Origin of the sequence: Fulvivirga marina, assembly GCF_016775155.1 — a bacterium.
GTDB lineage: Bacteria > Bacteroidota > Bacteroidia > Cytophagales > Cyclobacteriaceae > Fulvivirga > Fulvivirga marina.
In genome coordinates this window covers 173015-288357 of record NZ_JAEUGD010000067.1, presented here as the reverse complement: position 1 = coordinate 288357, position 115343 = coordinate 173015, and the positions used below count along the sequence as shown (strand labels likewise).

Sequence of the window (115343 nt, the reverse complement as noted above, 5' to 3'; positions counted from 1 at the left end):
AGAAGAAATTAAGAAGCTTCCTGCAAATAGAATAAGGATTAAATTTGCCTTGAATTTCATGCTTTTTTTATTTAAAATTTCTGCAAAATTACCCTTAAGCCCATTGCGTCAAGGATATTTGATGTTAAGTTAATGTTAAGTTTATGTTAACTAAAAGAAACGTAAAGCTTCTATTCTCTGAATAATTTCTATTACTTTGCCCCTTTCAAAATTTATAACATTTGATCTGAGGTTTAGTTTTAAATCGCTCAGGTTTTGACCTTTACCAATTAGCGCTATGAAATTTGATTTCTTTGATGTCCTCACCCTGGTAGGTTCCCTTGGTTTTTTTATCTATGGGATGAAAGTTATGAGTGAGGGCATACAGAAAGTAGCTGGTGGCAGAATGCGACAGATACTTCGGGCAATGACCTCAAACCGGTTTATGGGGGTAATAACCGGGTTTTTACTTACCTCACTTGTTCAGTCCTCTTCAGCCACAACGGTTATGGTAGTGAGCTTTGTTAATGCTGGCTTACTTTCTCTGGTGGAGTCTATAGGCGTCATAATGGGAGCTAATATAGGAACTACAATAACAGCCTGGATCATATCGATAGTAGGGTTCAAGGTGAAGATCGCTGCCGTAGCTCTCCCTATTATCGCTTTTGGATTTCCTCTATTATTCTCTTCTAAGAACCGCTGGAAGTCATGGGGCGAGGTTATTATCGGTTTTGCTTTATTATTTATGGGATTAGAGGCATTGAAAAGTGCGGTACCTGATTTAAAGTCAAACCCACAGGTACTGGAGTTTTTAAGTAGCTACACCGACGCGGGTATTTTTTCTACTCTATTGTTTATTGCTATTGGTACCATATTAACTGTTGTAGTACAATCGTCAAGTGCCAGTATGGCACTTACCCTAGTTATGGCTAACCAAGGGTGGATATCTTTTGATCTTGCAGCAGCCATGGTACTGGGAGAAAATATAGGAACTACTATAACAGCCAATATAGCTGCATTGGTGGGTAATATTCATGCTAAAAGAGCAGCACGAGCACATTTTATATTTAACATATTTGGTGTATTGTGGATGTTGCTGGCATTTCCGTTATTCCTTAATGGCATAGATGCTTATATGGTAAAGTATCATAATGTTTCTCCATTTGATACTCCGGAAGCGGTGCCAGTTGCTTTGTCGATATTCCATTCAGTATTTAATATTATTAATGTGTTGCTTTTGGTAGGCTTTGTTAAACAGATTTCGGAAGTGGTGATCAAGTATGTGAGTTCTAAAGGTGAAGATGAAGAGTTTCGACTGGAGTACATTAGTACACCAATTATGGCTACCCCTGAAATATCCCTGGAGGAGGCTGGAAAGGAAATTGCAAAATTTGCCGAGCTTACTTCAAGGATGTCTGGTTTTGTACAGACTCTGATTGAAAAGAGGAAAATGAAGGCGAGGACTAAGCTGATGAAGCGCATCAAGAAGTATGAAGAAATTACGGATAGAGTAGAACTGGAGATAGCTGACTACTTGTCTAAGGTTTCGACCTCCAACTTAAGTAGCGAGTCTTCTCTGAGACTTCGAGGAATGTTGTCAATTATCAATGACTTGGAAAGGATAGGTGATCTATTCTTCCAAATGTCGCTGGCTGTTGAAAGAAAAAATGAAAGCGATGCATGGTTCTCTGAGCGTCAGATCAAGAATTTGCAGGAGATGCTAGAGCTTATCGATGATGCGTTTAAGGTAATGATCACTAATCTCAGTATGGAATATGATCAGGTAAACCTTAACGTTGCTATTGAACATGAGGCTGCTATTAATAAAAAGCGCGACAGACTTAGAAAGAAACATCTCAAAAATATTGAAAAAGGTGATTATGATATCATGAGTGGTATTGTCTACTCTGATCTATATAACCTGATTGAGCGTGTAGGGGATCATATAATCAATGTGTCGGAGGCCATTACAGGTGAATTGGCTAAGGACGAAGAAGATATGGTTGCGTAATTAATAACAAAAAAGTGAATAATGAGAAAGCCTAAAGCTGAAAAATGCCTTAGGCTTTTTAGTTTTTTTTGGAAATAATCAAAAATACAATTACATGTTTTGCAGCTTGTTTAGGGCTATCCAAGCCATCATTCCAGCTCCTATTTCCAAAGCATCTTCATCAATATCAAATGTAGGGGTATGAACATATGAAGTAATGCCTTTTGCCTCATTTCTGGTTCCTAGCCTATAAAAACATGCCGGAACCTCGTGTGTGTAATAAGCAAAGTCCTCTGCTCCCATCCAAAGATCTAGGTTGACAACGTTTTCCTTTCCAAGAAACTCTTCCGCCGAAGCCCGGGCTTGTTTGGTAATTTCCGGGTTATTGACCAGGAATGGATATCCCTTTGATATTTCTACTTGGCATCTCCCTCCCATAGCGGTTGCGATGTTTTCAGCCATAGTTATGATTTTTGCATGTGCATCGGCTCTCCACTCTTCATCCATTGCTCTGAAGGTCCCTGCAATATTTACCTCATCAGGAATGATGTTGGTAGCACCGTTGGCAATGACTTTTCCAAATGACAGTACGGTTGGGGTTTTAGGGCTGGCGTTTCTGCTGATAATCTGTTGAAGAGATACAATAATGTTAGAAGCAATCAGCACGGGGTCTACAGTCAATTCAGGAACGGCAGCATGCCCTCCTTTGCCTTTTACCGTGAGGTAGATTTCATCGCAGCTTGCCATGTACATTCCTTCACGAAAACCTACTTTTCCAACAGGTAATAGTGGCATTACATGTTGCCCAAAGATGCACCCCGGGGCTGGGTTTTTCAACGCACCATCTTTGATCATTAAAGAAGCGCCTCCCGGATTTCTCTCTTCTCCAGGCTGAAAGATCAGCTTTACAGAGCCTTCAAACTGATCTTTTAGATCATGAAGTATTTTTGCGGTTCCAAGTAGTGAGGAGGTATGAGCATCATGTCCACAGGCATGCATTACTCCTTCATTTTTTGACTTATACTTCACATCATTGGCTTCAAGAATGGGCAAAGCATCCATGTCAGCTCGTAGGGCTAACACTTTTGAGTCAGGATTTTTGCCTTCGATAACTGCGGTAAGTCCGGTCTCTGCGACCCCTTCTTTGGGAGTAATACCTATAGCTTTTAACTGCTCAGCTACATATTTGGCCGTTTTGAATTCCTGATACGAAAGCTCAGGGTTGGCATGAATATGACGTCTGATATTGATAATATCGTTGGCATTGCGGGCCGCAAGCTCCTTTATTTGCTGTTTTAATGACATTTAATGAAGGTAAATTCTTTGGGGTATAATTATAGCGCCAGGGAATTTCTTTTTCAGCTGAGAATATGACCTTCTGGCTTCTATTCTTGAGTAGTACTCGCCAACTTTTACTTTAAAATTCGGTTCGTCAAACTTTAATTTCGGGCTTGATTCCGGAAGTATCGAGTATACCTTTCCTCTCGCTAACCGTGCTTCTTCGCTGTTAGTGCCAGAGTAAACCTGAATGGTGAAACCATCAATGTAGCTTATATCCTTCCTAAGTTCATCAATCTCGTCCAGTATAGCATCTAACTTAGCAGTTACATCGTTTGTGGGAGAAACATCACTAAAGTCCTTAACAGTTTCTGTAGAGCTTGAATCCACGGCAACCTCAGGCTTTTCATACTTTGGGCGAAGTTGTGATAGATCCTCTTTATACTTTTCCGTATCAGTAGAACTGATGACGGAACTGGTTTTACAGCCGAATGCCACTATAGAGATAACTAGACAGTAGGTTAATTGTTTGATCATGAATTAATCTTCAACTAATACACATTTATTATTTCTGATATCTTCCTCTACTTTCTTGAACTTCACATCTTTTTCAATATGACCGTCCATGTACTGCACAGTAACCTTATCATTGCGGCCTACAATCTTTTCTGACTTTATAGGCATGGTTTTTTCTGCAGGAGGTCTGTTGGTTTGGGCATTGTCGCTGCCACCACCACTTAGTAATGAGCGAGATTCATCTTTTTGTTCTTTTAGCTGTTGTTTTCTTTGAGACCTTGCTTCTTGTACTTGCTCAGGTTCCTGGATGGGAATATCGGCCTTTACCAAGAATGATATAGTGTCTTCATTTACTTTGGCAATAAACCTTTTGAATAGCTCAAAACCTTCAAATTTGTAGATCAAAAGCGGGTCTTTTTGTTCGTAGACAGCATTTTGAACACTTTGTTTTAAGTCGTCCATCTCACGGAGGTGATCTTTCCATAGTTGGTCAATGATGGCTAAAGTTGCCATTTTTTCCATGGCTTTTACTAACTCCATGTTTTCCGTCTCAACACATTTTTTCAGATTGGCAGCTACGCCAATTTGCTTTTTACCATCCGTAAATGGCACCATGATATTTTCAATATTGGCACCTCTGGTTTCATCAATATTTTTGATGATAGGTAATGATTTTTCAGCAATGCCTTTGTTTTTGCGTTTATAGAATTCGTAGGTCTGATTGTAGAGCTTGTCTGTTAATTGTTCTGTTGATATTTTCTCAAACTCTTCTTTCGAAATTTCGAAATCAATACCTAATACTCCAAGTACAGTAAGTTTAAAGCTTTCAAAGTTCTCTCCTCCTTTAGTGTTGACAACGATGTCCTCACATGTATCAAAAAGCATGGTCATGATGTCGAGTTGAAGTCGCTCGCCAAACAACGCGTTTCTCCTTCTCTTGTAAATCACTTCCCTTTGAGAGTTCATTACATCATCATATTCCAGTAGTCTTTTTCTAATGCCGAAGTTGTTTTCTTCTACTTTCTTTTGAGCTCTTTCTATAGACTTAGTTACCATGGAGTGTGAAATAACTTCACCTTCCTGTAATCCGAGTTTATCCATAATACGTGCAATACGCTCTGGCATAAACATCCTCATCAGATTATCTTCCAGTGATACGAAGAACTGCGAAGAACCTGGGTCTCCCTGACGGCCAGAACGACCTCTTAACTGTCTGTCTACACGTCTGGATTCGTGCCTTTCCGTACCTACAATAGCGAGTCCACCGGCAGCTTTGGACTCAGGAGATAATTTAATGTCGGTACCTCTACCTGCCATGTTTGTGGCGATGGTTACTGTGCCAGGTTTTCCTGCTTCAGCTACAACTTCAGCCTCTCTTTGGTGTTGCTTTGCGTTAAGCACCTGATGCTTGATTTTTCTCATGTTGAGCATTCTGCTCAATAACTCAGAAATTTCTACAGAAGTAGTACCTACCAATACAGGACGACCCTGCTCGGTCAGGCTTACAACCTCATCTACCACTGCATTGAATTTCTCTCGAACGGTTTTATAAACCATGTCTTGCTTATCCGCCCTGGCAATAGGCTTGTTGGTAGGTATTACTACAACGTCAAGCTCGTAGATCTCCCAGAATTCACCAGCTTCTGTTTCAGCTGTACCCGTCATACCTGCAAGTTTGTGGTACATCCTGAAATAGTTCTGCAAAGTTACGGTAGCATAAGTTTGCGTTGCATCTTCAACTTTTACATTTTCTTTAGCTTCAATAGCTTGATGTAGACCATCGGAATATCTTCGACCATCCATTACACGACCTGTCTGCTCATCAACGATTTTAACCTTACCATCAACAAGAATATATTCTGTATCTTTTTCAAATAAGGTATAAGCTTTCAGAAGTTGGTTAACAGAGTGTATACGCTGCGACTTCACAGCATAGTCTTTGATGATTTCATCTTTTTTAGCCACCTTTTCTTCATCGGTCATTTGCTCATCTTTTTCTAGTTGAGCGACCTCAGTGCCAATATCAGGCATAATAAAGAAATTTTGATCTTCACCTTCTCCAGTAATCAGGTCAATACCTTTTTCTGTTAACTCGATGCTATTATGTTTTTCATCTATGGTAAAGAATAAAGGCTCATCAGCCTCAGGCATCATTTTTTGGTTGTCCTGAAGGTAATAGTTCTCGGTTTTTTGTAATATCTGTCTAATCCCGGGCTCACTCAGGTACTTGATCAATGGTTTGTGTTTTGGCAAACCCCTGTAAGCCCTAAAAAGAGCTAAACCACCTTCTTTTTCATTTTGGTCTGAAAGCAACTTTTTGGCTTCAACTAAAAACTGGGAAGTAGCTTTTTTCTGTGCCTCTACCAGTTTACTAATTCGCGGTTTTAAATCATAAAATTCGTGTTCATCTCCGCGTGGTACAGGTCCTGAAATGATTAGTGGTGTTCGTGCTTCGTCAATAAGAACCGAGTCAACTTCATCGACCATGGCATAATGATGCTTTCTTTGCACAAGCTCCTGCGGGTCACGAGACATATTATCTCTCAAGTAGTCGAATCCGAATTCATTATTAGTTCCATATGTGATATCCGCAAGGTAGGCTTTTCTTCTGGCGTCTGAGTTAGGCTCATGTTTATCAATACAATCCACTCTAAGGCCATGGAACTCAAAAATCGGAGCCATCCACTCACTGTCCCTTTTTGCCAGGTAATCGTTTACGGTAACAACATGTACGCCTCTCTTTGCCAGGGCGTTTAAGAATGCAGGTAAAGTTGCTACTAGGGTTTTACCTTCACCCGTAGCCATTTCAGCGATTTTCCCCTGATGCAAAACGATACCACCAATAAGCTGTACGTCATAGTGAAGCATTTCCCAGGTCACTTCTGTGCCAGCAGCAAGCCATTTGTTATGCCATATAGCTTTTTCTCCATGGATTTCTACATTTGATTTTTCTGCAGCGATGGTTTTGTCATGCATTGTAGCAGTTACCTCCAGTTTTTCATTCTCTTTGAATCTTCTGGCAGTTTCTTTCACTACAGCAAAGGCGGGAGGAAGTACATCCATCAAGACTTTTTCAAGGTCTTTATTTCTAGTCTCCTCCAGTTTATCTATTTCTGAAAAGACCTCTTCTTTTTCATGAATGTCGAGATCTGGGTTGTCTTCAACTTTTTGATGCAGCGCGGCTATTTTGTCATCAATACCTTTGAGTGCTGCATTTATTTGGTCCTGTATATCAGTGGTTTTATTTCTTAGTTCGTCGTCGCTAATGCTCGCGTACTGAGCATATTCCTGATTGATTTTGTCAACCAGCGGCATTAAAGTCTTGATGTCTTTCTCAGACTTTGTACCGAATATCTTTGCAATAAACTTTAACATAATCGCTCCTGTTTTCTATCTTTCGACCTTAAAGTTAAGGTGTTTTTAATTAAATCTTTTATCTATTAAGCTGGCATTTCAATGGTGCCCTCAAAAACCTTTTCAGCGGGGCCTATTAGGTAAACCTCGGAATAACTTCCGTCGTCATGTTTTTTAAACTCAACAGCTAATGTTCCGCCTAAGGTATTAACCGTAATTGGGCTTTCAAGACCTTTTTGGTTGGCAGAAATGGCAGCCGCAGTGACTCCGGTTCCGCATGAGAGGGTTTCGTTTTCAACGCCTCTTTCGTAAGTTCTGGCAAAAATCTCAGAGTTACCCGTAACTTCAACAAAGTTTACATTCACTCCGCTTTCTTTAAATAACCCGCCGTTGCGGATTTCTTTCCCTTCATCATACACCCGGTAATTTTTAACGTTAATTACATATTTGACCAGGTGTGGAGACCCTGTATCAATAAACATACCATCTGCCATTAACCTGACATTTTGTACGTTGGCCATTTTTAACCTTACTTCTTCATTTTCGAGTATCTCTGCCTGATGTTCGCCGTCATAGGCCAGGAAACGAGTGGATTTTTCAACTATGCCTAAATGATTTGCAAAGTTAACGGCACAACGGCTACCATTGCCGCACAGGCTTTGGCTGCCATCTGGGTTATAATAAACCATTTCAAAGTCATAATCGTCATGGTCCTGGATCAGTATTAGTCCATCGGCACCGATACCAAATTTCCGATCGCACAGTTTTTGGATCTGTTTAGACGAAAGACTGTATTTAGTACTTCTATTGTCAATCAGTATGAAGTCATTACCGGTAGCCTGATATTTATAAAATTTGATATTATCCATCACTAAATTAAAATAAGAAACCCCGTTTCGGATATTACCAATATTGGTGAACCGAAACGGGGTCTAAAATATACAATTTTGTTATAATTTATTTTATTTCTTCATAATCGACGTATTCTCCACCTTTAAAGGGTTTGGAAGACTTTTTCGATCCGTTGTTAGGCACGTAATCTATATTTACGTTCCCTTCGTTGCTCCTTCCGGATTGGTATTGTTGACTTTGGTAAGTTCTACTTCCAGATCTGTCAGCGGCTGATCTTCCAACTAAAACCCTGAAAAACAAGCCAAGCAGTTTGAAGAACAGAAACCCGACCAAAAAAACAATAATCAGAAATTTCAACATATTTTTACTCTTTTAGTAATTATACTTATTTACTCAGGTATAAGTTTCGTTCAGAGTATATTTTTAAGAAATAGTCGTCCATAAGATCATCGATGAAATAGATTGCTTCTCCTGTGGACTTCATCTCTGGCCCAAGTTCTTTATTCACATTCGGGAATTTGTTAAATGAGAACACCGGCTCCTTAATAGCATACCCATGTTTCTTAGGGTTAAAGTTGAAATCCTTAACCTTTTTCTCTCCCAACATTACTTTAACAGCATAATTAACGTATGGTTCATCATATGCCTTACAAATGAATGGAACTGTACGAGATGCTCTTGGGTTAGCCTCTATGATATATACTTTATCGTCTTTAATGGCAAATTGTATATTGATAAGGCCTACCGTATTTAGTGCTAGTGCTATCTTTTTAGTATAAGACTCAATTTGGCGAATAACGAAGTCTCCTAAATTATAAGGAGGTAAAACTGCATAAGAGTCTCCTGAGTGTATACCTGCGGGCTCTATGTGCTGCATGATACCAATGATATGCACATCTTCTCCATCGCAGATGGCATCCGCTTCAGCCTCAATGGCTCCATCAAGGAAGTGGTCGAGAAGCACCTTGTTGCCAGGTATCTTTTTCAGTATATCAATGATGTGAGATTCAAGCTCTTTTTCATTAATAACGATTTTCATACTTTGACCACCCAATACATAAGAAGGTCTTACCAATAGAGGGAAACCAATCTCTTTTGAGAGTTCAATAGCTGTTTCCGCATCCTCAGCTACCCCAAATTGAGGGTAAGGGATGTTATTTTCCTTAAGAATGTTAGAGAAGCTACCCCTGTCCTCTGCAAGGTCAAGCGAGTCAAAGTTGGTGCCTAATATTTTAATGCCATACTTTTCAAGTTTCTCTGCCAGCTTAAGGGCGGTTTGTCCTCCTAGCTGTACTATTACACCTTCTGGCTTTTCATGTTGAATGATATCGTAGATATGTTCCCAGAAAACCGGTTCAAAGTAAAGCTTGTCAGCCACATCGAAGTCAGTAGAAACCGTCTCAGGGTTACAATTGATCATGATCGTTTCGTAACCACATTCTTTGGCTGCCAAAATGCCATGAACACAGGAGTAATCAAACTCAATACCCTGACCAATTCTGTTAGGGCCAGAACCTAACACTACTATTTTTTTCTTGTCAGAAACCGGTGATTCATTTTCTTGACCGAAGGCAGAATAGTAGTAAGGTGTTTGTGCTTCAAATTCCGCTGCACAAGTGTCCACAAGCTTATAAACTCTGTTGATGCCAAGTTCTTTTCTTTTATTATGAACTTCGCTCTCCCAGCATTTCATCAGGTGCCCCAACTGGCGGTCGGCGTAACCTTTTTCTTTAGCAGATCTTAAAAGAGCGACTGGGATATTATCTATTGTGTATTTTGATATTTCGTTTTCCAGAACGATCAACTCTTCAATCTGAATAAGGAACCACTTATCGATCTTTGTGAGGTTCTGAACTGTTTTGAAAGGGATACCAAGCTTGAAAGCATCGTATATGTGAAACAAACGGTTCCAGCTAGGATGCTCCAGACTTTCCAGTATTTCCTCTTGCTTTGTAATCTCTTTACCATCGGCGCCAAGCCCATTCCTTTTTATTTCAAGCGATTGACAAGCCTTTTGTAGTGCTTCCTGGAAGTTCCTTCCGATACCCATAACTTCTCCAACAGATTTCATCTGTAGACCAAGCTTTTTGTTTGAACCCTGGAATTTGTCGAAGTTCCAACGAGGTATTTTTACAATTACATAGTCAAGAGCAGGCTCGAAATATGCAGAAGTGGTGCCTGTAATAGCATTTTTTAATTCATCAAGGTTGTATCCGATGGCTAGTTTGGCTGCGATTTTAGCAATTGGATAACCTGTTGCCTTTGATGCCAGAGCTGACGATCTTGATACCCTTGGGTTGATCTCAATACCGACGATGTCATCGTTTTCCGGGTTAACGGCAAACTGTACATTACAGCCTCCGGCAAACATACCTATGCCATTCATCATTTTGATAGCAAGGTCGCGCATTTCCTGGTATACGGTATCAGGGAGCGTCATGGCAGGAGCTACAGTAATAGAGTCTCCGGTGTGAACCCCCATAGGGTCAAAATTCTCTATTGAGCAGATGATAATGATGTTTCCATTATTATCTCTAAGTAGTTCTAATTCATATTCTTTCCACCCAAGTATACTTTGTTCAATAAGCACCTCGTGAATAGGTGATGTATGTAAACCATGGGTAAGTGCCTTTTCAAATTCTTCTGGTGTATTTACAAAACCACCACCAGAGCCTCCCAGTGTATAAGACGGCCTGATAACCAACGGGAAGCCTATCTCCTGTGCTATTTCTTTACCTTGAAGAAATGAGGTGGCAGTTTCCCCTTTACAGACATGAACACCCAACTCGTTCATTTTAAGTCGGAATTTTTCCCTGTCTTCTGTAGTTTCTATAGCGTCAATATCAACACCTATGATTTTAACACCGAAGTGTTCCCAAATACCTGCTTTTTGACAATCAATCGCCAGGTTTAATGCAGTCTGTCCCCCCATAGTAGGAAGCACAGCATCCACATTATGCTTTTGCAAAATTTCCTTGATTGATTGTTTGGTAAGTGGCTTAAGATAGATGTGATCTGCTGTGACCTTATCGGTCATGATTGTTGCAGGGTTAGAGTTAATCAAAATAACCTCTATTCCCTCTTCTCTTAATGAACGTGATGCTTGAGAACCTGAGTAATCGAATTCACATGCTTGACCGATGACAATAGGCCCGCTTCCAATAATTAGAACTGACCTGATGCTTCTATCTCTTGGCATTTACTGGTGATTGTGTAGAGTTAAATAAATGACTTTTGTATAAATTGGCACAAAGTTATAGGAAAATGGATAGAATAAAAATGTAATAAGCTATCCCCACAATAATAATTACGGTTTTTAATTTCCTGACAATCTTATGTTTTTAAGAAATGGCGGAATTCCAAAGGATGAGAGCAATTTGCAAGGAAACAGGGTTAAATTATTTTTTTTACCTTCTGATTCTCAGTCGAGGCATCGATCATTTTTAACCAACTTACTTTTTCACCTGTAGCAACTGATTCATAAACGTAGGAACTATCTATAACCAGTAGTTTGCATTTGCCAAGGTCATATCTTAGTGCTTCTACAAGATCTCCTTCTGCCAAGGGGACGCTGTCCAGGTCTTTTAATTCGGGTAGCCCCGACTTCCGCTTTTTCTTTTTAAATAGGCCAAACATATGAACCGCCAAATTAATAGATTTTATTTATTGCCAACAATGGATTGTTACTTTTCTAAATATTTTTAGTGGAGCTGGAGTTATCGGTATCTGAAAAATGAACGGTAACCACCTTTGGAGCAGGTGGGAGTACAAATGGAGGAGGAGTTGTCATAAAGAAGGTATGCTTGGGAAGGTATTTGCAGGCAAACGAAGAGATCTGCTTGAAAAATATTTGCTGATAGTAACTTATCGAAACCATGAACAGCGATATAATAATTATGCTTGTTACTCTGTAATATTTTCTTTGCAGTTCCATTCTTATAGTCTCATATTGTTAATAACGAGATAGTTAGCGCCAGGATTAGCATTAGTGGCAAAATGCTTATAGCTAGTGACGGACGGTTTCTAAAATAATATGAACAGCATGGAAACCCTTTAATTTAACACATGTCTTTGTGTTATAGGCTGTACAAGCTTTGGCTTTAATACCTTTCAAAGTTTGAGGACTCAAAATTTTAACATTATTACAAATGAGAAGAATACTTATTGTTGCTGCTATTTCTTTAATGGGTGTTGTTGTGTATGCTCAGGATTATCATTACAATGATGACACTACGTATGAGGAGGTCGTAATTTCAGAAGCTGAATATCACGACTATAATAAAGATGATATCAAAACTTTATCAGGAGGGCGTTATCACTCTGGGGGCTTTGGAGCAGTATCATTTAAAAGTTCTGAGTTCAGGGATAAAACTCTTGTGATGGGCGGCGTTAGGGGTGGTTGGATCATCAACCGCACCCTGGCCATAGGTTTTGAAGGATACGGTGTGATACCCACCGCTGAGTTTGACAACCTAGTACCCGGGAGAAATGCGGTACTGCTCGGAGGTTATGGGGGTATGTTTTTGGAGCCTATCATTTTTTCTAATCACTTAGTACATGTTACTTTCCCACTGACAGGTGGAGCTGGTTGGTTAGGGTTTCATGATGACTGGGAAGAAAACTACTATAATGATGAGGAAATCATTGATGAGGATGTGTTTTGGTATGTGGAACCAGGAGTGGCGTTGGAGTTGAATGTATCAAAGCACTTTAGATTAAATTGTGGAGTTTCAAAAAGGTTTGCCGAAGACCTTAAACTACTTGGTACCGGTGCTAATGAGTTTGATAAACTAAACTATTTTCTGACTCTGAAATTCGGGAAGTTCTAATTATTAGACTACAGGCTAATAATCATGTCATAGGTTTATTAAATTTTTATTTTGAGCAAATTAACCCTCCCGTAACGGAGGGTTTTTGTTTTTTGAGCAAATCATTTTATTCTTAAGCCTTACTTTTCATTGACCCTGTTACGCGCTGTTAGTCAGGTTACTAATGTAATAGAGATTTACCAGCCTTCTTTGTGCATTTTCCCAGTCGTCTAAATGCATGATATAGTGGATATTGTCCACTTAATAATTTCTCCGACATGAAAGATTTTTTTTTGAGCACCTTAACTGCAATTAAAAGCTTTTACAAAAAGCCCTATGCTTTTAAGGTCATGACCTTGCGGATCATAGAAGTAGTCCTTCTGGTGGCTATAGTTATAGTTATGACTTTCGTAATTAAAATCTTTCTTTAGCATGTTGTGCTAAAATTCACCACATAACTGTGCTTTTTAATATTTGCCCTTTCTATTTGTGCGTTTTACCTCTGCCGCAAATCAATCAAATATCCCAATTTCAAGCCAAGATTAAGAATATGTTCTCCGAGGTAATTGACGGGATAATTTTGCTTTAAGCTTGGTATTGATTTATAATAACCTGTTGATACCTCCCGAGGGTGTAGATCTTATCTTCATAGGGTTGAGTTGGCCGGCAGGAATGCCGGCCACTATTTTAATCTCAAGATTCATAACTAAAATATCAGAGCCTTCTTGAACTGTCTTCTAAAAGAGGAATGTTCGGAAAATGATTAGGCTTATGGTGTTAGTTGGATAAGCCTGTGGCATCGAATGAGGGTTGAGAATGAGTGTATTATTGTTTCTAGTAAAATAATAAAACGGTAAATTGCAGGTCCGTCCCATTACTTTAAAGTCACAGGTGTGATGCATACTGTTATGAGGATTTTTAAGATATGGGTGAGGTTAATTGTTGTAATAGGCTTATACAGTCAGGTACAATCGCAGCCCTCTGAATTGGCAGATAAGGAGATTATCTTTGATCACCTGTCTAAGGATCTGGGCCTCTCTCAAAGATCAATCAACTGCATGCTGCAAGACCATGAGGGTTATCTTTGGCTGGGTACCTGGTCAGGGCTGGTCATGTATGACGGCTACTCCACTACTGTATTCCAGTCAGGTAACGCTTCGGAGTTTAAACTGAAGAGCAATAAGATAACAGCTCTTTATGAAACTCCAGATCATATGATTTGGATCGGTACCCTTATAGGTGGGCTTTATAGCTATGACAAAAAGACTGGGAAGTTTCACAACTATTCACATGACCCGGTCCGAAACAGTATAAGTGATAATAATATCTGGAGCATTACAGCAGATGCAAAGGGAATGATCTGGATTGGGACACAGAATGGACTTAATAGGTATGACAGATCAACAGATACCTTTCAGGTCTTTTACCATCAGCCAGATAAACCAAGTAGCCTGTGTTTTAACTTTGTAACCTCTCTGCATGCCAGCATCGATAACTCTCTTTGGGTAGGTACGGAAAGAGGAGTGAGCAGAATTGATCTGAATAATATAGGCGGTGGATTTGACCATTTTTATTTTTCTGATAGTTCCACGAATCAGGATCTTGATAACTATATCTATGGTATAACCGGTTTTATGCAGGATAAGCGGGAAATTATCTGTTGGTCTACGAAGAAAGGTTTGAAAATTTTTAAAGAGGGAAAAATAAATAACTATGTATATGAGGATCGTCCGTCCAGCTTTAGTTTTTTTCGATCTATTTATACATACAAAAAAAGTAGTAACTACATACTTTTAGGGTCAGAGATGGGACTTTCTATATTTGATCCTTCTGCAAATAAGTTTATCAGATTCTTTGGTGATTTTAATAAGCGAGATAACCTGAGCCACAATACGGTAACCTCTATGTTGATTGATAGAGGAGGTGTTTTATGGGTAGGCACAAAAAAAGGGATCAATAAGTTTGATACTTACAATAAGAATTTTGAACTCTACGATACCAGCATCTTTGATCGCACAAAAGGCATTATCACAGGTATTCAGGGAAGTACAAGGAGCAATGCACAATATTGGTTAAGTACAATGGGAGGAGGCTTATATGAGTTCTCCCCCGAAAGCAAATCTATTTCCGGACATGACCCTCAGGAGATGTTTCATCGTTATAGCCTCCGGGTAAATGAAGAAAATGACTTTACATATTTTATACAAACTATGTATGTGCAAGATAACGGTAATGTTTGGCTGGGAACAGCCGGAGATGGCGTATTCATCTTCAACGAAAGGGATTTAAAAAAGGGGCAAACCATTATTGATAATTACAGACACTATAACTTTAATGGTACCGGCACCAACAAAATATCTGATAACTATATCATGTCCCTCACCCCGGATAAAGATGGAGGCATGTGGGTAGGAACATGGAGTGGCGGTCTGAATAAAATAGATACCAATGGTGAAGCCATCATATATGATCAGCCGGAACTCAGAAAGGCTCCTTTGGTAGTAATGCACCAAACCCTTGATGGAGACTTGTGGATCGGAACCCGGGGAAAAGGACTTATTAAAATGAGTACTGACTCTGGTAATTCTTCATTAGAGGTGTACACACATAAGCAAAATCAACTTAGCAATGATTTTATCAATGTAATTCATGAAGATCAAAAGGGACATCTCTGGACAGGGACCGAGGGAGGATTAAACCGTTTTGACAGGAAAAAGAAGCAGTTTGTAAATTATAGTAAAAATGGCCTGAAGAATAACGTAGTGGTAGGTATCCTTGAAGATAAAGAAGGAAGACTATGGTTATCCCACTGGAATGGTATCACTGTAATCAACCCTGCGGCTGTTGATAATGTGATAGTTAACAGCTATGACCGACGGGACAGAATCCAGGGAGGGTTCTTCTACAATAATGTTTGTTATAAAGACTCTAAAGGACAGTTGATCTTTGGAGGGTCCAGTGGGTTCAATATCATACAGCCTGAAGCCATTAACCTTAATCCTTTTGCCCCTCCTGTGATCATTAGAGATTTTATGATCTTTAATAATATTGTTGAACCCAATAAGGAGTTTAACGGCCACGTGGTTTTGAATGAACCCATATCAGAGGCAGAGAAGGTTCACCTTCGCTTTAATGAAAATTCAATTTCATTTGAATTTGCTGCCCTGCATTTCTCAGCCCCTGAAAAGAATGAGTATGCCTACAGATTAATTGGTTTTGACAAAGAATGGAAATATACAGATGCCGACCGGCGATTTGCCAACTATACCAACCTAAAGCATGGCACATATTTCTTTGAAGTCAAAGCCAGTAATGGCGATGGCGTTTGGAGCGAAGTTCCGAGTCGTGTGGAACTGATCATTTCTCCGCCATGGTGGAAAACAAGTTGGGCTTTTACAGGCTATATCATTATATGCCTCCTAGCCTTACTTTTATTCAGGAGAATGATCATTATTAGAACCAATTATGAAAACAATATCAGGCTAGAGCGGATTGAGCGAGAAAACCTGGAAAAACTGAACAAAGCCAAACTTAAATTTTTTACAAACATTTCACATGAATTTCGTACTCCTCTGACTTTGATCCTCGGACCTTTGGAGAAAATCATCAATTCTGGGAAGGGAGGTAAATATATGAGAGATGAATTAACGGTTATCAATCAAAATGCAATGAGACTGTTAAGGCTAGCTAATCAACTTCTCGATTTTAGGAAAGCAGAGTCTGGGAAACTTAAGCTACAGGTAGCTGAAGGCGACATTGTAAAATTCATCAAAGGGATAAAGCTTATGTTTGATGAACATGCGAAACAACGAGGTGTGAATTTTGAGTTTCTTTCGTCGTCCAAGATTATTAATACCTATTACGATCGTAATCAGCTTGAAAAAATATTGTTCAACCTGCTCTCTAATGCTTTTAAGCATACTCCTAAAGGAGGGACAATACGTTTGCAGGTTATAGAGTATGAAAAGCAAATCACTATTATCGTTGAAGATACAGGCAAAGGAATAGAAGTAGAAAAGCTAAACAAGATATTTGACAGGTTTTATTCTGATAATGAAGCTGAAGGGGGAATTGGAATAGGGTTGGCCTTGGTACGTACCCTGGTGCATATGCATCGCGGTAAAATTGAGGTAGAAAGTGAAGTTGGTAAATTCACAAGATTTATAGTAAGGATCCCCTTGGGGTGTGATCATTTCGATCAGTCGGAAATTGTTAAAAACTTTGAGGACAGTGAGCAGTTAAGCCATTATAACCCCAAAGTAATTGAGTTGGAGCCCGATGACTGGGATCATGAGGAATTGCGAAAAGAACAATTTCAGGAGCCTGTTAATTTAAGCAAGAAAAAGTTGCTTTTGGTAGAAGATAACACTGAGGTAAGGTCCTTCATTAAGTCAATATTTAACGATAAATACATTGTATTAGAGGCTGCAAATGGAGAACAGGGTATTAAGCTGGCCGAAGAGGAGTATCCAGATGTGATAGTAAGTGATGTAATGATGCCGGGAATGGATGGCATTAGCCTTTGTGCAAAATTGAGGGAAAATGCTCGAACGTCGCATATACCAGTGATTTTATTAACTGCACGAACTTCGCTGGTGAACCGAATTGAGGGTTTGGAAAGTGGAGCCGATGATTATATTACCAAACCTTTTAATGCTCAGGTGTTGAAATTAAAAGTCAGAAACCTAATTGATTCGAGAGAGCAGCTAAAAAAAATGTTTAGCGATAACCGTGAGCTAAATGTTGAACCCAAAAAAGTAAAACTCTCTTCTTCTGATGAGAAATTCATTCAAATGGCTTTGGACAGTGTAGAGCAGAATATGGCTAACTTTGAATACTCTGCTGAAGACTTCGGCAGAGATATTGGGATGAGCCGTATGCAGGTATATAGAAAGCTTAAAGCGTTAACTGGGCAATCTGCTAATGAATTTATTCGCACCATAAGACTAAAAAGGGCAGCACAGTTACTGGAACAAAATGAACTTACCATTGCAGAAGTTACATATAATGTTGGTTTTCAGGATCTGCAGTATTTTAGAAATTGCTTTAAAAAATTGTTTGGAGTCAACCCTTCAGGGTATGGTAAGCAGGAAAATGATAGCAAGTAGGGAATAATCCTGATTTAATATTAAAAGAGGTCTAAGTCATATAAGAATGGCCCGTAGCTGTTTTACAGTGATAATTGAACGATACTCTATTGCATTGAACAAATAAAAAAGAGCTATCCCACAAGCATATGAAATTAGTCAGCTTTTGAGGTAGCTCTTTTAGTTCCGCTAAGTGTTTTAGTGAGAAGCTGCTACTTTAGCTGTTTCATTCCACACTCTGAAAACATTCTTATAACAGATCTTTTCAATATCTTCATCAGAGTAACCTCTTTTGAGCAATTCATAGATCAGGTTAGGGTATTGAGAAACATCTTTTAATCCTTCAGGAAGCGTATCACCAACACCGTCAAAATCAGATCCCAGGCCTACATGGTCAATTCCGGCGATCTTAACGACACGATCGATATGATCAGCAGCTTTCTGAATATTACTGTAGACTGGGTTTTCTTCAGAGTAGCTGGATATATAAGCCTGAGCAACAGAATCTTCTGCATGAAGACTGTTAGTCAATAGGTAATCCGCAATATGCTGCCTTACGTCCCTGGACCGTTGATCCAAGAAGGTAGAGCCAAAATTGATCTGAATAACACCATTCTTCTCACCTAAAAGCTTGATCATGTCATCAGACATGTTGCGCTCAAAACCTGGTGTGAAGTGCCTACATGACGAGTGCGAGGCAATAACAGGAGCCTTGCTTAGCTCCATTACCTGATAGAAAGTACTGTCAGAGATATGAGAAACATCGATCATGATACCGACCTGGTTCATTTCATTTACTACTTCACGACCAAAGGGGCTAAGGCCATTCCATGTACGTGTGGTGTCATATGAGGAGTCGCAGATGAGGTTGTCCTTAGAATGTGTAAGAGTGATATACCGGATGCCACGTTCATGGAAATAAGCTACATTGCTGAGATCACTGCCAATAGGAGCACCATTTTCCATGCCCATGGGTAATGAGATTTTACCCGATGCGAATTGCTCCTTTACCTGTTCGGGGGAAGTAGCAATTTCAAATTTATCAGGGTAAGCCAAGGTAATTCCCTTCACCATATTGATCAGACTGTCAGCGAGTTCCTTGGCTCCGCCAGTTTCCTGATACGATGCAGGAATATAAATAGACATAAAGGGAGCATCCAGACCTCCCTTCTTGGCCCTTTCATAATCAAAATCACCTTTTTCGGTTTTGATCAATATCTCCTTATCTGCTTCTACATTAAAATTGTCTTCTTTCAGTCTGTATGGCAGGTCTATATGACCATCTGTAATGATAAATTTATGTGCTAGTTCATAAGCTCTTTCCTGAAGGTCGGCGTCAGTTATTTGATTAGTTTCTTCAGCAGGTTTAGGCTGACACCCCATGAAGATGACTATCAGAAATAAAGCTGGTTTTATGGTTTTCATTAGCTGGTTATGTTTGTTTTGCGTTTTTTTGAATTTGAAAGTTATGTAAAATAATTTTAACCTGTTAAAAGTGGAGTTAGGTAACCTTTCTTTTTATACAATTGGCCAATTAGCCCTGAGAAATGGGCAAGACAAAGATGATGTATGGGTCGCTTATAAAGGTATCATTTATGATGTGACCAAATCCAAATTATGGCGTGATGGCAAGCACTATGAGCATTGGGCAGGGCAGGACCTGACCGATGAACTTGCCGATGCCCCACACAACGCTAATGTATTTGACAAGTTTAAGGCAGTGGGAAGGTTGAGTTAGTTTTTGACTTCTGGTAGCATGCATCTTCGTTTGTGGACGGCCAATGGTATTCGTCATTTAGCGTTAATTGCATCAGAGCAACCACCAACAGCCAGATCCAGTATCCTTACTTTCCTCCATTTGCTTTAAGATCCGATATACATTGAGCATCCAGTCCGGGTGGGGAGCTCATACCAAGTAGACCTGCAATGCCAGAACCTGTTTCAGCAGCCCAATACATCAGGCAGTCCTTCGCATTGCAGTGATGACCGTGGTCAACATCCTGGTGTTGTGATACCATAGAGGTCCCATTGTTGACCAGTCCTAGAATATGTCCAAACTCATGGTTCATGACCGTAGAGGTTAGCAGGTTAGTAGATGGCTGGCCCAGCCCGCCGGATAGATCTTCAATGGTTTTCTGGAAAAGCGCCATAGAGGTGTTTCGATAGGCGATTCCTAATACTTTTGCCTCGTTGGTGTCTTCACTGTAACCACTATCAGCAAAGAAAAAGTAAGCGGCTATGGTTTTACCATCGGTAAACTGAGTTCTGTTGTTATCCTCAATAGCCTGGATATCGCTGACCGAATATTGAGTTTGTCCGGGAGCATTAATCTCGTTGGTGATCACACTTATGCCCGCAGGCTTGTTGAGGTATTGCTCCAAAAATGTTTGAAGGTTGTTGATGGCAGCAGTAGGAGGTGCATAGCCCCTTGCATATTGTACCTCTATGATGAGGTTGTCATAAGTATCGGAAGATAGAAAACTATTGGCAGAAACCCCGACATTCTGATCGTTTGCTGGATTATTGTTTATCTCATTTTCATCATCGTCACTACACCCAATAATGAATATTGAAAAAAGGATTAAACTTAATGCTGTAAAGTACTTGAAAAGGTTAATCTTCATAACTTAGTTGTTAGTAAAACCTAAATTGTACGCAATTAATATTAACTGACAAAACATTTTTCGATATAATGATCTTGATAGCCGATAGTGGTGCGAGCAAAGCCGATTGGAGGTTGATTGATACGGATGGTAATATTCAGCAATTTCAAACATTGGGGATTAATCCATATCATCAAAAAACAGAGACTATAAGAAATGAAATCATGGAATCTTTAAAGCCTAAGATTTCTGTACCAGTACACCAGCTTTTTTTTTATGGAGCAGGCTGTTCTTCAGAGTCTAATATACAGGCACTTAAAAGTGTTTTTGAAGAGGCCTTTCCGAATGCTGTAGTTACTGTAGATCATGACCTGATAGGGGCGGCAAGATCTTTATGTGGCTATAATCCGGGTATAGCCTGTATCCTTGGTACAGGTGCAAACTCTTGTTATTATGATGGAGACAATATTGTTTCTAATGTACCCTCGCTTGGATTTATTATGGGTGATGAGGGAAGTGGAGCATGGCTTGGTAAAAAACTGCTGGGTTCGTTTATCAGGGGAGAGTTGGGAGAAGAACTGGAGGGCAAACTAGTCAAACGCTTTGATCTGGATAGGAATGGTATACTTGAAAATGTTTATCAAAAGCCCTTTGCAGCAAGGTATATGGCCGGTTTTTCAAAGTTCATCTTTCAGAACATCAAGCATCCGGTACTTTACCGACTTGTATATCAGGGGTTTGAACTGTTTTTCGAAAAGAACGTAGAAAAGTATGACCAGTTCAGGCAATTGCCCGTACATTTTACAGGATCAGTAGCCTTTTATTACAGCAACATATTGCGGCAGGTGGCCAACGACAGGGGCATAGCAGTCAGGAACATAGTAGAGAGTCCTATAGCAGGACTGACTTTATATCATCAAAATAGTGTAATGCGATGAATACAACCGAATCACCTTCAAATTTTGATAACCTTGAGGAAATGTCTATTCGAGACATTCTTATAAATATTAATAACGAAGATAATACTGTGCCCAAAGCCGTAATGCGTTCTATGCCTCAAATTGAAGCTCTGGTGCCGGAAATAGTGAAGCAGCTTAAAAAGGGAGGGCGCCTTTTTTACATCGGGGCGGGAACCAGTGGCCGTCTTGGGGTGGTTGATGCTTCCGAGATACCCCCGACTTTTGGTATGCCACATGGTGTGGTGGTGGGTATTATAGCCGGAGGTGATCAGGCTATTCGCAAGGCAGTGGAGTTTGCTGAGGATGATACTGAGCAGGCATGGAAAGATATGCAGGAGCATCAGATCAATCATAAAGACGTAGTGATCGGTATTGCTGCTTCTGGCCGTACACCTTATGTTATTGGTGGAGTGAAAGCGGCAATGGAGCATGGGTTGGTTACAGGTTGTATCACATGCAACAGAGATTCTGAACTGGGTAGGTCTGTAACTTTCCCCATAGAAGTAGTAGTAGGACCGGAATTTGTTACAGGAAGTACGCGCATGAAAGCGGGTACAGCTCAGAAACTCGTGCTCAACATGATATCCACCGCTGTGATGATACAAATGGGCCGTGTGAAAGGAAACAAAATGGTGGATATGCAGTTAAGTAATAATAAATTGGTAGACAGGGGCACGCGCATGTTGATGGAAGAATTATCAATAGGCCGTGAGGAGGCAGAAGAGCTTTTGAAAGAACATGGATCAGTGAGGAAAGTGATAGATTTTATTAGGAAGAATGCACGAAATTGAACCATATTATAGGTGGCTTCATTTATATAATCCGGCAGAAGATGAGCGCTCTCCCTTTCACGGGAAAGAGTATAATTATGACCTTTATTCTGAGAATATTTATGGTTATTACATAGATCCTGCCTGGGATTTTATGGGGTCGGAGACGCTTTATTTGAAAATATTGTATGCGAGCTATGACGAAGGCTATGCCATCATAGAGTTTATCGGGGAGTGGAATGATACCATAAATAATGACATTATGCACCTCAAGCGCAATGTAATAGAGGCCCTGCTACATGAAGGAGTTAACAAGTTTATACTAATAGGAGAGAATATATTTAACTTTCATGGTTCTGATGACTGTTATTATGAAGAGTGGTTTGAAGAAGTGGAAGAAGGGTGGATTGCCGCTGTTAATTTTCCCGAGTTTGTGCAAGATGAACTAAAGAATTTCAATGTAGATTCTTTTGTGAATATGGGAGGAAGTTTGCAAATTGATAAATGGCGTACGTTGAGTCCCCAAAGATTTTTTCTTTTAGTGGATCAGCTTATACAAAGAAGAATATCCTTATACTAAAAATTAAAGATGAAATTATTCAGAAATTTTTACTCTTACTCTACATACTTTGCATACGTTTTATTAGTTCTTCTCCTTTCAAGTTGTGGTGGCGATGACGATGGAGATATAGTACCGGAGGTTGTACAGCTTGAAAGCAGTGACGTCTTGTTTTCAAGGTCAAAATCAGAAATGGTCACCCTAGCCAATTTTGCTGGTTATCCGGAACTAGCGGCTTATCTAAACTACGATATTAAAATTTACACGATTACCTATAAAACTGATTACCTCGGCCAGGAGATTATAGCTTCTGGTTTAGTGGCTTTTCCCGAAACTGGAGAAGAGATGCCTATGATGAGTTTTCAGCATGGTACCATGGTCAAGCATAGTGATGCACCTACTGTAGATACGCAGACCTATGGCTTTTTAGCCAGTGTAGCTAGTGCAGGGTATATTTTCCTGATTCCTGATTTTATTGGGTTTGGTAGTTCCAGTAATATACTACATCCTTACTACCGCGCCGATATTACAGCAAGCTCGGTAATGGATATGATGATTGCCGCAAAAGAGCTTGCTAGCCTGGAAGGATATAACTTTAATGGAAAAACCTTCCTGTCAGGCTACTCGGAAGGAGGGTTTGCCACCATGGCAACCCATAAAGCTATCGAAGAAAATGGATTAGAAGGCTTTGATCTTGTGGCTTCCGCACCAGCTGCGGGTGGTTACGACATAAAAGGTATGCAGGAGTATTTCTTCTCTCTGGAGACATATCACCAGCCTTATTACATGGCTTATGTAGCCCTGTCTTTTAAAAATACTTACGGATGGAATCAGCCATTGTCTGACTTCTTTCAGGAACCATATGCTACTGAGATACCCGGGTATTTTGATGGTAGCATGTCAGGCAGTTCCATCAACAATAAGTTGGATACGGTAGTTGCAGACTTTATAGCCCCTGATTTTTTAAATCTGGTGGATACCGATCCTAAGTACGATGATATGAGGAATGCCTTAGAAGAGAATAGCCTTGATAGCTGGGTCCCTCTAAACAAGATGTTCATGTATCATGGTACTGCAGATATAACTGTGCCTTATCAGAACTCTATTGACACCTATGCTAATTTAATAGCAGCCGGAGCCTCATCAGAAACCATTGCATTTATTGCTATTGAAGGTGCAGATCATGGTTCAGGATTTTTCCCTTATGTGGAAGATGTACTGGGAAGGTTTGAGCCTTTGAAATAGCATTTGAAAATAAGGAGTTGTATTTAACATTACAGTTAAACTTTGGGTGGATATTTTACTACTATCTTTAGTTCCTAAGCACTTTCCCGTACAGGTTCTACCTCAGCTGCTTTTGAGATGAGGTATTTTCTTTTTGTTTTCATTTCGCAGCATACATACCGGGTTCTGCGTAAGGTTTCTTTTCTGAATATTCGTTTTCTGAACCTGAAAAGCTGCCCGGTTGAGATTTCACTAAGGCTTACACCAGATCTGTTTTCGTCATGCTCCTGTAGAGCCCTCATTAGTTGGTGATCGTTACAAGAGGAGGCTTTCGGGTTTTTAAGATATTGAGCAAGTTTTCGCAAGACGTTGTCAGGAAAGATATGATTGCTCATTACTGGTAGCATCAGTTTTTTGAAATTGTTTTTCCACTCTTGGCCATGTGGCTTTACGGTTCTTTTATATTCATTGAAGGTAATCAGATGAGCGACCTCGTGGATGTACGTGATGAGGAAGGAATAAGGGTTTAGATCATTGTTTACAGTAATGGTATGTAGTTTAAGCTTGGGGTCATACCTGTAATCACCAAGTTTGGAAGCACGTTTATTCTTGATTTTAAAAGTAAATCCATATTCTACCCAAAGAGAATAGCAATAATCTATGGAGTGCTCCGGTAAAAATTTTTGAACTGCAGACTTAAAACGTGCTTCACTCATATGCTGAAAAATTCCTCAAAAATAACTGTTTTTTAGAAATAGACCAGGCTGAATATTTTAGGCGTAACTTATTTTATTTTGGCATGGCACATGATGATCGATCCCACAAAATAGTACACTGAGAAAGCCCAAGTAATGCTAATGAAACATACACGTCCTACATTGGAAACATAGAGCACCCCCTACAGATGAGATAAAGAATATCTTGCAGTGTGTATTTGACTTAGTATAGAGTCGTTCTCTGGGTGAACTGAAACTTTGCATTCAGGCCTTACATCAAACCTAAAACAACCATCTAAGTGATTACATAACTGCCGGGTGTCTTAGAGCAGTTTGTTCGATTATACCTGCAAACGATTTCTGCAATAATTTTTATTGTTCAACTTAAACTCTATAAACTATGATTAGAACCTTTTCCTATGATTTATTAGTATTTCTCCTTCGGGCAAGAAGTACTACCGCCGCTTTATTAAAAGCGCATTTTAATAGTGTGCGAAGCTTAATGCTTCTCGTCATTGGATTATTAATGTCTACAACAGTTTTCTCACAGTTGCCAACAGCCTCTCAGGTTGCTGCTAATATGAAAGTTGGCTGGAACCTTGGCAATACCCTGGAGGCAATAGGTGGAGAAACCAACTGGGGTAACCCTCAGGCAAACCAACAACTTATGAATGGTGTGAAAGCTGCCGGTTTCAATACAGTCCGCCTTCCTATTTCATGGGACCAGTATGCAGATCCGAATACGCATCAAATTGATGCTGCCTGGATGTCCAGAGTAAAACAAGTGGTTGATTACTGTATTAATAGTAATCTGTATGTGATAATTAACATTCACTGGGATAATGGGTGGTTGGAAAACAATGTGACTACGGCACAGCAGCAGGTTGTAAATGAGAAGCAACAGGCTTACTGGACACAGATTGCCAATAACTTTAAGAACTATGATGAGCATTTACTTTTTGCCAGTGCGAATGAGCCTGATGCAGAGAATGCTACTGAAATGTCAGTCTTGTTATCATACCATCAGACATTTGTTAATGCTGTACGTGCAACAGGTGGGAATAACAGTTCACGGACATTGATTGTCCAGGGGCCAAGAACAGATATTGGAATGACCAATGACCTGATGAATACTTTGCCAGCCGATCAGATTTCAAACCGCATGATGGTTGAAGTGCATTATTATGACCCATATCAATTTTGTCTGATGAGCGAGGATGCAAGTTGGGGCAATATGTTTTACTATTGGGGTAATGGATATCATTCTACAGTAAATACTTCGCGTAATGCTGATTGGGGTGAAGAGAGTCATGTGGATGAGCGTTTTGCGTTGATGAAAAGCAAGTTTATAGACAATGGTATTCCTGTTATTATTGGTGAGTTTTCGGCAACGAGGCGTTCGGGCATTCCTGAAGAGTCACTTCATTTAGCATCTAGAAGGTATTATCATAAGTATGTTGTGCAGTCTGCAGTCAGTCATGGAATAATTCCGGTTTACTGGGATCATGGAGGGATTGAATCAGCACTATTTGATCGCAGTACCGGAAATGTGGTTGATCAGGGTAATGTTGATGCCATTATGGAAGGTGTTGGAGCAAGCTGTACTCCATCCGAGATTACACCCTATGTTCAGGTCAACGGGGGGTCATGGATTCAAACATCCAGTGGAACCCTGGATGCTGGAGGTAGCATAAAGTTTGGACCGTGGCCTACTCAGGGAGGATCGTGGAGCTGGAGTGGTCCCAATTCATTTAGTGCCAACACGAGAGAGGTTACAATTTCCAATATCCAGCCCAGCCAGGCAGGTGATTATGTGGCTACCTATACCAATGCGCAAGGCTGTAATAGTACACATACATTTAAGGTGACTGTTAATGGAGGTACTGGCGGAGGCTCCGGTACGATTTTAAGGGAATATTGGACCGGAGTAAGTGGGACTGCAATCAGTAACCTGACTTCAAGTAGCAATTACCCTAATAACCCTTCAGGAAGTGAGCAACTGTCGTCGCTGGAAGGACCAACCAATTGGGGTAGTAACTATGGAACCAGGATACGTGGGTATATTCATCCTGCAACTTCAGGAAGTTATACATTTTGGATAGCAGGGGACGATAATACGGAGCTATACCTCGGTACAGATGATAATCCTGGTAATAAATCGAGGATTGCTTATGTGAGTGGCTGGACTAACCCAAGGCAATGGACCAAATACAACACCCAGCAATCAGCAAGTATTACACTGAATGCAGGGCAGAAATATTACGTGGAAGTATTGCACAAAGAAGGGAGTGGCGGAGACAATGTGGCTGTAGCATGGCAGGGACCGGGTATTAGTCAGCAGGTTATTGCAGGAAGCTATTTGTCGCCCTATAATGCAGCTGGCATTGTGATACGTGCCAGGGGAACTAAAGGAGATGAAACTATAGATTTACAAGTAGGAGGCCAAACAGTAGCTACCTGGACTTTGACCACATCCTATGCTAATTACACCGCTTCCGGTGAGGGGGCCGTATCGGTGCATTTCACCAATGACAATGGAGGAAGAGATGTACAGATAGACTATGTTACTATAGGCGGAACAACCTACCAGTCGGAGAACCAGTCTACTAATACAGGGGTTTGGCAAAATAGCAGCTGTGGAGGATCTAACAGCGAGTGGCTGCATTGTGCTGGCTACATAAGCTATGCTACTTCCGGAGGATTATCGGCCAGGGTGGTTCAGCCGGAATCAGGTAAATTGACGGAGGCAGATGTAGCAGCAAGTGGTATTGTTATTTACCCTAATCCGTCACTGGAAGGAAACTTCTCGATAACCATACCCAAAACTATGGAAAACGCCACCATCGGCGTTTTTGATAACAAGGGACGGTTGGTACACAAAAAAGTAGTAACTGCAAGTGGAACATTAAACCTTAAGACACAGCTAAGGGAAGGGGTTTATCTGGTAACGGTTACGTCAGAAAAAGTTAATTACACTAAAAAGTTAGTAGTAAGATAAAAAATGTTGGTATGGTATGACAGCGCTTTTAAGAACTGCCATACCATACTTTTTATTTTATGCGATATGACAATACTCCTTGAGGAGTTAATCTATCGTTGTTTTTGTAAATTTTAAAAACAATGACAGTAACAGTTAGAATAAAATTAAGAGCAGCGATCACGATTTTAGTATTGTGTCTCTTTTACCAAAGCCATGGGCAGATCACATTGCCTAAAGTATTTGGAGAAGGCATGGTTTTACAAAGAGATATGAAAATCCCTGTTTGGGGAAACTCAGCGTCGGGAGCGCTCATTACGGCTGAGTTAGGGGGAGTTCAGATAACAACACAAGCTGATGAGCAGGGAAAATGGAGGGTTGATTTTCCGGAGTTTAAAGCAGGAGGACCTTATACACTCAAGTTGTACGAAAAGGGTAAGCCGAATCAAAGTATCGAGTTAACTAATATCCTGATCGGAGATGTTTGGTTGGCCTCAGGGCAATCCAATATGGAATGGCAGGTGCAACAGGCAATGGATGCAAGCAATGAAATTGCCAAGGCTGATTATCCTGATATCCGCTTTCTTATTGTAGAGCACGATATGAAACTAGCTCCATTGGAAGATATTTCTTCAGGCTACTGGAAGATTTGCGATACAGCCAGTGTGAGACGGCTGTCAGCTGTTGCATATTATTTTGCGCGCAAAATACATCGGGAGCAAAATGTTCCCATAGGTATCATTCAGAGTGCATGGGGAGGTACACCTGTAGAGTCATGGACAAGCAGGGCAATGCTGCTCTCTTCTCCCATCACAAGACAGAGAGTGCAAGCCAACGATACACTTACCTATAACCATTTGGTTACAGACAGCCTGCATGCCGTCCGTTTTTGGGAGATTGTGTTTAACCCGCAAAATAATACGGATAAGACTGTTCCTCTATCGGAATACGATGACTCAACCTGGAAGGAAATTGAAATGCCCGGGGTGTTCAGAGATTTTGGGATGGGCTCATACGAAGGAATGGTTTGGCTGCGTAAAAAAGTAATGCTGCCGAAGGCCTTTTCCGGTAAAGATCTGACGATCAATTTGGGGCGTCCGGAGATGAATTATTCACTTTATTTCAATGGTACGGAAATTTGTAAGAATATCTGGAATGCCAACCCTACCCACGATTATACCATTCCGGCTGACCTGGTTGAAAGTGGAGAAAATACCATTTCGATCAGAATGGCATTGTTGTGGGGAGGAGGTGGGCTAAACCCTCCGGCAGAAAAAATATATATTACTGACAGCTCTTCTATAATCTCTTTAGCAGGCACATGGCTGTATAAGGAAGGGCTTGAACCGGCAATTCCTGAAATACAAAATTATCACTATTACCCTGAACTACTGTTCAATGCAATGATCAACCCGCTTATTCCTTATGGTATTAAAGGATTTCTTTGGTATCAGGGAGAAGCAAATGTTGAGCAGGCATATAATTACCGGAAACTGTTTCCGATGCTGATAAATGACTGGAGAAAGCAATGGGAGCAAGGCGATACCCCTTTCTTATATGTGCAATTAGCCAATTTCCATAATGCGAAGCCTCTTCCTATGGAGAGTGATTGGGCAGAGCTTAGAGAAGCTCAGACATTGACATTATTGCAGCCTAATGCGGGCATGGCCTGTATCATTGACATTGGAGAGGCTAATGATATTCACCCAAAAAACAAGCAGGAAGTGGGACGGCGTTTGGCTTTAATCGCCAACAAGCTTGTTTATAAGCAGAATGTTATAGCTTCAGGGCCGCAATACAAAAGTTTTAAAATAGAGGAAGACAGAGTGCGTATCAGTTTTACAAGTATTGGTTCAGGGCTTTCAACCAAAGGTGGAAAAGAGATTAGTGGTTTTGCTATAGCCGGAGAAGATAAACAATTTTATTGGGCTAAGGCTGAGATTGACGGGGGCGAAGTAGTAGTTTATTCTGACAAAGTGAAGTCACCCAAGTCAGTGCGCTATGCGTGGGCCGATAACCCTGAATGCAACCTGATAAACTCTGAGGGACTGCCCGCAGTACCTTTTAGAACGGATGACTGGAAGGGCATCACCCAAAAGTAGAGATCATACTTTGACAGTTCTTACCTGCATTCGATGCCATGTAAAAGTCTATATAAACAGAAAGGGCTTTGGAAAACCAAAGCCCTTTCTTATGAGTTTCAAAGAAAATTACTCAGCGTTCTCAACTGAATCAACTTCTTCTACAGTCTCTTCTACTTCTTCTACAGCACCTTCTTCTACTTCTTCAGCAGCTTCTTCTACAACTTCTACTTCTTCTTCAGTAGTTTCTTCTACAACTTCTTCAGTCGTAGTAGTTTCTTCTGCTGATTCCTCTGTTGAAGCATTGTTACCACAAGCAACAAATGCGAAAGTGAATCCTAGAGCTAAAAATAATGTCAATAGTTTTTTCATTTTTTCACAGGTTTTGATTTGAAGGGGTAAATATAGATACAAAAACATGTAAAGGTCAAATCCATGTCATTTTTTTCTGAAAAATAGACGAATTGGTACGCCTTCGAGGTTAAAATGTTTTCTTATTTTATTTTCTAAAAATCGCTCGTATGGAGCCTTAATATACTGAGGCAAATTGCAGAAAAATGCAAAAGCGGGAGTTTGAGCTGATAACTGAGTGATGTACTTTATTTTGATATATTTACCTTTTATTGCCGGTGGAGGGTTGTGTTCTATCTCGGGCAGTATGGCATCGTTAAGCTTTGAAGTAGAGATCTTTGAGGTTCTGTTGTCATAGATCTCGATGGCTTTTTCAATGGCCTGGAATATCCTCTGTTTCTTGACTACAGAGGTGAAAATGATCGGAATATAATCCAGCTGTCCCAGTTTTTGTAAAATAGCTTTTCGGTATTTTTCAGCCGTATTGTTTTCTTTTTCAATCAGGTCCCACTTGTTGACCATGATCATAATGCCTTTTCTGTATTTTAATGCCAGGTTGATGATACTCATATCCTGGGCCTCAAGGCCCCTTTCAGCGTCTACTATAAAAATGCAGACATCGCTATCCTGAAGGGCCTGGATTGACCTGAGAACAGAATAGAATTCGATATCCTCCTTGACTTTGGATTTTTTTCTGATACCTGCTGTATCTGTAAGAATAAAGTCCTTGCCGTAAAGTTTATAATGCGTATTTATAGAGTCACGTGTTGTGCCAGCTTCATCAGTTACAATAGTACGCTCCTTACCTAGCAATGCATTGAGGAAAGATGATTTACCAACATTAGGGCGGCCAAGGATAGCTATACGGGGAATACCTTCTTCAGGGTTCTCTTCACCCTCATCAAAGTTTTTAACAACTTGGTCAAGCAGCTCACCTGTACCAGAACCACTGGCTGAAGATATGGGATAGATCTCACCCATGCCCAACGCATAAAATTCGCTAGCCATATGGATGCGCTCTGTAGTGTCAGCTTTATTTGCTACCAGGTAAACGGGTTTGTTGGATGTTCTCAGTACCTTGGCAAAGTCCTTATCCAAATCTGTAAGGCCAGCAAAGCTATCTACCATAAATAGTATTACAGTGGCCTCTTCGAGAGCCAGTTCTACCTGGTGCCGGATCTCTGATTCAAATTTATCTTCCGAGCCGGTTACATAACCACCGGTATCAATTACCGTAAAGTGCTTTCCCGTCCACTCTGCATAGCCATAATGACGGTCTCTCGTCACCCCGCTTTCATCATCCATGATTGCTTTACGCTTTTCTATCAAGCGGTTAAAAAGTGTCGATTTGCCTACATTGGGGCGTCCTACAATAGCTACTATATTTGCCATATCCTTTTATATTGGGAGTAATTAACAGGCTTTTACAAAAATGTAACTGCGAAACTAACAACTCCAAACCCTATTCTCTAATTAATTGTGTACTTGTTTTTGTCTCTTTACTGTTTTGCCTACTGTTCCAACCGTTTTGCTTTAGCTTCCTTGACCAATATCAGGTCGGTATTTTCGGTAGTAACATGTGAAAACTTCCCGTTACCCGCTTCTGCCATCTTAGCCATTTTTTTAGGCATTACATTTTTGTTTCCGTAGTAAAATACAGACATAATTATATCATTTTCAGCTTTTTCACTGATTAACTCATAAAGTGATTCAGGAATATTAAACTGACCGTCTGTAGCCAGGATAATCCTATTGTTGCCGCCTTCTATGTGAAATTTGTCTGCTATTTTATAAGCCAGCTCAACACCATTTTTGATGTTTGTGGTTCCCTCTGAGCTTAGTTTGTCCAGCTCTTTAATTACTTTTTTATTCTGACACGAAACTCCCTTCAACACTGCTCTTGCATTTTCCGAATAGATCACGATTGACATCTTATCTTCCTCACGCATGATGGATAATAGCCTTTTTAGAGATTTTTTGAGCAGTGGTAGCTTGTTCTGGTTTCTCATAGATGATGAAACGTCCAGCAGCAAAACCAGGTGGTTTAAAGCATAACCTTCCATAGAAACATATAGCTCATCGACTTGCTCAACCTCTGGTTGCTCGCCTTGATTATCCATACCCGCAGGGGGAATAAAGGTGTAGAAAGTCATTTTTTTCTGATGCTTGAGCAATGATACCGGCTCAAAATCTATATGCGGATTGAAAAACTCCGATTTGGGCCTTTCTGCATCGGGTATTTCCACAAGATGGTCAAAATAGAGCTGAATTAAATGGTTGTACTTGTATACAAACTCTTTGTAAGTGTAGGAGGGAGAAGTGCCCCTTTTGCCATCGCTATAAGGGTTGGCGCCAAAACCTGTTCGTGCCAGTTCGCCTATTTCTTTAGCCCCATCAATTATTTCATTATAATATTTTTCAATTTTGCTGGGGTATGTTCCGTATTTACTGGCATTGATACCATCCAGGTTGGCGTGTTTGTTTAAAAAGGCTTCCCTGGCCTTTTCGTTGAGTCTGTCCGTGGTGGGGAGTACTCCTGAACTGTCTCTGATGTAACTGTACATGGCGGTAATGATTGCTCTGCTTTCGTCCATCAGGGCAGTCATATCCGTGCCGGTTGTCATCCATGGAGCAGACATATCTTTGGGGTAGCTTTCATAGATGCTTTTGATATTGTTGTAGAGCGCATCGGTTTGATGGTTGAACTGGTCTATTAGATGGCTGACTCTTCTCAGGCGGCTGTAGATAAATTCATATATATGCTGAGTGTTACTTTTTTCGTAAGTCATCAGCTCCAGTTGTTTCAGTGATTGCTGTAGTTCATCAAAAATCTGCCAGATCTGTGTTACCTGTTTGTTTAACGTGGTGCGGTAGGTTTTGGGAATATACTTGCTGTTGAAGAGTGCACTTTTATAGTACGACAAGGGAATGTCAGGGTAAGTATAGTGAAATTGGAAAGGGTTTCGCTGAGCATGAAAGGCATTGTTGACCGAATGGTTATAGTTAATCATAACATGAGGGATGCTGTTACACACTCTCACAGCATGGTTAACAAATTCGATGTAGCTGTTAAGTGCATATGCTGTTTCCTGAGAGATGCCACTTCTCTCGGGCGATGGTGTAATCGGGTTTAAAGTAAGGGTGTCATACCTTACTGGTTCCAATTCGATTTTAACAGGTTCTTCAGGAAGTACAAAGGAGGGACAATAGCCAGTAAGCGCAATCCCCCGGAAGTTATCATTGTATGTGCAAAACCTATTGAAGAAAGGCAGGGCACCATTGTTAAGATCATTGAGAAAAGCCTTATACCCGGAGTTAGCATGCTCATCGGTAAGTTGGTTTTTGTAGATATTTCTATCAAGCCAGTATCGTTTGTTTCCTTGCGCTCCATAGAATGCGTGATATACAAATTTTTTATAGAATAAACTCACTTTCGGGATGGCAGTCCAGCGAAATGTAGAGTCAATCAGGTTGAGGTTTCGGATCACTGCAGCGTTAGGGATGCCATTAATGGGTATTTTAGGCCTGAGGTTATAGGCCCACAGGTCCATCATGTCTGCTTCAAGTTTCATGATATCCCTCATGCGTTGCTCAGCCACATGGTGGATGTTGCCCGGGTTGTAAGGCTGGTATTTTCTATAAGTATTATCAATAGCAGCATCCAGCTTACGCTTGGCTGTTCTGAAGTTTTCATACTCCTTTTGGATTTCCTGCAGTTTGTTTTCAGCCCACGCCATGTCCACATCATTGGCATAATCCTGGAGGTTGACATAAGTTTCCAGCTCGCGACACTTTTCTACAATGGTGCCATATACCTTAAGCATGGCATTGTAGGGGTGGTTCAATATAGCCCTTTCGGTAGCCGTTAGTTGAGTGGCTTTTTCCTTTTGTTTTTGTAGGAGAAAGTCATCTACAAAATCAATGCAGGCTGATTTATAACTTCTGAAATTATATTCGTGCTGACGTTCTTTATAAAGAGTAACAGCATGCTGGAAACCTTTCAGGCAGCTTATACCTTGAGTGAGATTCTCGATGCTTTTATTGGTAACCTGAGTATAGGCATCGAGGGCTTCGGCTGTTCGGTGTGATATAGACTGGGCTTGCAGTTGTACCCAGATTAAGGACAATAAAATAGATAGAAGGAAGTAAAATACTTTCATCATTGAGGGGCAAGTTTGTTTATGATTTCCAATTACTTTTTATATCCAAACCTTTTTAGGCTCAACTCCTGTTTTCTCCAGTTTTCGGCAACCTTTACAAATGTCTCCAGGTGGATTTGCTTGTTGAAGAATTTTTCCAGATCGGCCCGGGACTGGATCCCAACTTTCTTTAAGGCCTCACCGCCTTTGCCGATAATAATACCCTTCTGGCTTTTTCGCTCCACATATATTTCAGCCCTTATCCGTATGATGTTTTCGTCTTCCTTAAACTCGGTTACCACAACCTCTGTGCTATAGGGTACTTCCTTTTTGTAATTTATAAATATCTTCTCACGGATTATTTCTTCTACAAAGAATTTTTCCGGTTTATCGGTGAGTTCATCTTTTGGGAAATAGGCGGGGTGCTCAGGTAGCAGTTCTACAATGGCATCAAAAAGCTCTTTGATTCCCAGTCCTTCAAGAGCTGAAACCATCAGGTATTTGTCGGCTTTAACCAGCTCCTTCCAGTAGGCAAGCTTGTCTTCGCCTTGTGTGCCCTTAGCCTGGTCAATTTTATTGAGAATGAAAATGACGGGGGCATCGATCCTTTTCAGATGGGCGGCCAGTGCCTCGTCAAATTTTTCATAGATGTCGGTCATGAACAAAACTACATCGGCATCTTCGAGCGAAGAGCTGACGAATTTCATCATGGAACTGTGTAGTTCGTATTCCGGTTTTATAATTCCAGGGGTGTCGGAATAAATAATTTGAAAATTTTCTCCACTTAAAATACCCATTATTCTGTGGCGTGTAGTTTGGGCTTTGGAAGTGATGATGGAGAGCCTTTCCCCCACTAATTGGTTCATAAGGGTAGATTTCCCTACGTTGGGTTTACCAATAATACTTACGAATCCGGCCTTGTGAGGAGTGGTTGACATGAGGGTTTAAAATTTATTTTTGCAAAGGTACTTGATTTTTAAATATCTTCCACCTACTTTTGTATTCCAATTGAGCGAGAGGGATATAAAAAAGCATTAAACGAGTGCTTTTACCTTCACAAAAAGAGCGATAAAAATACTAAAAATATATCGCGGGATGGAGCAGTTGGTAGCTCGTCGGGCTCATAACCCGAAGGTCGCAGGTTCGAGTCCTGCTCCCGCTACTACGACAAAAGGAAGCTGATTTTCGGCTTCCTTTTTGTTTTTTAGGGGTTTTATGTTGGAGTTCGAGAAATTTCGTTCCAGTAAAAGTCGGAAACACCTAAGCCTTTTTTATATTTTTACTACATCAAATATTTGATTTTTCATTAGAACTGACTCTTTGTACATAAATCGGTTTAATTTCTTTTGAAGACACAAATTCTTCTCGGCAATTCTAATCTGATCTAATCTAGAAATCACGACAAACCAGCCTTCCCCAACTTCTCCATCTTTTCGAGGTGTCATATTAATATTTCCATTTGCCCAATAAATGGATTCCGCAATTAATTCACCTTGCGTGTTTTGCCATGCAAACAACTTGTTAGGCATGGGGCTCCAACCTAAATATCTTGCCAAAACCGGGTTGATTGCTATCCAATTTGATTTTAGATTAAATTGATCGAATTTATGATCCCTGATTACAATAATATTATATCCACCACCTCCTAAATCATGATAGTTAACCTAGCTCTTCGACATTTGTAATGTCGAAGCCTTATCGTAGCGTTTGCAACGCGACACACATACATAATAAAAAAATGATTAGTAGGGTTTTCAACGTGGCACGCTAAATTAGCAGTATGGGATATGCATATGTAGTTCGAGATCAGGGGGCTGTACATTATGTGACATTTACAGTGCATCAGTGGGTAGATGTATTTACACGTCTTGAGTATGTAGATATTTTGTTGGCCAGTTTAAAGCATTGTCAAAATGTAAAAGGCCTTGAAATATATGCGTGGGTTGTGATGAGTAACCACTGCCATTTAATAATACGAGCCAAAAACGAAAATCTTAGCGATGTAATCAGGGATTTGAAAAAGTATACATCAAAAGCAATATATAATGCAATTGAAGCTAACAACAAAGAGAGTAGAAGAGAATGGCTGTTGCATGTTTTAAAGTACAATAATAGAATTTGGTTCTGGGAAGAAGGCTATCACGGAGAAGAGATAATGAGCATTGAATTTTACGATATCAAAGTCAATTATATCCATATGAATCCTGTAAAGGCAGGTGTTGTGGAAAAAGAAGAAGATTATTTGTTGAGTAGTGCCGGAGATTTTTATGGAGTTCGTAAAGGAAGGCTGGAGTTGAATGTTTTTGGTTGAGGGGTGTCGGATTACAAATCCTACGATATAGCTTCGGGATTACAAATCCCGAATAGCTGGTTACAAATCCCGAATAGCTGGATTCAAGCTTTTTTGTTTTATGCCCATAACAAAAGTTGTGTCAACCCGGACTTGATCCAGAGTCCCTCTCTTAGCTAAGAATGTGCCTTGAGAGACCCGTCACGAAGACTTTCGGGAGGACCACAGGGTTGTCTATTATTTACATCACAATACACCCTCTGTCTTTCAGACATCTCCCTCAAGGGAGAATTTCTAACCTTACCTCGGTCACTGAGCTTGTCGAAGTGCAATATACCCAAGGTTGGGTATTGACAAAGTCATTACTCATTGGCTAGCTTTAAATTTCGCTCACCAACGTAAAAACGACTTCTGGAAAGTTGCATGTGTATTTGGGAAAGTTTTGAAGGTAGTTGTTGAGCATAGAGTATGTTAAAGTGTTTGTTATATCCGATTTTAATCGTTTGTAAGCGATTGTGTTTGGGTAAGTCTGTCATTCAAATGAATTACGGATACATAGTTATATATTAAATAACAAGCATACTGTCATCAAGATGTTAGTGTCAATTGTGTTAACTATAAAGTAAGGAATATAAATTTATCAGCATCATTTAATTGAGAATAAGATTTTTGCCATGAAAACCAATAATTCAGATTACATCGATTTTTCACAAATGGTTTTGTCCAATTTAGACATGGCCTGCATCATTCCACAACAACAGTTGAATGCGGCTTTGGCAGAAGTGCTAGTAGCAGATGCCCCCGAAATTTCATTGTACTATATCAACAATGGGGGGAACTGGGAGCCTACCAACGATCCATCAAAAGCACAGCTTACTTTTCAGGGCACATGGATGCCAGTTTATGATGTTGTTTCAGGTGACTTACGCGTTGAGATGATCGATCTATCCACTGATTCAGCCAAGGGGAATAATACAGTCATCTTAACACTCACTTTTGCTGCGGGAGCAATTTTAAACGATAAACTTATTAATGCGAATTATACCCAAAAAGACCCTACTTCGGACAGTACAACTGTAGATGAAATTTGGAAAATCCCTATGACCGTTTCTCTCACTTTACAAAATTTAGAAAACAGTAAGATCCCAGCGAATGTACAGGAAAAGCTAAATATTCTCAACAAAGACTATGGCGACATTTTCTCCGTACAACAAATAGTAGCCGATATGTCAACCTTGACGCCATATGCACAATTAAACCCCGATATTCCTACAGGAATCGATCAAACCTCCTGGCAATTCTTAATGACCTGTCTCGGAGACTACTTAAAGAGTCAAGAAGAAAAAGGAAATGTGCCCTTGGCAAGCTTAATAACTCAAACCACTTCCAAGCCAGCTTCATCCCCTCCGGCAATTACCCCAACTGCGGCAGGAATCGCAGTATTGGCAAATACACAACAAAAAGAACTAAGTGCATTAGCCATTGCTATGATGACTGAAAACAGGACTCTTCCAGGAGATGCTCTAACGCTAGTCAATTGCTTTGACAACTATGCATTTACCGATGCTAATGCTACAGGACTCTTTCTTGTGCGGCAAGAGCCTTTAGGAACAACAATAGGAGAAGTTTTTGCAGGCACAGATGCTTTGGCGGATTTAAGTTTTTATTACGATATAGTTGGGCCGGGAGGAGCAGGTGAGTACCCGGATTTTAATAAGACCAGCGATAATTCCATCCCTGCAATGTCTACAGTGACCGCGAACTCTGATAATAATAACCAAATTGCCTCCTTCAGCTACACTAAGGATACAGAGAATGATGGAAAAGGGGGAGGAACTCTGTCAGCATGGTCCTGGAGCGGAAATGCAAGTGTCAATAATTCATTTGCAGTTAAAGTGACAGTTGCTAGCAATGCTGAGACGATTTGTCAATTAGTACTAAATGGCACTATGATTATTTCTTGCGGAGCATTTTATAACACTGCTTTATTAGGAAACGGCACTGCTAAGCTATCACCGACCACATTTCCCTGGAGTGCTTCCTTCAACTTAAAACTTGATAGTAATCAAGGAACGATCGATTTGGAAGTAGCTGACTCTGATTTTGATGAATCTCCGACAACAGATGGACCGAGTGGCTTGGTGGAGTTCTTAGCTGCATTGGCCGGGGTAACTTTCGAAGATGATTTTGATGGCATAAGAACCGATATATCCAAAGATGTTTCGTCAACACTCAAAACGGATATTTCATCAAACCTTAGCAGCATAAACAACTTTGTCCTCCCAGGGAACAACGTTTTTAGTTACTCAAGCCTATTCATCAATCCTGGTGCAAACCTAGTTGTTTCTATTATGTACCGAGATCAAGGAAATTAATTCCCACGCTTTCTTTAAAAACGACTTAACAAAAAGAAAAATGAGCGCATATAGCATTAATGCAACCGCACAATTCATGGAGAACCACCTAGCGGCTCAGCCGCTAGCGGCCCAGTCTGCACTCGCCATAGCAAAGACTACAGATCATCAAGCCATCATGTTTTCAATTGACGACAGTGGTATTTTTAGAGCTACCATAGGTCAGGATGACCATGAAACCGGATGGGAAACACTGGAAATAGGCACTGGCATTCCCGCTGCTGAGAACGCTACCGTCACTGCAAAGCTTTTTGACGCCACACAGGCTACTAATTCAGGCATGCCTGGAGACATCACAATTGCCATTGCTGTCACCCAAACTTCGGGAGATTCCAGCTATGATCAGGTTTTTATCACAACGCTGAGCAGCGATGCAAAAGCCAGTTGGATAAGTGATCCTTCAACAATTGTTTGGACAGAGCGTGCATTTGACTTTTACGATAGTCAAAAGCCACAATTGGTAGCTTCCACACTAAGTATTGCAGAGGTGTATCTTGCCATTGTGAGTGGGTCTGAACCTTTTGCAGCGATTACGGTAGTCGATCCGGGCAATAAGTTGGAGCTACCTTTTGAAGTGAGTTTGGAATTCCCTGCACCTTCACAAATTTGGACTTATTTGATTCCTGAGCAGGATTACGATACGTTGCTAGGTAGTGATGTGGGACAGCCACAGGGCACTGTTATGCCAGGAATATACAAGCTCTATTCTCAGACCATTGGTGGCAGCCCCCAAGTCAGCCTTACTTTTAAACCTCGTTCTTCACAGTTTCCAGCACGTTTTTATCAAGTCAGTAATGAAGCAACTGCCATAGCAGCTGTTGCTTTGCAGGAAGATTCTGGAAATTCTTTCACTACCCTTTTAGTAGCAGACGGAGGCAACTTGGTATTATTCCCTGCACATAACACATCACAAAACGACAAAAATTATTTTTTGGGCACTATAGTGGCCTCTAATCCATCTGGTCAAACATACCTAAGCGATGTAACCCACCTGCATGCCGTTTCTGATGGGAGCTTACTTTCAATTTGGGGAGTGAATCAATCAGGTCAGGCCTTTCATTTGAGTGCTTCTATAGCACAAGATGGAAGTTTGTCCAACTGGTCTACTCCCTTGCCCTTACTGAGCAATGTGAAGAATATTTCGCCATATTTAAGCGAAAACCGACAATTGAAGTCCCTATTTGCCGTTATTTCAGACCCCATAACAGAAGAAGAGAGCTTGGTTCATTTAGCCACTGATGCTAGTGGGAATGGAAGCTGGAACCAAACGAAAATTCACCTTCCATCTACCAATGCCTATGTTTCACTGAAAACATACACAACACGCTTGCAGGTTACTCAGCCAGACGCAAATGGCTACCAAAAAGGAACCAACGCTACAGTTCAAATAACCCCAAGTAATACAGTAACTCTTCAGGTAAATGGCAGATACAGCACCGTCTCAAAGGACAACCCTCTTATAGTAGATACTGATGCTTCAGGTGCTATTACCATTATGCAAAACGTACATAGCCTTGGGGCCCCTAGCTATAGTTTTTCTGTTGTTGATGATTCAATAACGGATCAGAGTCCCAAAGTAGTAGATCCGACTCAAGGGGTTCGAGACAAGATGACTTCCTATAAGACCGGCTCAGATCTGCAAAACGTTAAGATTACCAACGGTCAGGGACAAACACAAAGCTTGCTAAACAGTAATGTTTCTGATACAACAGCAGATAGCATCGCCTCAGGCATTCAAAATGCCAACAGTGTCGTTTCTGGTGCTTCGAAGACTGGTCAATCTCATCAAGCAATTGAAGAAATACCCTCGGATTGGATTTTGGCAGAAATAGGTGACCTGGTTCAAGCTGTTGGTCATGGTTTTGAAGATGCAGTTGCCTGGATTGTACAAGCAGCAGATGATGTCTGGCATTTAGCAGTTAAAATTGGCGAAAGCGTTTTTCACGCCATAATTGCAGTAGCTGAAGATGTTGCTAATTGCGCCTGTGCCTTATTCAATGCTGTATTAACAGTTTTTGAAGATCTATACCACTGGTTGGCGTTTTTATTTGACTGGGATAATATTCTTACGATTCAAAAACAACTGGTTAGCTTCTATAAGAGCCTGTTAGATTCTGCAGGAGAAGTATCAAAGCAAGCATTGGTTATGCTCGGAGAGTGGATAGTCTACTATGGGGATATGATTAAAAATGATGCTGACAAGTTGACGGGGCAAATTCCAGATAATTCTCCAACAACAATGGCAAATAACGCTAATAACTCTCAGACAAATACAGGTCAATCTCCAGGTCTGGATAGTACTGACCCAAGAGTTCATTGGGGTCAGTCCCATTTTTCAGGGTCAAATTCAGGATCACAATCAAATAACAATAAAGCTTCTTTAGCTGCTAAAGCCCGGCATTCGAGCTCATCTCCCAGAGACCAAAATGGAAACCATGACTCTGAGTCATTTTCTACAGCGGTAGATAACTTAGGTGGAGGCTTACTAAATCTTGCTGCCGATTTTTCTGAAGACCTGGTGAACCTCATCGATGGAAATGACTCCCTACGAGAAGTCGTGGGGAATTTGTTGGGAGATTTAGGCACAATCGTGGTAGATACCGGAGAAGTTGTGGAGGCTGCAGGTCCGGAAGTCAATGGACTTATTAGTGACTTTTCAAACGATATCAATACAAAACTGGAAATACCCCTATTGACGGCTCTTTTTGAATTCATCTCTGATGGCGAAGATTTGACCATCTTAAACTTGATTTGCCTTCTTCAAGCTGTCCCAACAGCATTGATGTATGACATTGCGACTAATGGAAATGGTCAGGCGGCCGATTTTCTTACAGACGGCCAAATCTCTAGCGGAATTGCAACTTTAAATCAGTCAGCAAATAAATTCCCATCTCCCCCCAAGTCAGATGAAGAATTGATAGAAGTACCTAAGAGCATAGCAGGTAAAGCTCTTAGCGAGCAGGGTGGTGACCAAGAAGGTGACGGCTATGCCGGAACATTTCGCATGATACTTGGCGGTGCGTACATCGGGAGACTGATCACCACAGTGCTGCTCAATGCGGCAGAAAAAGAATATAAATTGGCAAAAAAAGGAGAGGTAGAAATAACGATAGGAGAGGCCATTGATAATCTCAGTGCAGCTTATCGTACAGATTCAATTGTTTGGGCGATTGAAGGAATTCTGGAGCTCATTTGTGACCATGAGTCGGCATCAGATATGATAATAGGTGGAGCAAATACAGGACTTGGTATTCTCAATGCCGCTATTTGTAACTATACTACAACCAGAGCTGGTGCCGATCAGCTTCCTTATATGAGAGGAATATTTTCAGCGATTATCGGTGTTGGAGAAGCTGTAGCAGCTATAGCAGCTATAGCAGATGGAGGTGAAGATACAGCTGAGATTTGGGCGAGTGCTGCCGAAATAGCCTATGGAGTCAATGAAATAGCCGAGTTAGTTGAGGTAAATGTTGAAAGTCAAGCAGAGAAAATCATAGCATTCCGTTGCGTACTTATGGCAGGAAGTGCGGTTGCTCAAATTGTCTCAGGTGGGCTGGAAGCATAATTTTTAGATTAAACCACTTGTTTTAATAATATAAAATACGCTAACAAACACTATCATCCGTAAGCTAACGGAGCTATTTGCAAAGGCTGGTGGGATGAGATACTTTTATAGATATTTGAAATGTCCAGCTTACGGATGATAGCTGGCTGTTAGCTGCAATTAAATTCAACATGTTTAAATATCTCAAGCTATACTTCAAAAAAGTTAGAAGAGCAAAAAGGATAAAAGCTAAATGAATTATGCTTTGTGTCAACCGCTTTATCTATCTTAATTTTGATCTATAGCCAGTTTGAGAGTGCAAAGAACTATTCTATAAGAAGTGAGAAATTTCACCAATGCAGTTTAGAAGTTGGAGAATTGTATAATGAATTACGGATGGTTAAAACCTTTGAAAATGTTCCCGGTCCTCAAAGTAGAATTGAAGACATCTCTTGTCGCTATGACACTATTCTGAAAAAATATGAAAATCATCATCCCATCGATTTCCAGTTCTTCAAGACAACAAAGCGTGTGTATTTTGAATTATCTAGAATAAGCGTAATGTGGATCAAGGGAAAAAAATATTTACATACCAAATTCAAATATCATCTAATGATTTATGGGCCAATAGTAATCTTTATCTATTACCAATTAAAACAAAAGCAATAACAACGCCCAGATATGACGCTGTGCCTCTGAATTTAATTAATTTTTTATAGGAAAAACCTCCTTCCGACTTGAATTAGATACAGATATACTGGATAATAAAAATATCTCAATCCCTTTAACTGACGGATATTTTAGTATTCTCCACAATCACCATCATACCACCAGGGGCATTAAGCCGGATATTTTTGTAATTACCTTCTACCAGGTAATCAACTAGCTTCAATCCCGAATATGCTGATTTTTCCAATAGCCTCTTGTTATCATCAAGTAGAGTAACCTCAATGGTATTATACTCACCGGAACTGATGATTTGCAAAACTTTTAACTCCACTGGGGTGAATAAATTGAGCTCATTAATAATAAGCCCGGCTTTTGGATGGGCGAAAAACTCCCTGATAATCCTTGTAAGGGAGATGCAAATATGACTTTCGTAAAGTATCTTCTCTTTAAGCTCCGTAGAGAAAACTCCAATATCATCAAACAGTGGAAGCCAGCCGCCATCACTAAATATGAGAAGGTTAACAGGCTCCTTGCTAAAAATAGCCTTGCTCACTAAAAGCTGAAAAAGGTTAAACTGCTTGCTGGCACGCTTCCTTTTCACTCCACTCTTAACTATCTCCAATAGTTCCTCCTTATCAGAGCTATCTGGCCAGCCATCTACCAACTCCTTATCCATCCGGACGAGGCGATTCATGATTTTAAAATCTACATGGAAGAAGAGCTCCCTTTTTGTTCGCTTGAGTACCTTGTTTTTTACCCCAATGTTTTGCAGGTCAGCCAAAACTCTGATCCAGACAAATTCAAGGAAATTAAATTTACGATGAACACCTTTATTTTTCCGGGGTGTTATAATCAGCTTCTTTGAATCCCAGGTGTCAATAGTACGGTTATGTACCCCCGTGTCGGTTACAGAAAGCAAAGGCTCTCCATTGAATATACGGTTAAACTGAATAGCTTTTACCGTCCCTTCTATTGAAAAAACATCTTCGAGTGATTTTAGCATGATTAAAAATACAAAAAATGTATTTTTAATTTACCTAAATTATTATTTTTAAATTGATGACAGTTTGAAACGAGATTGTTAGATGAAAATTTCATATTTATACATATAAAATTTTCATTGTAATGTGACTACACCATGTAATGTTTTTACCTTGTTGTAAAAAATGATACAACATATTGTGTTTACTAGTCATTTAAGTACAGGCCCGCTGTTTCGTAATATCTCTTTTTTTAGCCCTGAGATTAAGACAAAGCAAGAAAGTTATGCTAATTGCACTTTTTTCATTCTTGCCATAAGTTGTAAGTTGTAAGTGCTTAGTTACTAGTGTAATTATGCCTTAAAACTCACTGAAATATTTTACTTGGAAAGGTCTAGGTTTGCACTTATTAAGTAAAACATACAAACTATGAGTAAAAAAGGAATAATTGCGGTAGCTATAATTGCAACATTTGGAGCTTTAACCATGTCATGTAACGAAGAAGAGGTTATACCCAGCGTAAAAAACACTATTGAAGTTGCCACTGAAGGTGACGATGGACATGTCGAACCACCAGTTGAAGAAGGGAATTAAGTGATTAAAGAAATGTGAAGTTGTATGATTTTGTTTATCCATGTAAGGTAACAAAGCTAATTCATATTCGGTCAATCAATTTATATCAACAAATTTGCTGATACTATTTTGAAACCTACCGCTTTATGAAATTTGCTTTACCCGCAATGGCAATATTCTTTATGTTGTTAATTTCCTGTTCTGAAACGGAATCAATTCTCTTTGAAGATAAAGAAGGTCTAAGAAATCTTGAAGAAACTTATCAGGAGTATTCAAAACATTACGCTGATCCGGCTATTGCATATAAGTTATTGGAGAGTATAAAGGTTCAAGCGGAGCAACTAGGTAATAAGGAATACCTTGCGAAGTACCACATGGGCTATGGCTATTTAAAGAAGATGGATAAGCATCTGGATGAAGCTGTCACTGCTTTCTTTAATGCCCTTGATTTATATCAGCAAGTTGGTGATTCGCTGTTTCAAGCGAAGGTATTAAACAACATTGGAGATATTTACCGTACTGCATACTTATCAAAAGAGGCGTATGAATGTTTTAAAGTTGCGGAAGGTTTATATGCAAAACTAGAGAGAGAAGATAAGCTGCCGGGTCTGTATGAAAATATGGGACTTTTGTTTATAGATAGTGCGGCTTATGAGATTGCGAAAAATTATTTCGATAAAGGAATAGTTTTATGCCGAAAGAATGATGTACAAGGCAAGTTAAGCATTCTTCATAATTTATATGGGAAACTATTTTATAAGCAATCTAAATATAAAGAAGCTCGTAAAAGTTACTGCAAATCATATGATCTTCTGTTGGATAAAAATTCCATTAGAGCTGCTTTCATTTATGGCAATATTGGGGAGGCCTACCTTGAAGAAGGGGAAATAGATCAGGCTAAAACGTGGTTCGAAAAATCATTAGCCCTAAAGCAAAGTATAGCGAATGCTGATCTCAGACCTACACTAAACTATCTTGGTCAGGTGGGGTTGCAAAAAGGGGATTTTAAGGAAGCTCTTGGCTATTTTGATCAGGTAGTAGACCTATCAAAAGAAGATATAATAAATGATGAATTAGATGTGGCATTAGAGAATATACAAGCCGTTTATGAAAACAGTCCGGCTTTGAGGACTGATGAGGGATTTAAAAAATCACTATATTATTTAGGAGTAGCGCGCGAAAGCAAGAAAGTTTTAGCCGAGCTTCAGTCGAAGCTCAATACACTTTATGCTCAGTATTCGGTGAAAAAAGGTTACAACGAGTTTATATACCAATCCAACCTGAAAAATGAGCAACAAGAAAAGTTTTATTCATGGGTAGCGACAGGTGCCTTACTATTATCTTGCCTTGCTCTTTTGGGAACAATAATAGTATATCGCAAAAATTTGAAGATTACTGCTGAAAACTACAGGAACTCACAGAGCCAGATAGATAGTGTTAAGCAAACGCTAATAGAGAGCGGATATGGTTCCGACTAATGTACTAGATTATAAAGAGAGGTTCTTCTTCACCTTGTCAATAACGGCTTGCGCTTCCTCAGCTTCTTTTTTGTACCTGTTCATTTCGTTTTTGAAGGTTTCAGCCTGATCACGTAATGCCTGAATCTCAACTTGTGATTGTTTTAGAGCTTCCATCGCTTTCAGGTAAGCCTCTGTCACGTCTTTCTTTGCCAGCTTTTCCGATGCTTCAATAGCCTGAAGTGTTGGGCTTTTCGCAACAACCTCTTCATACTTATAAAACAGCTCATCAGTAGATATACCGAATATTTTGGCGAGTACCGGAACCAGTTCTGATGGCACCTTTCGCCTGCCTTTTTCATAATTTGAGATCACATCCCTGCCTAAAGGCTTGCCTGTTATTTCTTTAATCTTCTCACCCAGCTCGGTCTGAGACCAGTGGTTTCTTGTGCGAAAGTGATAAATTCTCTCCTCTATTGTTGTATTATTCACTACAATATTATAATTTTGAATCATTGTTGTTTTTGACTACAAAAGATTCTGCAATCAAACCTTTGATGTAGAGCCCTTTTTCAAATTTACAATTAACATGATTAATTACCATGACTAACCAATTAGTTAATTATCCGCGCCTGGAAACAATCCTACACACCGAATATGATGGTATTCTTGAGTATTTGCATCTACAACTTAAGCGCTGTTCCGTATGCTGGTTAGCTTATGAGCGACTTGAGAAAATGCTGGCAAGTAATAATGGGATGATTGCCTTTATTAAGCAAGGATATGAGCATTCCATAGCCACGATACTTTTCAATCCGCAATATGTAGCTACTGAAAAAGCTAAACCAGCGGGAGAGTCCCCGGAAAATATGAGCGTGCGACATAGCAGAAAGCCTATCCGGTACTCCTTGAAGTGCTTTAAAAGAAAATTATCCGGCGTTAAGCTGCGCTGATATACACCTTGGGAAGACCAATAATTATCTGGCGGCTCATACGGTTGGAAGACCTGATTGCCTCAAAGGAAACAGGAACGTTGGAAGAGCTGGCAGAAAAACTTGAAATAAATACTGAACTAACAATAGCATATATAGAAGCCCTTGCAGAAATAAAGGGGTGTAAAATTGAGTACGATGCGGAGAGTTGCAGCTTCGTATTTACAGGCCCTAAAGACTAGGTTTAGGTTGACGGGTGAACGGGAGGTGTGTGGGGCACACCTCCCAACATCCTACTGAGAGCACACATTGCTATGGCATTCGTAGCAAAGAATAATACTTAAAATACCCATTTTAATGCGTTTGAGTTAGTGGTCGTCCGTGGGGAGCTGCAAGTGTCTCCCCTGGATGCCTCTTAATAAATTTTAAAAAATATGGAGAATAACACCCTGGCATGGGAGGAGTCCGTGCAACGTTACCAGCAGTTGCTGGAAGCTCTTAACCAACTGGTGCAAGATACGAGTCGCCTTGCAGAGACCTACGAAAGTACCAACATGGATTTTGCACAACTGATCTACGAAAACGGCTTGTATGAACTGATGAATAAAGCGGATCAACTGACGGTTTATGAGCGCAGCTTTGAATTTATGTATTACAGCATGAAGGGACAGGTAGAACAGTTAAAGCATTTACGTGAAACACTGCAATTATTCCTGATCAAAGACCCCGTTAACATACCGAGGAACTAATATACCATGATCAAAATATACGATTATACAAAAACCATTAAAGACACATACTTTATTAAGGACGGTTCTAACGTTGCCCTTTTTGATATGCAAACCTTAACAATTCAGAGAAGTAAAGGATTGCGCTACCAGCTTTTCTTCCTGAACACATCAGTAATGGAGTTGAAACCAGGTACGGAGCAATACAACAGAGTTATAAAAGAGTATGAAATATTACTGTCAAAGTTGCCATTGTTTTGTGCAAATAACCTTCAAAAATACAAGCAAAATATAAAAAAACATCAAGTAGGGCTAAACACTTAGCAATGAGCATCAAAAAGGCAGTTGGATGAATTTTATATTACTTATTTAAATATTTCTTACATGATTTTGAGGATATATATATTTTTAAAATTTAATTTAGCGCCCGATTTTGTTGAAACATCAAAAAAGCGATGCCTTTTATGGTGTAAAAATTAATCCAATACTTACATATACATAACTACTACCAGAATGAGAGTTCGAGTATACACCTACTTCACCTTTATATGTTTGTTCCTTTTATTCATAGGTCGAAATGGGTTGTCGCAGTCTGAAAAATTTCAGGTTAGTATCCCACCGCCGCCCGATGCTGCAGCCCTGGGGAAATATGGAGAAATTCCGGTAGGAACATATACCGGTATACCTAGTATAAACATACCACTTTACAATGTAGAAGGTCGTCATTTGTCCCTACCCATCTCCTTAAGCTACCATGCCAGCGGTGTCAAGGTAGAAGAAGTATCCTCTTGGGTAGGTGCCGGATGGTCATTAAGTGCAGGAGGAGTGATTACCCGGTCTATCAATGGATTGACAGATTTTAAAAGTAAAGGAGGAACCCAGGATAAGTATGGAATAGCCCAGCCTATTACTTACCTCAATGGGAATCAGATAACAGGCAGAAAGATTCCGAAAGGAATTGGTGTTAGTTGTGGCATTCAATGGGAAGACGATACACAGGACCTCAATACATCAAAAAATGCAGCCTTCATTTCTGATATGTTATTTGAGGCAAACATGCATGATACAGAACCAGATAACTTTTATTTTAACTTCAATGGTTTGAGTGGGAAATTTCTCTTCAATGAGGATAGAGAGATCATTACAGATAGTAAAACCAAATTGATTTTTGATAAATTCCCCACCCAAGATGATGACAGTTGGATCATATCCACATTAGATGGCGTGAGTTACGAGTTTGGCGGAACCACTTATGATCAGGGAGTGGAGCAGGCGAGTTGGATTGAATGGACAAAGTCTTTATTTTTTCCTGAAGGAGTCACTAATACCCAAGCCAGCAGTTGGTACTTAAAATCAATTACACACCCGTCGGGAGAACAAATAACATTTAGCTACACAAGAAAAACCTATAAATTCAAAACGTTCAGTGGTGGGTACAGGTCAGTATATAGAACAGACTGCCTGCCTGCCGGATCATCAACTGCTTCTCCGCATAGTTTCGGAGGCGTTGTTGAGCATGAAGTTGATGGATTGTTTTTGAAAGATATAACCATAACATACCCTGATAACAGTGCCACATTAGTAAAATTTCATACCGTTGATGATAAGCTTGAAGGCAGTGACTATACAGCTTCAGGTACCAATTTAAAGACACGATTAGACCAAATTGAGCTAATAGAGAAATCCTCTGCCGGAATAGAATATCTTGTAGGGTCATTCAAATTTTTATATGACAACCTGGCTAATAAGTTATGGCTGACCAGTGTAAGAGAGAACTCCGCCAACGGAACCCCTAAGCCCCCTTATGTTATCGACTATTATAACCACACAGAGTACCCTTTAAGAACTTCCGATGCCGTAGACCTATGGGGCTTTTACAATGGTAAAACCACTAACTCAGGATTTTACCCAAAAGTAAGCTATGGAATAGCAGGAGCCCCTTTAATAGGAACAGAGGGAGACAATTACTCCCCAGTTGAGGACTATATGAAATATGGCATAATTTCTTCAATAAAATATCCAACAGGAGGCATCACATCCTTTGACTTTGGAGCCAACCATTTCTCAAATTTTGAAACAGTCGATACTTTCAGTCCTCTTGAAATATGCAGGGATTATAACTCCGCTACGCCCTGTGGAAACGGCTCGCTAACAGCAGTTGAATTTGAAGTGGAACAAAATGAAATTTTTTCGATCACTACAAATATTAACCATCCTTATAACGAAGTAACAGCCGCAGAAGTATGTGATTCTAAATATAGCAGCTGTAATGGCATATTTACCAACTCCGATGACTTTACAATATATGGAACCGAAAAAAGTGTTTTTCTCGATTATTCAATTACAGGACCCAATACTTCAAACGTTGGAAACAACCTCGTTATTAAAAATAAGGATACTGGTGTATATGTAAAATCCATAAATGTTGCAGGAGGATACGCGCCAGTAGATAAAATAGCACTAAATCTGCCTGCCGCAAACTATACACTTATTGCTACCTCTATGCAAACATCAACAGATGTGGTTTCCGGTACGTTAATCAGAGAAGCGTATATTGCACCCAAACCCACCTATATAGTCAGACTAATAAAGCCTGACGGTACAAATACAGACATCAGTACTTCAGGTGTAACAGACATCACCTTACCGAAAGGAACATATACATTAAGGGCCCATCAAGTAGACAGAGAAGTTACCGGCGCCAGAGCTCATGCAACTATCAAGCAGAAAAATCCAACCTACAGCTATAAAAAGAATTATGGAGCAGGTCTAAGGGTTAACAGGCAGGTAATTTCAAATGGAACTAATAATATTGATCAGGTAATAGAGTACTCATATCAAAATGCAGACGGCTCTACTTCAGGGAAACTGATGAACAAACCAGTCACACATTACTTAACAGCAACAACCACCCCCTCAAAAGATGGGATTTCCTACTTCAATGTATACAGTTCCAATGCAGCCTACCCGCTTAGCAATAGTGCAGCCGGCAGCTTTGTAGGCTATGGGAGAGTTGAAGTAAAAAGAGGAAACTCGGGAAAATCAGTATACGTCTATTCAAACAACACCGATAGCCAAAGTAATTACGATGCCATTGTACTATATTCTTGTGTTACATTTAACCCCGAAAGTAGCAACTCCCGGATAATGGTTCATGGTACCCCTTCTCTCACTTATTCCTACAGCAATGGAAATTTGCTTTACCAGTATGACTATACTGAGAACGGCGATCTCGTGAAGCAGGTTGAGAACAGTTATAAGCAGACAATTTATACAACATATGGTTTAAAGATTAAATCTTTACCACTTCCCGGTGGTGTCTATAGTCTATCGAGCTGGGATCCGGAAATCCCCTGTAATCCCCTGGCATACAAGTATTACCAAGTAGATATAGGCTTTTCATTGCTTGAGAACAGTAAAATCACCACCTATGGAGGGAATGGAGAAGCATATGCAGAAAACACCAAATACGGCTATTCATCAGACAACTTGTTGATTTGGAAAGAAATAACGGATAGTGAAGACAAGCAAAGATATGTAAGGTACGTCCATAAAACAGGAACCTCCTTAGTTCAAGAAGTAGCCACCTCGCTCTATCATCATACCACCGACCCCCTTAAAGGTGAATATATCATGTATAATGAATATTTCCCTGTCAAATACTATCAGCATGAAACACTAGGTGCAAACGAGACCCCTGACCCTGATAGTGATTTGGGCTATGGCAAAAGCAACTACAAACTAAGAAAGCAGATTACCTACAACAACCATAACAACATAGTAGAGCTTAATGAAGATGGTTACTACACAAGTTTTATATGGAGTTCGAATCAAAAACACCTTTTAGCCGTGATAGAAAACGGTAGACTATCAGATGTGGAAAGCATTTTTGGGGTCGATTTTGAAGGTAGCAATTCCGGTTTGACATCAGCGGAAGCAACAGCTTTAAGGAACAGCTTGTCATATGCTATGGTCACCACCTACAATTACTCAGACCGGGGAGAAATCCTTTCAATAGCAGACCCTAATGGCCAGGCTAAAAACTACAAGTATGATTCATTCGGCAGGTTAGAATGGGTCAAAGACAGTGATAACAGCATACTTTCCAAATTCATATATAACTATAAAAGTGAATAGCATACCCATGCTTGCCACATCAAAACATCAACAATTAGGTAAATCCAATAATATCCTGACTGAAAATACGTAATGAAACGCATTTATAGACAACTCTTTATCCTATTCTGCTTAGCGGGAATAATACAGAATACTTACAGCCAATCATCCACAGAGGTTAATTCTGTTGAAAGACGAATTTCCTTGACAAAAGAAACGTCTGAAGCTAGCTTTGATACCTACTCTCTGAACCTGAGAAATTCCAAAATCACCTATTTTGATGGATTAGGTCGTAGCGTTCAAGAAGTTATTAGAGGGGGAAGTCCTGCCCAAAAAGATTTGGTTTCAGCGACGGATTATGATGCAAACGGCAGAATTTCAAGACGCTATTTGAGCTATAGGCATATTAGCAACGATGGTAAATACAAGGCAAATTATGAAGAAGCCCAAAAGGAATTTTATAGAACCCCTGGCAATCATGCAAGAGACGCATACCCCTTCGCAGAAACAGTTTATGAGGCATCTCCATTAAACAGGGTGGTGACCCAAGGAGCGCCAGGACGCGATTGGCAGCCCCTCGTATCAGATTTTGAAATAGAAAACTTTAATACCTACATAAACTATGGCCAATATGTTGTGGATCCTGTATCTGGTGGTGGAGGCGTAAGTGTATCTGTTTTAGATAAAGTATTATCAGTAAGTTTCAGTGCAGGGTTTGATAACACCACGCTCAAGATTGGGCAGGTTGGGTTCCTTCATGGGGGTATTCCTGATATGTCATTGGGGTCACTACAGAAAGGAACTTATTATGCATACATCAAAGATGGGTATTTATGTATCGGTGTATATGCATACTCGGAACAGATTACCGGTTTAAATGTAAAATTTGTTAAAGACCTGTTTGAGTATGGGACAGTTAGTGTTAACCCCCACACCGTTAAGTTTGCTTACCATGTAAATGAGACGAATGATAAAGTAAAGCTTTGGAAAGCTGGTCTGAATTCTGAACTTCCCGAAACATCCGGAGATTACCTTGCCGGTAGCCTCACCAAAATAATATCTATTGACGAAGCAAGCCATCAAACCCAGGAGTATACCGATAAGCGCGGGCACATCATCTTGAAAAGAGTACAGGTCCATGGTGCCGAATCCACCATTGAGTTGTGGGCGGATACCTACTACATCTATGATGATATTGGAAACTTGAGGTTCGTTTTGCCCCCGGAGGCCAGTCAGAAACTGAATTCCGGAACCACATTGGATGAAGAGTTACTATCTGATTATGCCTTTACCTATAAATATGATGCAAGAGGCCGGATTGCCAGGAAAAGAGTTCCCGGGTCAGATTGGGTGTACATGGTCTATGATAAGAGAGACAGAATAGTTTTAACCCAGGACGGAAATCAAAGAGATGCTAATATTACAACGGGTAAGGAGTGGACTTTCACAAAATATGATCAACTGAACAGACCTATAGCCACCGGAATATATACCCATACAGCAACAGTTACCCAGGCAGAGATGCAAACTGTAGTCAATAATTTTTATGATGCGGCCGCTAGCAATCAGGATGAATGGTATGAGCAAATGGGCACATCAGTTCATGGCTATACAGACCTGTCTTTTCCAAAAGGAGTAATAGAAAGTGATTACCTCACCGTTACCTATTACGATAATTATGCTTTCAAAAGCTTACCAGACTTTGGGACAGATTATGATTATGACCCAACACAACTAAGTCAGGAGACTAACATTCAAGGCATATATACCTTCCCATCAGCAGCATTTGATAGAGTCAAAGGCCAGATAACAGGAAGTAAAGTAAAAACTTTGGATGGAAACAATACCTGGGCAAACTCAGTGACCTATTATGATAACCGTTATAGAGTGATACAAACCATAACAAAAAATTACAGCGGAAGTATAGACAAACAGAGTATGCTATATAATTTTCCAGGTTGGGTTCTGGCAGCAAAACGTAGCCACACGAATGGAGGTAATACCTATGAGATGAAAAAAAGTTACACCTATGATCACGCAGGCAGGCTAATGCAAGGATATCATGAAATGATCGAAAATGGTATAACCCAGGGGAAAGTATTACTAGCCAAAAATAAATACAACGAGCTGGGAGAGTTGATTGAAAAGAACTTGCACGTTGAAAATAACGTACCTCAACAATCTATAGACTACCGATACAATATTCGGGGTTGGCTGGAGAACATCAATAGCAGTACTCTTCAGATAGAGCCAGAAAAAAATATAGACGACGCCAATCCTGACCTTTTCGGAATGGAACTATTGTACAACCATCCACTAAATGGAGTTCCTGCCGTAAATTAAGCTTCAGAAAAATGAAAAACATTATAAAAAAGATACTTATCACCGCATTAATTTTTGCAGGTTGTTATAATTCAGAAGCCCAGGTAACTAATGGATCAGTAGCCGATTCCGTAGAGCTCCAGGCCTTGCGCGACCTCTACCAGTCCACGGGCGGCACCAACTGGACCGACCGGACCGGCTGGCCAACCGACTGGAGTACCATAACCTCAGTCGATCAGATAGTAGACTGGCATTGCATAAGTGTAGAAAATGGCGACATCGTAGAGATAGACCTGAACAATAACAACCTCATCAACAACTTGCCAGCGTCATTGAACGACCTGAAAAGCTTGCGCGCACTTTACCTCCACTATAACCAACTGAGCGGCCCGCTTCCCGACCTCAGCGGGCTGGACCAGCTGGAAGTACTGTACCTGTCAAACAACCCACTGGGAATATCCATCCCCGNTCAAACAACCCACTGGGAATATCCATCCCCGCATGGATCACCAACCTGACCTCCCTGACCCACCTGGCCATTGAAAACAGTCAGCTGACAGGAACAATACCATCCGGTATAGGTAACCTGACAGCGCTAACCAGGCTCAGTTTTGATAACAATAAACTCAATGGCAATATTCCTGCAGAACTCAATGGTTTAACCAGCCTTAAGTATTTAAACCTGGCCAAAAACGAATTCACCGGTAATATACCCGATTTGAGTAGTCTTACCGGTTTATCACATCTCTATTTGGGGTATAATACATTATTGACCCCAGGGCCTTTACCTGCATGGATTGGTAATAATACAAGCTTGGCTTACCTGCACCTCCAATCTATGAACAGGACAGGGGAAATACCACCAAGCTATTCTGGCCTTACAAATCTTGTCCAGATCTTTCTTAATAATAATCAACTAGAAGGGACAATTCCTGCATGGGTTGGTGGTTGTACAGGATTGAAACATCTAGTACTTGCTTATAACAGGTTTTCGGGGACACTTCCCGATGCACTTCAGAACTTGTCGAATTTAGAAGTGATGAACCTTACCGCTAATGATCTGGAAGGAACCCTACCTTCCTGGTTGGGTAACTTAACCCAGGTTTTCAACTTGAGCTTTGACTCCAATAACTTTGTTGGACCTGTTCCGGAATCATTAGTTAACCTCAACAAGCTGATATACCTATTTCTACATAGCAACAGTTTTACTGGCTTCCCTGACTTTACTGGCCACCCCAACCTAGGCAGAATGGACGTAAGGATTCAGGAGAACTATATTTCTCAAGAGGATATTGATATTAATAGACCCGGTGGAGTGAATATTTTCAGGCTCTTTTTTTATTCTCCACAGAAAACCCCCAATGGAATTGTTGGAGATGAAGTCGAGCTTCAGGCCCTACGCGACCTCTACCAGTCCACCGGCGGCCCCGGCTGGGCCGACCAGACCGGCTGGCCAACCGACTGGAGTACCATAACCTCAGTCGATCAGATAGTAGGCTGGCATGGCATAAGTGTAGAAAATGGCGATATCGTAGAGATAGATCTGAACAATAACAATCTCACCAACAACCTGCCAGCGTTATTGAACGACCTGAAAAGCTTGCGCGCACTTTACCTCCACCATAACCAACTGAGCGGCCCGCTTCCCGACCTTAGCGGGCTGGACAAGCTGGAAGTACTGTACCTGTCAAACAATCCATTGGGAATATCCACCCCCACATGGATCACCAACCTGACCTCCCTGACCCACCTGGCCATTGAAAACAGTCAGCTGACAGGAACAATACCCTCTGATATAGGTAATTTGACTAACCTTGAATTGTTAGTATTGAGATCAAACCAACTGACCGGCACACTACCGCCTTCGATCAATCAACTAAGCGGATTAGTAACCCTGAGAGTTGATGTAAACCAACTGTCAGGCCCACTTCCCGATATGAGCCCTTTGTTAGCACTGGAAATGCTGGACCTGAACAGAAATAATTTTACCGGGCCTATTCCGGATTGGATGGGATTACTCACCAGTATGAAATACCTCAGAATTTGGAATAACCCATTTACAGGCACAATTCCAGCCAGTTTAGGCACCCTTAACCAGCTTGAACAATTGATCATAGGAGGGTGCCTTTTAACAGGTACAGTACCGCAGGAAGTAACCAACCTTCCCAACCTCCGATACCTGACCCTCACAGATAACCAATTAGAAGGAGATATCCCCCCGTTTCCCACAACATCCAAACTACAAGAACTAAAAATAGCAGGAAACAAAATAACCGGTCTTCCGGACCTTAAAGTACTTCCGAACCTGGTAAAGGTGCATGCCGATGAAAATATCATTCCCTTGCAGGATATAGAAACACAATTTACCGCACCAGACACATGCCTATTTACCTTTACCTATGCCAATCAGGCCTTTGCCGCAGCTGCTAACCAAAATATTCCATTCGGGCAAATACTGGAAATCAATACCGATGACTTTAGCGTCAATAATAATTATCAATGGGAAAAAGAAGAAAACGGCAACTGGATCAATATTAACGGCCAGAACCAAAGCAGTGAACCAGGTATTTTTACTATTGACAAAGTCAGACCGGAAGCCTCAGGAAACTACCGGTACACCATTACCAATAGCATAGTAACAGACCTGACTATGATTGGAGGTCCGATTGCTATTGAAGTAATAATAACAGCACCAGACGCTACAATAGCACTAGTCGCTGATTTTGATAAGATACAACTTGAATGGGAAGGCGTTGAAGATATTGTATATGAAATAGAAAGATCATTGACCCCGGGAAGCGGCTATAGCTTAATAGCCACAACAGTCCCCGGAGCCTCTGCCTATAAAGATCATCCTCTTAATGCCAACACAACATATTACTATCGCCTAAGATCCGTTTATGGTAACGACCAATCACCATATAGTGCCGAAATACAAGCAACAACCAAAACGCCGGTACCTACCAATAACACAATAGTCCACAAGCCCCAATACAACGGCAACATATCCGCCATCAAGTGGAAAACCCAGGGTGACGGTGAGGAAAAGTTGTATACCTACGATTACGATCCCATGAACAGGATTACAAGTGCGCAATATGCCCAAGGCAGCACGGCAACCAATACCTGGACATCAGCACAAGGAGGATACAGTGTAAACAACATCAACTACGACCTGAACGGTAACATCCAAAGCCTCAACAGACAGTCCATAGAAGAAGACCTGCGCACCATAGATGCCCTGACCTACAGCTATGCCAACGGAGGCAACCAGCTCACCGCCGTAAGCGATGCTGCAGGCTGGGAAGGCTTTGCCGATAAAAACACCACAGGAGATGACTACGAATACGATGCCAATGGCAACATGACCAAAGACAAAAACAAAGGCATCACCATCACCTACAACCACCTGAATCTACCCGTAAGAGTAGAGAAAGATGCCAACAACTACATCATCTACCACTACGATGCTACAGGTGCAAAACAAGAGCAGATTGTCTATGAAGAAGGCAAAGCACCCAAAAGCACCCGATACTTCGGAGAGCTGATCTATGAAGACGGAGAGCTGACCATGATCCAACATGAAGAAGGCAGGCTGGTAAAGGATGAAACCACGGGAAACTGGGATTACCAGTACCATTTGAAGGATCATTTGGGAAATACGCGTTTAACCTTCACAACGAAACCAAAGACAATCAACTTTAGTCTTAACTATGAAAATGACGAGTATAACCAGGATGATATCGGCTTATTTGAAAATGTGGAGACCATTTCCAATGTAAGAGACTTTAACCACACTGACGGGTTATATGGCGGTCCATTGGGGAAAAGGCCTTATACTCACTCTCAAGTATTATATAGCTCCCCCAATCCACAGGTAGGTTCTGTAATTGCTATTCCTGTAATGGCAGGCGATAAAATCACAGCGAGTGTTCATGCGAAATATGTTAGTAACTCTGCGAATTCCAATGTTGGAGTCAATACACTGGCTTCTGCATTGATAGGAGCCTTTACAGGAGGAAACCCTGGTACCAGCGAACATGGAATATCAACCATTAATAATAATTTCGGATCAGAGGGATTGATTGGAGGTGTTGATTTTCCTTATGAAGACGCTGATGCCCCAAAAGCTTTTTTGAATGCCATGTTTCTCCCGGATGGAGAAACCATCAACCTGGTAAAAGATGCTACTTTTGCTTATGATCAGATTGATAAGAAATACAATGAAAATGTAATTGATGGAATTTCTCAGGACCCTTTTGATTTATTAATGCTTAAAGGTTTTGAAGCTTCACAAAATGGATATATCTTAGTTTATCTCAGCAATGAGGGTTCTTTGACAGATGTTTACTTCGATGACCTGGAGATAGAGTTGATCGAATCCCCTGTTGTGCAGGTTGATGATTATTATCCATTTGGTTTGCAATTTAACTCCTACCAGAGAGTCACTGCTAAGAAGAATAGGTTTTTGTATAATGAAGGGACAGAGAGAATTGATGACCTGGATTTAGGTCTGGATATGACACCATTCAGAATGTATGATCCGGCTTTAGGAAGATGGTGGCAGATCGACCCGATTGAGAAATACCATGAATCTGGTTATGCATGGGTAACGAACAATCCTATACTTTTTAATGATCCTTTCGGACTGGATACACTAAACACGACAGACTCAAATTTTGATCCTAAAAATATAAATGATGATGATGTCGTAATAGGCCCGAATGTGCTGAATGAAGTGGTTGTTCAAGGTGAACAGATGTCTGAAGAAGAGGCTAGTAATTATGACAAGGAAGAAATTAATAAATACTTCTTTAATAAGGGTGATAAGGTTTTAGGGAAGCGTGATGGTGTGGATATACTTAATTGGGTTGCAGGCCCTCGTGAGCAGGATGGTTATCTTGTTGATGACGACGGGTATATCATTGGAGCTGCGCCGACATTAGCTATTTATGAGGGGCCTAGTAGCGGTGGCGGTGCAAGAAATGCAGTGAAGGCAGTTAGCAGTTTAAAAAAGATTCTCCCATCGTGGAAGAGAATAGCTATCGACATAGAACACATTGCCTCTGGCCATATAAGAGGTGGTAGTAGAGTTAGCTCTTTGAAGAGTTTATTTCCGAGTTATCTTAATAAGCAGCAAGTAAGCAGGCTAGTTAGAAATGCTTATAGAAATGTCAATAAAAAAATAGCAACTCAAGGGGAAAGGGTACTTGTTCAAGGGGAAAGCCAAGGTGTGAAAGTAGAAATGTGGATTAACAAGACAACAAAAACAATAGAAACAGCTTATCCAATTAACTAATGTTTAATATAGAAACAGATTCATTTGACAACAAGGGTAAAATTACAGGGAAGATATCAATTGCTTTTAATGGATGTTTTTTTCCTGAGAAGGATTGGAATGATTTTCCGATTATCTTACTTGAATGGTGGTCTTCTGAAATAAAATCATTCATTAATGGAGCAAAAGAGGCTCAGTTCCAATTTATGGATGGGCCGTTTAAAGTAAATTTTGTTAGTGATGCTGTAGGGAAGACTACTGTTACATGTTATAATAAGAGCTCACCAGTTCATCAATATACTTATGATACGGAGAATTTAAAGGAGATATGTTCCGCCAGTTTTTTGGAAGCGACTAAGACTGTACTAGATTTATGCAGGAAAAATGGTTGGAATGATGATGATATAGAAAAGCTTGCGAGTTCTATAAAAGGTTTATGAAAGAATAGATTAGCTCATTTTAGTTATCTGCCATGATAAACTGAAAAAAGGAGCCTTGCAGCAATGCAAGGCTTTTTTATAAATAAGCCGCTCCCCTGTTGTGCAGGTTGATGATTATTATCCATTTGGGTTAACCTTTAACTCCTACCAAAGAGTGACTGCTAAAAAGAACGATTTTCTTTTTAACAGCATAGAAAGGGAAACAGAGTTGGGTTTGGGATGGGATTTAGCCCATTATAGAGCCTACGATCCTGCCATTGGCAGATGGTTGCAAATCGATCCCAAAACTTCTGAAAGGGAAAGCCCCTATGTTGGTTTTGCCAATATGCCTAATTTTTATATTGATCCGTTGGGAGATACCATAAAGTACGGTAACTATACCATTAATAATTTTTGGAATGATACCTATATGGGGCAGGATCTAAAGAGAATAGGCAATGATGCCTATGATGCTACGTTAGGTAAACTTGGTGACTGGATTGATGGTCTTGATAAAGAATCAACCACCGAAAAGGCCAGTGGTTGGGGTGTGACTATTGAAGGGGAAAAAGGTGCGGGTGAAGACAGTGAGTATTCAAAAACAGCAGACCCTTTGGAAAACAATTCTGTAATGGAGCAGGAGTTTTTGGATGGATTTACTGCGGGTTTTAGAGCTCTTCATGCTCCTTCTCAGAATGGTGAATTTGGAAAAGCTGTGGAAGCTGTTGCTAATGGAGTAAATAGTACAGTTAAAGCAGTAAAAGAAGCGGAAAAGGTGTTTTCGGAAACCCCGCAAGTAGGTGATCAAGTTCAGGGTACCAAGACGACAGCAGGCAATATACAAAGTGGCTTTACTAATATAACTGACTCTACTAAAGTTGAGAGGAAATGGGAGTCAGATGGTAAAGGAAATTATAAATTAATCAAAATTGATACTGTAAAAAGAAAGGATTATTAATGGAATTGAGAAATATATCATTATTTATAATACTAAGTATATTAATACTTTCGTGTAAGAAGGAAGAACAAAGCCAAATATCATCGGAAAAGGAGGTTAGATATTATCCTAATGGTCAGGTTCAGTTTATATGTAATTTAAAAGATAGCTTGAGGAATGGAGAAGGAAAGGGATGGTATGAAAATGGAGATATCAAATATCAGGGCTGGTTTAATAATGGTCTGATGTACGGTAGCCATAAAGAATTTTACCGAGGTGATAGTGCAAAGATTCATTATGAGCAGATTTATGAAATTGAAAATAACAGAAGTAAGTTAATTAGAAGCAAAAGCTATGATCGCAATGGTGCGTTAACATATGACATGAAATACGTAAACGAAACAGTTGAAGTATTGGGTGCAGATAGTGTTATGTTGAATGATTCCTTGATAGTGAAATTACTTCTTGTAGAGCCCAAACATGAGTTTATCAGAGCTTATACTGGAAGTATTGACAAAGTTACAGGACAAATTGACAAAGAAACAATTATACACCACAATGGAGAAAATCGTTCTGTTACTCTACGGTCTAAAGCTATTAATCCAGGCTGGAATACAATAGAAGGATATTTGATAAATTTTACAATACAACCAGCTGGTGACAGTGTTTATGTGGGAGTAAAAGGATACGAAAAAGGTGAGGCAACATATTTTAGTCATAAATATTATGTAATTCCTCGTAATGATTTAGAGATTTAACGCAAGTTCGCTTTTGTTCTCAAAAGGGTAATTACTATCCATTTGGTTTGCAATTTAACTCCTATCAGAGAGTTACCAATGAACCTAATAAGTTCCTGTACAACGGTAAAGAACTTGAGGACGAAACAGGAAACTACGATTATGGCTGGCGCAGATACGATCCGGCGACGGCAAGGTTTACAGGGGTTGATGCTTTTGCGGATAAATACTTCTCAATGTCTCCCTATCAGTATGGGGCAAATAATCCTATCAAATATGTAGATATAAACGGGGATAGCTTAATGCTCTTTAAGAATGGGGCTTATGTAGCAACCGTTGATAATGGTAAAGAAGAAATAACGGGATATAATCAATTGTCTGAAGCGGATGAAGATGGTAATGAGTCATTTACAGGAGGATATCACTTTGGTTTTAACGATATAGAGACAGATAAAGAGGGGCTGAAATCTGGAAAAATGAAAGTTGAGCTTATAAGCAACTCAGAAATAGAAAGTACAATTGATGCAAGTGGTGCAAATGACCCTAAAAATCAGGATAACAGATATTCATTTATACATAGAGAAAGTAGATTTCAACATGATGGAAGCAAGGGGAAAATGGATTTTTGGGCTAGTGGTATAATAAGGGGGGATAATGTACTTCATGTAGCACGTTCCAAGGCCGGTGGTGCTGTAGGCTATAACCCTAGTGATTTTGGTAACTTTATGTGGGGAATGGCAGGCAGGAGATTATGGTTTAATCTAACTACATTAAGATTAGGAGCACACTATAATAACATGATGAATGGGAAGGAAGATAATGCGTGGAATCCTAGTTACGAACATCAGTTATTAGATTCAAAAGCTGATCAAAGGGCAATAATAAATGGGTACAATTATAACTATAAATTCCAGAAAAATGCTGTGGTACTACCTAAAGGCTAAAATGATTTATCCGTTAATGGCGGTGTGTTTTTTTGCGATTTCTTGCTCTTCCTCAACTAGTTCCGATGGAAAGTTAGCTCAAGAGTTTTATGATAAAGCAAAGCGATATGAAGCAGAGTTACCCATTTTTTTCAATGTGTCTTTTACGGCTAGAGGGTATAAAGATAATAGGCCTTTTATTCTTAGAATTGAAATTGCTTTGGATGAGAATGAAACAATTATTTTGCCTGGCATAGCTAAAGGGATGAACGAGGAAGAAATTAAGGAAATGCCTTTTTATGAGAATATTGAAATCTATTCTGATAAAATGGGGTTGGTCGATTCAGTAGCATATCAAAAAGTGAAGGATCAATTGATTGCAATTACTGATCTCGCACATGAGCTAAAATCATACAAAATTCAAAGTACACCGAGGCTGGGAAGGTTTATAATATTCTCAGTGAGTTCCGATGAAGAAGTAATCTATGTTCCAAACGTATCCAAAGTTAATCACGAATATTGGAAGAAGTTCTTCTGTTCTGGTAAAAAGCTTGGAGATAATTGGTACTACCGAAATGTAAAATCAAATTAGAGATAAGAAGCCCATCAGCAATGGTTGGGCTTTTTTTTATACCCCATATGCCTGCCTTGTTTTGGCATCTCTAAGGTAGGTATCAATAATATCGAATATTTTAGTTTTAGTATTTGGGTCAAGCCCTGACCTGGAGATAGAGTTGATCGAATCCCCTGTTGTGCAGGTTGATGATTATTATCCTTTGGGCTAACCTTTAACTCATACCAGAGAGTGACTGTTAAAAAGAACGATTTCCTTTTTAATGGAATAGAAAGGGTGATAGAGTTAGATTTGGGTTGGGATTTAGCACATTTTAGAGCGTATGACCCGGCAATAGGAAGGTGGCTACTGAACAAGAAGTGCCAGCAACACGAAGTCATCTGGATGATTTTGCAGATGCTTTTAATATTGACTTGAGACCTCGTCAGGTTGTCATAGGGGGAGATGGGCCTATGGATGATGATTCTCATTTACCTGCTCCAGACCCAAATGCCAAGACAGTTAATTTCGATATGGGAATTGTAGATGCTTTAGGAGCTCTGGGAAGCTCCAAATTGAAAAAAGGTAAAGCTGCCAAAAATTCATCAGGACAAACAGGTCGAAATAATATAAATGATGTAACCAAAGACCTCTTTGGTCATAGCGCGCATAACGGAACAAAACGCGAAGTTAAAGAATTTGGAATTGCTTCAAAATCTCAAGCAGATATGCCTGATACCGTAAGTGCTAAAAGAGTACACTATGATCCTTATGAGGGGAAAATGTATAGACTAGATACTGTAAAGTTTAGTAATGGTACTTTTCGTGTTAAAAGAGAAATCGATAAAAACGGAAATTTAAAATGACAAAAGATAAAATAGTGCTTATTGTTGTGATAATATTTATATCGGCATGTAGCAAAACAGCAGAATATAGAACTATACTTGATGATACAATCTTATTTATAAAAATAGCTTCAGACAAGGATACTGTAGTCAATGGAGACATTTATGAGGCGGACATTTTTTTGACTAAAGATACTCTATATAAAGTTGCTCAAAATAATAAGATTAAGGATTATATTAAGGCAAAATATGAAGTGAACATTGATAGAAGTAAGTTAATAAGAGCGAGTAAAAATTTAAAAGTAGTAAATGATACTGCCAGATTAAAATTTAAAGCCTACAGAGAAGGGTTAAAGCCAGACTCTACCATTGAAGCTTATTTACAGGCAGAAATATCAGTGAATTTCAAGAATAATGATGACCGGAGTGATACGACTTTTGTGACATTTAGGAGATATTATATTAAAGGAAAATAGTGTGTAAAGTTTCTAAATAAGTGTATGAGTCCAATATAATATGCACAGGTAGCATTAACAGTGGGTAACTCTATCGAGTTACCCACAATTAACACCTATAATTTAATAGAATTTATACTTAGGTAGTTCTAAAATGGGGGTGATTATACCATTGCCCATTTGCTGATCCCCCAGAATCTTTCGAGAATGATTGCTTTACTTTGCATCAATACTTGACTATTCTGATGATCTCCATATCTCCGTTAACGGTTACCTCAGCCATGAAAACTCCTTTTGGTAATGCGTTCCCAACAGGAAATAAATACTCTCCTTCTTTAACTGAATATGAGTACTTTTCCAGAGTCTTTCCTTCCATTGAATAAATCCGAATGTTAATGTCACTGGCATCGGTAGTATGAACTTTTATATCGGTAACATGCTCGAAAGGGTTTGGAAATATAGCCAGACTCTCCGCTACAGCATTGGCAGTTATGGCTTTCCTTGCTATTGGTTCCTGTTTTGCTGACTGTACGGATTTAGTTACCTCGCTATTATTTTCGTCCCAGTAATACCCTTCTTTACTAACCTGATCAATGGAGATAGTAAAATCTGTTTGCTCTAATTTACTACTTCTGAACAGAATACCGCTGTTACTTGTATATCCATATTGATGCTCAACATAAGTCCCTGAACTATTTCTCCAAGTGACCTCTACATAGGCACCAGTTAAATTCACATTATTAGAAGTAAGTTGAATCAGTGCCTGTCCCTCAAAGCTTTTACCTCTCTTTTCCGTTGAGAGGTTGATTGTACTAACCATAGGATTCATAGCAACCTGACCTTGCACAACTATATTAATAATAGGGGAAGTTGCACTTGAATTTTCATTGTCTGTGGCAATAGCAGTTATCGCATATGTGCCTGCCGTAGCATTAGTCCAGTTAAAAGTATAGGGTTCTGAAGTATCTTCTCCAAGTAAGTTGCCGTTTTGATAAAAAGCTACCTTGCTTACGACTCCATCACTATCTGCTGCCGTAGCCGCTATTGAAATAACATCACCTTCATTAAAAGTTGAGTTATTTGCAGGCGATGTGACAGATACGGAAGGTAACTGATTTGCAGGTGTTGAACCGTTCATGATGTGTGTGCCGAGGTATGCAAAAGTATCCGTGGCATAAGTATCCCACTCATTTGTTGTGAATGTAGTGTTTGGAGAATATATTGAAGGGCCTCTGACCAATGTCACATCCTGAGCATAAATTGCTGCATCATTAAAGGCTCCTAACAGATCAATCAATGCTCCTCCCTTGAACAAAGCTATGGCGTCATTTCCATTGAAGGTCATTTCCGATGAGCCAGTAATAATATCAGCCAGGGATGTTATTTCCGAAGTAGCCGAAGAGTGAGCTATAACAAAAACATCGCCATGAGCCAATATACCTGTAAGAGATAATCCGGAGCTCCAACTTCCGGAACCGTTAGTTTGTTTATGAATGCTATAACCAGAGAGGTCAATATCAGATCCCGTAAAGTTAGCAATTTCCAGTGCTTTGTTATAGGAAGAACCCTCTATATATTCTGAAATAAACAATTCACTGGCACCACCACCGGTATTACCAAGTGAAACGGTAAGTATATAGGATTGAGTATCAGTCGCTACACCATCAGTGACAGAAACAGAGATAATATGGTCCCCTTCATCACTGTCAGATGCTGTACCAGTAAGTAATGCTGTACCATTTCCATTATCAGTTAAAGAAAGCCATTCTGGCTTTTGAGATGCTGTAATACTCAATGTTCCCTGACCACCTGTAGTAGTGATATTATAGGCATACAAGTCACCCGCTACAGTACCGGTGTCCGGCGTTGATGTAAACGAGGGGGTTGTAGGTTCGGAGGATACCTCTCCCCATATCAACCCCACATATTCAGGGTGATCGATATAAGGATTTCTATTTTGCTGATAGCCGTAAATGATATCATTTCTTTGCCTCTCAAGGTTATCTACCGGATCTTCGTTATGCCATGCCAATAGATCACTTAGCTTTCCATGTAAGGGAGATTTGTCTGCAGCATCAACGACATAGTCAACAATCTCGAGATCAGGTTCTCCATTAAACCCTTCATATCGGGTGGCCATGTAGAAGATCATTCTGGCTATATCGCCTTTAACTTCATTTCTTGGCTTCCAGACAAAACTCGTACTGCTGGTGTAAGATGCTGTAGCACCCTGGTAGGTTCCAGAACCATCGACATATAACTCACTACATTCTGCAAATGTCCTGTTACTACGGGCAGAGTTAGTGGAGATATCTGCGGCCCGTAAATGATGAACATCAGTGCCTGGCCCAAGGGTTGTGCCAAAATCACCTCGGGATTTAGCCCAGACGTGCTCTCTTGACCAACCATCGCCACTGTTGTATTCCAATGCAGCATTCATGGAAAAATTTGAATAAATTCCTATCACGTTGTTCGGATTGTTGGGATCTCGGTCTGTTTCTTTTAAAATGTCCCATACATCAGTGGAGCTACTCGTGTATGGATATTCAACATGACCTTTAATAATATTATACAAGGCACTTTTAAGGGGATCTCCCGACTTTCCTTCGGCATTATTATAATATCCGGGTGGAATCTGTGCATTACCTATAAAATAAAAAAGGACTAATGTACAGGCCATTAACCCTTTTAGGGTACTGGTGATTATTCTTTTCATTGGGGCTAAATTTTATGTTAAACCTGAAAGTATTTAACTGTGGTAATAATTCCAAACGGAGTTAGGTAATGGATAATTAAGTGATTGCTTACCAGGTAAATAAATATTTTCTACTTCAACTTTCAGCAGTTATGCACTAAAGTCATCTTGAAGCCTTACCAGTTTTGCCTAATCGATTTTACGTGATAGAAAGACCTTGGAAGGAAGAGAAGCTTCCTGCAGTTTTGAGTCAGGAAGAAGTTAAAAGAATGTTTGAAAAAACACGAAATATTAAACATAAGTGTCTCATTGGGCTGCTATATGAGGCAGGAATATGATTAGGATAAGCCAGGAAATCAAAGATTAATGCCATTGATAGCGATAGAATGTACTGCTTACACTACAGACCGAAGAAATATTTATTTGAAAGACCTACGGGTGCAACGTCTAGCGAAATCAGCATCCAGAAAATTGTAAAAAGAGTAGCTAAAAATGTAAATATCAGGAAGCGTGTGAACCGTCATACCTTAAGGTACAGTTTCGTAACCCATTTGCTTGAAAATGGAACAAATTTGTGCTACATACAAACTTTATTGGGGCACAATAGTAGTCGAACCACGGAAATTTATACCCATGTAGGCATCAAGAATATCAAATCTCTTAAAAGTCCATTTGATTTGCTAGATTTAGGAAACGTATAATGCTGATATACCCTATAAATATTAGTATACCGGGTTGTTGAGAATAATTAAAACAATGAATAAAATAATTTTACTCTTTTTCTCTCTGTTTCTTTTTACATTTTCTCAAGCTTCATCATCAGAAACTACAAGCTGCAATTGTGAATTAATCAATTTTGGTTATGAATATTTTGATGAGAGAATAACTGAAATACAAAATGATATTCAAATCAAAGACCTTACAAATACAGAATTAGAACAAATAACAAAACGACTTTGTATCAAGGTAATAGAAGCGGGAATTACAGGGTTTAAATCTGAAGAGTTTAAAAGACTCATACATGAAGCTTTAAATACTCCAAATGATTTAAAAGAATCTAATAAAAATATGATTATTGTAGCTTTTTTAAATAAGTATAAGCAAAAACTCATTTGCCCTAAGGTTACTGGTAAAACTGATTCTAGAGATATGCTAATCTATAAAAAAGCAGCGCTCGAAGGGATAGTAGATCTTTATGATGAAATTCTTTTAGACAATGAAGCATTCCCAAATATTGATTTTAATGGTTATGAAATTGTTGATGGAAATAAGGAAACAGTTGTTGACTACATAGATTATTTGATTAAAACAGTTTTATACGACAAGGATGAGCTTGAACTTCTTCGTGATGACATCATAGATTACGGAGGAAAAAGAGGGGTAGAATTATAAAAACTATTTATTGCTAACGAAACATTTCAGTTTCGTCCTGTAGATGGGCTATAATTGATATTGACAATGATGGCATAACGGAGGTATTCTTTCAAACTTTTCCTCATTATGGACAATCATCAACTAATAGCTGATTACTGAAAAGTGACCGGCTTTTTGTTTGATATATAGCTCGGTGAGTCACATGACTATGGGAAGAATCTCTATCATTTAATAAGCTGAACTTGATGTTGAGCCTAATTATTGATTCTCATTGGTAATACCCGAAAGGGTTTTTATATAAAGTGAGTATTGAAAAACCTGGAAGTAACACCCTCATTAGAATCGGAGACTTAAAACAGAAGCAGCAACTAGGTATTCGTGACCACACGAATATCTAGTTGCTGTGAGTTACAAAACTCCGGTTATTTTATGGGCGATGATATCCCATCAGGCCAGGGAAGGTGGTAGTGGTTGTTCTCCAATTAAAGTCCTGTCCATTCCAGTTGGTTTCGCTTATATGGATTTGGCCTGTATTTGGATCACGCCATTCCACAAAGGCCATATGTCCCCATTGAGTTCCGGTGTTAAATATGGCTACATCTCCATACCTTGGGATGTGTCCACTGGGAGTATTGATCATACTCAATTTTGCCGAGTATGTTGATGCATCAAATCCCCACTGAGGGAAACCTCCTGCAGCTAATCTGCATGATACATAAAGAGTACAATTGTCTGGATATGCATACCTGCATTCTCCTGGAAGCATTGCATTACTTGGAGACTTCTTGCCGGGATTGCTACTCTCTTCACTGATCACCGTTTCCTGATCCTGAACGGGATTTTTTACTTCAATGGTTTCTTCGCTACATGCCAGAACGGTCAAAAACAGGCATGCGAAAATAATGTTTAAGGTCTTTTTCATTTGGTTATTAGGTTGAATAAATGTCTACTCTATTTAAAGGATTTTCGACTTGCTCCTACATCAAATTAATTATTTTTATTGTAATTAAATAGATAAATAAGGGGAATTTATGGCTTAAATATTATAAATAATGTATTAACTTCAGTTAATGTGTCTGATTGTTAATGGCTTATGGGGAGAGGTTAATTGTTGGAGTTATTAGTATTTTCTGGATTCATTTTTTGGAAACACCCGATCCTGAGCTTTAGCGTCAAATACCAGTCTGTACTGGCTTTAAGCTGGAGCGATTGCCATATTTTTACTTGTAAACGAGGGATGCATGTTAATGCACTTAGGTTTGAAATAGCTATATAGAAGAGGCTATACTGAGCCGTTAACTAACACTATCCATAAAAATTTTCACCTTACTGTGACAATTTTTGAAATTAGGCTACTAATACAATAAAGACCGCAGCTAAATTGGAATCACAAAAGCGCAAATTTCTTCAGATAATAGAGGCTAATCAGGGTGTCATTAAAAGCTTATGTAGAGCCTATTATATGAATGCTGAAGATCAACAAGATGTTTTTCAGGATATTGTTTTACAGTTGTGGAAATCTTTTAAGACCTTTCGGGGAGAGTCCAAAATCAGCACCTGGATTTACAGGGTTAGTCTTAACACCATTCTGGTCAAAGTCAGAAATGAGAAGCGGAAAATAGCTACAGAATCTATTAGCTCTTCAGCACTAACATTTCCTAACGCAAAGGTTGATGATGATACTGAGCTTCTGAGCATAGTGCTTCAATCTTTAAAAGACCTGGATAAAGCCATGATCATCCTTTATCTGGAAGGGTATAAGAACAAAGAAATCTCTGAAATCTTAAGTCTCACACCGACCAATGTAAGTACCAGATTAAGCCGTGTAAGGGCAGCATTAAAAGCTAAATTTCAAAATCAGTGTTATGAATTTAAACAACCTTAAACCGGCATGGCAGCGGTTTCGATTATTGAATGCTATGCAACCAGTTGATCAGGAAGAGATCTTATGGATAATTGAAAGAACTGAAGGTATGGCAATGAGCAAACACCATCGGTTTGCGATGAATGCTTTTATGTTTATACTCTTAACCATATGCTGTCAGGGAGGATGAATGCTTATATTATCTGGGATATAAGCCCGGAAATTTTTGAAGGTTTTGCCTTATTGAGGTGGTATGGAGTCAGTTGGGTTTTGGGAATATTGATAGGGCACCAGATCATGCTCAAAATTTATAAATCGGAAGAAATTCCCGCTATAGAACTGGACAAGCTCACAGTATATATAATGTTAGGGGCTATCATCGGTGCTCGTTTCGGACACATCCTGTTTTACGATCCGATACACTATCTCAACAATCCCATTGAAATTTTGCCTATTAAAATACACCCGAATTTTCAATTCACCGGCTTGGCAGGACTGGCCAGTCATGGAGGAATTTTAGGGGCTTTGCTCTCGCTCTACCTTTATAATAGAAATTTCAAAAGAGGTTACTTATGGATGCTGGATAGGTTGATGATTGCAGGAACTGTCTTAGGAGGGCTGATAAGATTGGGTAATTTGATGAACTCAGAAATCATAGGGATTCCCTCCAGCCTTCCCTGGGCCTTTGTGTTCACCCGGGTGGATCAAATACCGAGGCATCCGGCACAGCTTTATGAAGCAATATTTTACCTAGCGCTATGTATTGTGCTATATGCTATCTGGAAAAACAGGGGGTTTTATAATCTTCAGGGGTTTATCTTTGGACTCGGGATAACACTGATTTTTACCCAGAGATTCCTGATTGAGTTTTTGAAAGAAAATCAGATGTCGTTTGAAGAAAACCTAATCCTGAATATGGGACAAATATTAAGCATTCCGCTAATCTTTGTTGGTATTGCTCTTATGATTTTGAGTCGTAAAAAACTTGCCGATAAATAATCCAGAATAACCTCAGTGAAAAAATGCCCAACCGTAAATAACAGTTGAGCATTTTTGAGATAGGGTGAAAGTAATATTAATAGGTTAGTAATCAGTAATTACCATCCTTTTTCTCAAAACCTGGTTATTCACCCTAAGTTCATAGAAATAGATTCCTGACCTTAAGTCTTTAACATCCAGAATAACCTGATGCCTGCCTCCAGGGACTTTGTCATGAATAAGTTCTTTAACTTTTTCACCCAGTATATTAATCACGCTAAGTGAAACATATTGGGAATTTGGCAGTTCGTATTCGATGGTCGTACTCTTCTTGAATGGGTTGGGGTAATTTTGTGACAGTACGATTTTTTCAGGTTTTGTAATTTCCTTGATTTCCTGATTTGCATAACTACCACTCATGGTACGAACACTTGGTTGAGAACCATACCAACCATTATCATACCAACCTTCTCCACACCTTGACAGGTCTGCGGTCTGAGCCATTCCACTATCATTAAATACAATATCAGCACAATTGGCACCTTCAATGGTATAACTCCACCATCCATTACCATCATTATTCATGGGAAAGCCTGGCCAATTGGTCGACGTGATGCCAGCCGGAGAAACATTATAATAGTGTATGTTGGCAGTTGTCCAGCCCGAAGGTTTCTTAAAATGAATCGTTAACCCTGCTGGTGGTAACGGCTTTGTATCACTCCACTGACCTTCCGTATACCAGCCTTCATTATTACATCGGTTTAAGTCTACAGTTTGAGTGTTTCCATTGTCGCTAAAGATCATGTTGGCACAATCGGCCCCTTCAAATGTATATAGATACCAACCGTCTCCTTCAGGTATCATGGTCTCCCCGGGCCAGGAAGTGGACTGACCGGATGGTGTTACATTCCAGAAATAGATCTCAGGTTCAATATAGCCACTGGGCTTGAAATGAACGGTAAGCCCACTTGCAGGAGGATTGAAAGCAAAAGTATGGGTTGATTCTGCAGAGCTTAGGCCTTCATTGTCTATGGCAATAGCCTTTAATGTGGTATCATCTGTAAGGTCGATAGGTGAACCATAGGGTATTGATGCAGATGATGGAGCGGTGCCATCCAGCGTATAGAATATGCTTGGTATTTCACCACTGTCATCAGTAGCAGAAAGAATAACAGATACAACATCTCCTTCAACAAAAGTGCCTCCGGCAGGAGAAATTGTTAAAGTAGGAGCTTGATTCACTTGAGTTTCAGGATTAGTGTCGTACCAGACGCCATCTTTATACCAGCCTGTTTTGTCTCTGAATAGATCCACTGTCTGAGACCCTCCATTGTCATCAAATAACAGGTTTGTACTAGTGACATTTTGGAAGGTATATTGATACCAATCAGTGCCTTCTGAAGGTGCGGGAGTCATAGAAGGACCAGGCCAGTTACTTCCTGATATTGCGCCGGCAGGTATAAAATTCCAGTAATGCACATTGGCAGTGCCCCAACCAGAGGGCTTCTTAAAGTAAACTGTAAGGCCTTGGATCTCACCAAATGTATAGTAATTTGAAACTACAGGGGAAGTGTTTCCATCACTGTCAATGGCGATAGCTTTTACCGTAGTGTCAGTATCAACGTTAAATGAGCCCGAATAGACAGCACTACTACTCGACGGTGTACTTCCGTCAGTGGTGTAGTAAATGGATATTGGTGTATTACCGCCTGATGCACTCATACTTACTGAGATCGGATCCTGATAATTACCAGGTGCCGGATTGATATTAACGACTGGCTGGGAAAAACCTGAACCCGGCTGGAAAAAACCAACCCCATTACCACCGATCCGGCCAGGACCATTCAGTACATAAATACCTGCGGAACCAGGTTCTACATGAAAACTCATGGCGCCATTATTAACACTTATTTCATCTCCTGTTACGGCATCTCGATAGATCCCATTTGTAAGACCTGAAAAATTAAAAGTAACACCTCCTCCTTTGGCCAGGCCGACGGCCACCTCACTACTTCCTGATTGTCTTACAAACCCAATACCATTGCCTCCTCCATTACCATCCCATCGCCAGGATCCTTTTTGAAGAGCAGGCACGGCTTTTCTTATAGCATTCAACTTTTTGATATGTTGGTATATTACATGGTTAGGAGCATTGTCAAACTCATTACCAAAATATGCACGTCCCGTTTCATCAATAGATTTTGTTATACCGGAGGCATCATGAATGTCAGCATAAACACCTTTTTGGAATTCAACCTCAGTGCCGTAATAGACTATGGGTATACCCCTCCAGGTAAACATGAAGTTCATGCAAGCCGCCAGGTTCTCAGTACTTCCTCCAAATCTCCTGTTCCAATCATTGTTAGGCCCAAAATCGTGATTATCCAGCCATGTAAGATTATAAGAAGGGTCTGCATACAAATGGTCATAACGGGCGGCTGCGGCCACATTTGAAAAGTTATTACCTTCTTCAAATACTCCATGAAATGTCGCTTCGGCAAAAAAGTCAATCACGGCAATACCTGAGGGCTCAGAATTATTAACATCGCCCCTCCATGTATAATAGTGAGGGTTGATCTCATCAAGGTTGTGTAGTTCATGTCTTTTTTGAGCTACTTCACCAAAAATGAATAAATCAGGATTTACTGCTTTGAAGGCATCATAGAAATACAGTACATCTTCCCTGCTCATGTGTTTCATAGTGTCCCAGCGAAAGGCATCTACCCCCATGTTGATGAAAGTGGTATAAGCCGCAACCAAATAGTTTCTAACAGTCGGACTACCGGTGTTGAGGTCAGGTGTATCTCCAGCCAGAGCGCGGTTTTGTAAGTTTTCTAAGTCATCAAAACCCTGAGCGAATCCATTACCCGAATGATGATACCAGTCAGGATCTGAGGTATCAACATAACTTTCTTTACTAGGCCACTGATGTAGGGAAAGGTCGCTATTATAAGGAGGTGGCATTTTTGCCAGGTTAGCACGGCTCCAAATTTTACCATCATCAGGGTTAGGAGTAATACCATCATAGGCCCAGTCAGGGTTATCTTGCAAGGGATCACCATTGCTATCCTGGCCCCAGGGTTGATTAGGATCTGTATTGTACTTTATTTCAGCCACATCTTTTATTCCAAAGCGGCCGGAATGGTTAGTTACAATGTCAAGTACAATCTTCATATCTCGAGCATGTACTTCATTGATAAGATCTTGGAAAGTAGCGCCTGTAGATTCCAGTCTGGGATCAACTTTGGTAAAGTCCCAGGCATGATATCCATGATAATCCAATGGGCTACGATTATGAACGATCGGAGTGATCCAGATAGCTGTAAACCCTAGGTCTTTAATGTAATCTAGTTTTTGAATAAGGCCTTTAAAATCACCACGCCATGTTACATCATTGGGATCTGTAATACCCTGATTAATATTGGGGTCCGGATGGTAGGAGCTCCATTCGGTAGGCGCATTGTTGGAAGGGTCTCCATCAAAAAAACGTGTTGTAAGTAAAAAATAAATGGTTTCTTCCCTGAAATCTACCTGAGCAGAAACATTAAGTGGAATTAAACCTATGCTAATTACCAGGCATAGGCATACGATTAATTTTTTCATGTTGGTTTATGGGGTTAGGTTGAAAGAAGCCATGTCAGATGCATTATCAGCTAACCCACTAGGAGTCAGATTGTCTATGCCTGTTAATACAGACAATAATTATCAATTGCTGCCAAAAACACCTTTATTAGCTTCATAGTTTTGCCTTTAAGATATTCCATAATGCAACTAAAAACAATTGGAAATACCTTAAAGGCTGGCTTCTTTCTTCTCTATCGCCCCTCTAACCTGACTAGTAGATGGCTTCCTCCGAGCTTTGCTTAGAAGCGTCAATGCTTGATCCTTCTTGCTGCTGCTCTACCATTCGTGCAAAGAACCAAATGAACGGCTCAACCTCGCCCTTAAGCACGCAAGTGCCCTTGCTAATGCCGTGCAGCAACCCTTGAACATTTGAGGTACGCAAGGCGGAAAACGCTTGTCCATCCTTAAGGTGCAATGAACAGGTCGGAAGATCAGCTACTTCTTTACCACCGAGCGTGATCTCTCGTTCCCGGATCACCATCGTGATTGGTTCATTCTGCTCAAAAAGATGGACATGGACGGCAAGATTTGGGGTCGGGTATGGGGCGTTGGTTATCAATTTCCTAAAATAGACCGAGAAGGCATTGGCCCACTCCTCTACGTCAGATTGTACAATATTCGGGTCATGGGTACTAGCCCGAGTAGCCGCCAGCAGCTCATCGACTTCACGTTCGGTTTCGATAAGGGCATTGAGGGTTTTGTCTACGTCTTCTCGGGTATGAGCTGCAGAGCAGATGAGTCTGAGACGACCACGTCCGCTCTCCACGATCGGGTAGGTTACAGCTGATGTTTGTACACCACGCTTATACATACCCTGCACTATGGCGTAAAGCTTATCCTTGTCACTAAAATGTGGGGTAACAATAGGGCCATCACCCGTACCCAGATCATAGCCAGCTTCGGTGAATTGCTGGCGCATGTACCGGGTTGTATCCCAAAGTCGTTCTCGCAGGTTGTCGTCTGAGCGAATCCGGCGCAAAGCGGTAAGTGCTGCGGCCATATCAGCAGGGCTGATAGAAGCCTGAAAGATATAGGCTCTCGCTGACGACTTCAACAGCTCAATGTGTTCCTCCCGTGCAGCAACCACACCTCCAAGACTACCAAGGGCTTTGCTGAGGGTGGTCATAATGAAGTCTACCTGTTCGGTGATACCCTGAGCAGCACATATACCCCCTCCACGCTCACCGTAAAAGCCGAACGAATGGGCTTCATCTACCAAGACCAGTGCATTATACTTCTTAGCCGTGCGGACAATCTCGGCCACTGGTGCAGCGCCTTCGCCCATGCTGTAAACGCCTTCGAGTACCACGAGAACAGTACGGTAAGGAGATACTTCCGATTGAAGAACAGCTTCCAGATCTGCAGAGTTGTTGTGCTGAAATGTTCTGATCGTGGCCCCACATAGACGAGCACCATCAACGATGGATGCATGACAGAGTTGATCGATAATCACTACATCATTTCTACCCAGAAGTCCCGCAACGGCACCAACATTAGCTGTATAACCTGTAGGGAACAAACAGGCGGCGGGTTTTCCTACCAAATCAGCAAACTCTTTTTCGAACTGCAGATGGAGGTCGGTCATGCCGGATGCAGCTGCAGAGGTCCCCATGCCAGTTCCGAAACGCTGCAATGCTTTAGCAGATTCTTCCATGACTTCCTTGTCGCGATTCAAACCAAGGTACAGGTTGGTAGTCCATATAATGGCTTCCTGTTCTTCATCGTTGTACGCGTCGGATACAGTACCTTGGGTTGCACTTCCTGTGCGGAGTACTTTGCTGTAGGGGTTTCTTCTCTGGTTGTTAACCATCCGCAATACTTCCTGCACGAGTTTACTTTTATCAGTAGCAGACCAGGAAGATACTTTTGCAGCCTGAAACGTGGGATGGCTGGACTGGATATGTGTTTGAAAAGTGGCCAGAGAATTTGAAGCTATACTTCGCCCGTTTTCCACCGGCTTATTATTGATACCACTGCCTGTCAGATTGAGAATATAATTAATCAGAGCAGCAGGAGTGGGATGCTCAATAATTGCCTGAGCAGGCAGTGTATAACCCAAAATTTTGCTTAATCGAGAGCTGAGTTCCAATATGGTCAGCGAATCGATCCCCAGGCTATCGAATGAATGGTCTGGTAATATTTGTTCTGGGTTACTAAAATTTAAGAGAGAGGCCACCTCACCCTGAATGATCGGTAGTATGGCAGATTGTTCGATGTTCGTATCTGCCAGATGTTGTATTGGATTGCCGGAGTTGTTGAGATCTTTTAAGTGCTGTAACTTATTACGGTCTAGTTTTCCGTTGGGTAGAATAGGCAGTTCGTTGAGGCGTATTACGACTTTAGGGACCATATACTGTGGCAATCGCTGGGTTAAGTATGCTTTTACTTTCGAATCTGTTACGGTTTTGTCATGATTCACTACGTATGCGGTAAGCATTTTCTGTCCAACACCACCATCTACAGCGGCAGCCGCTGCAGCAGTTATGCCTTGCATCGATTCGAGTGCAGACTCAATTTCTCCAAGTTCCACCCTAAAGCCCCGGATCTTTACTTGTTGATCGACTCGTCCAAGAAATTCGATTTCTCCATTTTCTGTCTTACGGCAAAGATCACCGGTTTTGTACAGTCTCCATTCCGGAATCGCGTCACTGGGTTCCTGCTCGATAAACCGCTCTTTGGTGCGAGCTTCGTCGTACAAGTATCCACGGGCAAGCTTGTTTCCTGCCAAATACAGTTCTCCCTCAACGCCATCAGGAACCCGGTTCATAGAGTCATCGAGTATGTAGGCACGAGAGTTTGCTACAGACTTCCCAATAGTAATAATTGAGGCGCCTTCAAAAACCTGTACTGCTGTTGAAAATACGGTGTCTTCAGTGGGACCATACGCATTGAAGATCCTAACACCTGTGTTTAATGAGAAAAGCTTCTCCACCAGCGGCTTTTTGAGTGCTTCACTGCCAAAAACGATTGACCGGATACCATTGGGTACCCACCCGGAAGACAGTAAGGCTTGTACCGCTGACGGAACCATTACGCAACTTTTTATCAGGTTTGCCGAGTCCAGTGCAGGTAAGTCCAGCATGTTGCTCGCTAACACTATAGTTCCTCCTAATGACAAGGTCCCCAGGATTTCCATGACGGATACATCAAAACAGATCGAGGTAGCGGCCAGCACCCCCTCTAAATCCTCATCGTCTAGCAAATTGTCCATAGCTCGGACCATTGCTACTACATTTCGGTGTTCTATGGCCACCCCTTTCGGTTGCCCTGTTGAGCCCGATGTATAGATCACATAAGCGAGGTCGCTTGCAGACGGTCCGGCCACTTCGATAGCAGCCGGTTGTTCTATCTCATCGAACCATATCAACTCGTTTACTTCCTTGCAGAGTTTTGCACAGTTCTTATCATTTACAATAGCAGCTGATGCACAGGAGTGCTCCAACATGTAATGTACACGCTCCTGTGGATAGGTAGGATCAAGTGGTACATATGCACATCCTGCCCTTAATATACCAAGCATAGATGCAACAAGTTCCCAGGTGCGGCTCATGCATATGCCGACTAGAGACCCTGGTTCTACACCACGAGTCACAAGCTCACATGAAATTTCGTTTGCACGATCCATCAGATGCCTGAAGTCGATGGTTGTCTCCCCATCAATGATGGCCGTCCGTGTCGGATGCGTCTGTACTTGCTGAGCGATTAGTCCGCAGATTGTTCCTGTTGAGTAGGGCAGCTGCTGTTTGTTTTGCAAAGACTCTTCCTTACAGTCGGTTTTAGCATTGCATTTTTTGACCATCAGCTTGAGCATATCTTCGGGAGGTAACCCAATTAGATCTTCTACGTCTTTTATTCCGGCATTGCCCAACATATTGCGTCGGTTTTCAGCGATATCTGCTTCGCTGGAGCCTGAATTAAATTTAGCCAGTTTATCTGCGTTGGCTAATAAATCGTTAAAAAATCGGGTTAAGTTGTCCATATGTTTTCTTTTTGTAGTAGTTTAGTTTCTAATAAGTTGATGATTTTTAACACCAATTTCCCCTACTTCCATTCCTTAAGACTTAAGATTGAGTTTGTTGTATTTCTGCCTTTCCTACAGTTCCAAAAGCCAATAAGATCAAAATATAAATAGTTTAATTATTTAAGTCAAAGCACGCTTATTATGTTTAAAGTAGCTGTTGCTAATCCGACAAATCATACAACAAATCCGACATGTGACTTGGACTTTTAAAAGGAGATATGGATGTAGGTAGGAGCATCATTAAGCAATCCTTTAAAATACTTTTTCTGATGTCGTTTCCACGAGTTATTCCTAATCGGTTTAATTAACTTTTAGTAACCCGGCTGGATAAATAAATTTACTTGTTAATGGGACTTTATTTTTAAAAACAATTCGACCCAATTTAGGTTATGCAGATGGTATGGTTTTCTGTAGAAAGATTCATCTTACTGATTAAAGCTAACTGTTTGTTATATAATTATTTGTGAGCATGTTTACGATGCTTCGAAGTTGCAAATTGAACTTTCGAATTGAAAAGAAATTATAGTCGCCAAAGCTTATAGAAGGCTTGTCTCAAAAAGAAGATTTTTTTTTAGTGGATTAAGTGGTTTACTTTTGTGCTAGATTTCCTTAAAAGACTGAATTGTAGTATCTAATCCGACTTAATTATGAGTTTCTCTAATGCTTGGTACGTTCTGTATGTTAAATCTCGATCTGAAAAAAAAGTTGCTGATTCACTTGAGGAAATTTCTTTAAAGTCGTTTCTGCCTTTAGTAAGAACAGTTCGGGAATGGAGTGATAGAAAGAAAACTATCTTGAAGCCATTGTTTCCATCATATGTATTTGTAAATATTAATACGCAATCTGAATTTCATAGAGCTCTGTCTGTAAATGGAGCCTGTGGTTATATCCGTTTCGGAATTGAGTATGCGCAAGTTTCTGATAATGAAATTAAACAGATTCAATACTTGGTTGGAGATGAAAATATTACCGACATTGAAACAAATGTGCATTTGCCCAAGGTAGGGGAGTTGAGAAAAATTACCTACGGACCTTTAAGTGGGTTGGAGTGTGAAATTTTGGAAACTAGTAACCTCAATAAAATCATAGTACGGATAGATTCCCTGCGCCAAAATATCAAGGCAACTGTTCCTGCACATGCCTTTAATGTGTGCTAAAATAATGTATGCATTTGCCGAATGTAACTATGAAATTTTATAACGTTCAACACTGGAATTGTTGTTTGACAATCAGGATGGTACGATGAGATTTTAAGGAAAATTATTTTGGGGTTTGCTTTTGATAAAAACTATAAATTTTTAATATTGTATTAGTGCCTTAGACCCCATATGTGGTAATGATAAGGTGCAATATTTTCCTACTTCAATTCATTTTGACGAGAACTTCATGTGACTGAGGGAAACGAAGTTGTGTCCAAGCGTCAAAAGCAAAATCAAATAAACTCGATTAATAACACCTGAAACATCAGGGAGTCTCATGCAATACAAAACATTGATAGAACTGATATCACACCAAAGTACTTTAAGCGATAAGGGTGTGGTTTTTATAGAGGGAGATGAAGAAAAGTTTTTGTCATATAGAGATTTGTTAAAACGGGCACTTACAGTTCTGACTTTTCTTCAAAGTAAGGACTTGAAAAAGGGGGATGAGTTAATCTTTCAAATAGATGATAATGAATCTTTTATCATTCTTTTTTGGGCCAGTATTCTTGGTGGTATTATTCCAGTGCCATTGACGGTTGGCCATAAGGATGAGCACAAACGCAAGGTACTTAATGTGTGGAATGTACTTTCAAACCCTTTTATACTGATCTCGTCAAAGGGACTTAGTGACCTTGGCGTATTTGCTGAGATCAATGAATATGGTGATGTGTTTAAAAAAATACTCACCAGGAGTTTGTTGGAATCTAAAGTTTTTGAATCCCGTGAATCCGTTCCCGCAAGGCCAGACATTAACCCGGGAGATATCGCGTTTATTCAGTTTTCTTCAGGGTCAACTGGCACCCCAAAAGGTGTTACACTAACTCACCATAACCTATTAACAAATATTAGGGACATTGGAGAAGCAGCCGGATATACTGATTTGGATAGTACCTTGAGCTGGATGCCTCTCACTCATGATATGGGTCTTATTGGTTTTCATTTGAACCCGCTGTTATATGGGATGAATCAATATCTGATCCATACAAATATATTTATTAGAAGACCATCCATATGGATGGATAAAGCTTCAAAGCATCGGATAACAATATTGTGTTCTCCAAATTTTGGGTATCGGTATTTACTCAAGCATATGTCTGCTAAAAAGAGTTACAACTGGGACCTCTCATCTGTCAGGCTAATCTACAATGGTGCTGAGCCAATTTCTGAAGAGTTGGCTTTTGAGTTCATTGACGCCATGGAGCGTTATCAGCTTTCCCATGATGCCATGTGCCCTGTTTACGGACTTGCTGAGGCAAGTTTGGCGGTTTCTATTTCTGATTTAGAGGATAAAGTTAATTCACTGACCGTATCCCGGGGCTCCCTGGGTGTTGGAGAGGAGGTACTGGTTGCTCAGGAAAATGATGAAGACACAATACCTTTTGTAAATGTGGGCAGGCCCATTGGCGAAAGTAAATTGAAAATTGCCAACCGGCAGGGTGAAGAGTTTGAGGAAGGTTATGTTGGTCATGTTTTTATTAAAGGAGAGAATGTAACCTCCGGGTATTATAATAATCCTGAAGTGAACCGTGAAATGATTATCAATGGTTGGCTTAATACCGGAGATACGGGATTTTACCATCAGGGTAATTTATATATTATAGGAAGAAGTAAGGATATTATTTTTGTAAACGGACAGAATTATTATCCTCATGATCTGGAAAGAGTGGCAGAGGGTATTCCTGGGGTCGAGCTCAATAAAATAGTAGTGAGTGGCTATTTTGATTCTTCCGAGCAAAAGGATATTGTTTTGGTTTTTGTTCTTTTCAGAGGGAAAAATGAGGATTTTGTAGTGTTGGCAGAGCAAATTCGGAAGCACTTGAACTTACACTTTGGTTTTGAGGCCGACTATATACTTCCTGTACGAGAGATTCCAAAGACGACCAGTGGGAAACTACAGAGGTTCCGGTTAGTAGAAAGTTTCAGGAAAGGGGATTTTGCGCACGTGACCAAAACTTTGGCAGCTCTTGTAGATGCCTTACCTTCAAATAATGATATGTCCCCTCCTGAGACAGAATTGGAAGAGAAAATCTTATCGCTATGGAAACAGCTTCTTCCAAAACACCGGCAACTTATTGGAACTACAACAAGATTCTTCGAAGCAGGAGGCAACTCTCTAACTGCTTTTCGCCTATTATCACAAATACAGGAGCTTTTTGGTTTTCAGATCGATATTTACACCTTCTTTAAAAACCAAACGATTAGACAGCTTGCGGGATTGATTGAAACCACGGAATCTACAATTGTTGATGGGATAATAAAGTGCGAAAAAAGGCAAGATTATCCGCTGTCTTCCTACCAAAAAAGGCTCTATTATGCATGGGCAGCCAATAAGGATACTCTGACTTACAATATCCCTCTTGTATTTAAACTGAATACTCCTTTAGAGAAGGAAAGGCTTAGAGTGTCTCTTGAAGCACTTTGCGCAAGACATCCGATTCTGAAAGCCAGCTTTGGACAAAAGGATGGAATCCCGTTATTTTTTATCCGGCAGTCAACAATTATAGATATGCAGGTGACTCCAGATGTTAACGGTGCTCCTGAAGAAGTCCTTAAAGCGTATATACAGCCTTTTGATCTGGAAAGAGACCCATTATTCCGAGTTAGACTCATTGCTGTAAATGGAGTAAGTTATTTGTTTATTGATGTACACCACAGTATATGTGATGGGCTTTCACTAAATCAACTGGTTAGAGAGTTGATTACACTTTATGATGGACATACATTATCACAGATTGACGTAGATTATACTGATTTTGTGATTTGGGAAAAGGAACGGCTCCGTACTGATTTTTCTGAAGCCTTGGAGTTTTTTAAAGAAAAACAAGAGCAGTTGCCGTCTACACTCAATTTGTTTGCAGACAGACCGAGGCCGGCAATATTTGACTCTTCTGGCAAAACCCTGACATTTGAACTGGGGACAAAACAGTCCAGAGCATTGAAAAATATGGCTATGGATGCAGGTTGTTCATTGAACTCAGTTCTTTTTGCCGCATATGCCCTGCTACTTTCAAAGTATAGTGGTCAGGATACCTTATGTGTAGGTATTCCGGTTCATATGAGAGAGCATATGCAGCTGCCTGATATGGCTGGGATGTTTGTAAATAGTGTTCCGGTGGTTGTTCATATTGATTCAGAGCAATCCTTTGAGCATTACCTGGAATCTGTAACGGCTAATATTTTGGAGGTGGTTCGGTTTGCGCGCTGCCCTTTTGAAAAAATAGTGGACCATATTCAGAAACGATCTGACGCTAGCAGAAACCCACTGTTTGATACAATGTTTGTTTTGCATCATCATTGGGATAGCGAGTTAAAGTCAGAAGCTGGTATCTGGAAGCAGTCCTTTATTGATAGCGGCACTTCAAAATTTGACATTTCTCTACATGTCTTTGATGGTGAAGAAAACATGAGATTCAGTCTGGAGTATGCTACGGCACTCTTTGACCAATGGAGAATGGAACAGTTTGCATCTCACTTTAGAACACTACTTGGAAATATTACCAAATCTTCACCCAAATTGCCATTAAAACGGTTATCATCATATTCGGCCGAACAGGAGAATATGATCTTAGAGCATCCAAAATTTCAGGGAGTTGAGGAGTCTTTCACCTTGGAGAATCAAATACATCATTGGTTTGAGAAGCAGGCAAGGCAGACACCTGATCATGTAGCCATTCGGTTTGGTAATAATACATGGTCTTTTAATACCCTAAGTCAGAAATCTGATGAATTGGCAGAAGTATTAAGAGAACTGGGAGTGGAAGCGGGTAAGGTAGCATTGTTCCTGGACAGAAGCCCTGAGTTTGTTATAGCTGTGCTGGGGGTGCTTAAGGCAGGAGCTACTTTTATACCATTGGATACACAGTTGCCGGAGGAGAGGGTATACCGTATAGTAGAAGACAGTGAATGCGAGCTGATATTTTCCGAGAAGGAAATAGGGGCTAGTATCTCTTCATTATATATACAAGAGAGTACTTTTGGAGATATTCAACTTTTTAAAAGAGTTAAAGAGTCTGTTAACAGGGGATCGAAAGAGGAAATTACTCCGGCATATATTATTTACACCTCAGGAACTACAGGCAATCCCAAGGGGGTAAAAGTGGGGCATGTCTCATTGATCAATTATGTAGGCTGGGGGGCTCGCAGTTACATCGGTACAGACGTAGACGTCGCTTTCCCATTATTTACGTCAATTTCTTTTGACCTTACGTTGACTTCACTATTCATACCTTTGGTTACAGGGAATGAGATCGTGATCTATCAGGATAATGAAGATGATATCCTGATTGAAAGGATTATTGAGGAAGGTCGTTGTAACGTTATTAAACTTACACCGGCACACCTCAAGGTGCTGACTTCTTTGAGCTTTGAACCTGCTATAAAGAAAAAAATAAAGAGGTTTATCGTAGGTGGAGAACGTCTGGACTGGAAACTTTCGGATGATGTCTGGAAGATGTTTGGAGAGCACCTGGAAATATATAACGAATATGGTCCTACAGAAGCTACAGTAGGGTGCATGATCCATAAGTTTGATCCGGCAACTGAAACTAGATCAGTTCCTATTGGGGTTCCTATATCCAATACTACAATCTATCTGTTAGACACAGAACTTCAGCCTGTACCTAAGGGGGTGCATGGAGAGCTCTATATAGGAGGAAAAGGTCTGGCACTGGGCTACCATAACAATCCCGCCTCAACTGCAGAAAAATTCATAGAGAATCCGTTTGAGCCAGGTACTTTGATGTACAAAACTGGTGACGTGGCTGTAGAGGTGGAAAATGGGGTTATAGAATATATTAACAGGATCGATAATCAGGTTAAAATCAATGGGTACCGTATAGAGCTGGCTGAAATAGAGTATGAGTTGAATAACTTTATGGGAATCAGGGATGCTTTGGTACATACAAGGGAAGGGGCATCGGGTGCAATGATCCTGGATGCATATTATTTGAGTGAGCAATCTCTGGAGAGTGAAGCAATCAAAACTTTTCTGGCGTCAAGGCTACCACATTATATGATCCCCTTAACCTATACACATTTGGATTTCATTCCCCTTACCAAAAATGGGAAGGTAGACTATAATGCATTAAAGCCAGGGGCTAATACTGTACAGCAAGTGGGTCGTGAGTTGACAGCAATGGAGGCACTAATTCTTCCGGTTTACCAGAAAGTTTTGAATACTAAAATAGGGGTGGACGATAACTTTTTTGCCGAGGGTGGAGATTCCATTAAAGCGGTTCAGATCTCAGCACAGTTGCGTAATAAGGGGTTGCAGGTAACTCCCAGAGAGGTGCTTTCGCACTTTTCTGTTGCTCAACTGAGCCCGGTTGTTTCCAGACTGGAACTTAAAAATCCACATTACCAGGAACTTCAGTCCGGTTCCTTTGCCATGCCTCCTATTATTTCGTGGTTTTTTAATCATAATTTTGAGAATGTTAACTACTACAATCAATCCGTTGTACTGAATTTTAAATCTGACATACAGATAGAAGTTCTAAGTAAAGTAATGGAGGAACTGATACGCAGGCACGATGGACTCCGTCTGAATTATAACCCTGAATCGAAGCAACTATTTTATAATAATTCCCATTTAGGACCCTTTGATATTCCTGTTATTGAAATTGCTGATGAAGAATCTTTAGCTGATAAGTGTCAGGCAATCAAGATGAGTATGGATTTGAAGAACGGGTTGCTATTTAAAGCTGTCATTTTCCAAACCAATAACGGTCCTAAGTCGCTATTTCTAACGGCTCATCATTTGGTTGTAGATGGTGTATCCTGGAGGATATTGTTAGAGGACCTGCAGCAATGGTATCAGGAATATGCTGCAGGGATGTTATTGACACTTTCTGAAAAAACGGCACCAGTTTCTAAATTGGCGACTGCCTTTGCAGACATCCCAGAGAATAGCTTATCGAAGGAAAAATGTGATTTTTGGGCATGGCACAAAAGTTCACCTTTCAAAATACCCTGTGATTTTGAAACTTCAGACTGGAGTCTCCAAAATACAGAGACTATCAATTTTGAATCAGAGTCAGGTCTGACCAACTTTCTTGTAAAAGAAGCATTTAAAACGCATGAAGTAGATGCCAGGACTATTTTAAATACTGCACTGGTAATGAGTTTGTGTAAATGGCTAGGGCTGAAGGAAGTACAAATAGAACAGGAAGGCCATGGCCGTACTTTTGATGAGCAGGATTTTTCGAGAACCTGTGGTTGGTTCACATCAATATTTCCAACTAGATTTACTTGGGATGACGGGCAAATCACTTCAATATTGAGTCAGGTTAAATCTATATTTAACTCTATTACAGATGGAGGCATAGGTTATGTACATTATCAGCTTCAAAATGGTGTCCCTCATACGGACCTTACAGAATTCAGGTTTAATTTTCTGGGAATTTTTGATGGTGAGTTTGATAACGACACGTTTAAATATGCCCCGATATCCACCGGATTGGAAGTTGCCCCGGAAAATCATTTTACAGCCAAAATAGAGGTAAATGCACTAATAGTTTCAGGTGTGCTAACCACAATTTTTTCATATAATAAGAAGGCTTTTTCTAAAGATACAGTCCATGCACTGAAAGATCTCTTTGAAGAGTCCCTGGCATTGGTAGTTGATCACCTTTCTCAAGACAAACATATTCAATTTAGACCTGAGGATTTTGAAATGGCAACATTGGAGCAGGAGGAATTGGATGATCTGTTCGACTGACATATGAAATGAGCGATTTCGTTCATTTTGTTACGATATCGTACAGATGATCGATGTTACTTATGTTGTAAGTATCAATATTTCAAATATTTACCTTTCAGGTATTGTTTTTGCTTTGAAATAAGTATTAAAAAACCAACATGTTCAAACATAATTTTATTACCATACTTCGCAGTTTCAAAAGAAACAGAAGTTCTTTTATCATTAACCTTATTGGACTTTCTACTGGTCTGGCTTGCACCCTGTTGATTGCTCTGTGGGTTCAGGATGAGTTTAAAGTAGATCAATTTCACGAAAATAAGGATAGGTTATATCAAATACTGGAGAGGCAGACTATTGCTGATGAAACAAGCGTTTCTTTCACAACCGTAGGAATGCTTGCAGAGACCTTGCATGAAGATTTTCCTGAGGTAGAATATGCGACCGCAGTAACGCACTATTCCTGGTTTCCTAAGTTTGGTCTTTCTACTGGCGGAGACCGATTGATAAAAAGTACAGGACAGTTTGTAAGTGAAGATTTCTTCAATGTATTCTCATACGAGCTATTGAAAGGGAGTAGATCTCAGGTGTTGAAGGATCGGAATGCCATTGTTATCTCCAGAAGCACTGCCGAAAAGCTATTTGGATCGGTAGAGGAGGCAGTAGGTAAGACAGTACAGTGGCATTTGGCAGATTTGGAAAGAGATGCCATGGTTACAGGTGTATTTGATGGCCCGCCGGCTCATTCAACAGAGCAGTTTGATTTCGTAATATCCTTTGAAATTTGGAAGGAAATGTCTCCCGCTGTATTGAATTGGGGTAATAACGGAACACATATTTACACTTCCCTTAAGGAGGGAGCCAGTTTGGATGAGTTTAATAACAAGATATTGACCCTGCTTCAGTCCAGGGTTGAAAATACTAACCGGGAGCTGTTTGCCACCCCCTTTGCAGAAGAATACCTCTACGGGAAATATGAAGGAGGGCAGCGAGTTGGTGGTAGGATCGAAAACGTACGGCTTTTCTCAATAATTGCAATTTTTATTCTTCTCATGGCTTGTGTAAACTTCATGAACCTTTCGACAGCCAAAGCCCTACGCAGAGCAAAAGAGGTTGGTATAAAGAAAGCCATAGGGGCTGACAGGTCTGTTCTCGTCAGGCAGTATTTGGGAGAATCTATTTTATTGGCAGCAATAGGACTTTGTTTTGCCCTTATTATTATAACGCTTATCCTTCCGAAGTTTAATGAGGTAACAGGAAAGGAGTTAAGTATGTCAATGGATGGCAGTACTATACTGTTTATGATTTTGGTTACTGTGCTAACCGGGATACTTTCAGGAAGCTACCCAGCCTTATATTTATCTCAGTTTAATCCTGCCGTAGTTCTCAAGGGAAAGTTGTCTAACTCTAAAAGTGAATTACTCATAAGAAAGGGATTGGTGATTTTTCAGTTTGCTCTTTCTGTAATTCTCATTGTTTCAGTTATTATAGTATATAAACAGATTGACTTACTTCAAAACAAAGATCTGGGTTATAAGAAAGATCAGCTGATATATTTTGAAAAGGAAGGACAAGCATCAAATAGTTTGGAAATGTTTACCACGGAACTAAAAAAAGTACCAGGGGTACTGGACGTTTCGAGTACATCCAACAATATTATCGGTAGTTACAATAAAACGTCAGGTGTAGACTGGGAAGGCAAAGATGAAAATGAGCCAATAGAGTTTGAAGTTGTAGATGTAGATTATGATTTTATTGAAACCATGGGGATGACAATGAAGGAGGGGAGGTCATTTTCCCGCGATTATGGAGCAGATAAAACCAAGATTATTTTTAATGAGGCGGCGATAGACGCCATGTCTCTTGACGAGCCGGTAAGCAAGCACGTTAGCTTATGGGGTGAGGACCGGGAGATCATCGGTGTAGTCAATAACTTTCACTACGAGTCATTCTATAAAGAGGTGAAACCTTTGCTTTTCAAAATTGATCCAGACAAAACGATCTTTGTAATGGCAAGAATCAGAGGTGATGAGACTCAGAAAGTGATAAGCGATATTAGGTCTTTTTATGAAAAATTCAACCCTGGGTACACTTTCGATTATGTATCTCTAAATGACAAGTATCAGGAGCAGTACGCTTCTGAAAGGCAGATAGGTCTGTTATCTACATACTTTGCGTCTCTGGCCATTATAATATCTTGCCTTGGATTATTTGGTTTAGCGGCATTTACCACTCAAAGTCGTATAAAAGAGATAGGATTGCGGAAGATTTTTGGTTCAAGTATTCCTAGTATAGTGGTACTACTTACCAAAGACTTCACTAAAATTGTATTAATTGCCATTGTAATAGCCATTCCAATAAGTTATGTATTGGCAACATCCTGGCTGCAGGGGTTTGCCTATAAAACATCGGTAGGCGTTTGGGTTTATGTGTTTGCTGCGCTCCTGGCCCTTATTATCTCTTGGGTTACCGTAGGATACCAGGCTGTTAAGGCTGCATATATTAACCCCGTAAAAACATCACGTGAGTAAAAGGTAGGATCAACATATCTGAAGTAAGATCATATACCTTTGTTCCTATTACCTCTTCAACGCAAAATTTGTGCTGAAGAGGTAATAACTATTGGTTCATTCATTAGCCGGTTTACTTTCCTTACTGTGCTAAATACAGATTTAACAACAGTGATGCACGGTTGTTAAATTGATTTTTCATAACCCTTTTATGTGATTGATGAACAGTGATTTAATTGCTGTTTTATATAATCAAAAAGAATATTAGTAACTCGTCCACCCATTTGGGAATAACTTTTAAACCTTAAGATTATGAATATTGATGCCCATCCGGAATTTACCGATGAAAAAGTGAAAACGCTTAACATGTTTATTGCCGAGCAGCAAAAGAGCTTTGCAGAAAACCGGAGTATGTTTCATCCTGGCTACCTGGAAGGTTTTAATTACTTTTTCGGTAATGGTTTTAAGCCTGCAGATTTCTTTGAAAAGCTGAGAAGAATAGGTTGGGAGATTCGAATTGTAGATGGATACTTAAGTGGGTATGAGTATTTTAAAAATCTCAATCGTCAGGTACTTCCTGTTATTCGGGATATTCGCCCTATGGAACAGATTTGCTATGCTGATTTCCCTGATATGATCCATGATATCATGGGACATGCTCCAATGCTTAATGATCCGGAATATGTAGCATTTCTTAAGCAAATTAGTTCATTGGTAAGTAATGTAGAGATGGAGCCCATGGATTTAGAGTATTTGTCATTACATAAGCATACGGCTGCCGAACGAAAACTAGTACAGGAAGAGTTAGATGCGATGGAGGAGAGTTTGAAGAAGCAACCCACACTGTTTTATAAGATAAATAATATTGCCCTCTGGACCATAGAATTTGGTATGCTGGGCAGTAAGAGCCCTTACATCTGTTATGGTGCAGCTTTGGCAGGGTCTCCGTTAGAAATAAAAAATATTAGGGAAGGGAAGGCAAACGTATATAATCTGAATAGCCTTTCGTGTGATGCTTTGTTTAATTTTTCAGACTTTCAGGAGCAATTGTATACTACTGATTCTCTGGAGGATGTAATCTCCTATATCGAGAGGTTAAAGAGAACTGATGACAAGGTAGAACAAGTCTGAATCTATCATTAATTTACTCAATGCTATTAGTATTGGTAACCTGCTTAAATTCTAAAGAATCATACTGATCAATATGCCGGAAAAGATTAAGAGAAGTAACGTTCAGGATATTGTTGAATTGAACATGACCCAAAAAGGTATTCTTTTTCAATACCTTGAAAAAGATGATCTATCCATATATAACATTCAGCTATCTCTGGACATTTCGGGAGAGTTCAAACCGAAAATTTTTGAGAATGCCTGTAAAAGGGTTCAGCAAAACCAAGAGGCTCTTAGGTCTGTATTTAGGTGGGAAGCTGTTAAAAACCCAATTCAGATTATTCTGAAAGAGTGCCCTCTTGAATTTTCAGTAACGGATATATGTCACCTTGAGCAGCAGGGAAAAGAAGAAACAGTAAGAGCCTTCTGTTCCAATGAAGTCTCAAAACGATTTGATTTGTCGATTACTCCTTTTAAGATCAGGATACTCAAAAGAGACGCAGACCATTACATACTAAACATTATTCATCACCATATACTATATGATGGTTGGAGTACAGGAGTACTCGTAAAAGCATTATTTGATAGTTATTATACATTATTAACAGCGTCAGAATTCGCATTGCATCCTCCAGTACGTTTGCGGACAATATTAAAGGGGCTTCAGGGGAAAAAAAATCTGATGGCTGAGCAAAACTACTGGAAACGTGCCCTTGAAAATTATACACCTAAAAATACCTGGCAAGACAATAATAATCATAATGTAACACCTGAATATATAAGGCTTACGGTTTCTAAAGAAGGACTGGAAGTACAGCGCTACGCCAGTACCCATGGTCTGGTCCCATCATCTATTTTCTATGCAGGTTATATCAACTTAATGTATCGCCTTTCCGGGGAAACAGATGTGCTATTTGGAACTGTTGTATCGTCCCGCGACCTGTCCATCCCCGGCGCAGATCAGGTGATTGGAAACTTTGTGAACACACTTCCATTCCGCCACAATATTCGGATTACTGAAAATTTTGAACAGCAGATTCGAAAAGTAGATAAGCAGTTGGCAGAGCTGACTGATTTTAGTCAAAGTTCTTATCTGGAGATAAGGAAAATGCTGGATTTACAAACCGGAGATTCTCTTTTCGATAGTTTACTTATTATTCAGAATTATCCACTTCAGGATCTCGTTGTGGGAGAAAATTGTGAGGTTCGCCTAAGAGAGGTTAATGAAACCACCGAATTGCCTCTGGTAGTAAATGTTTTTATGCGTGAGCATGTGGCGCTTGAATTTATTGGGAATACTACTTTTTTCACCAAACAGCAATTGCAGCAAATAGCAGATGCATATTTGGAGATAGTAGCCGGCATGTGTACTAGTCCTGAGCAAACGCCTGAATCATTAGGTAGAATGGATTATTTTGAAACAGGCTTGAATGTTGCTACAAAGGGAAATGGAGAGGGGATGGAACTTTCACTGGCATCCTCTCCGGATGTTGAAGCAGTGGATCAGTCAGTATTGAGCGAGCTGAAACAAGTTTGGTGCGAAGTGCTGAGTATTGAGGACTTAAACTTTAATGATAACGTATTTTTCAAGGGAGCAGACTCAATACTGTTAATTCAGGTTAGCTCGCGATTGAAAAGGCTTGGATATAAGCTTCCTGTAAAAACGATCATGAAGTTTCCTACCATTGAAGGGATGGCTTCAAAGATACAAGCAGACATTGCCGAGGTGGTATTTCAGGATATTCAAGGTGATTTCTCTCTTTTGCCTGTTCAGGCATCCTACTTTAACCTGCAGCAGGTAGAGCTATCTCATTACAATCAATCAGTATCACTATATTTTCGGGAAGGGTTGCTCAGGGAAACTCTGGATACAGTTGTTTCCGAACTAGTCGGGCACCACGATGCCTTCCGCATACGCTTCAGGGCGGAGGGGAACTCTTTTGTCCCCGGATATACAAATAATACAGCGCATGTAAAAATTGAAGAGTTTACTTTAGACTCCAATGAGGTACCTCAAACTCTTTTAGATGAACTTCAGAGAAGTCTTGACATTGCAGAAGGTCCGCTTTTTAAAATAGGGCTTTTCCATTATCAGCATAGCAGTCGTGTGCTAATAATTATGCATCACCTGATTACCGACGGAGTAAGTTGGCGAATTTTGCTGGAAGACCTGTCAACATTACTACAACAACATCAAAGAGGAGAAAAGCTTGCTTTACCGGAAAAATCCCAATCGTTAAAACTTTGGGACGAGGGTCTTAAAAAATACCTGGAGACTGATCAGTATAGAAAAACACGTGAGTATTGGGCTTCATTTGCGGAGCAGGATTTTAGCAATATTCCACTTGATAATGCTGATGGAGGTAATAGAATTGTTGATCAGAAGGAGGTTAGCTTTTACATAGATGCTACAAATACTTCGCGATTGCTGAAAGAAGCACATGAGGCTTTTGGAACACAGATCAATGACTTGCTGCTCACGGCACTTGCATGGACAGTACAAAAAAAGTATGGTTTAAATCAGCTCTATACTCTGCTTGAAGGGCATGGAAGGGAAGCAATAACCGAGCATACAGATATAAGCCGTACCCTGGGATGGTTTACTAGTATTTTTCCAGTATTTCTTACCCTTCCTGAAGGTAGCCCGGGTACACAGATCAAGTCTCTTAAGGAGCAATTACGTAAAGTTCCTAACAAAGGGTTTGATTACCTTCCGGGAGTGTTTTTGGACTCATTATTTAAAAAACCTGTAATTGCTCCAAGGATAAAGTTCAACTACCTGGGACAGTTTGATCCTGTTGAGTCCGGTGGTATTTTTGAGATAGCAGACATAAATAATGGTTGCGAACAGTCTCCGGAGCACGACAGAGAGGTTGCCATTGATATTTGGGCAATGGTTATCAAGGGTCAACTGAAAGTGACTTTAACCTATAGTTTAGAGCAATATGGTACACCGCAGATTGAGGAATTTGCTAACCTTCTCCAGGTTTCTTTACAGGAGGTTACAGATTATTGCTGTGGTTATACGAAAAAGGAATTGACTTCGTCAGACCTCAGTTATGGCTCTTTGAGCCAAACTCAGATAGAAAGACTCGAAAATGAATATGACATAGAGGATATATATCTGCTTTCGGGAATGCAACAGGGTATCCTTTTCGAAACGCTTTTAAACCCTCATTCTGCCGTATACTTTGAGCAAAAGACGATGACATTGGAGGGGGAGTTACAGGTGCCTGTAGTGCAAGAGAGCCTGGAGTTACTTCTTCACCAACATGGCATTTTACGCACCCTTTTTATTCGTGAAGGCTATGACCAGCCTTTACAGGTATTGCTAAAGTCAAAACTATTGACCTTTGAATTTAAGGACGTAACAAATCAGGCAGATGAGTCGGGAGAAGACACTTTTCTGGAAACAAGCCGACAAGAGCAAAGGCGACGTCCTTTTAACCTGGAAACAGGCGACACTTTTAGAGTTCAATTGTTGAAGACCGCAGCCGCTCGCTATCACCTGATTTGGAACTACCATCATATTCTCATGGATGGATGGTGTATGGGGCTTTTATGGAATGACTTCAAGAATATTTATGAGACGCTGATAGCAGGGAAAAAGTATGAGTTGAAGCCAGTAAAACAATATGCTGAATATATTGAGTGGCTCCAAAACCAGGATCAGGAAACTGCCAGGACGCGTTGGAAAAACTACCTCAGTGGAGTGTCTCAAGCAACGTCTTTGACAGCGAAAAGAGGGAATAATACAGCGTACTCCCTCGTGTCAAGAGCATTTGATAAAGAACGTACAAATCAGCTGAATGTATTTGCGAGGCAGCATAACACTACACCTTTCAGAATTATTCAAGCGGCTTGGGGACTCTTGCTACAGAAATATACAGGACTTGACGATGTGGTTTTCGGTTCGGTTGTATCAGGAAGACCAGAGGATATACAGGATATTGAAAGCATGATCGGCCTTTTTATAAATACACTGCCGATACGTTACTGTAAATTTGAAAAAGATACTTTTAAATCTGTGTTAAGGAGGTTGGAAGAAGAGCAAATTGAAATGACGGATGTGCAGTATCTGTCACTTTTTGAGATCCAATCCCAATCCACGCTGGGCAGAGCACTTTTTGATCATATTCTGGTATTTGAAAATTATCCGTTGTCTGATAATTTCATAGGATCTTCTTTAGGGGTGACACGTGTCCTGGATGTTCATGTATTTGAGCAAACGCATTATGACCTTGTACTTGTTATCAATCCGGGAGAACAGTTGCAGTTTCATGCCAATTTCAATTCAGATGCATATTCAGAGCAATTGATCGATAACCTTTTGACTCATTTCAGCCGGATTGTCGATGCTATTATGGAAACTCCTGAACTTCCTGTCAAGTCATGGTCACTGGCTACACAAACTGAAGAAACACAGTTGTTACAGCATTTGAATCATGAAAATTGCCTATGGCCGGAAGGAGACAGTGTAATAGATCTCCTGGATAAGCAAGTCGCAAAAACTCCTGAAAATACAGCTCTGGTATTTGAAGGAGAGCGTATGTCTTATAAGGTATTACAATCCAAATCAGAGCAAGTAGCTGCATATTTGCAGTCCAAAGGGATCAAAACAGGGGAGATTGTTGGGGTATACCTGGATAGGTCGCTTGATTACATTGTTGCTATGCTTGGCATATTGAAAGCCGGAGGAGTTTATTTGCCACTCGATATAGATTACCCTGAGTCCCGGACTTTGTATATGTTGGAAGATAGCAGCGCAAAGTGGGTAATATCAGATCAAACGGATGCCTTTAGTAACCTGCCCATAGAGATCTGTACTCCTGTTGAAATATTTGAATCTCAAGGGGTATATAGACCTTTGGAATTTTTAGACCCTCAGGCTACATGTTATATTATATACACTTCGGGAACTACGGGAAAGCCTAAGGGCGTGATGGTAACCCACAGCAACGTGGTAAGGCTTTTTCAAAATAGTGAATTCCAATTTGATTTTAATCAGGATGATGTCTGGACCATGTTTCATAGTCCCTGTTTTGATTTCAGTATCTGGGAGATCTTCGGTGCACTGTTTTTTGGAGGCAGTGTTGTAATTATTCCTAAGATGACTGCTCGGGACCCACGATTGTACCTGAAACTACTAAAGACAGAGAAGGTAACAGTTCTTAACCAAACCCCAAGTGCTTTTTACAATATTGTTATCAGAGAACTGGAGTCGGCATCTGCTGATTTGGTACTACGATATGTGATTTTCGGAGGGGAGGCCCTTAGTCCCGGAAAACTTTCGGGTTGGAAAGCAAAATACCCGGAGGTACGATTGATCAATATGTTTGGCATTACGGAGACTACCGTACATGTAACTTATAAGGAAATTGGTAGTTACGAAATAGAAAATAATATAAGCAATATCGGTCACCCTATACCTACACTGTCGGTGTATATTCTGGATGAGAACATGAAGCCACAACCACCTGGAGTGGTGGGAGAAATGTACGTGGGAGGAGCAGGTGTAACTAAAGGCTATCTTGGTAAGGAAGACCTCACCAGGCAACGATTTGTAGATAATCCATTTATACCAGGGCAGAAACTATATAAAACGGGCGACCTTGCACGCTTGCTTCTCAATGGTGAGATAGAGTATCGCGGACGTATAGATTTTCAGGTGCAATTGAGGGGATTCCGTATCGAGTTAGGAGAGATTGAAAGTCGCATAAAAGAATACAAGGCTATCTCGGAGGCAGTAGTAGTAATGAAAGAAGTTGAGGAGGAGAAATTCCTGGTGGGCTATTACGTATCTGAAGAAAAGGTCAACGTTGTTGAAATCCGTCATTTCCTTTCCCAACAAATGGCTGAATATATGGTTCCTTCTTATTTCGTTCGCATTGAAGAGCTTCCACTTACTCCAAATGGCAAAATTGATAAGCAGGCACTTCCGGCGCCAGACTTTGAAGAAGTTGATGAGAAATCCCTTGCTAAAAATGAAGTGGAACAAAAGCTGGTTGACATCTGGGCGAATGTGTTGGGACTGCACCCATCACGCATAGGCATCCATACTAATTTCTTCGACTTAGGTGGAGACTCTATGAAACTGGTAAAAATGGTTGACCAGATAGCTTTACAAATGGATGTGAAAATCACCGTGGCTGATGCATTTACATACCCGGTTATTTCACTCCTTTCCAAGTTTTTGAGTGAGGGTAAAGAAGAGCAGGGTACTTCTGATAATAACGATCTGGATCAGATTACCGAAACCATGGACCTTTTAAGCAGACTATAATTATGAGTGAAAAATATACAGGCCTGGAAATCGCAATAATAGGTATAAGCGGGAGGTTTCCCGGGGCGGAAAATATTACCACATTTTGGGAAAATTTAAAATCCGGAGTTAGTGGTATAAAGGAGCTTGATGATAAGGACCTTCTTCAGGAAGGCGTGAGTAGGGAAGAGATGGCTCGACCTGATTATGTGAAAGCTAATGCATACCTGGAAAACAAAGCCAGTTTTGATGCTGCATTTTTTGGGTACTTGCCAGATGAAGCCGAGCTTATGGATCCACAAATCAGAGCCTTTCATGAGTGTAGTTGGGAAGCGATAGAGGATAGTGGCTATGGTGATATCGGAAGGATGAATAAAAAAGTGGGAGTGTTCTCAACGGGTTCTGTCAACACCCCGTGGATATTGAACGCCGAAGTGAAGAATAGAGAGGGGTTGATTGATGGTTTTACCAGCTCACATTTGCGGGATATCACATTTTTAAGTTCAAGAATTGCATATAATTTAAATCTAAAGGGTCCTGCTGTCTTTATTCAGACAGCTTGTTCTTCATCCCTTGTGGCTGTTCATGAAGCGTGCAGTAGCCTGCTTTTGGGAGAATGTGATATGGCTATGGCGGGTGGCGTTAATATTAAACACTATTCACATAAAGGATACCGGTATCAGAAAGGAATGATCCATTCTGCAGATGGTAAGTGCCGTCCATTTGATAAAGATGCCAATGGAACAGTAGGAGGCGAAGGGGTAGGAGTTGTTGTGCTAAAGAAACTAAAACAAGCCATTGAGGACAATGATAATATCTATGCGATCATAAAAGGGTCTGCTATCAATAATGATGGAGACAATAAAGTAGGGTTTACGGCCCCCAGCGTAAAAGGTCAGGCGGATGCTATTTTACGAGCTCAGCGTTTGGCTAGAGTAGACTCACAAAGCATCAGTTATATTGAAACCCACGGTACGGCGACAGAGTTGGGAGATCCTGTAGAAGTACAGGCATTATCCTATGCCTTTGGTGCACGAAAGAACAATCCGTTGGTACTGGGTGCATTGAAGTCCAATATTGGGCATTTGGATTCGGCAGCAGGAGTCGCAGGGCTCATAAAGGCCGTTTTATGCATTAAAAATAGGCAGCTACCGCCCACATTACATTTTAAAGAACCCAATCCCTTAATTGATATGGAGTCTGCCGGCTTTCATGTCAACAATACATTACAGGATTGGAAACCATCAGCTGGAGTACTCAGAGCTGGCGTTAGCTCTTTTGGTATTGGGGGAACCAACGCACATATTGTGTTGGAAGAAGCACCTGCTGTGGGGGCAAGCCCGGCAGGAAGAAGGCCATATTACTTACTACCTGTTTCGGCCGAGACAGACAATTCTTTAAAGAGCAATTGCGACCGTTTGGCCGATAAACTTAAGAATACCTCCGGGATCAACCTAGCTGATGTGAGTTATACCCTGCTAACAGGAAGAAAAGCCATGAAGTTACGTAAAACCTTTGTGGTGGAAGGTGTTGATGAAGCAGTGAAACAACTCCGGGATGCTGAAGATCAAAAAACATATAACATTGCAGGAGACACGTTGCGTCACACTGTATTTATGTTCTCGGGACAAGGGGCACAGTATTTTAGTATGTGTAAAGGCTTATATGTATCTGAACCCGTGTTTAGACATACACTTAATTCCTGCCTGAAAGTGGCAGAGTCCATTGCGGGCCTGAACTTTGAGAATATTTTATTTTCTGATGATCCGGAAGAGAAAATTCATCAGACACAATACACACAACCTATTTTGTTCAGTGTGGAGTATGCCCTGGCGAAGCTCATAATGTCATGGGGCATAAAACCTGATTATATGATAGGCCACAGTATTGGAGAATATGTGGCGGCTTGCATTTCCGGTGTTTTTAAACTTGAGGATGCCATTCGGTTGGTAGTGAAACGCGGTTATTTGATGAGCCAATGTGCTGATGGTGGCATGTTGAGTGTAGAAGGTATTCATGAGGAGCTTTTGAAACAAGAAATACACGCATTCTCAGGAGTTGAAATAGCCGTAATCAATACTACTAATTCATTCGTTTTGGCAGGGAACGCCAAAGAAATTGATGCTATAAATCAACATTTTATTGCTCTGGGGTTTGAAACAAAGCGGGTGAAGACTTCCAAGGCTTTCCATTCATCTTTGATGGATGAAGTTTTAGACGTATTCGAATCAGAGTTTAACAATGTAAACTTCGGCCTTCCATCAATTCCGTTTGTATCTAATGTGACCGGTGAGTTGATAACTCCCGAAATGAGCAATGATCCTAAATATTGGAGTTCGCACCTGAGATCAACTGTACAGTTTGAAAAAGGAATGCGGACGCTGAGGCAAATGAGGGAAAGCATATTTATTGAGGTTGGGCCTGGGAGAACACTGGCTAACTATGCTGAGGCAATTTTTGAAGAAGCGGAACAGCACAAAGCTATCAGCTTGGTAAAACACAGAAAGCAGGAGGTTAATGATCAGAGGTATTTGCTGGAACGTGTTGGGAAATTCTGGGAGTATGGTGTTTCGGTGGACTGGCAGATGTTTTTCAGTGAAGAAGGTAAAAGAAGGCGATTGGCGTTACCCACTTATGCATTTGAAAAAAACATATTTACCACCAACTTTAACCTGGAATTGCTCCTGAGCAACAGCTTTGCAGGGCTGGTAGCTGAGGAAACCAATGATACGACAGAGTACCTGTACCACACCAATTGGAAGCAAGCCCGGAATATGGAATTTTCTCAGGTAGGAGTTAGCCAGCAGAAGTCTAATTACTTGGTGTTTTGTGGAGAAGAGACCTATAGTGAGCTTATCATAAATAATTTAAGGGAGCAAGGCCATCAGGTAGTTACTGTGAGTTATGGAGACTCATTTATTAAGCAGGGTGCAGAAAGCTATACCATTAACTATTCTGATACGGATATGCTAAGTACCCTATGGAAGTCAGTACAAGAGACCTATGGAACTCCGCACCATATACTGTATCATGCCTCATTAAAAGGAAAGGCACCTATAGTTGAATATGAAGGGATTCATCGTGAACTGTCCACAGGGTATGTTGGACTTGCGATGATAGTTAAATCGCTAGCCCATTCAACTATCCGAGAAGAAGTCAAACTGACGGTTTTTACAAACCACATTGCACGCATAGTTCCTGGTGAGACTATAGACCCTTTAAAGGCTATGTTGCTATCTGTAGCAAAGATTGCTCCTTCGGAACTTCCGAATCTTTTGGTAGAGGTTGTGGATTTGCCATATCCATTTTCATCAAAAGAAGAAGCTTTACTTTATTGCGACCCATCGATCAAACAGTTACAGGCTGAAGATTTTGGTTCATCTCCACTTACAGCATACCGCTGGATGCAGCAGTGGAAGCCATTTTTGGAGTCTATACCCGCATCGGAGGTCTCAGCAGGAGAAACACCGATTCGTAAAGGAGGGGCTTATTTGGTAATTGGAGGCTTTGGAGGTATGGGCCTTTCTGTTTCAAGGAGCCTGGCCATGAACCATCAGGCTAATCTAATACTTACCCATCGATCCCCCTTCCCGGAGAGGGAGCAATGGGATCAGGTATTGGCCTCTTCTGACGATGATGACCTGAAAACCAAAATAAAGGAACTTCAGGAAATGGAGTCATTTGGAGCAACGGTTACGCTTTATCAACTGGATGTGTCAGATGAAGAAGCCGTGAAGCAGTTTTGTAGATGGCTGATGGAGGACTATTCTGACTTGGACGGTCTTATTTGGGCTGCAGGAGAGGTGGATCATGGAGGTATTATCAGGAATAGAGATATGGAAGATATGATCTTGCCATTGCAATCCAAAGTACATGGTCTGTTGTTATTTGAGCAATACCTTGATATTAGCAAAATTAATCTGGTTGTATTGTTCTCATCAATTGGTAATGTCCTGTACCATATTAAATTTGGTCAGGTAGCCTATAATGCCTCAAATGAATTTGTAGAACACTATGCTCCATACCTCCGTGAAAAATACGGAGTTAAAGCACTTGCAATTAACTGGTGTGACTGGTTTGATGTAGGGATGTCGTACAAGGTGAATAGTAAAACATTAGATACGACAGATTCAGAAGATATAAATGCCCAGATAGTTCATGGTATAAGTCCACAGGAAGGGGTTGCCGTTTTTTACCATTGTATAGCGCAACCATACACTGCTTTTACCATTTACAAAGGGGATATTGGCAAAGCCCTCGAAAATAGCAGAGAGCAATATTTGAAAACCAGAGAGACTGCAAGTGGAGAGGAAGTAAAAACGTTGTCTAAAGAGCATAACCCGGTAGAGGCCCTTACCGAAGTTTATGAAGCTTTTTTTGGAAAACAGGTTTCTGTGAAAGATGACTTTTTTGAATTGGGTGGAGATTCTTTAAAAGCAATGTCACTGGTTGCCCGTATCAACAAGCACTTGGGAGTTTCATTATCAATTAGCGACATTTACAGGAATCCTACGATTAAAGAATTAGCTGAGAGTTTAAAGACATTGTCAGTGAATGATAATCGCACAGGGCTGATTGAAAAGAGTGAAGAAAAACTGTTGTACCATACTTCGTCTGAACAGTTGAGACTTTACTTCCTGCAATCCTTCAATCCACAGAGTATTGCGTATAACGAAACGTTCATTTTAAGAGCGACGGAAAGCATAGATATTGATAAATTCCAAAGTGCATTGAATGAATTGGTAAGGCATCAGGAAAGCTTGAGAACGCAATTCAGTAATGTAGAAGGCACTATCTACCAGGAAATTATCGATTCATACGCTGTACCGGTAGAAACTTTGGAGTTTCAGGGCGATTTGGAAGCAACGGTGGAGAAATTTGTAAAACCCTTTGATCTCAGTAAGGCACCATTGCTAAGAGCAGGAGTTATAAATACAGACGATGCGCAGTATATTTTGCTGGATACTCACCATATTGTGGTAGATGGGGTCTCCAAAGAGATATTGTTCAATGAGCTGAGTGTATTATATAAAGGGAGTGAGGTTGCTGGGCTTAGTCTTACTTATAAAGACTATGCGGAGTGGCAATGCTCTGAACAATATAAAGACAGGCTTGAAAAACAGAAGGCCTTCTGGCTTGATAAGTTCAGTGAGGAAATTGCCTCAATGGAGCTGCCAACTGACTTTGACAGGACTTCAGCTATAGGTGATGAGGGAGCACTGTTTACTTTCGAAATACCCAAATCAGAACCATTTTACAAGACAATAGCAGGTTCTGGTAGCTGTTTCAACCTACTAATGGCCTGTTATACTTTATTGCTTGGCCGCCTTTCCAATCAGAAAGATATTGTAGTAGGAACTCCTATAACCGGCCGGCCCGATACCGAGTTGGAAAAGGTCATAGGGATGTTTGTACGTACATTGGCCATCCGTAACCAGATTGATGCAGGAGGTAGTTTTAATGAGTACTTCAGGAAGGTAACGGAAAATACACTGGCTTGTATCGAGAATCAGGATTACCCTTTGGAGGATTTGATAGATGCATTACAGTTAGAGAGAGATCCTGGACGCAACAATCCTTTATTTGATTGCATACTGGTTTATCGTGACGGAAGAGAAGGCCAGGTTGAAACAACTTCAGAGGAGGTATTTATTAATGAGCAAAGTGCCCATATTGTATCACGTTTTAACCTGACACTTTCCATTCTGGAGAGTGAAGATTCTCTAAGTTGTAACTTTATATATGCCCCAGCACTATTTAAGGAGTCTTCTATCTCAAACTTTGCAACCTATTTTAAAAATATTTTTCAGGCGGTTACACAAAATAACGAGATTACCATTTCGGATATTCCTATCCTGAGTGAAGCTGAAAGAAACAAGCTGCTTTATACCTGGAATAATTCAAGAATAGACTTACCGCTGGATAAAACTTTGCCGATACTCTTCAAAGAGCAGGCAATTCGAGTGCCTGATAAAGCTGCAGTTGTTACAAGAAATGCTGAACTTTCATACAGCGAACTCGATGTACTTTCAAATCAACTGGCATCCTTTTTAAAGAGTGAATACAACATAGGGGAGCAGGATATGCTGGGAGTTATGGTAGAACGTGATGAATGGCTCATCGTTACCTTATTGGCAATCCTTAAGCTGGGAGCAACATATATACCCATAGACCCTGATTTTCCTGAAGAGAGGATTTTATATATAAAACAGGATAGTGCATGTAGCTTGTTGATAGACTATAACGTTCTTGAGACATTCAGAGCTAAGGCACCAGAAATTTCCAAGGACTTTAATGCTCCGGTTTTTTCATCTTCAACCCTTGCCTATATTATTTATACGTCCGGGTCAACCGGCCAGCCAAAAGGCGTTATGATTGAACATCGCAGTATTATCAATACAGTATGTTCACAAATTGCAGATGGTGTAATTAAAGAAACAGATCAAAGTTTGCAGTTTGCCAATCAGTCATTTGACGTTTCTATGTGGGACATCTTTAATACCTTGTTATGTGGGGCTACACTTCATATGGTGAGCGATGCTGAGAAGAAAGATGTTGCCAGCTTTACCAATTTCCTTAAGGAACACAAGGTCACTATTGCCTCGCTTCCGCCGGCCTATGTTAAGATGCTTGATCTTTCTGAAATTCAGAGTCTCAAAACGCTAATTACCGGTGGAGAAGAGGCTCCTTATGAGGAGGCCGTGGAGTTTTCAAAGAGGGGAAGGTATTACAATTCATATGGACCAACTGAAGCTAGTGTTTGTGCCTCCATGTATACAGGTGATATTCCGCGTATCGTGCCAATTGGTAAACCGGTAGGCAATATGAAACTATATGTACTTTCTGATGACTTTCAGTTGCAACCCCCTGGAGTTGTTGGCGAGTTGTGCATTTCAGGACCCGGGTTATCGAGAGGGTACTTGAATAAAAAGGAAATTACTGCTTCCAGCTTTGTTCCGAACCCATTTGAACCCGGTGAAAGGATGTACCGTACGGGAGACCTTGCCATAAGGCTATCAGATGGAAATATTATTTTCAAAGGGCGAAAGGATACTCAGGTAAAAGTGAGAGGGTACCGTATCGAACTGGAAGAGATCGAAAATATCTTGCAGCAGCAAGAGGGTGTACAACAGGTCGTGGTTGAAGTGGTTAATAAGAATTTGGCGGCTTTTTATACGTCAGATAGTGAGCAGGATATGGCTTCAGCTTTGCATAATACAGCTCAGGAAAAACTCCCGGCCTATATGGTTCCAGATAATTATATTCGTTTAGAGCATATACCTATTACTGTCAATGGAAAAATAGACAGGGCTGAGTTGAAAACCCATAAAATTGAACAACAGGTTCCTTTCGAAGAAGCGGTAACTCCCGAAGAACAGCTGTTGGTATCCGTTTGGAAAGAAGTATTGCAAAAACAAAAAATTGGAATAAGAGATAACTTTTTCATGATAGGAGGAGACTCCATCAAATCGATTCAAATTAGTTCCAAACTCAGGCAGCAAGGGTATGAGGTAGGTATCAAAGATATTTTTACATACCAAACAATAGCTGAGTTGGCTAGACATATTGCTCGCAGTGAAGCTCAGGAAGAGCAAGATGATGTAGTAGGAGAAATACCTTTGAGTCCTATACAAGCATGGTTTTTTTCCAGTGCATACGCAAATAAAGAGCATTTTAATCAATCTGTGATGCTCGAGTTTCCCGAAGGCACCAAAGCGGAGATGCTTGATGAATTGTTTCGGGTACTAGTGAAAAGACATGATATACTGAAAGTACAGTTCAATACTGAAGGTCAGCCGCCAAAACAGTATATTGCTTCCGACGCCAATACACCTAAAATACAGGAATATGATTTGAGAGCAGAGGATGAACCCCAGAAGAAGATTCAGGAAATCATTCAGCAGACTCAAAGTTCCCTTCAATTTGGTGAAGGGTTGTTGTTCCGTACGGTATTATTCCGGCTAACTACAGGAAGTCACCTGTTTTTCACATTACATCACTTGCTGGTTGATGGCGTATCCTGGAGAATATTATTTAACGATCTGGAAACCTTAATTCATCAGTACGAGGCAGGAGAGGAACTTAACCTGCCGTCGAAAACAGCTTCCTTTCAGGCTTGGGTTCACCGTTTGCAGGAATATATGGGGAAAAGTATGTACCGTGATGGTATAAGCTACTGGAAGAAGTTTTTGGAAGACCATGAAGGGGCGAATCAAAATTTTGGTTTTGCATCAGGTAAAAACCTGTTTGGGTCAAGGATGACTACGACCAGAAAAATGGATGTCAGAGCTACTGAAATTCTACTCACCGAGGCCAACAAACCTTTTAATACAAGAATAAATGATCTATTACTTACTGCATTAAAGCTGGCCTTTCAGGAGGTTTTTAACACGGACTCTCTAACGGTTGACCTTGAAAATCATGGAAGAAGCCCGGTAATAGACTGCAATGTACAGGATACCATAGGCTGGTTTACCACCTTTTACCCCGTCATTCTGGAAGGAAAAGAAGAAAACCTTGCTGAAAGTATTCAAAGAACCAAGGAATCTCTTCGTGCAGTACCCAATGAGGGTATAGACTATCTTTTAGGTAGATATATTGAAGGGTCTCTTAAGCAGGCCAGTGTTAGTAGCGTAAGTTTTAATTATCTCGGACAGTTTGATACAGTTAACCAGACCAATCATTTTCGCATATTGCCTCAAACAGATTCTTTTGATACAGATGCTCATTCGAGACGATTTTATGACCTTGATATTTCTGCCATAGTAGTTGATGGTTGCCTTGAATTTACTTTGATTTCAGATTCCACCTCTTTGGGTGAGGATACTGCTATACATTTTCTTAGATCGTTCAGCAATTGGCTCGAGTCTATTTCTGCATATTGTACGGAAAGAAAAGACAGGACATTAAGTCCTTCGGACCTCGTATATAATAAACTTGATCAGGAAACACTAAGAAAGCTCGAGGCGGATTTTGAACCGGAAGATGTGTACCCTTTGACTCCTTTACAAAAAGGAATACACTTTCATTGGGTAATGGAGCCAGATGTAAACAGTTACTTTCAACAGACTACTTGCCGAATTCATGGAGCATTGGATATGGCTATTCTGGAAGAGAGCTTTGAGCTAATCATGAAAAGGCACCCGGTACTTCGCAGTATCTTTTTAGAAGATATGGTTTCAGACCCTGTTCAGGTGGTATTGGCAAAAGGTGAACTCCCTGTAACTTATTATGACCTGAGAGATATTTGTGCAACAGGGGACAAAACTGTTTTATTAGAAGAGTATAGAAAAAAAGACGCTAATAATAAATTTAGACTAGATCAAGGTGCCCTTTTCCGTATTAGCGTATTTCATACCGGGGAAAGCGAGTACCAAATACTTTGGAGTCATCACCATATAATTATGGATGGATGGTGCATGGGACTTATTGTAAATGAGTTTCTGGATATCTACAAGGCTTCGATCCATAAATATGAGCTTAATCTTCCTGCGGCACCTGCATATGACTCCTATCTACAGTGGTTGGGTGACAGGGATACTGCAAAATCGCTGAACTTCTGGTCAGAATACCTTAGTGGATTAGAGTCAAATACAGAAATACCAGGAAAAATAGAAGATTCGGACAACGAACAGGTAGGACATCATCCAAAACAAAATATCCATTTTACTCTTGATGAGGAAAAAACGGCTCAATTGAGGCAAGTGTGTGGTCAGACCGGAGTTACCGAAAGTAACTTTATTCAAACTTTATGGGGAATAAGCCTAGGCCTGCTTCAAAATACAAATGACTTGGCATTTGGGGCGGTAGTATCAGGAAGACCTTCAGAAGTACCGGGAGTAGAGCAAATGGTAGGTCTTTTCATTAATACCATTCCTGTGCGTGTCTCTTATGACGAAAGCGATACATTTTCAGATGTAATACGTAGAAATCAGCAATTTTTTATTCAGTCTACGGATCATCACTATGTGCAATTAGCCGAAATACAAACCCGGGTCGGCAATGGCTTTCAATTAGATCATTTGGTTGTGTTTGAAAACTATCCTTTCCAAACCAGCGTGCATTCCGATGATCAAACAGGTTTTGAATTGAAGGATCCTGCAGTTTATGAGGAAACGAATTATGATTTTGCACTAACAGTGCTTCCTGCTGATGCGCTTGAGTTTAAGTTTACTTATGATACGTCAAAATTCACTAATGAAAGCCTTGAAACACTTAGAGATCATTTTTTGAGAGTTTTAATGCTATCAATTGATCGTCCGTCTCAAAAAATAAGTGAGGTTAACCTATTGGATGAAATTGAGCTGCAGCATGTGCTTGAATTATCAAGAGGCTTTGAAGTTGAGTATGACCTTGATAAGTCGGTAATAGCACGTTTTGAAGAACATGCTGCTCATACGCCTAACGCTGTTGCCCTGCGTTTTGAAGGAGAGGAACTTACTTATAGAGCATTAAATGAACAGGCAAACCTACTTGCCAACGTGTTGCTTGCTGCAGGAGGAAAGGGAGCAAAGGTTCCTGTTTGTGTAGACCGCTCTTTTGATTTGATCGTTTCCATTCTGGCCATTTTAAAGTCCGGCGCAGTGTATGTTCCTCTCGATGAAACGTTCCCGGACTCAAGGATCAATGTCATATTGCAAGAGATTGATGCATCGGTAGCACTAGTATCTAAAACGAACAATGAACGTTTTGCGAAATTCGGCAACCTTACTGTTATTGACCCTGACAGGAATAACCTTGATTCGGAGAGTGATAAAAATCCGGGATTTGATGTTGATGCAGATTCGGTGGCTTATATCATCTATACTTCAGGATCTACAGGTAAACCGAAAGGTGTAATGAATACCCACCGAGGTATAATGAATAGATTGTTATGGATGCAGGATGACCTGAATATTCAAAAGGGCAGTGTGTTTATACAAAAAACACCTGTTGTATTTGATGTTTCAGTCTGGGAATTGCTCTTGCCACTAATTACTGGTAGCACCATGACTATCGCCCGACCTCAGGGGCATAAGGATCAGGAATATCTATATGAGTTAATAAAGAAGAACCATGTGAGTGTGATACATTTTGTTCCTTCAATGCTGTCAGTATTCCTATCAGGCATCAAGGAAGAACAAGCTAAACATTTCACTACTCTTCAGGATGTTATCTGTAGCGGAGAAGCTTTAAAGTCAAGTACAGTAAACCAGTTTAAGGCCTTGTTTCCTCATATTAATCTACGGAATTATTATGGTCCTACAGAGGCGGCAATTGATGTGACAGCTCTAAATCTTAGAGATTATGAAGGTAAGGTGGTAAGCATTGGTAAGCCCGTGGCCAATACTGATATTTATATTGTTGATGTTTATGGCAGGCTGTTGCCTCAGGGAAGTATAGGAGAGTTGTGTATAGGAGGAGTACAGGTTGCCGAGGGGTATTTAAACAGGCCACAACTCAATACGGAGAAATTTGTGGAGAACCGTTTTGGAAGACCCGGCAAATTATATAGGACAGGTGATTTGGCTCGCTGGATGCCGAGTGGAAATTTGGAATACCTGGGACGTATTGATGATCAGGTGAAATTGCGCGGTTACCGCATTGAACTTGGAGAGATATCCAACGTCCTGGATAACTACGAAAGCATCCGGGAATCCGTAGTGCTTCTGCGTCAGCGTGGTAAGGAACAGTATCTTGTAGCTTACTATGTTTCAGATCAGGCCCATGAAACTACCCTTTTGAAAAGTCATCTAAAAGGGTTCTTGCCTGATTACATGATTCCTGAATTTTATGTGCATATGGAAGCTCTGCCTTTGACCCGCAACGGTAAGCTAAACAAGAGAGAACTGCCTGAATTCACCATATTGACAAAGGATTATGTGGCTCCTGAAGATGAAATAGAAGAGAAGCTAGTGGTCCTATGGTCATCACTGTTAGAGCTGCCCAAAGAGAACATCAGTGTTACTATGGATTTCTTTGAGCTTGGAGGCCATTCGATTAAACTGATGACGTTACGAAGTTCTCTTAAACGGGAATTCGGTGTTGAGATTCCATTAAAATATCTTTTCAAAGGACTCACAGTTCGGAATTTGAGATCATATCTAAGTGCATTTCAAAAGGTTGCCGATTCAGAAACGAAAGAAGTAATAAGCATATAAAATGAGTAATATGTATTTGAATAAAGTAAAAAGGGACATTTTCGGAGCCATTCCTGGAATTGAAAATGCAGCGACATTGACAGAATTTGATGCGGAGAGCCTTAGTCCTGAAGAATTTAAAAGAAACTGGGTAGATAAGAACCGCCCATGTATTATCAGAGGAGCCGTTAAGCACTGGCCGGCCGTTGACAAATGGAAGAGTAAAGAATATTGGCAATCGGTGACTTCTTCTGATTATCATATTGATATTAACCCAAACCGTAACTACAACAAACGAGAGCGGCAAGTAGAGCACACCAAACGTGTGCCCTTCCGGGAAGCCATGGAGATGCTTTTTACCTCGTCTGATGATCATGTGTGGAGTATTCCCTCAGAGGTGATCTCAGAAAATTCGGCTTATCCGAAATTATTGGATGATATGAAAGGCTTTAAGTTTTTGCCGGATCCGGAGAAACCCCGTGGGTTTCCTGCATGTCGCTTTTTCCTCTATAAAAATGCTTCTACCGGATGGCACTATCATGATTGTGACGAAACGTTGATGTGTCAGGTAAATGGCGACAAAGACGTGGCTCTGATTTCTGCCGATTTGCCAAAAGCGGATTATGTCACCAACTTTCTCAATGATGAGAGATATACTTATGGCGAAAAACTGGACCCTAACCTTAAATTTGAATCATTTGTGGTTAGTGTAAAGGAGGGTGATGCACTATATATACCTATTAACTGGTTTCATGCAGTTGTTCCGACACAAAGTGATGTTGGAGTTACGATTGCTTACTGTTGGGCAAACCATCTCAGAAAATATGGAGAGGTATCGAATTATCTGGTTCGTAGAATGTATAAGCAGGTAATATGGCCGGTAGGACTTTATACGTTTTTAATGCCACTTATTTTCTGTTATTCAGTTTCGGCATATTATTTACACAAGCTTTTTAAGTCATCCTGAATACTCAGACAGTTGTCCCGATAAATCTAATTTAAATACACACAAGTTTATAACTAACAAATATCCGAGCTATGCTTTCCACAGACCTAGAAAAAGAACTCTTTTCAGTGATTCCTGGATTAGAGAACGCCGGGGAAGTTACAGAAGTCAATGCAGCAGACCTTAACCAGAAAATTTTTTACGAGCAATGGGTGAACAAAAACAATCCGTGCGTTATTCGGGGGGCTTGTAAACATTGGCCGGCTTCGGAAAAATGGGGAAAAACAGACTTTTGGAAATCTGCTATAAAGAACTTTGACCTTTACGTTTCCAATCATAGAAATTTCAATGACAGTGAAAGACAGAACTCAGGCAGAGAGAAAAAAAGTTTTCATGAAGCCATAGATGAGATCTTTAGTCAGGGAACTTCTATTCTTAGTATTCCGGCTGAAGAAATACATCCCAATAGTTATTATCAGCCCTTGAATGCTGATATTGCTGGCTTTACATTTTTACCAAATCCACCTAAGCCCAGAAACTATTCAGAGAAAAGGTTTTTTCTGTATCGAGGAGCATCAACAGCATGGCACTACCACAAGGCGGACGAGACTCTTATGACACAAGTTGTAGGATCCAAGAAGGTCATGCTATTGTCCAGTGATCTTCCAGATCCGGAGAGGACTATTGACTTTCTTGAGAATGAAAGGCAACTGGAAGGGAAAAAGCTTGATTCATATTTAAAGTTTAATTCCTATATAGTGGAAGTGAGGGAAGGTGATGCTCTTTATATCCCTCCGCAGTGGTTTCATGCTGTAGTACCGGTAGATATGAATGCCGGCCTGACATTGGCTTACTGCTGGGGCAGCCCATGGCACAAGTTGGGTGACCTGGGAAATTATTTTACACGTAAACTTTATAGAGAACTTATAGTGCCTGTTAATAGGTATACACTGCTTATTCCTTTTTTAGGATCTTATGCGCTTACCATGTTCCTTCTGTACCGTATGGGGTTGAATAGAGGATATTAATGAATTGAATACCCCGCGCAGTAAAACGAAAACAATCCAATGAATAACGAAATACTTGAATTTATAAATAGCCTTAGAGATAAGCACCAAATAGAGTTATCCTTTCAGGAAGGTGAGCTGAAGCTGGTAGTGGACAAGGGATTTGAACCAGATCCGGCTGTTATTAAGTCCATCAAAGAACGTAAAGCGGCCATCATTGATTTTTACCAATCCCTTCAGGGTTCAGATAGCCAAGAAGGTATTCGACAGGCGGAAAAGAAGCCCTTTTACCCCTTATCTGATGCTCAACGCGGGCTTTATGTACTTCAGGAGTTAAGCCCCGAGTCTACCGCATTCAACATGCCCAAGTACTTTTTCGTTAACGGAGCATTGGATGTAGCTAAACTGGAGCTTGCATTTAAACAACTAATTTCGGATCATGATATCCTTAGGACTTCATTTGTAGAGGTGGAGGGAGATCCTGTACAGCAGATACATACTGAAGGCAATTTTGCCATAGAGAGATTTGAGGGGACGAGGGAAGATGTAGAAGGTTTGCGAAAATCTTTTGTGCGACCATTTGAACTCGATCGGCACCCACTGCTGAGAGTGGGAGTTATCGAGCTTTCGGATAAAGAATATTATTTAATGATCGATACCCATCATATAATTAGTGATGGAACTTCAGAAAAAATTATTATCGATCACGTCATGAAACATTATATGGGGGATAGCATACCTGCCTCCATGCATCGCTTTGTTGACTACAGTGAATGGGAAAACAGCGAAGTAGTAAGACAAATGAGCCTGAAGAACGAAAAATTCTGGCTGGAGTTGTTTACAAATCGCAGTACCCAAGTGAACCTTCCCTATGATTTCAGTCCGACTCACTCTGGTAAAAACGGTGGAGTTCATTCATTTACATTCGATCAAGAGATGATCGATACAATCACTTTGTATTGTAAGGATCATAGGGTATCCAGGTTTACCTTTTTTCTTGCAGCATTCAACCTCTTCTTGAGAAAACTTACCGGAGACAACGATATTGTAGTTGGAGTTACTACATCAGGGAGAGAACACCAGGAGATGGAAGAAGTGATAGGAATGTTTGTTAAAACATTACCAGTCATATACAGCTATGAATCAGAAGAACAATTGGACTTTCCCCGGTTTTTATCCCGGGTAAATCTTTCGTTTCTTGATTTTCTTGAACACCAGCATGTGAATTTTGAGTCCCTTGCTAATCAACTCGGTCTTCAGCGATCCGAGAACCGGGGAACGTGGTTCAATGTAATGCTTAACTATCAGAACTACAGGCAATCTGTCGCACGGCTTGATGGAATTGCTATGGAGCCTGACATAGAAAATGAAATAGACACTAAGTTCGATCTTTCATTGCACATACAGGACCAGGAAAACAATGTGGGCTTTCAGTTTGAGTACGATAAAACTCTTTTTAGGCTGGAGACCATAGAACAGTATGGACGATATTTTAAACATCTGATAAGCCAACTACTTTCCGGCACTTCAATGGACGAAGCGGAACTCCTGAATGATGATGATAAGCGGCGCCTCTTTACCAACAACCCAGTAGAAACAGCCCTGCCCGACACCAATGTGGTAAAAATGATTGAAGAAATGGCAGCCCTTCGACCGGATGCTATGGCGGTTTTTTGTGAGGATCAAGGGATAACCTACCGGGAGCTGAATGAAAGTTCTAATCGTTTGGCGCATTTTCTAAAACGTAATTTTGAATTACAGGCTGATGATATAGTTGCTGTATGTCTTGAAAGAGATATTGATATGATAGTACCTCTGCTAGCCATACAAAAAGCCGGAGCAGGATATACACCTATTGACCCTGAGCTTAACCCGGGAAGGATGGAGGCAATCATAAATAATTCCGAAGCCAGGGCAGTAATTACTAATTCTGATGCATTTACAATTGACATAGCACCATCTCAGTTAGTGAACCTGAATAGCTTGAAGGAAACTCTGAATAGTGAGAGCACAGAAAATCCAGGGTTGGATATCAGACCAGACCATCTTGCTTATTGCATTTATACCTCAGGTTCAACAGGAGAACCCAAAGGCATTTTGATTGAACATAGATCGTTGCTTGATTTTGCTTTGAGCACGCGCGATAGCTTTGAAATTACTTCTGCAGACAGTGCAATCCAACAAGCATCGCTTGCATTTGATACCTCTGTAGAAGAGATATTTCCCACGCTTATAAGCGGAGCCTCACTAAGGATCATGCCTGATAAAGGGAAAGATATATTTGCTCTTATCAAGGCTATAAAGGAGCAAAAGGCAACCATTCTTAACACTTCTCCTTTGATTTTGAATGAACTCAATGAATATGCGGAGGACTTAAGCAGTGTGAGGTTTATTATCGTGGGGGGAGATGCCTTGGTGGATTCTCACATAAGCAACATAGTGAAGTTTTGTGATGTTTACCAGACTTACGGACCCTCTGAGGTAACCGTAGGAATTACTTGCGGAAAAGTAGGTAAGAAAGTAGATGCCTCCAATATAGGGAAACCAATTACGAACAGGAAGGTCTATATTTTTGATAGTCAGATGCACCTTTGCCCGGAAATGGTTCCCGGCGAGTTATGTGTGGCAGGTATCGGGTTAGCCAGAGAATACCTCAATGATCCTGATACCACTAATGTCAAGTTTATTGAAAACCCGGAAATGCCTGGAGAGCGTATTTATCGCACGGGAGACCTTGCCAAATGGCTTCCTGATGGTAATATCCGGTTTTTAGGACGTATTGATAATCAGATAAAGATTAGAGGGATCAGAGTTGAACTGGGGGAGATCGAAACCAGGATGTTGCAGTATGAAGGTGTAAAAGAAGCCTATGTAATATTATACAAAAAGGGAAGCCTCCAGTTTTTAACCGCATATTATACAGCTGATACTTCCATCGATGAAAACAAGCTTCGCAATTACCTAAAGACACACCTGCCAGATTATATGATACCAACGGCCATGGTGTTTCTGGAAACTTTTCCTCTAAACACGAGTGGCAAAGTTGACAGGAAAAAATTACCAGCCCCGGATGTGAATGAAGCCAACCACTACGAACCGCCGATATCTTCTGCGGAGAAACTGTTGGCTGATATCTGGAAAGAAGCGCTCCATATTGAAAAAATTGGTGCAAAAGATAATTTCTTTTCACTAGGTGGAGATTCGATAAAATCCATTCGTATTGTTGCTCTTTTGAGAAAACAGGGTTTCCATTTTAAAGTTCGGGATATTTTTAAGTGGCAAACCATAAGAGAGTTTGCTTCAGTACTGGAGGAAAAGATTGCCATAACAACCTTAGTTGATAAGCCCGCTGCATATGGAGATGATAATATTAAACTTTCATTAGAGCAAATTCTAAAGAGAGAGGGGCTGGAAAACCTGAATACACAGGCATTGGCAAAAATTTCAGAATTACAGGAGCAATATGAGATAGAAGATATATACCCACTTTCACCCATGCAGGAAGGGATGCTATTCCACTCGCTGCTGATTGAGAGTAGTTCTAACTATTTTTCTCAGGTCAAATTCAGTGTAGAAGGTGACATTAATGTAGAGAAAACCGCTTTAGCATTTTCTAAAGTGGTAGCCAGGCATACAGCATTGCGAACCCTTTTTGTGCATGAGGGATTAAATAAACCGGTACAAGTAGTTGTAAAACATAAAGAAGCGGATTTTGCATTTTTGGACTGGAGCCAGGACATTCAACAAAAAGACATAGTAGCTAAATTCGAGAGTTTTCTTGAAGATGACGAGAGCCGGGGCTTTGACCTTTCTTCAGACAGCCTTATGCGACTGACTATGATAAAGTGTACAGACACCAAGTATCAATTAGTCTGGAGTTATCACCATATACTCATTGATGGATGGTGTATGGCCATGATAGTAAAAGAATTTAAGGCTTTTTATCATGCAGCCATTCATGGGGAAATGCTGGAACTTCAAAGAGCTACTCCTTACAGGGTCTTTATTGATTGGCTTGAAGCCTTCAATAGAGAGGAAGCTTCTGTTTATTGGCAGAACTATCTGAAGGGTTATGAAAATACTGCAGGATTGCCACAAAAAGCCGGAGCTGTGCATGGAAAGCAGCATTATAAAGAGTATCATGTACGCATAAACCATGACCATATGGCCCGGATACAGGAGCTCTCTTCTCTCACCGGAGTATCTGTCAATACCATTATACAAACAGCATGGGGTATTGTACTGGCAAAGTATACTAATAGCTCCGATGCGGTCTTTGGTTCTGTTGTAGCAGGCCGGCCTGCAGAAATTGAGGATGTAGAGCATATTATGGGGGTTTTTATCAATACAATTCCTGTGAGGGTCCGGTATGAAGCAGAGGATACTATTAACACACTGTTGCTCAAAAATCAACAAAAGGCATTGGAAGGGATGGACCATCTTCACCTTCCATTGTCAGATATCCAAAACCTTTCAGAACTTAAAAGTGGGCTTTTTAATCACGTTATGGCCTTTCAAAATC

Annotated in this window: 66 protein-coding genes, 1 tRNA gene and 1 pseudogene (2 of these 68 running past the window's edge); 45 read left to right on the top strand and 23 right to left on the bottom strand. The window is 40.4% G+C overall.

The genetic code is table 11. The features are described from left to right. Positions 1-60 carry the 5' portion of a PstS family phosphate ABC transporter substrate-binding protein gene (locus JMN32_RS25405; RefSeq protein WP_202859223.1) on the bottom strand. 909 nt of this gene lie to the left of the window's left edge, so 60 of the gene's 969 nt are visible here — the first part of the coding sequence; the start codon lies at positions 58-60; the stop codon falls past the left edge of the window. Positions 61-277: 217 nt separating this feature from the next. On the opposite strand from JMN32_RS25405, the gene JMN32_RS25400 reads away from it, so the two are divergent. Beyond that, on the top strand, positions 278-1990 hold the full coding sequence (locus tag JMN32_RS25400) for a Na/Pi cotransporter family protein (protein WP_202859222.1): 1713 nt from the start codon (positions 278-280) through the stop codon (positions 1988-1990). 90 nt (positions 1991-2080) lie between these two features. On the opposite strand, the gene JMN32_RS25395 is transcribed toward JMN32_RS25400, so the two are convergent. The 7 genes from JMN32_RS25395 to JMN32_RS25365 form a co-directional block, all read right to left on the bottom strand. Continuing rightward, positions 2081-3274 carry a M20 metallopeptidase family protein gene (locus tag JMN32_RS25395; RefSeq protein WP_202859221.1) on the bottom strand — a complete coding sequence of 398 codons (1194 nt, stop codon included), beginning with the start codon at positions 3272-3274 and terminating at the stop codon, positions 2081-2083. After that, a complete protein-coding gene (locus JMN32_RS25390) occupies positions 3275-3784 on the bottom strand; it encodes an SPOR domain-containing protein (protein ID WP_202859220.1) in 510 nt (169 codons plus the stop codon). Positions 3785-3787: 3 nt separating this feature from the next. After that, on the bottom strand, positions 3788-7138 hold the full coding sequence (gene secA / locus JMN32_RS25385; protein ID WP_202859219.1) for a preprotein translocase subunit SecA: 3351 nt from the start codon (positions 7136-7138) through the stop codon (positions 3788-3790). Between the two features lie 65 nt (positions 7139-7203). Next, the gene (gene dapF / locus JMN32_RS25380; protein WP_202859218.1) at positions 7204-7986 is read right to left on the bottom strand and encodes a diaminopimelate epimerase; all 783 of its coding nucleotides are present in this window, start codon (positions 7984-7986) and stop codon (positions 7204-7206) included. 88 nt (positions 7987-8074) lie between these two features. Next, positions 8075-8329, bottom strand: a complete 255-nt coding sequence (locus tag JMN32_RS25375) for a DUF4834 family protein (RefSeq protein ID WP_202859217.1) — start codon at positions 8327-8329, stop codon at positions 8075-8077. Positions 8330-8354: 25 nt separating this feature from the next. Further along, entirely contained in the window at positions 8355-11168 is a 2814-nt protein-coding gene (gene carB, locus JMN32_RS25370) for a carbamoyl-phosphate synthase large subunit (RefSeq protein WP_202859216.1), read from the bottom strand. A 194-nt stretch (positions 11169-11362) separates the two neighbouring features. Beyond that, the gene (locus JMN32_RS25365; protein WP_202859215.1) at positions 11363-11605 is read right to left on the bottom strand and encodes a hypothetical protein; all 243 of its coding nucleotides are present in this window, start codon (positions 11603-11605) and stop codon (positions 11363-11365) included. A 512-nt stretch (positions 11606-12117) separates the two neighbouring features. On the opposite strand from JMN32_RS25365, the gene JMN32_RS25360 reads away from it, so the two are divergent. Further along, positions 12118-12798, top strand: coding sequence for a hypothetical protein (locus JMN32_RS25360; protein WP_202859214.1), 681 nt, complete (start codon positions 12118-12120; stop codon positions 12796-12798). Positions 12799-13079: 281 nt separating this feature from the next. Here the strand turns inward: JMN32_RS25360 and JMN32_RS27585 are convergent, their stop codons facing one another. Beyond that, the gene (locus tag JMN32_RS27585) at positions 13080-13211 is read right to left on the bottom strand and encodes a hypothetical protein (RefSeq protein ID WP_262896731.1); all 132 of its coding nucleotides are present in this window, start codon (positions 13209-13211) and stop codon (positions 13080-13082) included. Positions 13212-13673: 462 nt separating this feature from the next. Between JMN32_RS27585 and JMN32_RS25355 the strand changes: the two genes are divergently transcribed. Further along, positions 13674-17885, top strand: coding sequence for a two-component regulator propeller domain-containing protein (locus JMN32_RS25355; RefSeq protein ID WP_202859213.1), 4212 nt, complete (start codon positions 13674-13676; stop codon positions 17883-17885). Positions 17886-18062: 177 nt separating this feature from the next. Here JMN32_RS25355 and JMN32_RS25350 read toward each other — a convergent pair whose 3' ends face one another. Next, positions 18063-19289 carry a dipeptidase gene (locus tag JMN32_RS25350; RefSeq protein ID WP_202859212.1) on the bottom strand — a complete coding sequence of 409 codons (1227 nt, stop codon included), beginning with the start codon at positions 19287-19289 and terminating at the stop codon, positions 18063-18065. Positions 19290-19359: 70 nt separating this feature from the next. Here JMN32_RS25350 and JMN32_RS25345 point away from each other — a divergent pair, with 70 nt between their 5' ends. Next, positions 19360-19602 carry a cytochrome b5 domain-containing protein gene (locus JMN32_RS25345; protein ID WP_202859211.1) on the top strand — a complete coding sequence of 81 codons (243 nt, stop codon included), beginning with the start codon at positions 19360-19362 and terminating at the stop codon, positions 19600-19602. 106 nt (positions 19603-19708) lie between these two features. On the opposite strand, the gene JMN32_RS25340 is transcribed toward JMN32_RS25345, so the two are convergent. After that, positions 19709-20488 carry a peptidase gene (locus JMN32_RS25340; RefSeq protein WP_202859210.1) on the bottom strand — a complete coding sequence of 260 codons (780 nt, stop codon included), beginning with the start codon at positions 20486-20488 and terminating at the stop codon, positions 19709-19711. A gap of 68 nt (positions 20489-20556) precedes the next feature. Between JMN32_RS25340 and JMN32_RS25335 the strand changes: the two genes are divergently transcribed. Genes JMN32_RS25335 through JMN32_RS25320 form a run of 4 tightly spaced genes read left to right on the top strand, consistent with a single transcriptional unit; the run spans position 20557 to position 24000 of the window. Next, entirely contained in the window at positions 20557-21405 is an 849-nt protein-coding gene (locus JMN32_RS25335; protein WP_202859209.1) for an N-acetylglucosamine kinase, read from the top strand. Beyond that, complete coding sequence (gene murQ, locus JMN32_RS25330) at positions 21402-22217, top strand: N-acetylmuramic acid 6-phosphate etherase (protein ID WP_202859208.1); 816 nt, start codon at positions 21402-21404, stop codon at positions 22215-22217. The genes JMN32_RS25335 and murQ overlap by 4 nt, the downstream gene beginning before the upstream one ends. Beyond that, positions 22204-22776 carry a hypothetical protein gene (locus JMN32_RS25325; RefSeq protein WP_202859207.1) on the top strand — a complete coding sequence of 191 codons (573 nt, stop codon included), beginning with the start codon at positions 22204-22206 and terminating at the stop codon, positions 22774-22776. Before murQ ends, JMN32_RS25325 begins: the two co-directional genes overlap by 14 nt. Positions 22777-22785: 9 nt before the next feature. Further along, the gene (locus JMN32_RS25320) at positions 22786-24000 is read left to right on the top strand and encodes an alpha/beta hydrolase family protein (RefSeq protein ID WP_202859206.1); all 1215 of its coding nucleotides are present in this window, start codon (positions 22786-22788) and stop codon (positions 23998-24000) included. Between the two features lie 74 nt (positions 24001-24074). On the opposite strand, the gene JMN32_RS25315 is transcribed toward JMN32_RS25320, so the two are convergent. Further along, positions 24075-24695 carry a SprT-like domain-containing protein gene (locus tag JMN32_RS25315; protein ID WP_202859205.1) on the bottom strand — a complete coding sequence of 207 codons (621 nt, stop codon included), beginning with the start codon at positions 24693-24695 and terminating at the stop codon, positions 24075-24077. A gap of 400 nt (positions 24696-25095) precedes the next feature. Between JMN32_RS25315 and JMN32_RS25310 the strand changes: the two genes are divergently transcribed. Both JMN32_RS25310 and JMN32_RS25305 read left to right on the top strand, forming a co-directional pair. Then, positions 25096-27693 carry a cellulase family glycosylhydrolase gene (locus tag JMN32_RS25310; RefSeq protein ID WP_202859204.1) on the top strand — a complete coding sequence of 866 codons (2598 nt, stop codon included), beginning with the start codon at positions 25096-25098 and terminating at the stop codon, positions 27691-27693. A 122-nt stretch (positions 27694-27815) separates the two neighbouring features. Next, complete coding sequence (locus tag JMN32_RS25305; protein ID WP_202859203.1) at positions 27816-29774, top strand: sialate O-acetylesterase; 1959 nt, start codon at positions 27816-27818, stop codon at positions 29772-29774. Positions 29775-29882: 108 nt separating this feature from the next. Here the strand turns inward: JMN32_RS25305 and JMN32_RS25300 are convergent, their stop codons facing one another. The 4 genes from JMN32_RS25300 to era all read right to left on the bottom strand — a co-directional run bounded on the left by JMN32_RS25300 (position 29883) and on the right by era (position 35181). Continuing rightward, positions 29883-30125 (bottom strand): hypothetical protein, encoded by a 243-nt coding sequence (locus JMN32_RS25300; protein ID WP_202859202.1) that lies wholly within the window; start codon positions 30123-30125, stop codon positions 29883-29885. Positions 30126-30191: 66 nt separating this feature from the next. Beyond that, entirely contained in the window at positions 30192-31496 is a 1305-nt protein-coding gene (gene der, locus JMN32_RS25295; protein WP_202859201.1) for a ribosome biogenesis GTPase Der, read from the bottom strand. 119 nt (positions 31497-31615) lie between these two features. Beyond that, positions 31616-34267, bottom strand: a complete 2652-nt coding sequence (locus JMN32_RS25290; RefSeq protein ID WP_202859200.1) for a vWA domain-containing protein — start codon at positions 34265-34267, stop codon at positions 31616-31618. A gap of 29 nt (positions 34268-34296) precedes the next feature. Then, positions 34297-35181 carry a GTPase Era gene (gene era / locus JMN32_RS25285; protein ID WP_202859199.1) on the bottom strand — a complete coding sequence of 295 codons (885 nt, stop codon included), beginning with the start codon at positions 35179-35181 and terminating at the stop codon, positions 34297-34299. A gap of 151 nt (positions 35182-35332) precedes the next feature. Between era and JMN32_RS25280 the strand changes: the two genes are divergently transcribed. After that, positions 35333-35405: transfer RNA gene (locus tag JMN32_RS25280), tRNA-Met, on the top strand. Positions 35406-35514: 109 nt separating this feature from the next. Here JMN32_RS25280 and JMN32_RS25275 read toward each other — a convergent pair. Further along, positions 35515-35799, bottom strand: coding sequence for a hypothetical protein (locus JMN32_RS25275; protein WP_202859198.1), 285 nt, complete (start codon positions 35797-35799; stop codon positions 35515-35517). Between the two features lie 224 nt (positions 35800-36023). Here JMN32_RS25275 and JMN32_RS25270 point away from each other — a divergent pair, with 224 nt between their 5' ends. The 4 genes from JMN32_RS25270 (at position 36024) to JMN32_RS27810 (ending at position 43160) form a co-directional block, all read left to right on the top strand. Further along, positions 36024-36554, top strand: coding sequence for an REP-associated tyrosine transposase (locus JMN32_RS25270; RefSeq protein WP_202859197.1), 531 nt, complete (start codon positions 36024-36026; stop codon positions 36552-36554). 713 nt (positions 36555-37267) lie between these two features. Next, positions 37268-38908 carry a hypothetical protein gene (locus JMN32_RS25265; protein ID WP_202859196.1) on the top strand — a complete coding sequence of 547 codons (1641 nt, stop codon included), beginning with the start codon at positions 37268-37270 and terminating at the stop codon, positions 38906-38908. Positions 38909-38948: 40 nt separating this feature from the next. Further along, positions 38949-42512 (top strand): hypothetical protein, encoded by a 3564-nt coding sequence (locus JMN32_RS25260; protein ID WP_202859195.1) that lies wholly within the window; start codon positions 38949-38951, stop codon positions 42510-42512. Positions 42513-42758: 246 nt separating this feature from the next. Beyond that, a complete protein-coding gene (locus tag JMN32_RS27810) occupies positions 42759-43160 on the top strand; it encodes an SLATT domain-containing protein (protein WP_202859194.1) in 402 nt (133 codons plus the stop codon). 115 nt (positions 43161-43275) lie between these two features. On the opposite strand, the gene JMN32_RS25250 is transcribed toward JMN32_RS27810, so the two are convergent. Beyond that, complete coding sequence (locus JMN32_RS25250; protein ID WP_202859193.1) at positions 43276-44163, bottom strand: helix-turn-helix domain-containing protein; 888 nt, start codon at positions 44161-44163, stop codon at positions 43276-43278. 406 nt (positions 44164-44569) lie between these two features. Here JMN32_RS25250 and JMN32_RS25245 point away from each other — a divergent pair, with 406 nt between their 5' ends. Both JMN32_RS25245 and JMN32_RS25240 read left to right on the top strand, forming a co-directional pair. Beyond that, a complete protein-coding gene (locus tag JMN32_RS25245) occupies positions 44570-44734 on the top strand; it encodes a hypothetical protein (RefSeq protein ID WP_202859192.1) in 165 nt (54 codons plus the stop codon). A gap of 125 nt (positions 44735-44859) precedes the next feature. After that, positions 44860-46191, top strand: a complete 1332-nt coding sequence (locus JMN32_RS25240) for a tetratricopeptide repeat protein (RefSeq protein WP_202859191.1) — start codon at positions 44860-44862, stop codon at positions 46189-46191. 9 nt (positions 46192-46200) lie between these two features. On the opposite strand, the gene JMN32_RS25235 is transcribed toward JMN32_RS25240, so the two are convergent. Further along, positions 46201-46662 carry a helix-turn-helix domain-containing protein gene (locus JMN32_RS25235; RefSeq protein ID WP_202859190.1) on the bottom strand — a complete coding sequence of 154 codons (462 nt, stop codon included), beginning with the start codon at positions 46660-46662 and terminating at the stop codon, positions 46201-46203. 110 nt (positions 46663-46772) lie between these two features. Here JMN32_RS25235 and JMN32_RS25230 point away from each other — a divergent pair, with 110 nt between their 5' ends. From JMN32_RS25230 to JMN32_RS25155, 14 genes and pseudogenes are all read left to right on the top strand, one after another. Further along, positions 46773-47123 (top strand): hypothetical protein, encoded by a 351-nt coding sequence (locus JMN32_RS25230; RefSeq protein WP_202859189.1) that lies wholly within the window; start codon positions 46773-46775, stop codon positions 47121-47123. An 8-nt stretch (positions 47124-47131) separates the two neighbouring features. Continuing rightward, the gene (locus JMN32_RS25225; protein ID WP_202859188.1) at positions 47132-47344 is read left to right on the top strand and encodes a hypothetical protein; all 213 of its coding nucleotides are present in this window, start codon (positions 47132-47134) and stop codon (positions 47342-47344) included. Between the two features lie 192 nt (positions 47345-47536). Next, a complete protein-coding gene (locus JMN32_RS25220) occupies positions 47537-47851 on the top strand; it encodes a hypothetical protein (RefSeq protein WP_202859187.1) in 315 nt (104 codons plus the stop codon). A 6-nt stretch (positions 47852-47857) separates the two neighbouring features. After that, entirely contained in the window at positions 47858-48154 is a 297-nt protein-coding gene (locus JMN32_RS25215) for a hypothetical protein (RefSeq protein WP_202859186.1), read from the top strand. A 189-nt stretch (positions 48155-48343) separates the two neighbouring features. Continuing rightward, entirely contained in the window at positions 48344-51967 is a 3624-nt protein-coding gene (locus JMN32_RS25210; RefSeq protein WP_202859185.1) for an RHS repeat domain-containing protein, read from the top strand. Positions 51968-52039: 72 nt separating this feature from the next. Further along, positions 52040-54289, top strand: a complete 2250-nt coding sequence (locus JMN32_RS25205) for a DUF6443 domain-containing protein (RefSeq protein WP_202859184.1) — start codon at positions 52040-52042, stop codon at positions 54287-54289. Positions 54290-54986: 697 nt separating this feature from the next. Further along, positions 54987-59567 (top strand): RHS repeat-associated core domain-containing protein, encoded by a 4581-nt coding sequence (locus JMN32_RS25190; protein ID WP_202859182.1) that lies wholly within the window; start codon positions 54987-54989, stop codon positions 59565-59567. Continuing rightward, positions 59567-59986, top strand: coding sequence for a hypothetical protein (locus tag JMN32_RS25185; RefSeq protein WP_202859181.1), 420 nt, complete (start codon positions 59567-59569; stop codon positions 59984-59986). The genes JMN32_RS25190 and JMN32_RS25185 overlap by 1 nt, the downstream gene beginning before the upstream one ends. A 100-nt stretch (positions 59987-60086) precedes the next feature. Continuing rightward, positions 60087-60923, top strand: a complete 837-nt coding sequence (locus JMN32_RS25180; RefSeq protein ID WP_317191806.1) for an RHS repeat-associated core domain-containing protein — start codon at positions 60087-60089, stop codon at positions 60921-60923. Continuing rightward, positions 60923-61660: a toxin-antitoxin system YwqK family antitoxin gene (locus JMN32_RS25175; protein ID WP_202859179.1), complete on the top strand. Its 738-nt coding sequence runs from the start codon at positions 60923-60925 to the stop codon at positions 61658-61660. The genes JMN32_RS25180 and JMN32_RS25175 overlap by 1 nt, the downstream gene beginning before the upstream one ends. 44 nt (positions 61661-61704) lie before the next feature. Next, positions 61705-62583, top strand: a pseudogene (locus JMN32_RS27660) (RHS repeat-associated core domain-containing protein); the annotation flags it as partial. Beyond that, positions 62558-63154 carry a hypothetical protein gene (locus JMN32_RS25165; protein ID WP_202859177.1) on the top strand — a complete coding sequence of 199 codons (597 nt, stop codon included), beginning with the start codon at positions 62558-62560 and terminating at the stop codon, positions 63152-63154. The pseudogene JMN32_RS27660 and the gene JMN32_RS25165, both read left to right, overlap by 26 nt. Before the next feature lie 323 nt (positions 63155-63477). Beyond that, a complete protein-coding gene (locus tag JMN32_RS25160; protein WP_202859176.1) occupies positions 63478-63981 on the top strand; it encodes a hypothetical protein in 504 nt (167 codons plus the stop codon). Beyond that, complete coding sequence (locus tag JMN32_RS25155) at positions 63978-64436, top strand: hypothetical protein (protein ID WP_202859175.1); 459 nt, start codon at positions 63978-63980, stop codon at positions 64434-64436. Before JMN32_RS25160 ends, JMN32_RS25155 begins: the two co-directional genes overlap by 4 nt. Before the next feature lie 205 nt (positions 64437-64641). Here JMN32_RS25155 and JMN32_RS25150 read toward each other — a convergent pair whose 3' ends face one another. Beyond that, positions 64642-67131, bottom strand: a complete 2490-nt coding sequence (locus JMN32_RS25150; protein WP_202859174.1) for an endonuclease — start codon at positions 67129-67131, stop codon at positions 64642-64644. A 365-nt stretch (positions 67132-67496) separates the two neighbouring features. Here JMN32_RS25150 and JMN32_RS27805 point away from each other — a divergent pair, with 365 nt between their 5' ends. Both JMN32_RS27805 and JMN32_RS25140 read left to right on the top strand, forming a co-directional pair. After that, the gene (locus tag JMN32_RS27805) at positions 67497-67811 is read left to right on the top strand and encodes a tyrosine-type recombinase/integrase (RefSeq protein WP_202859173.1); all 315 of its coding nucleotides are present in this window, start codon (positions 67497-67499) and stop codon (positions 67809-67811) included. Positions 67812-67866: 55 nt separating this feature from the next. Then, positions 67867-68502: a hypothetical protein gene (locus JMN32_RS25140; RefSeq protein ID WP_202859172.1), complete on the top strand. Its 636-nt coding sequence runs from the start codon at positions 67867-67869 to the stop codon at positions 68500-68502. 409 nt (positions 68503-68911) lie between these two features. On the opposite strand, the gene JMN32_RS25135 is transcribed toward JMN32_RS25140, so the two are convergent. Continuing rightward, positions 68912-69406: a CHAP domain-containing protein gene (locus JMN32_RS25135; protein ID WP_202859171.1), complete on the bottom strand. Its 495-nt coding sequence runs from the start codon at positions 69404-69406 to the stop codon at positions 68912-68914. A gap of 459 nt (positions 69407-69865) precedes the next feature. Here JMN32_RS25135 and JMN32_RS25130 point away from each other — a divergent pair, with 459 nt between their 5' ends. From JMN32_RS25130 to lgt, 3 genes are read left to right on the top strand one after another with little or no spacing between them, the layout of a single operon-like run. Then, on the top strand, positions 69866-70369 hold the full coding sequence (locus tag JMN32_RS25130) for an RNA polymerase sigma factor (RefSeq protein WP_202859170.1): 504 nt from the start codon (positions 69866-69868) through the stop codon (positions 70367-70369). Next, complete coding sequence (locus JMN32_RS25125; RefSeq protein ID WP_202859169.1) at positions 70350-70538, top strand: hypothetical protein; 189 nt, start codon at positions 70350-70352, stop codon at positions 70536-70538. The genes JMN32_RS25130 and JMN32_RS25125 overlap by 20 nt, the downstream gene beginning before the upstream one ends. Then, the gene (gene lgt, locus JMN32_RS25120; RefSeq protein WP_202859168.1) at positions 70535-71347 is read left to right on the top strand and encodes a prolipoprotein diacylglyceryl transferase; all 813 of its coding nucleotides are present in this window, start codon (positions 70535-70537) and stop codon (positions 71345-71347) included. The genes JMN32_RS25125 and lgt overlap by 4 nt, the downstream gene beginning before the upstream one ends. A gap of 84 nt (positions 71348-71431) precedes the next feature. On the opposite strand, the gene JMN32_RS25115 is transcribed toward lgt, so the two are convergent. Together JMN32_RS25115 and JMN32_RS25110 are read right to left on the bottom strand one after the other, a co-directional pair. Further along, complete coding sequence (locus JMN32_RS25115; protein ID WP_202859167.1) at positions 71432-74929, bottom strand: starch-binding protein; 3498 nt, start codon at positions 74927-74929, stop codon at positions 71432-71434. Between the two features lie 232 nt (positions 74930-75161). Continuing rightward, entirely contained in the window at positions 75162-78749 is a 3588-nt protein-coding gene (locus tag JMN32_RS25110) for an amino acid adenylation domain-containing protein (RefSeq protein WP_202859476.1), read from the bottom strand. An 869-nt stretch (positions 78750-79618) separates the two neighbouring features. Between JMN32_RS25110 and JMN32_RS25105 the strand changes: the two genes are divergently transcribed. The 9 genes from JMN32_RS25105 to JMN32_RS25065 all read left to right on the top strand — a co-directional run. After that, the gene (locus tag JMN32_RS25105; protein WP_202859166.1) at positions 79619-80128 is read left to right on the top strand and encodes a UpxY family transcription antiterminator; all 510 of its coding nucleotides are present in this window, start codon (positions 79619-79621) and stop codon (positions 80126-80128) included. 319 nt (positions 80129-80447) lie between these two features. Next, the gene (locus tag JMN32_RS25100; RefSeq protein WP_202859165.1) at positions 80448-86888 is read left to right on the top strand and encodes a non-ribosomal peptide synthetase; all 6441 of its coding nucleotides are present in this window, start codon (positions 80448-80450) and stop codon (positions 86886-86888) included. A 140-nt stretch (positions 86889-87028) separates the two neighbouring features. After that, positions 87029-89398 carry an ABC transporter permease gene (locus tag JMN32_RS25095; protein ID WP_202859164.1) on the top strand — a complete coding sequence of 790 codons (2370 nt, stop codon included), beginning with the start codon at positions 87029-87031 and terminating at the stop codon, positions 89396-89398. Between the two features lie 291 nt (positions 89399-89689). Then, positions 89690-90508 (top strand): hypothetical protein, encoded by an 819-nt coding sequence (locus tag JMN32_RS25090; RefSeq protein ID WP_202859163.1) that lies wholly within the window; start codon positions 89690-89692, stop codon positions 90506-90508. Positions 90509-90581: 73 nt separating this feature from the next. After that, positions 90582-96770, top strand: coding sequence for a non-ribosomal peptide synthetase (locus tag JMN32_RS25085; protein ID WP_202859162.1), 6189 nt, complete (start codon positions 90582-90584; stop codon positions 96768-96770). A gap of 2 nt (positions 96771-96772) precedes the next feature. Further along, positions 96773-108889, top strand: a complete 12117-nt coding sequence (locus JMN32_RS25080; RefSeq protein ID WP_202859161.1) for a non-ribosomal peptide synthetase/type I polyketide synthase — start codon at positions 96773-96775, stop codon at positions 108887-108889. Between the two features lie 10 nt (positions 108890-108899). Continuing rightward, complete coding sequence (locus JMN32_RS25075; protein WP_202859160.1) at positions 108900-109835, top strand: cupin-like domain-containing protein; 936 nt, start codon at positions 108900-108902, stop codon at positions 109833-109835. Between the two features lie 71 nt (positions 109836-109906). Further along, positions 109907-110842 carry a cupin-like domain-containing protein gene (locus JMN32_RS25070; RefSeq protein ID WP_202859159.1) on the top strand — a complete coding sequence of 312 codons (936 nt, stop codon included), beginning with the start codon at positions 109907-109909 and terminating at the stop codon, positions 110840-110842. A gap of 39 nt (positions 110843-110881) precedes the next feature. Continuing rightward, positions 110882-115343 carry the 5' portion of a non-ribosomal peptide synthetase gene (locus JMN32_RS25065; protein WP_202859158.1) on the top strand. It continues 3470 nt past the right edge of the window, so 4462 of the gene's 7932 nt are visible here — the first part of the coding sequence; the start codon lies at positions 110882-110884; its stop codon lies beyond the right edge, outside the window.

Coding starts and splice junctions, on each gene's coding strand:
- JMN32_RS25220 (WP_202859187.1), top strand. CDS start 47,537: ATGGAGAATAACACCCTGGCATGGGAGGAGTCCGTGCAACGTTACCAG.
- JMN32_RS25165 (WP_202859177.1), top strand. CDS start 62,558: ATGCTGTGGTACTACCTAAAGGCTAAAATGATTTATCCGTTAATGGCG.
- JMN32_RS25320 (WP_202859206.1), top strand. CDS start 22,786: ATGAAATTATTCAGAAATTTTTACTCTTACTCTACATACTTTGCATAC.
- murQ (WP_202859208.1), top strand. CDS start 21,402: ATGAATACAACCGAATCACCTTCAAATTTTGATAACCTTGAGGAAATG.
- carB (WP_202859216.1), bottom strand. CDS start 11,168: ATGCCAAGAGATAGAAGCATCAGGTCAGTTCTAATTATTGGAAGCGGG.
- JMN32_RS25400 (WP_202859222.1), top strand. CDS start 278: ATGAAATTTGATTTCTTTGATGTCCTCACCCTGGTAGGTTCCCTTGGT.
- JMN32_RS25135 (WP_202859171.1), bottom strand. CDS start 69,406: ATGAAAAAGACCTTAAACATTATTTTCGCATGCCTGTTTTTGACCGTT.
- JMN32_RS25105 (WP_202859166.1), top strand. CDS start 79,619: ATGAGTTTCTCTAATGCTTGGTACGTTCTGTATGTTAAATCTCGATCT.
- JMN32_RS25355 (WP_202859213.1), top strand. CDS start 13,674: ATGCATACTGTTATGAGGATTTTTAAGATATGGGTGAGGTTAATTGTT.
- JMN32_RS25205 (WP_202859184.1), top strand. CDS start 52,040: ATGAAACGCATTTATAGACAACTCTTTATCCTATTCTGCTTAGCGGGA.
- JMN32_RS25230 (WP_202859189.1), top strand. CDS start 46,773: ATGACTAACCAATTAGTTAATTATCCGCGCCTGGAAACAATCCTACAC.
- JMN32_RS25210 (WP_202859185.1), top strand. CDS start 48,344: ATGAGAGTTCGAGTATACACCTACTTCACCTTTATATGTTTGTTCCTT.
- JMN32_RS25100 (WP_202859165.1), top strand. CDS start 80,448: ATGCAATACAAAACATTGATAGAACTGATATCACACCAAAGTACTTTA.
- JMN32_RS25185 (WP_202859181.1), top strand. CDS start 59,567: ATGTTTAATATAGAAACAGATTCATTTGACAACAAGGGTAAAATTACA.
- secA (WP_202859219.1), bottom strand. CDS start 7,138: ATGTTAAAGTTTATTGCAAAGATATTCGGTACAAAGTCTGAGAAAGAC.
- JMN32_RS25095 (WP_202859164.1), top strand. CDS start 87,029: ATGTTCAAACATAATTTTATTACCATACTTCGCAGTTTCAAAAGAAAC.
- JMN32_RS25375 (WP_202859217.1), bottom strand. CDS start 8,329: ATGTTGAAATTTCTGATTATTGTTTTTTTGGTCGGGTTTCTGTTCTTC.
- JMN32_RS25290 (WP_202859200.1), bottom strand. CDS start 34,267: ATGATGAAAGTATTTTACTTCCTTCTATCTATTTTATTGTCCTTAATC.
- JMN32_RS27585 (WP_262896731.1), bottom strand. CDS start 13,211: ATGCTAAAGAAAGATTTTAATTACGAAAGTCATAACTATAACTATAGC.
- JMN32_RS25250 (WP_202859193.1), bottom strand. CDS start 44,163: ATGCTAAAATCACTCGAAGATGTTTTTTCAATAGAAGGGACGGTAAAA.
- JMN32_RS25150 (WP_202859174.1), bottom strand. CDS start 67,131: ATGAAAAGAATAATCACCAGTACCCTAAAAGGGTTAATGGCCTGTACA.
- JMN32_RS25110 (WP_202859476.1), bottom strand. CDS start 78,749: ATGGTCAAAAAATGCAATGCTAAAACCGACTGTAAGGAAGAGTCTTTG.
- JMN32_RS25350 (WP_202859212.1), bottom strand. CDS start 19,289: ATGAAAACCATAAAACCAGCTTTATTTCTGATAGTCATCTTCATGGGG.
- lgt (WP_202859168.1), top strand. CDS start 70,535: ATGAATGCTTATATTATCTGGGATATAAGCCCGGAAATTTTTGAAGGT.
- dapF (WP_202859218.1), bottom strand. CDS start 7,986: ATGGATAATATCAAATTTTATAAATATCAGGCTACCGGTAATGACTTC.
- JMN32_RS25305 (WP_202859203.1), top strand. CDS start 27,816: ATGACAGTAACAGTTAGAATAAAATTAAGAGCAGCGATCACGATTTTA.
- JMN32_RS25395 (WP_202859221.1), bottom strand. CDS start 3,274: ATGTCATTAAAACAGCAAATAAAGGAGCTTGCGGCCCGCAATGCCAAC.
- JMN32_RS25265 (WP_202859196.1), top strand. CDS start 37,268: ATGGCCTGCATCATTCCACAACAACAGTTGAATGCGGCTTTGGCAGAA.
- JMN32_RS27805 (WP_202859173.1), top strand. CDS start 67,497: ATGTACTGCTTACACTACAGACCGAAGAAATATTTATTTGAAAGACCT.
- JMN32_RS25325 (WP_202859207.1), top strand. CDS start 22,204: ATGCACGAAATTGAACCATATTATAGGTGGCTTCATTTATATAATCCG.
- JMN32_RS25075 (WP_202859160.1), top strand. CDS start 108,900: ATGTATTTGAATAAAGTAAAAAGGGACATTTTCGGAGCCATTCCTGGA.
- JMN32_RS25155 (WP_202859175.1), top strand. CDS start 63,978: ATGACAAAAGATAAAATAGTGCTTATTGTTGTGATAATATTTATATCG.
- JMN32_RS25360 (WP_202859214.1), top strand. CDS start 12,118: ATGAGAAGAATACTTATTGTTGCTGCTATTTCTTTAATGGGTGTTGTT.
- JMN32_RS25340 (WP_202859210.1), bottom strand. CDS start 20,488: ATGAAGATTAACCTTTTCAAGTACTTTACAGCATTAAGTTTAATCCTT.
- JMN32_RS25365 (WP_202859215.1), bottom strand. CDS start 11,605: ATGTTTGGCCTATTTAAAAAGAAAAAGCGGAAGTCGGGGCTACCCGAA.
- JMN32_RS25085 (WP_202859162.1), top strand. CDS start 90,582: ATGCCGGAAAAGATTAAGAGAAGTAACGTTCAGGATATTGTTGAATTG.
- JMN32_RS25215 (WP_202859186.1), top strand. CDS start 47,858: ATGATCAAAATATACGATTATACAAAAACCATTAAAGACACATACTTT.
- JMN32_RS25390 (WP_202859220.1), bottom strand. CDS start 3,784: ATGATCAAACAATTAACCTACTGTCTAGTTATCTCTATAGTGGCATTC.
- JMN32_RS25115 (WP_202859167.1), bottom strand. CDS start 74,929: ATGAAAAAATTAATCGTATGCCTATGCCTGGTAATTAGCATAGGTTTA.
- JMN32_RS25315 (WP_202859205.1), bottom strand. CDS start 24,695: ATGAGTGAAGCACGTTTTAAGTCTGCAGTTCAAAAATTTTTACCGGAG.
- JMN32_RS25175 (WP_202859179.1), top strand. CDS start 60,923: ATGGAATTGAGAAATATATCATTATTTATAATACTAAGTATATTAATA.
- JMN32_RS25240 (WP_202859191.1), top strand. CDS start 44,860: ATGAAATTTGCTTTACCCGCAATGGCAATATTCTTTATGTTGTTAATT.
- JMN32_RS25080 (WP_202859161.1), top strand. CDS start 96,773: ATGAGTGAAAAATATACAGGCCTGGAAATCGCAATAATAGGTATAAGC.
- JMN32_RS25070 (WP_202859159.1), top strand. CDS start 109,907: ATGCTTTCCACAGACCTAGAAAAAGAACTCTTTTCAGTGATTCCTGGA.
- der (WP_202859201.1), bottom strand. CDS start 31,496: ATGGCAAATATAGTAGCTATTGTAGGACGCCCCAATGTAGGCAAATCG.
- era (WP_202859199.1), bottom strand. CDS start 35,181: ATGTCAACCACTCCTCACAAGGCCGGATTCGTAAGTATTATTGGTAAA.
- JMN32_RS25125 (WP_202859169.1), top strand. CDS start 70,350: ATGAATTTAAACAACCTTAAACCGGCATGGCAGCGGTTTCGATTATTG.
- JMN32_RS25300 (WP_202859202.1), bottom strand. CDS start 30,125: ATGAAAAAACTATTGACATTATTTTTAGCTCTAGGATTCACTTTCGCA.
- JMN32_RS25270 (WP_202859197.1), top strand. CDS start 36,024: ATGGGATATGCATATGTAGTTCGAGATCAGGGGGCTGTACATTATGTG.
- JMN32_RS25140 (WP_202859172.1), top strand. CDS start 67,867: ATGAATAAAATAATTTTACTCTTTTTCTCTCTGTTTCTTTTTACATTT.
- JMN32_RS25335 (WP_202859209.1), top strand. CDS start 20,557: ATGATCTTGATAGCCGATAGTGGTGCGAGCAAAGCCGATTGGAGGTTG.
- JMN32_RS25310 (WP_202859204.1), top strand. CDS start 25,096: ATGATTAGAACCTTTTCCTATGATTTATTAGTATTTCTCCTTCGGGCA.
- JMN32_RS25090 (WP_202859163.1), top strand. CDS start 89,690: ATGAATATTGATGCCCATCCGGAATTTACCGATGAAAAAGTGAAAACG.
- JMN32_RS25260 (WP_202859195.1), top strand. CDS start 38,949: ATGAGCGCATATAGCATTAATGCAACCGCACAATTCATGGAGAACCAC.
- JMN32_RS25245 (WP_202859192.1), top strand. CDS start 44,570: ATGAGTAAAAAAGGAATAATTGCGGTAGCTATAATTGCAACATTTGGA.